Genomic DNA, 110,853 nt, shown 5'->3' with positions numbered 1-110,853 from the left:
CGTTTGATTCTGCCGCTGGCGATAGGGAAGAGTGAAGTGCGCGGTGGAGTACCGCACGAAGTCGTTCTATCAGCCATTGCTGATTGCCAGCAGGCTTAACAACTAGAATTTTTATAGTATTTAACTTCGGGCGTGATGCAGACATGGGCATGCGCCTTTGAGTGGGGTGTTAAATGGATGAGTTTAAACCAGAAGACGAGCTGAAACCCGATCCAAGCGATCGTCGTCCTGGGCGTTCCCGCAAACCTGACGAGTTCGATAAAGAACCGCAGATCAACGTTGATGACGTCGATCTTGATGCGGACGAACGCCGTCCTTCTCGTTCACGTCGTGAGCGTGAAGTAGAGGTTGAGGAAGAGTACGAAGGTGATGATGGCATGGCCGCAGAACCTCGTCCGGCGCGTGGACGTAAAAAGGCAGCAAAACAGAAAGCACCTGCTTCTCGTCAGCACATCATGATGGGCGTCGGGATTCTGGTACTGCTGCTGCTTATCATCGGCATCGGTTCAGCCCTGAAAGCGCCTTCATCTACCCCAGATACTGCCGATCAAAAACCAGGCGCAGAGAAGAATATCGATCTCTCCGGTTCGAACGGTGCGGCATCTGCCGACCAGGCAAACGCCGCTCAGCCACAGGCAGGGAATACCCCGGCGGCTGGCCAGCAGAATCCGCAGGATGTTTCCCTGCCGCCTATTTCCTCTACGCCAACTCAGGCACAGACCCAGCCGCAGCCTGAAGGGCAGCAGCGCGTTGAGGTTCCTGGTAACCTGAATAACGCACTGACGCAGCCTCAGCAGCAGGGCCAGATTGACAACGTGGTCAGTAATTCCACGCTGCCAACCGAACCGGCTACCGTAGCGCCAATCGCCGGCAGCAAAACCGAGCCGCGTAAGCTGGCCGGTACCCAGGAGCCAACTCGCACCGTTGAATCTCGCCCTGAGCGCAAGAAAACGGTGATTGAGCCTGTACGTAAAGCCGAGCCTAAACAGCAGGTTAAAGCTGAAAGCAAGCCCGTTGCCACGGTGAAACGTAGCGAACCGGCCCCGGCTGTTTCTGCCCCGGTCACGGCCCCATCAACCAGCGCAGCGACTTCAACTCCGGCACCGAAAGCGACGGCATCTACTGCGCCTAAAGCGGCACCGCAGGCTGCAGCGACGGCAAGCGCTGGCGGCACAGTAACCGGTGATGCAAGCGCCATTAAGAGTGCGCCAGGCAGTCACTACACGCTGCAGCTAAGCTCTTCTTCAAACTCGACAAACCTGAATGCATGGGCGAAAAAAGAGAACCTGCAGCACTATATGGTTTATCAGACCCAGCGTAACGGCCAGCCTTGGTTCGTGCTGGTGAGCGGTGTTTATGCCACGAAAGACGATGCAAAACGTGCGGTGACAAGCCTGCCGGCAGACGTTCAGGCTAAGAACCCGTGGGCAAAACCTATTCATCAGGTGCAGTCTGACCTCAAGTGAAAATAAGCGCAGTCGCTGTCGGAGCCTTTCCACAGCTGGATAAGGTGTAAATAGTAAGACAGCATGAAAAAAAATCGCGCTTTTCTGAAATGGGCAGGGGGAAAATTCCCCCTGCTGGACGACATAAAAAAGCATCTGCCGGAAGGCGACTGTCTGATTGAGCCTTTTGTTGGCGCCGGGTCGGTATTTCTTAATACCGACTACTCACGCTATGTCCTCGCCGATATCAACAGCGATCTGATTAACCTCTACGACATCGTCAAAAACCGCGCAGATGAATACGTGCGGGAGTCTCGTTTGCTCTTTACCAAAGCGCAAAACGAGGAAGCGATTTACTACGCTTGCCGCGCCGAATTTAACCAGTGCACTGACAAATTTCGGCGTGCGGTGTTGTTTTTGTACCTCAACCGTCATTGTTACAATGGCCTGTGCCGTTATAATCTGCGCGGTGAATTTAACGTTCCGTTTGGCCGCTACAGCAAACCCTACTTCCCGGAAGAGGAGCTGTATCATTTTGCCGAACGGGCTAAAAATGCCACTTTTGTCTGCCAGTCCTATGATGTCAGCATGGTAAACGTTGCTGCGGGTTCCGTAGTGTATTGCGATCCGCCCTATGCGCCGCTTTCCGCCACCGCCAATTTTACCGCTTATCATACGGACAGCTTCAGCATGGTGCAGCAGCAGCATCTGGCCGAACTGGCTGAAAGATTGCGGGAGCAGAGTATTCCGGTGCTGATTTCGAATCATGACACCGAGCTGACTCGCCAGTGGTATCAGAACGCCACCGATTTCCATAAGCTGCAGGTTCGCCGCAGCATCAGCCGAAACGGTGGTAAACGTAACAAGGTGGACGAACTTCTGGCCCTTTATAAAGCGAAGGTTGCCTGAGCCGTTTCGCCCGCCGCCGAAAGATGAATGACTCCTGGAGAAGCGGATGAAACAGTATTTGATTGCCCCCTCAATCCTCTCTGCCGACTTCGCCCGACTGGGCGAGGATACGGCTAAAGCGCTTGCCGCTGGTGGTGATGTCGTCCATTTTGACGTCATGGACAACCACTACGTCCCTAATCTGACAATGGGACCGATGGTGCTCAAGGCACTGCGCGATTACGGCATCACTGCGCCTATCGACGTTCATCTGATGGTGAAGCCGGTTGACCGCATCATCCCTGACTTCGCCGCAGCGGGCGCCAGCATTATTACTTTCCATCCTGAAGCCTCCGAACATGTCGATCGCTCTCTGCAACTGATCAAAGAGCACGGCTGTAAAGCGGGTCTGGTGCTGAACCCGGCGACCTCGCTTTCCTGGCTGGATCACGTCATGGATAAACTGGATGTGATTTTGCTGATGTCCGTCAACCCAGGGTTTGGCGGCCAGTCGTTTATTCCGCACACGCTTGAAAAGCTGCGTCAGGTTCGCGAACGCATTGATGCATCCGGCTATGATATTCGCCTTGAAGTCGATGGCGGCGTCAAAGCCGACAACATTGCGGAAATCGCCGCAGCGGGGGCGGATATGTTCGTCGCAGGTTCCGCTATTTTCGGCCAGCCTGATTATAAAGCGGTAGTTGACCGCATGCGTTCTGAACTGGCTAAGGTAAGTCATGGATAAGTTTCAAAAAATTCGGGGTATTGCCTTCGATCTCGACGGCACGCTCATCGACACGGCGCTTGGCCTGAGTCAGGCCGTTGATCTGGCGCTTTATGCGCTTGAGCTGCCTGTGGCAGGTGAAGATCGCGTTGTAACCTGGATTGGCAACGGCGCGGATATCATGATGCAGCGGGCGCTTAAGTGGTCGCTGAAAGATAAAGAGCCCGACCTCGCCCAGCTGAATATGGCGCGTAAACTGTTCGATCGCTACTATGCGGAAACGGTTGAAGAGGGGAGTTTCCTGTTCCCAGGCGTGGCCGCAACGCTTGCTGCTCTGAAAGAGAAAGGCCTGCCGCTCGCGGTGGTTACCAACAAACCCACGCCTTTTGTCACGCCGTTGCTGGAAGATTTGGGCATTGCTCATTATTTCCAGACAATCATCGGCGGGGACGATGTAAAAGAGAAAAAGCCGCACCCGGAAGCGTTGTACAAAGTCATGGAAACTCTGGGGCTGGCGGCGGATGAATTGCTTTTTGTCGGCGATTCCCGCAATGACATTCAGGCCGCACAGGCGGCCGGCTGCCCAATCGTCGGCCTGACCTGGGGCTATAACTATGGCGAAGCGATTGGGCTGAGCAACCCGGACGTTGTGTTCGATCGTTTCGAAGACTTATTGCCCGCTTTCGGGCTACCACCTTTAGCAAATCAGGAAGCAGAACATGAGTAAGCCCATCGTATTTAGCGGCGCCCAGCCGTCAGGCGAATTAACTATCGGTAACTACATGGGTGCGCTGCGTCAGTGGGTAAACATGCAGGATGATTACCACTGCATTTACTGCATTGTTGACCAGCATGCGATCACCGTTCGTCAGGACCCAACCGCGCTGCGAAAAGCGACGCTGGACACTCTGGCTCTGTATCTGGCCTGCGGCATTGACCCGAAAAAAAGCACCATCTTTGTTCAGTCCCACGTACCGGAACACGCGCAGCTGGGCTGGGTGCTGAACTGCTACACCTATTTCGGCGAGCTGAGCCGTATGACTCAGTTCAAGGACAAATCCGCCCGCTATGAAGAAAACATCAACGCAGGTCTGTTTGACTACCCGGTGTTGATGGCCGCAGACATTCTGCTGTACCAGACCAACCAGGTTCCGGTCGGTGAAGACCAGAAGCAGCATCTGGAACTGAGCCGCGATGTAGCCAGCCGCTTTAACGCGCTGTATGGCGATATTTTCAAAGTGCCTGAGCCGTTTATTCCTAAGTCCGGTGCCCGCGTGATGTCCCTGCTGGAGCCGACCAAGAAGATGTCCAAGTCTGACGATAACCGCAATAACGTCATCGGCCTGCTGGAAGATCCGAAATCCGTGGTGAAGAAGATCAAGCGCGCGGTAACCGACTCCGAAGAGCCGCCTGTTGTGCGCTACGATGTGAAAGAGAAAGCGGGTGTATCAAACCTGCTGGATATTCTCTCGGGCGTAACCGGCAAGCCGATTCCTGAACTTGAAGCCAGCTTTGAAGGCAAGATGTATGGCCACCTGAAGGGCGAAGTGGCGGAAGCCGTGTCCGGTATGTTGACCGAACTTCAGGAGCGCTACCACCGTTACCGTAACGACGAAGCTTTCCTGCAGCAGGTGATGAAAGAGGGGGCTGAAAAAGCCCGTGCTCGCGCCGGTGAAACGCTGAAAAAGGTGTACGAAGCGATAGGTTTCGTTGCTCACCCATAATCTTTCCCTATGAATAACCCGCCGCCTGGCGGGTTATTTCTTTTTTGTGACTCCATTCTCCTTTTGTCATTTTCCCCTTTGCCATCTATATTCAATTTTATGAAGATATATTTGTTCAATAAATTGAAGATAACCAATGAGCCGCAGCTTTATTAAAAAAGAGGGCGTAGCCCAATCCAGCCTGGCCCGTTACTTACTGGGTGAGAAGTGTGGTAACAGGCTGAAAACTATAGATGAATTAGCCGGTGAGTGCGGCTTTTCCGTTGGTCTGACGCAGGCCGCTTTGAAGACGCTGGAGAAGGCCGGAGCCGTGAGCGTTGAACGCCGCGGCCGCAACGGTAGTTACCTGCTGAGCATGGATAACAAAGCCCTATTGGCGTTCGCGGATATCGGCAATGTAGTGTGTGCTATGCCGCTGCCGTACACCCGGCTTTATGAAGGGCTTGCCAGCGGTTTGAAGGCGCAGTTTGACGGGATCCCGTTTTATTACGCCCACATGCGCGGGTCTGATGTTCGTGTCGAATGTTTGCTGAATGGCGTTTATGACCTGGCCGTAGTGTCCAGACTGGCAGCAGACAGCTATCTCAGCAACCCGGATCTTTTTATCGCACTGGCGCTGGGGCCGCACACCTACGTGGGTGAGCATAAGCTGATATGCCGCGCCGGGCAGCAGGAGAGTATCCGCCGGATTGGGATTGATCCACGTTCGGCCGATCAGCGCATCATGACGGATGTTTATTTCTCCGGGCAGGATGTGGAATTGCTCGACGTGTCGTATCACGAGTGTCTGCACAGAATTGCGAAAGGCAGCGTGGATGCGGTGATTTGGAACGTCAGCAACGAGGCCGATCTGACGGCGCTGGGGCTGACGGCACTCCCGCTAAGCGGGGACAAATGCTTCCTGGCGGCATCGGAAGCGGTGGTGCTGACGCGCAGCGAAGATATCCCCATTCAGCAGTTGCTGAGAACGGTGGTGGATAAGAATGCATTGCTGACTCATCAGCAATGCGTGCTGAGCGGTGAACAGGAACCAAGCTATTGACAGAGGTAATCAGTATGGAAGACCGGCTCAATCTGCTGTGTGAGGCAGGCGTCATCGACCGGGATATTTGTGATGGCATGAAAGTTGTTGTGACACAGCTGGAGACTCATTGGGCTATCCCGCTACAGAACGATCAGGGGGCAATGGCGATCACCCACATGGCTAACGCGCTGATGCGCAGCCGTCGGGGGGAGGAAGTCGGTCCGCTGGATGACGAACTGCTGGCGGAGATTAAGGCCGACAGCGTATTTGGCGAAGTTGAGCAGGCCCATCATGCATTGCTGGCGCCGTTCAACGTGCAGATGCATCCGAACGAAGAAGGGTACCTGCTCGCCAACCTGTTTAGCCTGTGGCTGATTCATAAGAGCTAACGAATTTGTTTGCAGCGGTTTTTTTCACCTTAAATATTCAAAAAAATGATTATTTAAGAGGTTTATTTCTCAGGTCGCGAGGCAAGGCATGTTTATTGAGGCACTCAAGGCACAGAATCCGGCGTTGATTGATGCGGCCAGAACCCTTTGGCGGCAGGGCGCGGTGCTCCCCGACACCTGGATTATCGATGTCGATCAGGTCCTGGACAACGGCCGGAAACTGCTCGCGGCCGCACAGAAGCACGGCATTACGCTCTATTTTATGACCAAGCAGCTGGGGCGTAACCCGTGGCTGGCCAACAAGCTGGTTGAACTGGGTTTTAAAGGCGCCGTCGCCGTTGATTTTAAAGAGGCCCGAACGCTTCGCGAAGCCCATGTCCCCGTGCTGCATGTGGGGCATCTGGTGCAGGTGCCGGTGGCTTTGGTTGAGGAGAGTGTGAACGGCGAGACGGAAATTATCACCTTGTTCTCACTGGAAAAAGCCCGCGAAGTCTCCGATGCCGCGCTGGCAAACGGAAGGGTTCAGGCGGTGATGCTGAAAGTGTTTGCCGAATATGACCGGCTTTATCCGGGTCAGGAAGCCGGTTTTTCGCTTAACGAACTGGATGACGTGGTAAGCGAGATTCGTGAGATGCCGGGTATTCGCCTTACCGGGTTGACGCATTTCCCCTGTCTGCTCTGGAACGAAGAGCAGCAGCAGACGCAGCCGACCCGCAACCTGATGACGCTGCTTAAGGCCCGGGATCTGCTGCACGAGCAGGGGGTTGAGATTGAGCAAATCAATGCGCCATCGGCCTCAAGCTGCGGCACTTTCCATATTCTGGCTGAGCACGGGGTGACCCATGCCGAACCGGGCCATGCGCTAACCGGTACCATCCCGGCGAACCAGAATGGCGATCAGCCGGAGTCCATCGCCATGCTCTATCTGACGGAAGTTTCCCATCAGTTTCAGGGCAAAAGCTATTGCTTCGGCGGGGGATATTATCGTCGCGGTCATGCGCAGAATGCGCTGGTGTTCAGCAGTGATGCACAGCCCGAGCAGGCGCGATTGCTGCAGCCAGACACCTCCAGCATTGATTATCATCTGGCGCTGGAAGGCTGCTATCCCGTAGGTAGCCCGGTGGTGATGTGCTTCCGTACGCAGATTTTTGTCACCCGCAGCGATGTGGCACTGGTGTCCGGTATTCAGAGCGGTAGTCCGGTACTCGAAGCGCTGTACGACAGCCTTGGTCATCCAATTCCGGGAGGTCAACATGAGTAAGTTTCTGGTGCTGGTCATAGACAGCTTCGGCGTGGGCGCGATGGACGATGTGCCGGAGGTCAGGCCGCAGGACATCGGGGCGAACACCTGCGGGCACATTTTGCAGCATTTTCCCGAACTGCGTTTGCCGACGCTTGAGAAGCTGGGCCTGATTAACGCGCTGGGGTTTGCGGCCAATGTGATGCAGCCGAACACCGATGCCGTGTATGGCACCGCGGCGCTGCAGCATGAAGGCGGCGACACGTTTATGGGGCATCAGGAAATTCTGGGCACGCGGCCACAAACTCCATTGCGTATGCCGTTTTCTGAAGTGATTGACGTCGTAGAACGTGAGCTCATCGGCGCGGGCTGGCAGGTTGAGCGCAAAGGTGGCGAGCTGAAGTTTCTGTGGGTAAATCAGGCCGTGGCCGTGGGGGATAATCTTGAAGCTGATTTAGGGCAGGTGTTTAACATCAGCGCCAACCTCAGCGCAATACCGTTTGAGCAGGTGCGTGCTATCGGCGAAGTGGTGCGCCGCTGCGTGAAGGTTGGACGGGTTATTGCCTTTGGCGGCCTGCTTGAGAGCAGCGAGCAACTGATTAATGCCGCCGAGGAGAAACAGGGGCTTTATGTCGGCATTAACGCCCCACGTTCCGGTGTATACAAAAGTGGGTTTCAGGTGGTGCACATGGGCTACGGCGTGGATGCCAGCGTGCAGGTTCCGCAGCAGCTGCATCAGGTCGGGGTTAAAACTGTGCTGGTGGGAAAAGTGGCGGATATTGCCCTTAACCCACACGGCACCAGCTACCAGAATCTGGTCGATTCGCAGAGCATTCTCGATATCACCCGGGATGAGCTGAATAAACCCGGCCGCGTGTTTATTTGTACCAACATTCAGGAAACGGATCTGGCGGGGCACGCCGAAGACGTTGGGCGCTACGCCGAGCGGCTTGAGCTGGTGGACAAAAATCTGGCTTTGCTAATGGCGGATATGCAGGCCGGGGATTGCCTGGTCGTCATGGCGGACCACGGGAACGATCCGACGATTGGCCACAGCAAACACACCCGTGAAAACGTGCCTTTGCTGGTTTGGCAGCCCGGTATAGCAGGCAGTTATCTGGGGGCACGCGCTACGCTTTCTGATGTGGGCGCAACGGTTTGTGACTTTTTTCAGGCAGCTGCGCCGCAGAACGGAACGTCGTTCTTGCCGCTGCTGAATATCTCTTCAATGCGTGGAGTGAATCATGACGGGGCATAAGCATATTGATCCATCGGGCTATACCTATGCCCATGAGCATCTTCATATCGATCTTTCCAGCTTCAAGGACAATATCGATTGCCGTCTGGATCAGTACGAGCTGATTTGCGATGAAATGAAGTCACTCTTCGGACAGGGGGTGCGCAATATCATTGAAATGACCAATCGCTACATGGGGCGTAACCCTCAGTTTCTGCTGGATATCATGCGTGATACCGGAATGAACGTGATGGCCTGTACTGGTTATTATCAGCACGATTTCTTCCCGCCACATGTGGCCACTACGCCGGTGAAAGTGCTGGCTCAGGAAATGATCGATGAAATCGAAATTGGCATTGACGGGACGGCGTTAAAAGCCGGAATCATCGCGGAAATAGGGTCCAGCGTGGACGTCATTACCCCTGTGGAGAAGCGCGTTTTCCAGGCAGCGGCCATTGCGCATCATGAAACCGGCAGGCCGATTTCAACCCACACTTCATTCAGCACCATGGGGCTTGAACAGCTCGCGTTGCTGAAGTCATGGTGCGTGGATCTTTCCCGCGTCACCGTCGGACACTGTGACCTGAAAGACAATCTGGACAACATCCTGCGGATGATCGATCAGGGAGCGTACGTCCAGTTCGATACCATCGGCAAAAACAGCTATTACCCGGATGAAAAACGCGTTGCGATGTTGAGTGCGCTCAAAGATCGCGGGCTGCTCGATCACGTCATGCTGTCGATGGACATTACTCGGCGCTCCCATCTACACGGGAACGGCGGGCCTGGTTTTGACTATTTGCTTACCACGTTTGTGCCGATGCTGCTGGAGGCCGGTTTCAGCCAGTCAGACATCGATTTGATGTTACGTGACAACCCCTCTGTCTTCTTTAAGTAAGGATTTCCCATGAAAAAGATCGGTGTCGCTGGCCTACAGCGCGAACTCATCAAACAAACTATCGAAACCGCCGCACCGGGCTGCTTCGAAGTGTTTATCTATAACGACATGGACGCCGCGCTGAAGGTGAAATCCGGGCAGCTTGATTACTACATTGGGGCCTGTAATACCGGAGCGGGTGCGGCATTGTCTATCGCTATCGCGGTGATCGGCTACAACCGCAGTTGCACCATTGCTAAGCCCGGCATTAAAGCCAAAGAGGAGCAGATCGCCCGCCTGGTCTCAGAAGGCAAAGTGGCGTTTGGCCTTTCCGTTGAGCATATCGAGCATGCCATCCCGCTGCTGGTTAACCATTTAAAATAAAGGCATCCGCATGGAATTCTACCTTCACCTTGTTGTTGTTGCCTTGCTGACCGGGATGACGGCTTTACTGGCGCACCGCTCCGCGGCGGTGTTTCATGACGGGATTCGACCGATTCTGCCCCAGCTTATTGAAGGCAATATGAACCGCCGCGAAGCGGGGAGTATCGCCTTCGGCCTGAGTATTGGCTTTGTGGCCTCAGTCGGGATCTCATTCACCCTGAAAACCGGCCTGCTTAACAGCTGGCTGCTGTTCCTGCCGACCGATATTCTTGGCGTGCTGGCGGCCAACCGCGTGCTGGCCTTTGGGCTTGGTGCCGTCTGGGGCATTCTGATCCTCACCTGCCTGGTGCCGGTGAATCACCTGCTGACCGCGCTGCCGGTGGACGTTCTCGGCTCTCTCGGTGAACTGAGTTCGCCGGTGGTGTCTGCCTTTGCGTTGTTCCCGCTGGTGGCGATTTTCTACCAGTTTGGCTGGAAGAACAGCCTGTTCGCGGCGGTGGTTGTGCTGCTGACCCGGGTGCTGGTGGTGCGCTTCTTCCCGCAGCTCAACCCGGAGTCTATCGAGATCTTCGTGGGTATGGTTATGCTGCTGGCGATTGCGATTTTTCAGGATCTGCGCTCCCGGGATAAACATGAACACGATGCTCACGGGCAGTCGGTGTTTGAAGAGCGGACATCCAGGATTATCAAAAATCTGCCGTATATCGCCATCGTCGGCGGACTGATCGCCACCGTTGCCAGCATGAAGCTGTTTGCGGGCAGCGAGGTGTCGATCTTCACGCTGGAAAAAGCCTACAAGATTGGGCTGGATCCGGCACAGTCTCAAAGCCTGATTGATCAGGCGGCGCTGGCCGAGTTTATGCGTGGCCTGGGCTTTGTGCCGATGATTGCCACAACGGCGCTGGCGACGGGGGTTTATGCCGTCGCGGGCTTCACCTTTGTTTTTGCCGTCGGCTACCTGATTGCTAACCCGATAATTGCTTTTGTTGTTGGGGCTCTGGTTATTTCTGCTGAAGTTCTGCTGCTGCGCTCCATTGGGAAATGGCTTGGCCGTTACCCTTCGGTACGCAACGCCTCGGACAACATTCGTAACGCGATGAACATGCTGATGGAGATGGCGCTGCTGATTGGCTCTATCTTTGCCGCCATTAAAATGGCGGGCTATACCGGCTTCACCATCGCAACGGCGCTGTATTTCCTGAACGAATCACTGGGCCGCCCGGTGCAGAAAATGGCCGCGCCGGTTGTGGCGGTGATGGTAACCGGCATTGTGCTGAATATTCTGTTCTTCTGCGGCCTGTTTATCCCGGCCTAAGGGGGTTGTGTGGAAAGCTGGCCATTGCAAAGCCTGAGCCTGGCTCAGGCCCAGCAGAAGCAGTTCGCACTGGTGGATATTATCTGCCGGCATTTTCCTGGGGCTGATTTTCTGAGCCAGGGCGATGTTGGCCTGGTGCCCGGATTCAATCAGCCAATCACCACGCAGCGGGTTGAGCGCGTCCTGGCCGACTTCTTCTCTGCGCCAGCCGCCGCGCTGGTGCAGGGAGCCGGAACCGGGGCTATTCGTAGCGGGCTGGCGGCGTTATTAAACGCTGGCGATAAGCTGCTGATTCATCAGGCTCCTCTGTACCCTACCACGGCAGTCATTGCCGAACAGATGGGGCTGGAGCTCATCAGGGCAGATTTTAATCAGTTAAATGAAGTGGAAGCTGCCATCGTGGCCCATCGTCCGGGCGCGGCTTTGATTCAGCACACCCGCCAGACATTGGATGACGCCTATCGACTCGCTGAGGTGGTGGCCTGTTTCAATCGCTACGGCTTACCGTCCCTGGCCGACGATAACTATGCGGTGATGAAGGTGGACAGAATCGGCTGCGAGTGTGGGGCTACGCTGTCGACCTTCTCCTGTTTCAAGCTGTTCGGCCCGCCGGGCGTCGGGGTGGTGGTCGGTGACAAGCTGGCCGTTAAGGCCGTGCGCCAGAGTATGTACTCCGGTGGTAGTCAGGTGCAGGGCTTTCAGGCTATGGAGGCGCTGCGCGGCTTAGTCTTCGCCCCGGTGATGCACGCCGTTCAGGCACAGGTGAACGATGCGTTGGTTGAGCTATTGTCTCAGGGCGCGGTGCCTCAGGTTAAAAGTGCATTTATCGCCAATGCACAGTCGAAGGTTCTGCTGGTGGAGTTTCATCGGCCGATTGCCGAAAAGGTGCTGGCGGTGGCACAAAAATTGGGCGCATTGCCTTACCCGGTAGGGGCAGAATCTAAATATGAAATCCCGCCGCTCTTTTATCGGGTTTCCGGAACGTTCAGGCTGGCTGCACCGGAGCTTGAACAGCGGATGATCCGCATCAACCCCAACCGCAGCGGGGCGGAAACCGTGCTGAGAATTTTGCGGGAAAGTTGTGCAGAAGCAGAAAAGTAAAAGGGAGGCTGCTGCCTCCCTTAGTATTTAATGATTTGAGAACCAGTTTAGCTTGTCGCGAAGACCAACGACGCGGCCCACGATAATCAGCGCCGGGCTGCCGACCTGGGTGGCTAACTCGCCTAATTGGTTCAGGGTGCCGTCCACGACGCGCTGATTCACCGCCGTGCCGTTTTCAACCAGCGCCACCGGCATGCTCTCTTCCATCCCATGGGCGATCAGCTGCTGCTGAATGGCCGAGGCCTGGTTCAGCCCCATGTAGAACACCAGCGTTTGCTTCTCTGCCGCCAGGTTCGCCCAGTCAAGTTCGCCGCCGGTTTTCAAATGGCCGGTGACCAGACGCACGCTTTGGGCGTAATCCCGGTGCGTAAGCGGAATGCCGGAGTAGGCGGAACAGCCAGAAGCCGCGGTGATCCCCGGTACTACAGAGAACGGAATTCCACCGTTGCACAAAGTTTCCAGCTCTTCACCGCCGCGTCCGAAGATAAACGGATCGCCCCCTTTCAGGCGCACGACACGTTTGCCCTTTTGCGCTTCCCGCAGCAGGATTTGGTTAATCTCTTCCTGGGGAACGCAGTGGTAGCCCGCGCGCTTGCCGACGAAGACGCGATCGGCATCGCGACGAACCAGATTCATGATGTCGTCCGACACCAGGCGGTCATACACCACGACGTCAGCCTGCTGAATTTGCTGCAGGCCTTTCAGCGTCAGCAAGCCTGCGTCACCCGGGCCGGCGCCAACCAGCACCACTTCGCCGCGGTGGTCGAGCGGGGTGGAGAACAGCGATTCCGTCTCTTTTTCAACGGCAAGCTGGTCTTCGTTGGCCAGATACTGTGCCAGGCGGTCGTTAGTGAAGAATTTCTCCCAAAAGCGGCGACGCTCGCCCATGGTGGCAAAAGTTTGTTTCACTCGGCCACGCAGGGTACCGGCAAAGGCTGCAATTTTACCCAGATGCAGCGGCAGGCTGGCTTCCAGCTTTTCGCGCAGCAGTCGGGCCAGAACAGGGGACGTACCGCCGGAAGAGACGGCAACCATCAGCGGGGAGCGGTCAATAATCGACGGCATAATGAAGCTCGCCTGTTTCGGCGCATCGACCACGTTGCAGAAGATCCGGCGGGATTCGGCGGCGTCGCTAACCTGCTGATTCACCTCATCGTCGTCGGTGGCGGCAATCGCCAGCCAGCTTTCGTCCAGCAGCGTTTCTGAGAACGCACCTTCGGCCAGCGTCAGCATATTTTGCTCAGCCCACACCTTAAACTGTGGGCTGAATTCGAGGGCGTTAACGGTGATGCGCGCACCTGCCTCCAGCAATAAACGCGCTTTGCGTTCAGCGACATCGCCACCGCCTACCAGCAGGCAGGCGCGGCCACGTAACTGACAAAATATCGGCAGGTGATCCACGGTCAATCCTCAATTAATTACGGGCGGTTTCCGGTGCGCCTGCGGCGGCAGGCTGCGGACGTTCGGCTTTGGGCGTAGCATACCAATAACCCAGACCCATGAATACCACGCCAGAAAGGGTGTTCCCCAGCGTAACCCACAGCAGGTTATGGCCGATGCCGGACAGCGTATAAGCCTCGCTATGATGGCCAAACCAGGACAGGGCAAACAGCGTCATGTTGGCGATGGAGTGCTCGTAGCCGGAGGCGATAAACGCCAGCAGGCACCACCAGATTGCGATGAACTTCGCTGCACCTTCGGTACGAATTGCCATCCAGATTGCCAGACAAACCAGCCAGTTACACAGCGCCCCTTTAAAGAACAGCACCATCGCAGGGGCGGTGGTTTTTGCCAGCGCTACGGCGTGCACAATGCTGGTATCTACCGGCAGCAGGCTGCCGCCGCCCCAGCTATACAGCAGCGCGACAAATACCGAACCGAGCAGGTTACCAAGCCAGGTTTGCGGCAAAATCGCCCACATCTGGCCGTGAGATATCGTGCCGGCTTTCACACCGAAGGTCAGAAACATGGTGTGGCCGGTGAACAGCTCGGAACCGGCGATAATCACCAGCGTCAGGGCTATTCCGAAGGTCGCCCCCATAACCAGCGGGCGAATAGTCGGATCGAGTAAATTACCGAGGGTGAAAATCAGGATGATGCCAAGGCCAACGTAGGCTCCCGCCATGGCGGAACTTACCCAGAAGCCCAGAGGATTTTTCTGCGAGAGACGGTTAATCCGCGCGGCATTCGCCGCACACTTATTGATGGTATCGGTGAACATTTTTGCTATCCCAATGAAGTTAAAAATAAAAATTAAAAATGAATGTCCCTCACCCCGGCCCTTTCCCAAAGGGAAAGGGGGAAAACCCTCGTCGCTATTGTTGCTCGATCGGTTCCGGCGGTGCCCTCTCCCTCAGGGAGGGGCAGGGTGAGAGTTGTTTTAGGTCTTACGCTTTTATCTGCACCAGCCCGTCCTGGACGCGGGCATCATAGTGCGGCACGGAGCGGCTTTCATCTTCCATGCACAGGCCGTCCCTCAGGCGGAAATGCTGTTTTTTCAGCGGGCTGGCAACCCACAGCTCGGCCTGATGCTCTGCAATTAGCCCGCGCGATAGCACGCTGGCTTCAAAGAACGGGTCGATATTGCTGATGGCGTAAACCTGCTCGTCTTTACGAGGGCGGAAAATAGCGACCTGTGCCGAGCCGACCAGGGCGCAAACGCCGGTTGCTGGCAGGATATCGTCTAGCTGACAAACGGTTGTCCACTGGCTCATGCGTGTTCCTCCACTTCTACCAGAGTGACCGGAATACGCTCATGCGGCGTGGCCGGACGGTGTTGATTGCGCTCGCTAACGGTTTGCACGTTCGGGTCGCGCTGCGGGCTGTTGATAAAGTGTTTGAAGCGGATCTGCGCCTGTGGCGTATTCACGGTTTCTGTCCACTCGCAGATCACTTTCTCGCGCAGGCGGTTGAGCTCTGCTTCAAGCTGGTCGTTCAGGCCCAGCTTGTCGTCGACAATCACGCTCCGCAGGTAATCAATACCGCCTTCCAGGTTCTCCAGCCAGACGGAGGTACGGGTGAGTTTGTCGGCGGTACGGATGTAGAACATCATGAAACGGTCGAGATACTTGATGATGGTATCGTGGTCGAGGTCCGCAGCCAGCAGGTCCGCATGGCGCGGTTTCATACCACCGTTACCGCACACGTACAGATTCCAGCCTTTCTCCGTGGCGATAATACCCACGTCTTTACCCTGTGCTTCCGCGCATTCACGGGTGCAGCCGGAGACGCCAAACTTCATTTTGTGCGGAGTACGGATGCCTTTGTAGCGATTTTCCAGCTCGACGCCGAAGCCCACGCTGTCACCCACGCCGTAGCGACACCAGGTGCTGCCGACGCAGGTTTTGGCCATACGCAGGGCTTTGGCATAGGCGTGACCGGTTTCGAACCCGGCTTCAATCAGCTGACGCCAGATTTCCGGCAGGTCGCCCTTTTGTGCGCCGAACAGGCCGATACGCTGGGAACCGGTGATTTTGGTGTACAGGTTGTATTCACGGGCGATACGGCCCACTTCCATCAGCCCTTCAGGCGTGATTTCGCCGCCTGCTGAGCGTGGGATCACCGAGTAAGTGCCGTCTTTCTGGATGTTGCCGAGGAAGTTATCGTTAGTGTCCTGCAGCGGCGTCAGTTCTGGCTGCAGCACGTAGTCGTTCCAGCAGGAGGCCAGCAGCGAACCCACGGTTGGCTTACATACTTCACAGCCGTAACCCTTGCCGTATTTTTGCAGCAGCTGGTCGAAGGATTTGATTCCTTCCACGCGGATGAGGTGGTACAGCTCCTGGCGCGAGAAGGCGAAGTGTTCGCACAGGTTGTTGTTTACTTCGATACCGGCTTTGGCCAGTTCGGCGTTCAGCACCTGAGTCACCAACGGAATACAGCCGCCGCAGCCGGTCCCGGCTTTGGTTTCGGCCTTCAGGGCCGCCACGGTATGGCAACCTTTGTTGATGGCTTTGATCAGGTCGCCTTTGGTGACGTCAAAGCAGGAACAGATTTGCGCGCTTTCCGGCAGCTTATCGACCCCGATAGACGGCTTACCGCTGCTTGCATGAGCCGGCAGGATCAGCGAGTCCGGATTCTCCGGCAGCTCAATGGCATTCAGCACCAGCTGCAGCAGGTTGCCGTAGTCGCTGGTATCGCCAACCAACACTGCGCCAAGCAGGGTTTTGTTGTCTTCGCTGACCACCAGACGCTTGTAAACCTCTTTACTTTCATCGAGATAAACGTAGCTTCGGGCGTTTGGCGTGCGGGCATGAGCGTCGCCAATACCGCCGACGTCAACGCCGAGCAGTTTTAGCTTGGCGCTCATATCTGCGCCCTCAAAGGCGTTCTCCGTGCCGAGCAGATGGTCGGCCGTGACCTGAGCCATTTTATAGCCCGGCGCGACGAGCCCGAAAACGCGGTTATTCCAGCTGGCGCATTCCCCGATGGCATAAATATCCGGATCTGAAGTCTGGCACTTATCGTTGATGGTAATGCCCCCGCGCTGGGCCGTTTCGAGCCCGCATTGCGTGGCCAGCTTGTCCTGCGGACGAATACCGGTGGAGAAGACGATAAAGTCCACTTCCAGCCCGGTGCCGTCGGCAAAACGCATAGTTTTACGTGCTTCGGTGCCCTGCTGGACGATTTCCTGGGTGTTTTTGCCGGTATGCACGCGTACACCCATGCGCTCGATTTTGCTGCGCAGTTGTTCGCCGCCCATGCGGTCCAACTGCTCGGCCATCAGCATTGGCGCGAATTCGATAACGTGGGTTTCCACGCCGAGGTTTTTCAACGCGCCAGCCGCTTCCAGCCCCAGCAGGCCACCGCCGACGACGGCGCCGCGTTTGCTGCGGCGGGCGCAGGATTCAATGGCATTAAGATCTTCGATAGTGCGATAAACGAAGCAGTCCTGGGTTTCAGAGCCTTTAATCGGCGGGATCCACGGGTAAGAACCTGTCGCCATCACCAGCTTGTCGTAATAAACGGTGCGGCCGGTATTGGAGTGGATCACTTTTTCCTGGCGATTGATGGTGATAGCGCGTTCGCCAACCAGGACTTTTACGCCATGTTTTTCGTAGTAGCCGTCGCGGACAAGGGAGAGTTCTTCAGCGGTATGGTGGGAGAAATAAGAAGAAAGGTGCACGCGATCGTAGGCTTTACGCGGCTCTTCACAAAATACGGTGATGTCGAACTGGTCCGGCGGGGCCTTATCAAGTAAGTCTTCGATAAAGCGATGGCCGACCATGCCATTACCGATAACTGCGATTTTGACTTTGCTCATAATTGCCTCAATTTCTTTTCTATTACCGCCTACCTTAACGATTCAGCTGTGGTGATTATTGATGCAAATCAAATGCGCCTTTATATACCCATTAAGAGGTATATCGTTGATTTTGATGTATTTTTGTAAGTTATGGAATTGGCTGGTTTTTCACCAGTGGAAGAGGTTAGGGGATATTCAGTTCAGCAAAGGGTTGGCGCGGAGCCGGGCAACAATCAGATCAACAAAGGTGCGTACTTTTGCGGAGGCATGGCGACCTTCGGTATGCACCACATGTATTGGGAGAGGCTCGAGTTCGTAATCGCTCAGTACGATTTGCAGTTCGCCCTCGCGCAGGGCCGGCGCTATCTGATAATCCAGGACTCGCGTCAACCCCCAGCCTGCTTTTGCGGTGGCAATTGAGGACTCGTTGTTGTTGCACTGGAGCGCGGCATTGACCATAACGCGTTGCTCACCCGCAAAGCGCCACTCCGGTGAGGCCCAGGCACTGGCCGAAGAGGCGATACGATGGTTTTTAAGGTCCGCAGGCGTCAACGGCGTGCCGTATTTTTCCAGGTAGTCAGGCGATGCACAAACGACCCGGCGCACGGTGCCGACTTTGGTAGCCGTCAGCCCTGAGTCGGGCAGGTGCCCAATGCGCACGGCGACATCAATGCCTTCTTCGATGATGTTCACCTGGCGATCAACGAACAGTGACCTGGCGCGCATGGTTGGCCACGCATCAAGATAATCAGTGATTACCGGCAGGACGAATTTCTGGCCGAACAGCACGGAGGCGGTGATCGACAGGAGTCCGGACGGCGTGGCATAGGAGCCAGCCGCTGCGGCTTCGGCTTCCTCGATGCTGGTGAGAATCGTGCGGCAGTCGTTGAGATATCGCAGGCCCGGCTCGGTCAGCTTAACTGTGCGGGTCGTGCGGATGAAGAGACGTGTGCCAATGATCTCTTCCAGCGCGGCTATGGCCCGTGTAACAACCGGCGCACTGATATGGAGTTGGCGTGCAGCGGCGGCAAAACTCTCGGTTTCTGCGACTTTGACGAATATTTTCATCGCCTGCCAACGATCCATGCTCAACCTCATACCTGGCTAAAAGAGGGGTTAGTATCGGCTATTCGCCGAGTATGGCGCAATCGCGGGGTTACAACTCAAGCTGAATGCGGTTTTCTTCACCCCCGGGCAGCTGCGCCGGGACTGCGCAGCAAATCAGTATCTCATCATCTGCCGTGCTTGCGGAGGGGCGTTTCGGGTAGGTGACAGAGCCTGTGAGGAGCTTCGTCCGGCAGGTCCCGCAGTGGCCTTCCCGGCAGCTGAATTCCGGGTTTAATCCCCGAGCTTCGGCCAGCGCTAAAAGCGAACCTGAATCCGGCAGCCAGCGAGCCTCTTTTAGTGAACGCATAAAAGCGATGGGCACAGGGCTGGTGGCCGGCGGCAGGGCGTCAGGTTTTGGCGTTTTGCTGTCTGTGGGGCGTACCAGCGATGAGGGGCCAAAGGCTTCCGAATGGATTCTGTCATCGCTAATGTTGTACTCCCGCAGTCCGTCATAGAGAGACTGGGTGAATGCGGCCGGGCCACAAAGATAGAAATCGTAGTCGTTAAACGGCAGTCGGCTCGTGAGTAACGGCATATCGATATGACCTTGAACATCATAGTCCACACCTTGCCGGGCGCCTTCAGCCTGGCTGAGTACGCGAATAACCTGCACGGCACCTTTGGCTGCCGCAACCAGCTCATTAATCTCTTGGGTAAAAGGCAAATCTTCAGCCTGTCTTGCTGACTGGAACAAAAACGTTTGTCGAATGCGTTGTTTGCGCAGTCCTTCATAGACGATGTGCCGCAGCATGGCGAGCATCGGGGTAATGCCAATGCCGCCTGCCAGCAGCACGGCAGGGCGTTGCTCATGGGCGTCAAGGGTGAACCTCCCCGCCGGAGCACGGACGTCAATAATATCGCCAACGGAAACGCCGTTGTGCAGGTGGCCAGAGACGCCTCCCTCCCGCTTGACGCTAATGCGATACAAGCCGTCGGACGGGGCCGATGAAAGCGTGTAAGTACGGATCGCCGGCGTTTCCGCCTGGTGAAGCGTTACGCGAATGGGCAAGTGCTGCCCGGCGAGATGAGGCAGCAGACCTGCGCCATCGCTCGGCTGAAGATAGAAGGAGCGGATCGCGCGGCTCTCGTCGACAATCTTTACCACGCGAAAAGGCCGCCAGCGTGTCACGAACTCCGCCGCTTTTATCCTGCTGGCAGCCTCCTGCCAGCTGCCGGTCATTAGCGAATGAGGTGAGAGGCCTTCAGCCTCACTCGTCCAGCGCAGCGCCAGCGCGTTGCGGCGACGCACAACCCGGCGGGCTTTAAACGTCCATAGCCGTTCTGCCCCCTGAAAGGCGGCAATTTCCGGTGAGTCCAGAATCACTTTTGCTTCGCCGGTCATTTGCAGCATGTTGCCGGTGTTAAAATCCACGAACAGCAGGCCAGCCTCGCCGTTAAGCAGGATGTTGCCGAGCGTGGCAAAAAAGAGATTGCCGTTGAAGTCAGGGATGGTCAGTGTGCCGTCGTCGCTAACCCGGATGAAGCCCGGTTTGCCTCCGCGGTGGGAAACGTCGGCCTGCCGCTGACCGTCTCTTTCGGCCCAGGAGGCGACAAAAAAGGCGTCCGCTGCCTGAATCATTTCTTTTGCTTCAGCATCCAGCCCCGGAAGCGTCTCTACCGCGCCCCCGGGATGGCTACCGGGCTCGCGGGTAAAAGTGAAGTCACGCAGGTGGATATAACGTGGGCAGTTACCGAAGCTTTGGTCGACTTCGACCTGAAGGCCGCTGTCCGTCTGCCGCAGCGTGCCGTTCATCCGGTTACGCCGCCGGGTATGAAGCTCGATACCCAGCAGACCAATGGATGCGTTATGCCCCATTCCTTCGCTGGCCGGATCTTCCCTTGCCAACGACGCCGCAATCGTCAGGCGGGTCGAGGTCGGAGATGTGATAAAGCCGGGTTCACCTTCCAGAAATGTTGCCCACGCTTCGCCATTCTGAGAGACGCTGCCGAGGACGATAAATGGCAACTGAGCGTAGAAGTCACGATGCTGCTCGGGCATGTAATCGCGTATCACTCGCTGGCCAACCTCTGCCATGCGCTCGGTTACGCCGACCTTGTCCTGAAGGAAAATTTCACCTTCATGCCAGACGGATTGCTTCGTCAGCTTCTCGCTCATTTTTTATCTCCCGGCAGGCATGAGATCAGGCGACGGCGTTAAGGCCGGCGGCCGTTTTGGCGAAAGGTATAAATCCCGGCAGCGCTTCGATACGGCGCAGGAAGGCGTTGACGGCCGGGTAACCAGAGAGGTCAACATTCCCTTCAGGTGCGCTGGCGGTGTAGCTGTAAATGGCAACGTCGGCGATGGTTGGGCGATCGCCGACCAGCCACTCACGGTTGGCAAGATGCTGTTCAAGTCGCCCCAGGAAAATGTGGGCACGCGCAATCACTTCGTCGGGATTAAATTTGGCACCGAAAACCGTTACCAGGCGGGCTGCGGCTGGACCAAAGGCAAGGTCGCCGGCCGCGACGGATAGCCAGCGTTGCACGGCTGCCGCGCCCTGCGGATCTTCCGGCAGCCATGCACTTTGGCCACTTTTTTTCGCCAGGTAGACAAGAATGGCGTTGGAATCAGGGATCAGCGTGCCTTCATCGTCCAGCAGCGGCACTTGCCCAAACGGGTTAAGCGCCAGGTATTCCGGCTGCTTGTGGGCGCCCGCTTTCAGATCGAGCTGAACAAGCTCATGGGGAAGGCCCAGCAGGGAAATAAATAAGCGAGCGCGGTGGGCATGGCCTGACAGAGGGAAGTCGTAGAGTTTCATAATCCGGTTACTGATTGGCTGAACGGGAAGGGCCCCGAACGATGCAAACAGGTTGCCACAGGCAATAATCGGCAGGAATAAGCCTTATCGGCAATTCATTATTGCGGAAAACGTAATAATAGCGGGAGAGTGAAGGAACCCTCTCCCTTGTGGGAGAGGGGAAATCGCAGGGCAATTAGTGCGCAGCGGCCTCTGCGCCATGGCGGCGGTGCCTGGTGACGAAACCAAGCAACAGGCACATGACGAACACGACAGCGTACAGCCCGTTGGCGGTGTGCAGAGCTGCCAGAGGGCCGCTGTGCGCCACAATCGGGCCAGTGACGATAAAGGTCAGCATGGTGCCCACGGTGCCGCAGGTCAGGACAAAGTTAACCAGTTTTGGTGAAGACACTTTGGTCTGTTGTGAACCCAGGGTGATGATGGTGGTGTAGATGGCGCTGGAGAAGAACCCAAGCGACAGAATAAACCAGGCCAGATGTGCAGGATCACCGTGGTTGAACAGGTACATCAGCACGGTTGCTGCGCCAGCGAGCACGGTCAGAATGCGCTGCAGGTCGAAGAAACGCAGGATGAAGCTGAACGCCCACATGCCGAACATGTAAGACATCCAGAAGTCACTCACCAGCTTACCGGCATCGTTGATGCTCATGCCCAGGCCTTTGGCGTATTCCGGAACCCAGGAAATAAAGCCCAACTGGCCGAGGATGTAGCACAGCGCCGCGATGGACAGGAACAGCACGCCAATGCCCCATTTCTCTTTGGTAACAGGCTGGTCGTCTTTCTTCGCATGTTTGCCCAGCGCCGGGAACTCACAGCCCAGGGTCAACAGGAAAATAGCCACGTAGACCAGACCAATACATACGTAGACCCAGTACCAGTTGATGCTGCGCGCCAGCAGGATCGCGGCAACCATCGGGAAAATCATCCCGGCCATGCTGAAGAAGGAGTCGGTAAACAGCAGGCGGGAACCGCGCTGACGCCCTTCATACATGTGGGTGATCAGGAAGGTACCAATCGACATGGTTATCCCGCTCACCAGCCCCAGAACGAACATGGAAGCGGAGAAGATAGCCAGGTTATGACCGAAGATAAGGCCAGCGACGGCCAGCACCATCAGCAGGAAACCAAAGCGCAGCTGGGTTTTCAGCGGCACGATTTCCATCAGCCAGGCATTCAGGAAAATAGAGATTAAGATACCGGCATTAAGGAACGTAAAGGTATTACTCATGCTGGACACCGGCAGATTAAAGTACTCTGCGATGTTTCCCATCACCATCCCGGTGACGATCACCAACGCCCCGGTAAGGGCATAGGAGAAGAAGCTAATCCATAAGAGCTTGGTTCGGTTGCTGTTAGTCATAACGAGCCTGTGCAAGGAAATGTAAAGCGCATTGACAGCGCGGCGGACGGGCAGATTTTAGTCATTTGCGTGATCTATTTAAATGAATTATGAATTTATTGCTGAAATAAACTGAGTGAATCATGAAGTGCGTCACATATTTCAATCTATTTCAGCAGGTTGGCGCTGCAACTCGTTGATTTGCGTGTAAGTAAAAAACCGTAAATGGCTGGCGTCGGCTGCGGTGCCTCTTTACAATCAAGCCACTTGCTTCACTCACTGCCTTCGTAAGGAATTGTTCATGCTCAAATCGACACTGGCGGCTGTTGCAGCTGTATTCGCCCTCTCTGCGCTTTCACCTGCGGCGCTGGCTGCAAAAGGCGACCCGCACGTCCTGTTGACCACCTCGGCTGGCAATATTGAGCTTGAGTTAAATAGCCAAAAAGCGCCGATTTCGGTCAAAAACTTCGTGGATTACGTCAACAGCGGTTTTTATAACAACACCACCTTCCACCGCGTGATCCCGGGCTTTATGATTCAGGGCGGCGGCTTTACCGAAGATATGAATCAGAAGCAGCCTAACCCGCCAATTAAGAACGAAGCGGACAACGGTCTGCGTAATACTCGTGGCACCATTTCTATGGCGCGCACCGCAGACAAAGACAGCGCCACCAGCCAGTTCTTTATCAACGTGGCCGATAACGCCTTCCTGGACCATGGCCAGCGCGACTTTGGCTACGCCGTATTTGGCAAAGTGGTAAAAGGTCTGGACGTTGCCGATAAAATTTCCCAGGCACCAAGCCATGACGTCGGCCCTTACCAGAATGTGCCGACTAAACCTATCGTGATCCTATCCGCGAAGGTTCTGCCGTAAGCATGCCCGCACGGGCGTTTTTCGCCCGTGCTACCCCTTCCCTGAAGCAGAGAATTTCAATAAGTGGTGAGCCTGGCGTCGGAAAGCGACTAGAATAGCGCGTTCTTTTTTGCCCTGGAGCCGCCATGTTACTGCTTATCGACAACTATGATTCCTTCACCTGGAACCTCTACCAGTATTTTTGTGAGCTGGGTGAGGAGGTGTTGGTTAAGCGTAACGACGACATTGGGCTGGACGATATTGAGCGTCTGGCACCGCAAAAACTGGTGATCTCCCCTGGCCCCTGTACGCCGACCGAGGCGGGTATCTCACTTGCCGCAATTAATCACTTCGCCGGGCAGTTACCGATTCTTGGCGTTTGTCTTGGGCATCAGGCCATTGCGCAGGCATTTGGGGCCACTATCGTGCGGGCTGAGCAGGTGATGCACGGCAAAACCTCCTCCATTAGCCACAACGGCAGCGGCGTATTCCGCGGGCTGAATAATCCGCTGATCGTGACGCGCTATCACTCGCTGATCGTTGATCCTGACACCTTGCCTGACTGTTTTGAGGTTACGGCCTGGACGGACAAGCAGGAAATCATGGGCATCCGTCACCGCGCGCTGGATCTGGAAGGCGTGCAGTTCCACCCGGAAAGCATTCTCAGCGAGCAGGGGCATGCGCTGCTGGCGAATTTCCTCCAGAGATGAATTGTTACTTGCCTGAGTTTGGTTTTTTATGCATATTTCGTGATTATATTTTCATTCATGTCTAACGCATAAAAACGGGTGGGGAATAAATGGCAACTGAACAATCAGCGGTTACGCGGGCAACCTTCGATGAAGTGATTCTGCCGATTTATGCACCAGCAGAATTTATTCCAGTGAAAGGAAAAGGCAGCCGCGTGTGGGACTCCGCCGGGAAGGAGTACGTAGATTTCGCCGGGGGAATTGCCGTAACCGCGCTGGGACATTGTCATCCCACGCTGGTGGAGGCGCTGAAAACCCAGGGTGAAACCCTGTGGCATACCAGCAACGTCTTTACCAATGAGCCAGCCCTGAAGCTTGCCCGTAAGCTGATTGATGCCACCTTTGCCGAGCGCGTCGTCTTTATGAACTCCGGCACCGAAGCGAACGAAACGGCCTTTAAGCTGGCTCGTTACTATGCTTCGACTCGCCATAGCCCGTACAAAAGCAAAATCATCGCCTTCTACAATGCGTTTCACGGACGTTCGCTGTTCACCGTTTCCGTAGGTGGGCAGGCTAAATACTCCGACGGCTTTGGCCCTAAACCTGCCGATATTATTCATGTGCCGTATAACGATCTCGCGGCGGTGAAAGCGGTGATGGACGATCATACCTGCGCGGTGGTGGTGGAGCCGATTCAGGGCGAGGGCGGAGTAACTGCCGCGACGCCGGAATTCCTGCAGGGGCTGCGCGATTTGTGTGATGAGCACCAGGCGCTGCTGGTCTTTGACGAAGTGCAGTCCGGAATGGGGCGCACGGGCGAGCTCTTCGCTTATATCAACTACGGCGTCACTCCGGATATTTTGACCAGCGCTAAAGCGCTCGGCGGCGGTTTCCCGGTTAGCGCAATGCTGACCACCAATGAAATTGCCTCCGCGTTCCACGTAGGCAGTCACGGCTCTACCTACGGCGGTAATCCGCTGGCGTGTGCGGTGGCCGGGGCGGCTTTCGATATCATCAACACGCCAGAGGTCCTGAAAGGGGTGGCGGCCAAACGTCAGATTTTCGTTGAACAACTGCAAAAGATAAACGCACAGTTTGATCTGTTCAGCGACATTCGCGGCATGGGGCTGTTGATTGGGGCTGAGCTTAACGAGAAGTACAAAGGACGCGCCCGCGAATTTCTGTACGCCGGAGCGGCAGAAGGTGTGATGGTGTTGAACGCCGGGCCGGACGTCATGCGCTTCGCGCCTTCGCTTATTGTCGAGGACGCGGATATTCTGGCGGGGATGCAGCGTTTCGCCAACGCTGTTGCCAACGTGCTGGCGGGCTAAGGTTAACCCGAGCGCCGCAGACGGCGGCTCAGCCAGATCCCATGATGAGGCCGCTGGCGCCAGGCTACCGAGGAGATGGTATGCATGGTGTTGAGGTGGCCAATAATCCGCTGTAAATGCTGCTCCATGGTGCTTAACGGCCCCGTGGGCAGCGTATCCGATTCCAGGATATTGGCGTCGTTCGACCCGCCAGGCCCGTCATACTCCAGCCTTTGCTGGCAGCGCTGTAACCCAATTTCACACGACTGGAGATACCTTTGCGCCAGGTCCGGCGTCAGCATGTTGTGTTCGCGCGCGAGGGTGGTCATGGCGTTGATATGCTCGACGATGAACTGGCTGTGGGTCACCCACAATTTCATGTCTGCCAGGTAGTGAGAGTCAAATCCTGGCTCCTGCATCGCCTGATTGAGCGAGTTGAACAGCGCATTATGCGCCTGGTTGACCCGCATGCGTTGCCAGGCCAGCGGCGTAGGTTCAGGGTCGTTGCTTAATATCAGCCGGATAGCATCCTGATCCGCCTCCAGCGCGTCGTGGGCGTTTTGGCGCAGCAGGCCGGTTTGCCATTGTGGCCAAAGCCAGATCATACCGCCAAAGGCAATCAGGCAGCCGAGCAGGGTGTCTATCAGCCTTGGGATAATATAACTTTCTGCGCTAAGCGTGATGAGTTGCAGGGTATATACCGCCGTGACGGTAAAGCCAATGGTGGCCCAGCCGTAGCTTTTGCGGATAAACAGATAGCTCACCAGCGTAATGATTAACATCGCCAACAGGGTGTAGCTGTCCGGGACGTGGAAGTGTAGGGTGATGCCGGCGATGCACAGCCCTGCCATGGTGCCTGCCGCCCTGTGAACAATACGCACCCGTGTTGCACCGTAGCCGTTTTGCGTCACAAACATCACCGTCATCAGGATCCAGTAAGGCTTAGGCAGGTGTAGGAAGGATCCCAGCAGGCTGGCAATTGTCAGCATCACGCCTAAACGCGCGGAGCTGCGCAACGCGGAGGATTTGAACGAGAGGTAGCTTTTCAGGGCCGGGAAAAACGGCAGACGGCGTTCCCTGTCCTCCATTAAATCCCTCACGTACAGCGGCCGCTGCGTTTTCAGTACCCGAGCAATTCGGCTGAAGTGGTAATGGCAAAACTGCCCCACCGGGTTATCCGGGTTTTGACGGGCGATTTTTTCCAGCGCATCTATTTGCTTGTCCATGGTAAAGCGCGTCGGATAGCGGTGATAAAGAATATCGTCCGCCAGCACGCGCAGGCGCGCGGCGATAGTCCGGGCGTTCCAGCGGATCACGGCCTCGGCATGGCTTTGCTCAACCAGCTTTTGCACCTCCTCAGGCTGATGCAGGCTAACCGAAATGTGTTCCTGCAAATCCAGTGCGACCTGAAAAGCGCGTAACAGGCGCTTGTAGCCGTTTTGTTGGTTGGCCGACAGCATATGCAGCTGCTGATAACAGGTGGTTATTAGGTCGACGGCTTTTTGCTGGCGGGCAAGCAGCGGCGGTAGCGCCTTTTCCGGATCGGTATGCTGGGTTAGCAGGCTGTATTTTGCTTCGCAGTAGTCCGCCAGCTGGCGGTACAGCAGGCTGAGCGACTCTCTGAGCGGTTGCTCTCGCCATAGCCGGAACCAGAACCAGTTGAAGGCGCCGTACCAGATGGTGCCGAAGATATAGAGCACCATCGGTTTCCAGATAGGCATGTTGCCGGCCATGCTGAGCGTAAAAATGGCGGCAATCAGTGAGGCTGGCAGCAGGCGTGCGTGAAGTGAGCTGATTTCCGCCGTCACGCCGAGTAACAACGCCATGACTATCAATATCGCCGGTAACGGGATGTGGGTATACAGCAGCAAAAGCTGCAGGATAAGGCTGCTGACGGCGAACAGGCTGCCGCCGATAATCAAACGTTTAAAGAAGCGTTTGTGCGGTGTGTCCAGCCCGGCAATGTTGCAGCAGGCAGGGACTAACGAGAAAAGCAGACCATTTTGCAGGCTGCCAAGCATCAGGCCAATAGCCACGGGAAGACAAAGCACCAGCGTTTGCCGAAGCGCGTAGTTAACTTCCGGGTGGTAAATTAATCTCTTCCACATGGCCTAAATTGTAGAGACAAAAAAGGCGTGTTACCGAAGCGACACGCCTGATGAGCGCTAATTAACGAGTGCCGTAAACGACAATCGTTTTACCGTGTGCGGAGATGAGGTTCTGGTCTTCCAGCATTTTCAGAATACGGCCAACGGTTTCGCGGGAGCAGCCCACGATCTGACCGATTTCCTGGCGGGTGATTTTGATCTGCATCCCGTCCGGGTGGGTCATGGCGCCCGGCTGTTTAGCCAGGTTAAGTAGCGTTTGGGCGATGCGGCCAGTCACGTCGAGGAAAGCCAGGTTGCCAACTTTCTCAGAAGTGACCTGCAGGCGGCGCGCCATCTGGGAAGACAGGCGCATCAGGATGTCCGGGTTGACCTGAATCAGCTGACGGAATTTTTTATAGGAAATTTCAGCTACTTCGCAGGCTGTTTTGGCACGAACCCAGGCGCTACGCTCCTGACCTTCTTCGAACAAACCTAATTCACCAATGAAATCACCCTGATTCAGATAAGAAAGGATCATCTCCTTGCCTTCTTCATCTTTAATCAGAACAGCTACGGAGCCTTTGACGATGTAGTACAGCGTCTCCGCCTTTTCACCCTGGTGAATCAGCGTGCTCTTCGACGGATACTTATGAATGTGGCAATGAGACAAGAACCATTCGAGAGTCGGGTCTGTTTGCGGTTTGCCAAGCACCATGCGCGGTTATCCTCTGTTATAAACTGGCTACCAAAGACAAGACGCGAAACCTCTTGTCTGGCGTTGCAATCGTGAAATTTTCCCATACCCTGGGAACTGGCGGGCAGGTCACTCCTGCGGCCTGTAATTAGTCATTTCCTCTGCTTACGGCATAAACGTCTCTGTATCGCAGCAGCATCCGGATTGTTTTAGCATAGCTTTTGGTAAGTGTCTTGTATTGTCTCGTTTCAGCATGACCTGGATCGCCTTACGTTGCCAGTTTTCACGTAGACGCGTAATCTGAAAGAATATTTTCTCAACTGGAGTAGGTAAAATGCAGGCACGAGTTAAATGGGTGGAAGGCATGACCTTCCTCGGAGAATCCGCTTCTGGTCACCAAATCCTGATGGACGGTAACTCTGGGGACAAAGCACCCAGCCCGATGGAAATGCTGCTGATGGCCGCGGGCGGGTGTAGCTCAATTGACGTGGTGTCGATTCTGCAAAAAGGCCGCCATGACGTAACGGATTGTGAGGTGAAGCTGACTTCTGAGCGTCGTGAAGAAGCGCCGCGTCTGTTTACCCGCATCCATCTGCATTTTGTTGTGACCGGGAAAGAGCTGAAAGAGAGTGCGGTTGCCCGCGCCGTTGAGCTGACTGCAGAAAAATATTGCTCGGTAACGCTGATGCTTGAGAAAGCCGCGGAGATTAGCCACAGCTACGAAATTATTGAAGCGTAAAGTGAAAAGGGCGGTGTAGATACCGCCCTTGTGCCATCAGGCAATTTTTCTGCCTTCCGCCAGCCGCTGCACCAGCGGGGCCATAATCAGCTCCATCGCCAGCCCCATTTTCCCTCCCGGAACCACCAATGTATTGATGTGGGAGATAAACGAACCCTGCAGCATGGCCAGCAGATAAGGGAAATCGATATCATCCAGCCCGCGGAAGTGAATCACTACGAAGCTTTCGTCCAGCGAGGGAATTGCCCGCGCGGCAAATGGGTTAGAGGTATCAACCGTTGGAACGCGCTGGAAGTTAATATGAGTGCGTGAGAACTGGGGCGTAATGTAGTTGATGTAATCGTCCATGGAGCGCACAACGGAATCCATCACCGCTTCCCGCGAATGACCGCGTTCGCTGGTGTCTCGCACCAGTTTCTGAATCCACTCCAGGTTAACGATGGGAACCACGCCCACCAGTAAATCTACGCAGTCGGCGACGTTATGTTGAGGGGTGACCACCCCACCGTGCAAACCTTCATAAAACAGGACGTCAGTGGGCTCCGGGAGCGGCTGCCACGGGGTAAAAGTCCCCGGTACCTGATTCCACGGCACGGCTTCATCGTAGGTATGCAGGTACTTACGCGATTGTCCTTTGCCGGTCTGCCCGTATTCAATAAAGGTTTGTTCCAGCAACCCGAAGTCGTTGGCGTCCGGCCCAAAGTAGCTGATATGGCGGCCAGCATCGCGTGCCTTACGGATAGCCATGTCCATTTCAGGACGGGTATAACGGTGGAAACTGTCGCCCTCAACTTCGGCGGCACGCAGGTTGAGCTGCTGGAAAATCTTGCGAAAAGCGAGGCTGGTGGTGGTGGTTCCGGCGCCGCTGGAACCTGTTACCGCAATAACCGGGTGTTTGGCTGACATAGGGTGAAAACTCCGTGAGGTATCGGAAAAGAGGTCTGTATCTGCTCGTTATACTTTTCAGCCAGTATAGATCACCCCGCCAGTTAGCAGTCAGCCGCGAAATTGCCCGCGCGGCATAATGTTCACCGTTTCATGGAGCTCAGACCAGACCAGCACGGCTTCGCCGCTTTGTAACTGGCGCTTCACGTCGGCGACTTTTTGCGTCAGCGAGCGCTCCTGTTCACCATAATCGGTGCCTTCGCGTAATACAAAAGATTCAATCAAACTGTCGAGAGTTTCAGGGGCGAGGTCTTGCCAGGGAATGATCATTTCAGTGGTCCAGGAAGCGGGTTAGCCAGTCGGGAATACGCTGCTCAAGCCACATCTGCGGGCGCAGCGGAGTACCGCCCACAAAGCCAACGTGGCCGCCGTAAGTCGTGAGCTGGTACTGGATATTTGGCGGCAGCGTTTCGCGATCCGGGATGACATGGTGGTCCATAAACGGGTCGTCTTTAGCGTGGATAATCAGCGTTGGGGAGGCGATATCCGGCAACAGCGGCATGGCGCTGCACTGGCGATAGTAGTCCAGCGCGTCGGCAAAGCCGTGGATCTTCGAGGTAATTAAATCATCGAACTCGCGAATACGGCGCAGGCTTTTAAGTTTGCGAAGGTCGATAGGCAGCGAGCCCGGGTAGCTCTTCAGCTTGCGAGCGGCATTTTTCTTCAGCAGGTTTAGCAGGTAATGCTGATAGACGCGTGAGAAGCCCTGTTCCATGTGATAGCAGCACTGCTCAAGCATCAGCGGGGCGGAAACAATCACCCCTGCCTTCAGCGTGCAGGCCGCGCCCTGTTTGGCCATCAGGCAGGCGAGCATATTCCCGCCCAGCGAGAAGCCAACGGCAGCGGTCGGGACTTCACCGTAGCGCTGATTCAACCATTCAAGGAAGTAGGTGCCGTCTTCCGTTTCGCCAGAGTGGTAAATGCGTTCTTTACGGTTTGGCACGCCGCTGCAGCCGCGAAAATGCATCACCACGCCTAACCAGCCGCGTTTTTTCGCCGCTTCTATCATGCCGTGGGCGTAGGGGCTGTAAAGGCTGCCTTCCAGCCCGTGAAACACTACCAGACGCGGTTTGTGCCTGGCGGTTTGCGGATCTTCACTCCACGCAAGATCGACAAAATCCCCGTCCGGCATATCGAGTCGTTGCCAGTGGGGTTTGAAATTGATTCGACGACGAATCAAACGTGGGATCATGGTTTGCAGATGCGGGTTACTGAGTCCGCGCATCGGGCGGAAATCGTCACCTTCATCATGATGAATATTCAATTCTAAAGGACTTGTACTGGCCATATCACACTGTTAGTTTCGTTTAGTTCGCTAATTATTCTTCGGGTGTGGAGCACCCAATTCATGGACTTAACGCTTTTTCTTTCGATGCTGGGCTTTCTCTGGGTCGCCGCGATCACACCTGGCCCCAATAATACGCTACTTACCGCATCCGGGGCGAATTACGGTTTCTTCCGCAGCCTGCCGCTGATGATTGGCATCATGCTTGGGATGCAGTGCATTCTAGTGCTTGTTGCCTTTGGCGTGGGGAGCTTAATCCTGCTTTATCCCGCTCTGCACCTTATCCTGAAGATTGCCGGGAGCGTTTACCTTTTGTGGCTGGCCTGGAAAATTGGCACGGCGAAATACGAGCGGCTGGAAACGGATGCAGCCCCACCGTCGCCGGTGCCTTTCTGGCAAGGTGGCCTGCTGCAGGTGATTAACCCCAAAGCCTGGCTGATGGCGCTTGGCGCGGTAGCGAGTTTTAGCCTGGCGGGCGCTGCCTACCTGCATTCCGTGGCGATGATTAGCGTCGGGATTGCGCTGGTGAACATTGTGGCCGGGGTTATCTGGATAGCCTTTGGCAGCCTGATTGGCTTGCTCCTGCGTAGCCGCCGTTCCTGGGCTATTTTCAACGTCAGCATGGGCGTGTTAACCGCGGCCTGCGTGCTGCTTATCTGGCGCTGATGGTAAACCCTCTCCTCGCGAGGAGAGGGAAACTTAGCGTTTAGTCGCCCTGTAACATCTGCTCAAGCTGTTCCTGAGCGTCCAGCCACTCCATCTCGCACTCTTCCAGCGCCGACTTCACTTTTACCTGTGTTTGCAGGCATTCGTTCATCTCGGCTTTACGGCTCTGGTCGTAGATCGCGCTGTCTGCCAGTTTCTCTTCTACCTCTGCAAGCTGAGCGTTCAGCTTTTCCATCTGCTTTTCGAGTTGAGTGATTTGCTTGCGCAGCGGCTGGGTCTGTGTGCGAAGTTCGGCCTCACGGCGCTTCTGGTCCTTACGGGCCTGGGCGCTGTTGGCGTTATCCTTCGCTGCCTCAGCGGGCTGGTTTTCCTGCTTTTGCAGGTCGCTCAGCCACTGCTGGTAATCCTCGAGGTCACCATCGAAAGCTTCCACTTTGCCGTCATGTACCAGGTAGAGATCGTCCGTAGTGGAGCGCAACAGATGACGGTCGTGCGAAACCACAACCAGCGCGCCTTCAAAGTCGATTAGCGCTTCGGTCAGCGCCTGACGCATGTCAAGGTCGAGGTGGTTCGTCGGTTCATCGAGTAGCAGCAGGTTAGGACGCTGCCAGACGACCAGCGCCAGCACCAGCCTGGCTTTTTCGCCGCCGGAGAAACGCGCCGTTTGCTCAGTGACTTTATCCCCCTGGAAACCAAAGCCGCCCAGATAGTCGCGCAGCTGCTGTTCCAGCTCCCGCGGGGCAATACGAGCCAGGTGCTGAAGCGGTGATTCATCGGCACGCAGGTATTCCAGCTGATGCTGGGCGAAGTAGCCAAGCTTGATCCCTTTGGCGAGGCCAATGTCACCCTGAAGCGGCTGTAATTCACCGGCCAGCAGTTTGATTAAGGTGGATTTACCCGCCCCGTTTCGGCCCAGCAGGCCAATACGTGAACCAGGGACCAGGTTCAGTTTGATGGAGTTCAGGATCACCCGCTCACCGTAGCCTGCGCTGACTTTTTCCATCCGCAGCAGCGGGTTGGGCAGGTTTTCTGGCGCACGGAAGCTGAAGTGGAACGGGTTGTCGACGTGGGCGGGAGCAATCAGCTCCATGCGCTCCAGCATTTTCACGCGGCTTTGTGCCTGCTTGGCTTTGGAGGCTTTCGCTTTAAAGCGATCGATAAAGCTTTGCAGGTGGGCCACTTTTTGCTGCTGGCTTTCGTACATCGACTGTTGCTGAGACAGGCGAGTCGCGCGCTGGATCTCAAACGAGGAATAGTTGCCGGTGTACTCGAACATATTTTCCTGTTCGATATGAATAATTTTATCGACCACCGGATCGAGGAAGTCCCGGTCGTGAGAGATAAGAATCAAAGTGCCCTGGTAGCTTTTCAGCCAGCGTTCCAGCCAGATCACCGCGTCCAAATCGAGGTGGTTGGTCGGTTCATCAAGCAGTAGCAGATCTGAGCGACAAATCAGCGCCTGAGCAAGGTTAAGGCGCATGCGCCAGCCGCCGGAAAAATCGCTGACCGGGTGTTCCAGCTGTTCATTGCTGAAACCCAGGCCGTGGAGCAGGCTGGACGCGCGGGAGCGAATGGTCCAGGCATCTACCGCGTCCAGCTTGCCGTGCACCAGCGCAATGGCATGGCCGTCGTTGCGTTCATTTGCCGCGTTGAGTTCGGCTTCCAGCTTGCGAAATTCGCGGTCACCGTCGATGACATACTCTATCGCCGGCATAGCAAGGGCGGGGGTTTCCTGATTTACCCAGGCAAGCTGCCAGTTGCCGGGGAAGCTTGCGCTTCCGCCGTCGGCGCTTATCTCGTTTTTCAGCAACGCCAGCAGCGTGGATTTTCCACAGCCGTTTTTACCCACCAGGCCGACTTTTTGCCCGGGGTTGATGGTGGCGGTGGCGTTATCCAGCAGAACGCGGGTGCCGCGACGAATTTGTAACGAGGAGAAAACAATCATAAAGCGCCGTATGTTCAGAGTATGTTAAATTGTCATTGTAATTCGTTAACATGTCGCCTGGGCAACAGGTCGGGCTGCATGGTAGCCCAAAATAATGACTATGACGACGCCCTGGAGGGTAATGATGTCGCAGCCGCCGAAAGTTTTGCTGCTGTATGCCCATCCGGAATCCCAGGACTCGGTGGCTAACCGGGTTTTGCTCCAACCGGCTCTGCAGCTTGCAAATGTGACCGTGCACGATCTCTACGCGCACTATCCCGATTTCTTTATCGATATTTACCACGAACAGTCATTGCTGCTGGAGCATGATGTCATCGTTTTTCAACACCCTCTCTACACCTACAGCTGCCCGGCGCTGCTGAAAGAGTGGATGGACCGCGTGTTAAGCCGCGATTTTGCCAGCGGTATCGGAGGCAATGCCCTGGCGGGAAAGTACTGGCGTAGCGTGATAACCACCGGCGAGCCGGAAGGAGCCTATCGCTATGACGGCTATAACCGTTTCCCCTTAACCGAAATTTTACGCCCCTTTGAGCTCACCGCGGCGATGTGCAAGATGCACTGGCTGATGCCGATTATCGTTTACTGGGCGCGCCGGCAGTCCAGGCAGGAGCTGCAAAACCATGCCAAAGCCTATGGTGAATGGCTGGCGAATCCGCTGCCGACGGGAGGGCGCTGATGGAAGGATCTGATTTACTGCTGGCGGGGGTGCTGTTTCTCTTCGCCGCGGTGGTTGCCGTGCCGGTTGCCGCACGTTTAGGCATTGGTGCCGTACTGGGTTATTTGCTGGCTGGAATTGCCATTGGCCCCTGGGGCTTAGGTTTTATCAGCGATGTCGATGAAATTCTGCATTTCTCAGAGCTTGGCGTGGTGTTCCTGATGTTTATCATCGGCCTGGAACTGAATCCGTCGAAGCTTTGGCAACTGAGGCGCTCTATCTTTGGGGTTGGGGCGGCGCAGGTGCTGCTCAGTGCGGTTGTGCTGGCGGGCCTGCTGATGCTGACGGATTTCTCCTGGCAGGCGGCAGTGGTGGGCGGTATCGGTCTCGCAATGTCCTCCACGGCGATGGCCCTGCAGCTCATGCGCGATAAAAGCATGAACCGCAGCGAATCCGGCCAACTGGGCTTCTCGGTACTGTTGTTCCAGGACCTGGCGGTGATCCCGGCTCTGGCGCTGGTACCGCTGCTGGCGGGGAACGGCGACGATCATACCGACTGGATTAAAGTCGGCCTGAAGGCTCTGGCGTTTATCGGTATGTTATTGGGCGGGCGCTATCTGCTTCGCCCGGTTTTCCGCTTTATTGCCGGTTCCGGGGTGCGTGAGGTTTTCACCGCAGCTTCTCTTTTGTTGGTACTTGGCTCGGCGCTGTTTATGGACGCGCTTGGGTTTTCTATGGCGCTGGGGACGTTCCTGGCCGGGGTGCTGCTGGCGGAAAGTGAATATCGCCACGAGCTTGAGATCGCCATCGATCCGTTTAAAGGGCTGCTGCTGGGGCTGTTCTTTATCTCTGTTGGCATGGCGCTTAACCTGGGCGTTTTGTTCACACATCTGCTGTGGATTGCGGTAAGCGTCGTTGCGCTGGTGGCGGTGAAAGCCACAATTTTGTATGGCCTGTCGCGGGTGTATGGTTTGCGCAGCTCTGAGCGGCTGCAGTTTGCTGGGGTGCTAAGCCAGGGGGGCGAGTTTGCCTTCGTGCTGTTTTCCGCCGCGGCCTCGCAGAAGCTTTTCCAGGGCGAGCAAATGCCGCTGCTGTTGGTGACGGTGACGCTGTCGATGATGACCACGCCGCTGCTGATGAAGGGTGTTGATGCGATTCTTGCCCGGCGCTTTAATCCGGGGGATGAAACTGAGGAGACGCCTTATGTTGAGGATGACCATCCGCAGGTCATCATCGTTGGGTTTGGGCGTTTTGGTCAGGTTATTGGCCGCCTGTTGATGGCTAATAAAATGCGTATCACCGTTCTTGAACGGGATATCAGCGCCGTGAGCCTGATGAGAAAATACGGCTATAAGGTGTATTACGGTGATGCGACAGAGGTAGAGCTGCTGCGTTCAGCCGGAGCGGAAGAGGCAAAATCCATTGTTATCACCTGCAATGAGCCGGAAGATACAATGCGGATAGTCCACCTCTGTCAACAACACTTTCCACATCTGGCTATACTGGCGCGTGCCCGCGGGCGCGTTGAGGCGCATGAATTGTTGCAGGCGGGCGTTAAACTGTTCTCCCGCGAAACCTTCTCAAGCGCTCTTGAACTTGGGCGTAAGGCGTTGCTCACGCTGGGTATGCACCCGCACCAGGCGCACCGCGCTCAATTACACTTCCGCCGCCTCGATATGCGGATGTTACGCGAGCTGATGCCAATTCATACGGACAGTGCACAGATTTCCAGAGTGCGGGAGGCCCGGCGGGAGCTGGAAGATATTTTTGAGCGTGAAATGCAGCAAGAGCGTCGGCAGCTGGACGGCTGGGATGAATTTGAATAAAGGTGAAGTCAATGTCTGTGCGTAAACGTTTTATTGCCGGGGCGGTTTGCCCTAAGTGTCAGGCGAAGGATTCCCTCGCTCTGTGGCGCGAGAACAACGTTGATATCGTTGAGTGCGTTAAGTGTGGCCACCAAATGCGCGAAGCCGACAAGCAGGCTCGCGAGCACGTTCGTGAGCAGGAGCAAGTGATAGGGATTTTTCATCCCGACTAGCGAGATGAGGCAGCTTTTTTTAAGCTAGAGGGTACAGCGGCGCAGATTTCCGCTACAATCGGCGCCAGTTTTTTCCCTACGCTCGTTCAGGAGATATCATGAAAGTAGCAAAAGACCTGGTGGTCAGCCTGGCCTATCAGGTACGTACAGAAGACGGTGTGTTGGTCGATGAGTCTCCGGTGAGCGCGCCGCTGGACTACCTGCACGGTCACGGCTCCCTGATTTCTGGCCTGGAAACGGCGCTGGAAGGTCACGAAGTTGGCGACAAGTTTGACGTTGAAGTGGGCGCGAATGACGCTTACGGCCAGTACGACGAAAACCTGGTGCAGCGTGTACCGAAAGACGTCTTCATGGGCGTTGATGAGCTGCAGGTTGGTATGCGCTTTATGGCGGAAACCGATCAGGGTCCAGTCCCGGTTGAAATTACCGAAGTGGAAGACGAGCACGTTGTGGTTGACGGTAACCACATGCTGGCCGGCCAGAACCTGAAATTCAACGTGGAAGTTGTTGCTATCCGCGAAGCGACCGCTGAAGAGCTGGCCCACGGCCACGTTCACGGTGAGCACGATCATCATCACGACCACGATCACGATGGTTGCTGCGGTGGTCACGGCCACGATCACGACCATGGCCACGAGCATGGTAAAGGTGGTTGCGGCAACGGCGGCTGTGGTTGCCACTGATCGCTGTAAAAGAGAAAAGGCCGCATTAGCGGCCTTTTTTACATCTGTCATTCAGTAATGGGGCGGTGGCGTCTCTTCGGACTCCGAGGCGATCATCGACGGCTGGCTTGCCTTCAGCTTTTCAACCAGCAGGCGGAAATGCTCGCGAAGTTTGACCATCTCAAGTTCGTGCGCCGTCACGGTCTGGTTCAGCTCTTCAATCGTAATCTCCTGAAAGGCGAGACGACTCTCGAGATCTTCCAGCCGTTGTTCGGTGGATTTAGTGTGCATGGCGGTTCCTCTTTTGCCTGCGCGATGGACAATAGGTGGTGATTTTACTGAAAATGACCCAGCTTTACAGCGCAGAAGCACGTTGAAGGAAACTTCTTTAAACAAAAAGAATCTCAATTTGACTCGATAACTCGCTGAGAGATTGTGTAGATTTCTTTCACGACGTTATAGTACGTCACTTAGTTTATTTGAAACCCTGGGGTGAGAGGCCCCGGCCCTTGGAGAAATGGATGAAATCATTATTTAAAGTAACGCTTCTGGCGACCACAATGGCCGTTGCCCTTAATGCTCCTGCTTTTGCGGCACCAGCTGCTGCGAAAGATGCACCTGCTGCGGCTCAGGCTGATAGCAAAGCGGCCTTTAAGAACGACGACCAGAAAGCAGCCTATGCGCTGGGTGCATCGCTCGGGCGTTACATGGAAAACTCCCTGAAAGAGCAAGAGAAACTGGGGATCACCCTGGATAAAGCTCAGCTGATCGCGGGTGTACAGGATGCGTTTGCGGATAAGAGCAAACTGTCCGACCAGGAAATCGAACAAACTCTGCAGGCGTTCGAGACTCGCGTAAAAGCCTCTGCTCAAGAGAAAATGGAGAAAGACGCTAAAGAGAACGCGGACAAAGGTAAAGCTTTCCGTGATGCTTTCGCGAAAGAGAAAGGCGTTAAAACCTCTTCTACCGGCCTGATGTACAAAGTCGAAAAAGACGGGACTGGTGATGCGCCGAAGGATACCGATACCGTAGTGGTTAACTACAAAGGTACGCTGATCGACGGTAAAGAGTTTGATAACTCTTATACCCGCGGTGAGCCACTGTCCTTCCGTCTGGATGGTGTTATCCCGGGCTGGACTGAAGGCCTGAAAAACATCAAGAAAGGCGGCAAGATCAAGCTGGTTATTCCACCAGAGCTGGCTTACGGCAAAACCGGCGTACCGGGGATCCCTGCCAACTCTACGCTGGTGTTTGAAGTTGAGCTGCTGGACATTAAACAAGCGCCAAAAGCTGACGCTAAGCCAGCCGCTGCTGCAGATGCTAAAGCCGCTGACGCAGCTAAAAGCAAGTAATTAGCAGGTCGTTTGAGCCGCCGCCCTCCGGGCGGCGGTTTTGTTTTTGGCCCCGGCGTTTATTCCCCCCACCAGCAATGAGGAGAATAAAGACTGGAAAGCACGTCTTACGTTGTATTACCTTAGCGGGCAGCGTTTCAACTGAGTATGAGTCTGCCCTGACACCATCAAAGCGCGACAGGCTCTCTTTAGAGTAAATTGCTGACAACGTCTTTTATCCCTAACACGCTCATTTTGCGGCAATAAAAATAATGGACGAAGTCTTCTGATTTACCCCAAACGCCCGAGACCCCGTTTTCCGGACGTTTGTCATCAATCTGAGAGGGTGGTATTTTTACATGTCCAATTCGCTTTTAACCAACGAAACCAGTGAGCTAGATTTACTGGACCAGCGTCCTTTTGAGCAAACCGACTTCGAAATATTAAAATCCTATGAAGCGGTCGTGGACGGGTTAGCGATGCTGATTGGTTCCCATTGCGAAATCGTTCTGCACTCCCTGCAGGACCTGAAATGTTCAGCCATTCGTATCGCTAATGGTGAACATACCGGGCGAAAAATAGGCTCGCCAATTACCGATCTGGCCCTGCGTATGCTGCACGATATGACCGGTGCCGACAGCAGTGTCTCTAAGTGCTACTTCACTCGTGCAAAAAGCGGCGTACTGATGAAGTCGGTGACCATTGCGATCCGCAACCGTGACCAGCGCGTGATTGGTTTGCTTTGCATTAACATGAACCTCGATGTGCCGTTCTCCCAGATCATGTCGACCTTTATTCCACCAGAGACCCAGGATCAGGAAGTGCCGTCCTCGGTGAACTTTGCTTCCTCCGTGGAGGATCTGGTGATGCAAACGCTGGAATTCACGATTGAAGAAGTGAATGCCGACCGCAACGTCTCCAACAACGCCAAGAATCGCCAGATCGTACTGAACCTGTATGAAAAAGGTATTTTCGACATTAAAGATGCCATCAATCAAGTTGCCGATCGGCTGAACATTTCCAAACACACCGTTTATCTCTACATTCGTCAGTTCAAAAACGGTGACTTCCTCGGTCAGGATAAGTAATGCGCTTTGCCTTAATGGTGACTGGCCCGGCTTATGGGACGCAGCAGGCGAGCAGTGCATTACTGTTTGCTCGAGCGTTGCTGGCGGAAGGACATACGCTGGAGAGCGTTTTTTTCTACCGCGAGGGGATCTATAACGCCAATCAGTTGACCGCCCCGGCAAGCGATGAGGTTGACCTTGTTCGCGAGTGGCAGTCTCTGAACGCGCAGCACGGTGTGGCGCTGCATATCTGCGTGGCCGCGGCATTGCGTCGCGGCGTGACCGATGAAGAGCAGGCGAAAGCTTTGGGGCTCAACGTGAGTAATCTCCAGCCTGGCTTTACGCTTAGTGGCCTGGGAGCGTTGGCAGAAGCCGCGCTGACCTGCGAAAGAATGGTGCAATTCTAATGAAGCGCGTTGCTTTTGTTTTTCGATCTGCGCCGCACGGCAGCACTTCTGGCCGGGAAGGGCTGGACGCATTATTGGCCACATCGGCATTGTCAGAAGATATCGGCGTGTTCTTTATTGGCGATGGCGTTCTGCAACTGCTGCCGGGGCAGCAGCCAGCCCAGGTGCTGGCCAGAGACTACATTGCTACCTTCCGCATTTTGCCGCTGTACGACATTGAACAGTGTTTTCTTTGCGCGGCCTCAATAAGGGAGAGAGGGCTGTCGGAACGGTCATCCTGGGTTATCGATGCGGAAGTGCTTGGGCCCGATGCGCTCCGGGAAAAACTGAACCAGTACGATGTGGTACTTACCTTCTGAGGCACCTATGCTGCATACCTTACGTCAGTCACCCTTCCAGTGTGATATCACCGAGATTATGCGCCTTGTTCAGCCGGGTGACGATTTACTGCTGATTGAAGATGGCGTGATTGCCGCGTTGAATGACAGTCGGGCGCTTGAATTACTGCTTTCTGCCCCCATTACTGTTAGCGCTCTGCAAGAAGATGTTGAGGCTCGAGGCCTCTCTGCTCAAATTTCGTCCAAAGTTGAGCGTGTCGGCTATACTGATTTCGTCAGATTAACGATAAAACATAGCCAGCAGTTCGCCTGGTGAAGGCGGATCGCTGTATATTTCTTGACACCTTTTCGGCTCAGCCCTAAAATTCTGCGTCCTCATATTATATGAGGCCGTTTTATTACGTGTTTACGAAGCAAAAGCTAAAACCAGGAGCTATTTAATGGCAACAGTTAACCAGCTGGTTCGCAAACCACGCGTACGCAAAGTTGCAAAAAGCAACGTGCCTGCGCTGGAAGCTTGCCCGCAAAAACGTGGTGTATGTACCCGTGTATATACCACCACTCCTAAAAAACCAAACTCCGCACTGCGTAAAGTTTGCCGTGTGCGTTTGACTAACGGTTTTGAAGTCACCTCCTACATCGGCGGTGAAGGTCACAACCTGCAGGAACACTCCGTGATCCTGATCCGTGGTGGTCGTGTTAAAGACCTGCCAGGTGTTCGCTACCACACCGTTCGTGGTGCGCTTGACTGCTCCGGCGTTAAAGACCGTAAGCAATCTCGCTCCAAGTATGGCGTGAAGCGTCCTAAGGCTTAATGGTTCTCCGTTAAGTAAGGCCAAACGTTTTAAATTAATGTCAAAATAAACTCTTTGAGTTTTGGACAATCCTGAATTAACAACGGAGTATTCCTATGCCACGTCGTCGCGTGATTGGTCAGCGTAAAATTCTGCCGGATCCTAAGTTCGGATCAGAGCTGCTGGCTAAATTTGTAAATATCCTGATGGTAGATGGTAAAAAATCTACTGCAGAATCTATCGTTTATACCGCGCTGGAAACCCTGGCTCAGCGTTCTGGTAAAAACGAGCTGGAAGCTTTCGAAGTCGCTCTGGACAACGTCCGTCCGACCGTCGAAGTTAAGTCCCGCCGCGTAGGTGGTTCTACTTACCAGGTTCCAGTTGAAGTTCGTCCGGTTCGTCGTAATGCTCTGGCAATGCGTTGGATCGTAGAAGCTGCTCGTAAACGCGGTGATAAATCCATGGCTCTTCGCCTGGCGAATGAACTGTCTGATGCTGCAGAAAACAAAGGCACTGCAGTGAAGAAACGTGAAGACGTTCACCGTATGGCTGAAGCCAACAAGGCGTTCGCTCACTACCGTTGGTAATAAATCCTTCGTAGTGTTACCCAAGCGGGCGCTTCATGAAGCTGCCCGCTTTGGGTTACTTAACTTGAACGTCCCAGGATATAGAGGAATCAAATGGCTCGTACAACACCCATTGCACGCTACCGTAACATCGGTATCAGTGCACACATCGACGCCGGTAAAACCACGACTACCGAACGTATTCTGTTCTACACCGGTGTAAACCACAAAATCGGTGAAGTTCATGACGGCGCTGCAACCATGGACTGGATGGAGCAGGAGCAGGAGCGTGGTATCACCATTACCTCCGCTGCAACTACTGCATTCTGGTCTGGTATGGCTAAGCAGTATGAACCGCACCGCGTAAACATCATCGACACCCCAGGGCACGTTGACTTCACCATCGAAGTAGAACGTTCCATGCGTGTTCTTGACGGTGCAGTAATGGTTTACTGCGCAGTTGGTGGTGTTCAGCCACAGTCTGAAACCGTATGGCGTCAGGCTAACAAATACAAAGTTCCACGCATCGCGTTCGTTAACAAAATGGACCGTATGGGTGCAAACTTCCTGAAAGTTGTAGGCCAGATCAAATCCCGCCTGGGCGCGAACCCTGTTCCGCTTCAGCTGGCGATTGGTGCTGAAGAAGGTTTCACCGGCGTTATCGACCTGGTGAAAATGAAAGCCATCAACTGGAACGATGCAGATCAGGGCGTTACCTTCGAATACGAAGATATCCCAGCTGACATGCAGGACCTGGCTGACGAATGGCACCAGAACCTGATCGAGTCCGCTGCAGAAGCCTCTGAAGAGCTGATGGAAAAATACCTGGGCGGCGAAGAGCTGACCGAGGAAGAAATCAAGAAAGCTCTGCGTCAGCGCGTTCTGAACAACGAAATCATCCTGGTTACCTGTGGTTCTGCATTTAAGAACAAAGGTGTTCAGGCGATGCTGGATGCGGTAATCGATTACCTGCCAGCACCAACCGACGTACCGGCAATCAACGGTATTCTGGATGACGGTAAAGACACTCCGGCTGAGCGTCACGCAACTGACGACGAGCCGTTTGCTGCTCTGGCATTCAAAATCGCAACTGACCCGTTCGTAGGTAACCTGACCTTCTTCCGCGTTTACTCCGGCGTTGTTAACTCCGGCGATACCGTGCTGAACTCCGTTAAAGCTGCTCGTGAGCGCTTTGGCCGTATCGTTCAGATGCACGCTAACAAACGTGAAGAGATCAAAGAAGTTCGCGCGGGTGATATCGCGGCTGCTATCGGTCTGAAAGACGTAACTACTGGTGACACCCTGTGTGATCCAGATTCGCCTATCATTCTGGAGCGTATGGAATTCCCTGAGCCGGTAATCTCCATCGCCGTTGAACCAAAAACCAAAGCTGACCAGGAAAAAATGGGTCTGGCTCTGGGCCGTCTGGCTAAAGAAGACCCATCATTCCGCGTATGGACTGATGAAGAATCTAACCAGACCATCATCGCCGGTATGGGTGAGCTGCACCTCGACATCATCGTTGACCGTATGAAGCGTGAATTCAACGTTGAAGCGAACGTCGGTAAACCTCAGGTTGCTTACCGTGAAGCAATTCGCGCGAAAGTTACCGATATCGAAGGTAAACACGCCAAGCAGTCTGGTGGTCGTGGTCAGTACGGTCATGTTGTTATCGACATGTACCCACTGGAGCCGGGCTCTAACCCTAAAGGTTACGAGTTCATCAACGACATCAAAGGTGGCGTAATTCCTGGCGAATACGTTCCTGCCGTTGATAAAGGCATCCAGGAGCAGCTGAAATCTGGTCCACTGGCGGGTTACCCGGTTGTTGATCTCGGCGTGCGTCTGCACTTCGGTTCTTACCATGACGTTGACTCCTCCGAACTGGCGTTTAAACTGGCCGCTTCTATTGCCTTCAAAGATGGCTTTAAGAAAGCAAAACCAGTTCTGCTTGAGCCTATCATGAAGGTTGAAGTTGAAACTCCGGAAGAGAACACTGGTGACGTTATCGGTGACCTTAGCCGTCGTCGTGGTCAGCTGAAAGGCCAGGAATCTAACGCTACTGGCGTACAGATTCATGCTGAAGTTCCGTTGTCTGAAATGTTCGGGTACGCAACTCAGCTGCGTTCTCTGACCAAAGGTCGTGCATCTTACTCCATGGAATTCCTGAAGTATGATGACGCACCTAACAACGTTGCTCAGGCCGTAATCGAAGCTCGTGGCAAATAAGCCAACGCTTTTAACACAATGATCCCGTGCTCTCTCCGAACGGTGAGAGCACAATAGTAAGGAATATAGCCGTGTCTAAAGAAAAATTTGAACGTACAAAACCGCACGTTAACGTTGGTACTATCGGCCACGTTGACCACGGTAAAACCACTCTGACTGCTGCAATCACTACCGTTCTGGCTAAAACCTACGGTGGTTCTGCTCGTGCATTCGACCAGATCGATAACGCACCAGAAGAAAAAGCTCGTGGTATCACCATCAACACCTCCCACGTTGAATACGACACCCCGACTCGTCACTACGCGCACGTTGACTGCCCAGGGCACGCCGACTACGTGAAAAACATGATCACCGGTGCTGCTCAGATGGACGGCGCTATCCTGGTTGTTGCTGCGACTGACGGCCCTATGCCTCAGACCCGTGAGCACATCCTGCTGGGTCGCCAGGTTGGCGTTCCATACATCATCGTGTTCCTGAACAAATGTGACATGGTTGATGACGAAGAGCTGCTGGAACTGGTTGAAATGGAAGTTCGTGAACTTCTGTCTCAGTACGACTTCCCAGGCGATGACACTCCAATCATCCGTGGTTCTGCTCTGAAAGCGCTGGAAGGCGAAGCAGAGTGGGAAGCTAAAATCGTTGAACTGGCTGGCTTCCTGGATTCTTACATCCCAGAACCAGTACGTGCAATCGACCTGCCGTTCCTGCTGCCAATCGAAGACGTATTCTCCATCTCCGGTCGTGGTACTGTAGTTACCGGTCGTGTAGAGCGCGGTATCGTTAAAGTTGGTGAAGAAGTTGAAATCGTTGGTATCAAAGATACTGCGAAATCTACCTGTACCGGCGTTGAAATGTTCCGCAAACTGCTGGACGAAGGCCGTGCTGGTGAGAACGTAGGTGTTCTGCTGCGTGGTATCAAACGTGAAGAAATCGAACGTGGTCAGGTACTGGCTAAGCCAGGCTCTATCAAGCCACACACCAAGTTCGAATCTGAAGTGTACATCCTGTCCAAAGACGAAGGCGGCCGTCATACTCCGTTCTTCAAAGGCTACCGTCCACAGTTCTACTTCCGTACAACTGACGTGACCGGTACCATCGAACTGCCAGAAGGCGTAGAGATGGTAATGCCAGGCGACAACATCAAAATGGTTGTTACCCTGATCCACCCAATCGCGATGGACGACGGTCTGCGTTTCGCAATCCGTGAAGGCGGCCGTACCGTTGGCGCTGGTGTTGTTGCTAAAGTTCTGAGCTAATCCTCTGATACTTTAATGCAATAGTGAAAAGGGCATCTTAGGATGCCCTTTTTTATGCCTGAAATTTGCTACTTGCGCGGAAAAGTTCTCTCTTACCGCCGTTAGCGTCGATTTTTGCATTTGATTACCATTCTCTGCATTCTGCCTCGCTGCATCCCTTGTAAAGCCAATCATTCTCATTTACAATTTGCGCAGTTTTTGAGCGGGAGTGATCATGTACGTTTGCTTGTGTAACGGTGTAAGCGATAAGACAATTCGTCAGGCGGTGCGACAACATCATCCGCAGTCTTTTCAGCAGCTTAGAAAGTTTATCCCGGTTGGGAATCAGTGCGGTAAGTGCGTTCGCCAGGCGCGTGAAATCATGCAAGACGAACTGATGCAGATCCCGGAATTTAAAGAGATCGCCTAAAACACGCTCATTTTTTTGACTTACACTGCACGACATCTACGCTTCAATAAGTGGAAGCGGAGGATGTCAAAATGAAAGGTGATGTTAAGATAATAAATTATCTCAATAAATTATTGGGAAACGAGCTTGTCGCGATTAACCAGTATTTTCTGCATGCCCGCATGTTCAAAAACTGGGGATTAAAACGTCTCAACGACGTCGAGTATCACGAGTCAATCGATGAGATGAAGCACGCCGATAAGTACATCGAGCGTATTCTTTTCCTCGAAGGCATTCCAAATCTGCAGGACCTGGGTAAGTTGGGTATTGGGGAAGATGTCGAAGAGATGCTTCGGTCAGACCTCAAGCTGGAACTCGATGGTGCTAAAGATTTGCGTGAAGCTATCGCCTATGCCGATAAAGTTCATGATTATGTAAGTCGCGATCTGATGATCGAAATTCTGGCCGATGAAGAAGGCCATATCGACTGGCTCGAAACCGAACTGGATTTAATCCAGAAGCTGGGTATCCAGAACTATCTGCAGGCCCAGATACGGGAAGAGTAAGACTCGCGTTGCCAGGACAGAGGGGCTCCCCTCTGTCTTCTTTGATAGCTCATCCAAACACCTGCCAGCAAAAATTCCCCCAGCCCGAGAGAGCAAGCCATGGGCCAAAAGGCATTGCAATGATTTCACGGCGCCTGAGCAGATAAAGCATTCCGGCATAAACCATGCCCAGAGAAGAGGCGCCGACGATGATGAGGGGTAAATGCTGCCAGTGGCTCCAGGCACCAATTGCCGCCAGCAGTTTGAAATCACCATAACCCAACCCTTCTTTACCGGTAGCCAAACGGAATAATTGAAAGGTAACCCACAGGAAAAGGTAGCCGGCTATCGCCCCGAATACGGCGTGATGAACATGGTGGGGGTTTACCAGACTATGGAACAGCAATCCCAGCCACAGTAAGGGGAGGGTAAGCCCGTCAGGAAGCTGCATAGTTTTGAAATCAACAATGCTTAGTACTAATGCGAAGCTAAAATAAAGCCCCGCGGCGGCGGGGAGCATCCAGGCAATCTCTATATTGGTCAGTACCATCTTCTTATCCCGGTAAGATTGAAGCCATGGGATGCTACGCCGTTGCACCGGTCAAACCTATCAACCCCTGAATTTGGCGTGTGGTACTGCGCGATGCCTCGCAGATGTGGGGCCAAAAGAGCTTGAAACTCACTAAATGAAGGATGCCGGTGAAATTTCAACCCATATGACTTGCAAGCTGGGCTGAAACCCGTATAATGCGCGGGCTGTCTTTATAGACAGCTGGTTCAATATGAACCCTGATAGCAGTCCGTTGAAGAAATTCAGTTGCTATCAAACAATGTCCCCAATTGGGGGACTATGTATGAACGATTACACTCCCCCATCAATCGTAATGGGTGCGAGTAGTAATTTTTTTCGTCTATAAAATAATTGGAGCTCTGGTCTCATGCAGAACCAAAGAATCCGTATCCGCCTTAAAGCGTTTGATCATCGTCTGATCGATCAATCAACTGCGGAAATCGTCGAGACTGCTAAGCGCACTGGTGCGCAAGTCCGTGGTCCGATCCCGCTGCCGACCCGCAAAGAGCGCTTTACCGTTCTGATCTCCCCGCACGTCAACAAAGACGCGCGTGATCAGTACGAGATCCGCACTCACAAGCGTCTGGTTGACATCGTTGAGCCAACTGAGAAAACCGTTGATGCTCTGATGCGTCTGGATCTGGCTGCCGGTGTAGACGTGCAGATCAGCCTGGGTTAATCAGGTCATTGACGATTGAGAGGTTGAAACAATGATTGGTTTAGTCGGTAAAAAAGTGGGTATGACCCGTATCTTCACTGAAGACGGCGTTTCTATCCCAGTAACCGTAATCGAAGTAGAAGCAAACCGTGTTACTCAGGTTAAAGACCTGGCTAACGACGGCTACCGTGCTGTTCAGGTGACCACTGGTGCTAAAAAAGCTAACCGTGTAACCAAGCCGGAAGCTGGTCACTTCGCTAAAGCTGGCGTTGAAGCTGGCCGTGGTCTGTGGGAATTCCGTCTTGCTGAAGGCGAAGAGTTCACCGTAGGTCAGGACATTAGCGTTGAACTGTTTGCTGATGTTAAAAAAGTTGACGTAACCGGTACCTCTAAAGGTAAAGGTTTCGCAGGTACCGTTAAGCGCTGGAACTTCCGTACCCAGGACGCTACCCACGGTAACTCCTTGTCTCACCGCGTTCCGGGTTCTATCGGTCAGAACCAGACTCCGGGCAAAGTGTTCAAAGGCAAGAAAATGGCAGGCCAGCTGGGTAACGAACGTGTCACTGTTCAGAGCCTGGACGTAGTACGTGTTGACGCTGAGCGCAACCTGCTGCTGGTGAAAGGTGCGGTCCCGGGTGCAACCGGTAGCGACCTGATCGTTAAACCAGCTGTGAAGGCGTAAGGGGATAGCAATGGAATTAGTACTGAAAGACGCGCAGAGCGCGCTGACTGTTTCCGAAACTACCTTCGGTCGTGATTTCAACGAAGCGCTGGTACACCAGGTTGTTGTTGCTTATGCAGCAGGCGCCCGTCAGGGTACTCGTGCTCAGAAAACCCGTGCTGAAATCACTGGTTCCGGCAAAAAGCCGTGGCGCCAGAAAGGTACCGGCCGTGCGCGTTCTGGTTCTATCAAGAGCCCGATCTGGCGTTCCGGTGGCGTAACCTTCGCTGCTCGCCCGCAGGACCACAGTCAAAAAGTTAACAAAAAGATGTACCGCGGCGCGCTGAAAAGCATCCTGTCCGAACTGGTACGTCAGGATCGTCTGATCGTTGTTGAGCAGTTCTCTGTTGAAGCACCGAAAACCAAGCTGCTTGCTCAGAAACTGAAAGATATGGCTCTGGAAGATGTGCTGATCGTGACCGGTGAACTGGATGAGAATCTGTTCCTGGCTGCTCGTAACCTGCATAAGGTTGACGTGCGCGATGTAGCTGCAATCGATCCAGTTAGCCTGATCGCCTTCGACAAAGTCGTTATGACTGCGGAAGCAGTTAAGCAAGTTGAGGAGATGCTGGCATGATCCGTGAAGAACGTCTGCTGAAAGTACTGCGCGCGCCGCACGTATCTGAAAAAGCGTCTACCGCGATGGAAAAAACCAACACCATCGTACTCAAAGTTGCGACTGACGCGACCAAAGCAGAGATCGTTGCTGCTGTACAGAAGCTGTTCGAAGTTGAAGTTAAAGACGTTAACACCCTGGTAGTTAAAGGGAAAACTAAACGTCACGGACAGCGTGTTGGTCGTCGTAGCGACTGGAAAAAAGCTTACGTCACCCTGAAGGAAGGCCAGAATCTGGACTTCGTCGGCGGCGCTGAGTAAGTCGGAGGAGAAAGACAATGGCAGTTGTTAAATGTAAACCGACATCTCCGGGTCGTCGCCACGTAGTTAAAGTGGTTAACCCTGAGCTGCACAAGGGCAAGCCTTTTGCTCCGTTGCTGGAAAAAAACAGCAAATCCGGTGGCCGTAACAACAATGGTCGTATCACTACCCGTCATATCGGTGGTGGTCACAAGCAGGCATACCGTATTGTTGACTTCAAACGCAACAAAGATGGTATCCCGGCAGTTGTTGAACGTCTTGAGTACGATCCGAACCGTTCCGCGAATATCGCGCTGGTTCTGTACAAAGATGGCGAGCGCCGTTACATCCTGGCCCCTAAAGGCCTGAAAGCTGGCGACCAGATTCAGTCTGGCGTTGATGCTGCAATCAAAGCGGGTAACACCCTGCCGATGCGCAATATCCCGGTTGGTTCTACCGTTCATAACGTAGAAATGAAACCAGGTAAAGGCGGTCAGCTGGCTCGTTCCGCTGGTACCTACGTGCAGATCGTTGCTCGTGATGGTGCTTACGTTACCCTGCGCCTGCGCTCCGGTGAAATGCGTAAAGTCGAAGCTGACTGCCGCGCTACCCTGGGTGAAGTTGGCAACGCTGAGCATATGCTGCGCGTTCTGGGTAAAGCAGGTGCTGCTCGCTGGCGTGGTGTTCGTCCTACCGTTCGCGGTACCGCGATGAACCCAGTCGATCACCCACATGGTGGTGGTGAAGGTCGTAACTTTGGTAAGCACCCGGTATCTCCGTGGGGCGTTCAGACCAAAGGTAAGAAGACCCGCAGCAACAAGCGTACTGATAAATTTATCGTACGTCGCCGTAGCAAATAATTTTAGAGGATAAGCCATGCCACGTTCTCTCAAGAAAGGTCCTTTTATTGACCTGCACTTGCTGAAGAAGGTAGAGAAAGCGGTGGAAAGCGGTGACAAGAAGCCCCTGCGCACTTGGTCCCGTCGTTCAACGATCTTTCCTAACATGATCGGTTTGACCATCGCTGTCCATAATGGTCGTCAGCACGTTCCAGTCTTTGTTTCCGACGAAATGGTCGGTCACAAACTGGGTGAATTCGCACCGACTCGTACTTATCGCGGCCACGCTGCTGATAAAAAAGCGAAGAAGAAATAAGGTAGGAGGAAGAGATGGAAACTTTAGCTCAACATCGCCATGCTCGTTCTTCTGCTCAGAAGGTTCGCCTTGTTGCTGACCTGATTCGCGGTAAGAAAGTGTCGCAGGCTCTGGATATTCTGACCTACACCAATAAGAAAGCGGCTGTATTGGTTAAGAAAGTACTGGAATCTGCCATTGCTAACGCTGAACACAACGATGGCGCTGACATTGACGATCTGAAAGTCGCGAAAATCTTCGTAGACGAAGGCCCTAGCATGAAGCGCATTATGCCTCGTGCAAAAGGTCGTGCAGATCGCATCCTGAAGCGCACCAGCCACATTACTGTGGTTGTGTCCGATCGCTGAGACTCTGGAGACTAGCAATGGGTCAGAAAGTACATCCTAATGGTATTCGCCTGGGTATTGTAAAACCATGGAACTCAACCTGGTTTGCGAACACCAAAGAATTCGCTGACAACCTGGACAGCGATTTTAAAGTACGTCAGTACCTGACTAAGGAACTGGCTAAGGCGTCTGTATCTCGTATCGTTATCGAGCGTCCTGCTAAGAGCATCCGTGTGACCATTCACACCGCTCGCCCAGGTATCGTTATCGGTAAGAAAGGTGAAGACGTAGAAAAACTGCGCAAGGTCGTAGCGGATATCGCTGGCGTTCCTGCACAGATCAATATCGCCGAAGTTCGTAAACCTGAACTGGACGCAAAACTGGTTGCTGACAGCATCACTTCTCAGCTGGAACGTCGTGTTATGTTCCGTCGTGCTATGAAGCGTGCTGTACAGAACGCAATGCGTCTGGGCGCTAAAGGTATCAAAGTTGAAGTTAGCGGCCGTCTGGGCGGTGCTGAGATCGCACGTACCGAATGGTACCGTGAAGGTCGCGTGCCGTTGCACACTCTGCGTGCTGACATCGACTACAACACCTCTGAAGCGCACACCACTTATGGTGTAATCGGCGTTAAGGTATGGATCTTCAAAGGTGAGATCCTGGGTGGTATGGCTGCTGTTGAACAACCGGAACCGGCTGCTCAACCTAAAAAGCAGCAGCGTAAAGGCCGTAAGTAAGGAGAGTCGCTGATGTTACAACCAAAGCGTACAAAATTCCGTAAAGTGCACAAAGGCCGCAACCGTGGTCTCGCGCAGGGTACGGATGTTAGCTTCGGCACTTTCGGTCTGAAAGCTGTTGGCCGTGGTCGTCTGACTGCCCGTCAGATCGAAGCAGCACGTCGTGCAATGACCCGTGCAGTTAAGCGTCAGGGTAAGATCTGGATCCGTGTATTCCCGGACAAACCGATCACCGAAAAGCCGCTTGAAGTGCGTATGGGTAAAGGTAAAGGTAACGTGGAGTATTGGGTTGCCTTGATCCAGCCAGGCAAAGTCCTGTATGAAATGGACGGCGTACCTGAAGAGCTGGCCCGTGAAGCCTTCAAGCTGGCAGCAGCAAAACTGCCTATCAAAACCACCTTTGTAACTAAGACGGTGATGTAATGAAAGCAAAAGAGCTGCGTGAAAAGAGCGTCGAAGAGCTGAACACCGAGCTGCTGAACCTGCTGCGTGAGCAGTTCAACCTGCGCATGCAGGCCGCAAGTGGCCAGCTGCAACAGACTCACCTGCTGAAGCAGGTTCGTCGTGATGTTGCACGTGTTAAGACTTTACTGACTCAGAAGGCGGGTGCGTAATGACCGATAAAATCCGTACTCTGCAAGGTCGCGTTGTCAGCGACAAAATGGAGAAATCCATTGTTGTTGCCATCGAACGTGTTGTGAAGCACCCGATCTACGGGAAATTCATCAAGCGTACGACCAAACTGCACGTACATGACGAGAACAACGAATGCGGTATCGGTGACGTGGTTGAAATCCGCGAATGCCGTCCGCTGTCCAAGACTAAGTCCTGGACGCTGGTTCGCGTTGTAGAGAAAGCGGTTCTGTAATACAGTACCCGTTCTCAAACAAATAAACGGCTCAGCGATGAGCCGTTTATTTTTTCTACCCATATCTTGGAACCGGTGTTATAATGCCGCGCCCTCGTTTATGGGGCTTTTTAACGACCTGAATTCCAGGTCCCGAAGTAGTAGTTGACATTAGCGGAGCACTGAAATGATCCAAGAACAGACTATGCTGACCGTGGCCGACAACTCCGGCGCGCGTCGCGTAATGTGTATCAAGGTTCTGGGTGGCTCGCACCGTCGCTACGCAGGCGTCGGCGACATCATCAAAATTACCATCAAGGAAGCAATTCCTCGCGGTAAGGTGAAGAAAGGCGATGTGCTGAAAGCGGTAGTGGTGCGCACCAAGAAGGGTGTTCGTCGCCCGGACGGTTCTGTCATTCGCTTCGATGGCAATGCATGCGTTATTTTAAACAATAACAGCGAGCAGCCAATCGGCACGCGTATTTTTGGGCCGGTAACTCGTGAACTGCGTAATGAGAAGTTCATGAAAATTATCTCTCTGGCACCAGAAGTACTCTAAGGAGCGAATCATGGCAGCGAAAATCCGTCGTGATGACGAAGTTATCGTGTTAACCGGTAAAGATAAAGGTAAGCGCGGTAAAGTAAAAAATGTCCTGTCTACCGGCAAGGTCATTGTTGAAGGTATCAACCTGGTTAAAAAACATCAGAAGCCGGTTCCGGCCCTGAACCAACCAGGCGGCATCGTTGAAAAAGAAGCTGCAATTCAGGTTTCTAACGTTGCTATCTTCAATGCGGCAACCGGCAAGGCTGACCGTGTAGGCTTTAGATTCGAAGACGGCAAAAAAGTCCGTTTCTTCAAGTCTAACAGCGAAACTATCAAGTAATTTGGAGTAGTACGATGGCGAAACTGCATGATTACTACAAAGACGAAGTAGTTAAGAAACTCATGACTGAGTTTAACTACAATTCTGTCATGCAAGTCCCTCGGGTCGAGAAGATCACCCTGAACATGGGTGTTGGTGAAGCGATCGCTGACAAGAAACTGCTGGATAACGCAGCAGCTGACCTGACAGCAATCTCCGGTCAAAAGCCGTTGATCACCAAAGCACGCAAATCAGTTGCAGGCTTCAAAATCCGTCAGGGCTATCCGATCGGCTGTAAAGTAACTCTGCGTGGCGAACGCATGTGGGAGTTCCTTGAGCGTCTGATCACTATTGCTGTACCTCGTATCCGTGACTTCCGTGGCTTGTCCGCTAAGTCTTTCGACGGTCGTGGTAACTACAGCATGGGTGTCCGTGAGCAGATCATCTTCCCAGAAATCGATTACGACAAAGTCGATCGCGTTCGTGGTTTGGATATTACCATTACCACTACTGCGAAATCTGATGATGAAGGCCGTGCTCTGCTGGCTGCCTTTGACTTCCCGTTCCGCAAGTAAGGTAGGGTTACTTCATGGCTAAGCAATCAATGAAAGCACGCGAAGTAAAGCGCGTTGCTTTGGCTGAAAAATTCTTCGCTAAACGCGCAGAACTGAAAGCTATCATTTCTGATGTGAACGCGACCGACGAAGACCGTTGGAACGCTGTTCTCAAGCTGCAAACTCTGCCGCGTGATTCCAGCCCGTCCCGTCAGCGTAAACGCTGCCGCCAGACTGGTCGTCCACATGGTTATGTGGGCAAGTTCGGGTTGAGCCGTATCAAGCTGCGTGAAGCCGCCATGCGCGGTGAAGTACCTGGCTTGAAAAAGGCTAGCTGGTAATTGTCACCAATTGAATCACGGGAGTAGAGACAGATGAGCATGCAAGATCCGATCGCGGATATGCTGACCCGTATCCGTAACGGTCAGGCCGCGAACAAAGTTGCGGTCACCATGCCTTCCTCCAAGCTGAAAGTGGCAATCGCCAACGTGCTGAAGGAAGAAGGTTATATTGAAGAATTTAAAATTGAAGGCGACATCAAGCCTGAACTGGAACTGACTCTTAAGTATTTCCAGGGCAAGGCTGTGGTAGAGAGCATTCAGCGAGTCAGCCGCCCAGGCCTGCGCATCTATAAGAAAAAAGATGAGCTGCCTAAAGTTATGGCCGGCATGGGTATTGCTGTCGTTTCTACCTCTAAAGGTGTTATGACTGATCGTGCAGCGCGCCAGGCTGGTCTTGGTGGCGAAATTATCTGCTACGTAGCGTAATTGGAGGAATAAAATGTCTCGTGTTGCTAAAGCACCGGTCGTTGTTCCTGCAGGCGTAGAGGTAAAACTCAACGGTCAGGTTATTTCGATCAAAGGTAAAAACGGCGAGCTGACTCGTACTATCAACGATGCTGTTGAAGTTAAACACGCTGATAATGCTCTGACTTTCGCTCCGCGCGAAGGCTTTGCAAACGCGTGGGCCCAAGCGGGTACCACTCGTGCGCTGTTGAACGCAATGGTTGTCGGTGTTACCGAAGGCTTCACTAAGAAGCTGCAGCTGGTTGGTGTAGGTTATCGTGCAGCCGTTAAAGGCGACGTGGTGAATTTAGCCCTGGGCTTCTCTCACCCTGTTGAGCATAAGCTGCCGGCAGGTATCACTGCTGAATGTCCGACTCAAACTGAAATCGTGCTGAAAGGCGCTGATAAGCAGGTGATCGGTCAGGTTGCAGCTGATCTGCGCGCCTACCGTCGTCCTGAGCCTTACAAAGGCAAGGGTGTTCGTTACGCCGACGAAGTCGTGCGTACCAAAGAGGCTAAGAAGAAGTAAGGTAACACTATGGATAAGAAATCTGCTCGTATCCGTCGTGCGACCCGCGCACGTCACAAGCTCAAAGAGCTGGGCGCAACTCGCCTGGTGGTACATCGTACCCCGCGTCATATTTACGCACAGGTAATTGCACCAAATGGTTCTGAAGTTCTGGTAGCTGCATCTACTGTAGAAAAAGCTATCACTGAGCAACTGAAGTACACTGGGAACAAAGACGCCGCTGCAGCTGTAGGTAAAGCTGTTGCTGAGCGCGCACTGGAAAAAGGCATCACCGTTGTTGCTTTTGACCGTGCTGGTTTCCAATATCATGGTCGTGTCCAGGCACTGGCAGATGCTGCCCGTGAAGCTGGCCTTCAGTTCTAAGGTAGAGGTGTAAGATGTCTCACATCGAAAAACAAGCTGGCGAACTGCAGGAAAAGCTGATCGCGGTAAATCGCGTATCTAAAACCGTTAAAGGCGGTCGTATTTTCTCCTTCACTGCTCTGACAGTGGTAGGCGACGGTAACGGTCGTATTGGTTTTGGTTACGGTAAAGCGCGTGAAGTTCCAGCAGCGATCCAGAAAGCGATGGAAAAAGCCCGTCGCAACATGATTAACGTCGCGCTGAACAGCGGCACCCTGCAGCACCCTGTTAAAGGTGTGCACACAGGTTCCCGTGTGTTCATGCAGCCGGCTTCCGAAGGTACCGGTATCATCGCCGGTGGTGCAATGCGCGCCGTCCTGGAAGTCGCTGGTGTTCATAACGTACTGGCTAAAGCGTATGGTTCCACTAACCCGATTAACGTGGTTCGTGCAACTATCGATGGCCTGGCGAATATGAAGTCTCCAGAAATGGTCGCTGCCAAGCGTGGTAAATCCGTTGAAGAAATTCTGGGGTAATTGACCATGGCAAAGACTATTAAAATCACTCAAACCCGCAGTGCAATCGGTCGTCTGCCGAAACACAAGGCAACGCTGCTTGGCCTGGGTCTGCGTCGTATTGGCCACACCGTAGAGCGCGAGGATACTCCTGCTGTACGTGGTATGGTCAACGCGGTTTCCTACATGGTTAAAGTTGAGGAGTAAGAGATGCGTTTAAATACTCTGTCTCCGGCCGAAGGGTCTAAGCACGCTTCTAAGCGTCTGGGTCGTGGTATCGGTTCTGGCCTCGGTAAAACCGGCGGTCGTGGTCACAAAGGTCAGAACTCTCGTTCTGGTGGTGGCGTACGTCGTGGTTTCGAAGGTGGTCAGATGCCGTTGTACCGTCGTCTGCCGAAATTCGGTTTCACCTCTCGCAAAGCAATGATCACGGCAGAAGTTCGTCTGTCCGATCTGGCGAAAGTTGAAGGCGACGTAGTTGACCTGAACACGCTGAAAGCAGCAAACATTATCGGTATTCAGATCGAGTTCGCGAAAGTGATCCTGTCTGGTGAGGTAACTCGTCCGGTAACTGTTAGCGGCCTGCGTGTGACCAAAGGCGCTCGTGCTGCTATCGAAGCTGCTGGCGGTAAAATCGAGGAATAAGTAGCAGATGGCAAAACAACCGGGATTAGATTTTCAAAGTGCTAAAGGCGGCCTCGGCGAGCTGAAACGCAGACTGATGTTTGTTATCGGTGCGCTGATTGTGTTTCGTATTGGCTCTTTTATTCCGATCCCTGGTATTGATGCCGCTGTACTTGCCAAACTGCTTGAGCAACAGCGAGGCACCATCATTGAAATGTTCAACATGTTCTCTGGTGGTGCTCTCAGCCGTGCTTCTATCTTCGCGCTGGGTATCATGCCGTACATTTCGGCATCGATCATCATTCAGCTGCTCACCGTGGTTCATCCCGCGCTGGCAGAGCTGAAGAAAGAAGGGGAGTCTGGTCGTCGTAAGATCAGCCAGTACACCCGTTACGGCACTCTGGTGCTGGCAATATTTCAGTCAATCGGTATTGCTACCGGTTTACCGAATATGCCTGGTATGCAGGGCCTGGTGTTAAACCCAGGCTTTGCATTCTATTTCACCGCTGTTGTAAGCCTTGTCACCGGGACTATGTTCCTGATGTGGCTGGGTGAACAGATTACTGAACGTGGTATCGGTAACGGTATCTCAATCATAATCTTCGCGGGTATTGTTGCGGGTCTTCCGCCGGCCATTGGCCATACCATCGAGCAAGCAAGGCAAGGCGACCTGCACTTCCTCCTGTTGCTGTTGGTTGCAGTATTAGTATTTGCAGTGACCTTCTTCGTTGTTTTTGTTGAGCGTGGCCAGCGCCGCATTGTGGTCAACTACGCTAAACGTCAACAGGGTCGTCGTGTCTATGCTGCGCAGAGCACACATTTACCGCTGAAAGTGAACATGGCCGGGGTTATCCCTGCGATCTTCGCCTCCAGTATTATTCTGTTCCCGGCGACCATCGCGTCATGGTTCGGGGGCGGTACCGGTTGGAACTGGCTGACAACAATTTCGCTGTATTTGCAGCCTGGGCAACCGCTTTATGTGTTACTCTATGCGTCTGCAATCATCTTCTTCTGTTTCTTCTACACGGCGTTGGTTTTCAACCCGCGTGAAACAGCAGATAACCTGAAGAAGTCCGGTGCATTTGTACCAGGAATTCGTCCGGGAGAACAAACGGCGAAGTATATCGATAAAGTAATGACCCGCCTGACTCTGGTTGGTGCGTTGTACATTACCTTTATCTGCCTAATCCCGGAGTTCATGCGCGATGCAATGAAAGTGCCGTTCTACTTCGGTGGGACCTCACTGCTGATCGTTGTTGTCGTTATCATGGACTTTATGGCTCAAGTGCAAACTCTGATGATGTCAAGTCAGTACGAGTCTGCATTGAAGAAAGCGAACCTGAAAGGCTACGGCCGTTAATCGTCGCTTGAGAAGTTACGGAGAGTAAAAATGAAAGTTCGTGCTTCCGTCAAGAAATTATGTCGTAACTGCAAAATCGTTAAGCGTGACGGTGTTATTCGCGTGATTTGCAGCGTAGAGCCGAAGCATAAACAGCGTCAAGGCTGATTATCTCGCATATTTTTCTTGCAAAGTTGGGTTGAGCTGGCTAGATTAGCCAGCCAATCTTTTGTATGTCTATGCGTTTCCATTTGAGTATCCTGAAAACGGGCTTTTCGGCATGGGACGCATAATCTAAATAGTAGGAGTGCATAGTGGCCCGTATAGCAGGCATTAACATTCCTGATCAAAAACACGCCGTGATCGCGTTAACCTCGATCTACGGTGTCGGCAAGACTCGCTCCAAGGCCATTTGCGCTGCGGCGGGTATCGCTGAAGATGTTAAGATCAGTGAGCTGTCTGAAGAACAAATCGACACGCTGCGTGACGAAGTTGCCAAATTTGTCGTTGAAGGTGATCTGCGCCGTGAAGTGAGCATGAGCATCAAGCGTCTGATGGACCTTGGTTGCTATCGCGGTTTGCGTCATCGTCGTGGTCTGCCAGTGCGCGGTCAGCGTACTAAGACCAACGCACGTACCCGTAAGGGTCCGCGCAAACCGATCAAGAAATAATCGGGGTGATTGAATAATGGCAAAGGCACCAATTCGTGCACGTAAACGTGTAAGAAAAACAGTCTCTGACGGCGTGGCTCATGTCCATGCTTCTTTCAACAACACCATCGTTACTATTACCGATCGTCAGGGTAATGCGTTGGGTTGGGCAACTGCCGGTGGTTCCGGTTTCCGTGGTTCTCGCAAATCCACTCCGTTTGCAGCTCAGGTTGCAGCAGAGCGTTGCGCAGAAGCCGTGAAAGAATACGGTATCAAGAACCTGGAAGTTATGGTTAAGGGTCCTGGCCCAGGCCGCGAATCAACTATTCGTGCTCTGAACGCCGCTGGTTTCCGCATCACTAATATTACTGATGTGACTCCAATCCCTCATAACGGTTGTCGTCCGCCGAAAAAACGTCGCGTATAACGCGTCCGTTTTCTAGGATTGTTGGAGAAAGAAAATGGCAAGATATTTGGGTCCTAAGCTCAAGCTGAGCCGTCGTGAGGGCACCGACTTATTCCTTAAGTCTGGCGTTCGCGCGATCGATACCAAGTGTAAAATTGAACAAGCTCCTGGCCAGCACGGTGCGCGTAAACCGCGTCTGTCTGACTATGGTGTGCAGTTGCGTGAAAAGCAGAAAGTTCGCCGTATCTACGGTGTGCTGGAGCGTCAGTTCCGTAACTATTATAAAGAAGCAGCTCGTCTGAAAGGCAACACCGGTGAAAACCTGTTGGCTCTGCTGGAAGGCCGTCTGGACAACGTTGTTTACCGTATGGGCTTCGGCGCTACTCGTGCAGAAGCACGTCAGCTGGTTAGCCACAAAGCTATTATGGTAAATGGTCGCGTTGTTAACATCGCTTCTTATCAGGTAACTCCGAATGACGTAGTCAGCATCCGTGAGAAAGCCAAAAAGCAATCTCGCGTTAAGGCCGCTCTGGAGCTGGCTGAGCAGCGTGAAAAGCCAACCTGGCTGGAAGTTGATGCTGCCAAGATGGAAGGTGTGTTCAAGCGTAAGCCTGAGCGTACAGATCTGTCTGCGGACATTAACGAACACCTGATCGTCGAGCTTTACTCCAAGTAAAGCTTAGTACCAAAGAGAGGACACAATGCAGGGTTCTGTGACAGAGTTTCTAAAACCACGCCTGGTAGATATCGAGCAAGTGAGTTCGACGCACGCCAAGGTGACCCTTGAGCCGTTAGAGCGTGGCTTTGGCCATACTCTTGGTAACGCACTGCGCCGTATTCTGCTTTCATCGATGCCGGGTTGCGCGGTGACTGAGGTTGAGATTGATGGTGTACTGCACGAGTACAGCACCAAAGAAGGCGTTCAGGAAGATATCCTGGAAATCCTGCTCAACCTGAAAGGGCTGGCGGTAAGAGTTCAAGGTAAAGATGAAGTTATTCTTACCCTGAATAAATCTGGCATTGGCCCTGTGACCGCAGCCGATATCACCCATGATGGTGATGTCGAAATCGTCAAGCCGCAGCATGTGATCTGCCACCTGACCGATGAGAACGCCGCTATTAGCATGCGTATCAAAGTTCAGCGCGGTCGCGGTTATGTGCCGGCTTCTACCCGAATTCATTCGGAAGAAGATGAGCGCCCAATCGGCCGTCTGCTGGTCGACGCCTGCTACAGCCCTGTAGAGCGTATTGCCTACAATGTTGAAGCTGCGCGTGTAGAACAGCGTACCGACCTGGACAAGCTGGTCATCGAAATGGAAACCAACGGCACAATCGATCCTGAAGAGGCGATTCGTCGTGCGGCGACCATTCTGGCAGAACAACTTGAAGCTTTCGTTGACCTACGTGATGTTCGTCAGCCGGAAGTTAAAGAAGAGAAACCAGAATTCGATCCGATCTTGCTGCGCCCTGTTGACGATCTGGAATTGACTGTCCGCTCTGCTAACTGCCTCAAGGCAGAAGCTATCCACTATATCGGTGATCTGGTACAGCGTACCGAGGTTGAGCTGCTCAAAACGCCTAACCTGGGTAAAAAATCTCTTACTGAGATTAAAGACGTGCTGGCTTCTCGTGGTTTGTCTCTGGGCATGCGCCTGGAAAACTGGCCACCAGCAAGCATTGCTGACGAGTAACCGGATCACAGGTTAAGGTTTTACTGAGAAGGATAAGGTCATGCGCCATCGTAAGAGTGGTCGTCAACTGAACCGCAACAGCAGCCATCGCCAGGCTATGTTCCGCAACATGGCAGGTTCACTGGTTCGTCATGAGATCATCAAGACGACCCTGCCTAAAGCGAAAGAGCTGCGTCGCGTAGTTGAGCCGCTGATTACTCTTGCCAAGACTGACAACGTTGCTAATCGTCGTCTGGCATTCGCCCGCACTCGTGATAACGAGATCGTGGCAAAACTGTTTAATGAACTGGGTCCGCGTTTCGCGAGCCGTGCAGGTGGTTACACTCGTATTCTGAAGTGTGGCTTCCGTGCTGGTGACAATGCTCCGATGGCTTACATCGAGCTGGTTGATCGCGCCGAGTCTCAAACAGAAGCTGCTGCAGAGTAATCTGTAGTAACGTAGAAAAACCGGGCTTGCCCGGTTTTTTTATATCCAGAATATCCCTTTCTCTCTCTTTTCCCCGTATTCTTGTATTACGCCTGACAAATCTGAGGTCGCTATGTGGTTGCTCGATCAATGGGCAGAACGGCATATTCTTGATGCACAGCGAAACGGAGAGTTCGACAGCCTGACCGGCAGCGGTGAGCCAATATTGCTCGACGATGATAGTCATGTCCCTCCCGAGCTTCGTGCTGGATACCGTCTGCTAAAAAATGCAGGCTGTTTGCCGCCAGAAATGCAGCAGAGGAAGGATGCACTTGAACTGGTTGATCTGCTGAAGACGGTGCATGTTCAGAGTGAGGAGTACCGGGTCATGAGCAAAAAACTTGCTCTTCTTGAACTCAAACTTCGCCAGGCGGGCATAAACACCGAGTTCTTACGCGGTGAATATGCCGCAAAACTGTTGCAGCGTATCGATGAGGTAAAATGATGTTTCGTATAGGTGAACTAGCAAAACTGGCGGATGTGACGCCGGACACTATTCGTTACTACGAAAAGCAAAACATGATGGATCACGAAGTGCGAACGGAGGGTGGTTTTCGCCTATACAGCGACAGCGATCTTCAGCGCCTTAAATTCATCCGCTACGCTAAGCAGCTTGGTTTTACGCTTGAGGCCATCCGGGAACTGTTATCGATCCGTATCGATCCTGAGCATCATACTTGCCAGGAATCTAAAGGGATTGTGCAGAGCAGATTGAGCGAGGTTGAGTCAAAAATCAAGGAATTGCAGAATATGCGACGTTCCCTGCAGCGTCTGAACGATGCCTGCTGTGGCAGCGCGCACAGTAGCGTTTACTGTTCTATCCTTGAAGCGCTGGAACAGGGCGCCAGCAGTAAAAAATAGCCGCTTGATCTTTTATTGGCCGAGGCATAGACTCGCGGCGATCATTTAACCCATCTGGAGTGAGTATGAGCACTAAATACCGCCATCAAAAAGGGCAAATTAAAGATAACGCCATTGAGGCTCTGTTACATGACCCGTTGTTCAGGCAAAGAGTAGAGAAGAATAAGAAAGGGAAAGGCAGTTATCAGCGTAATGAGAAACATGGGAAGCGGAGTAACTGGGAGGCCAGTGGCAAACAAGCAATTAGCTTTTTTACCACTGGCCTTCTGCTTTTAGTAGCCAGTATTAATTTCGTTGATTCTGTTCTTTCAGCAGGTCGCGAATTTCGCTCAGCAGCACTTCCTCTTTAGATGGTGCCGGAGGGGCCGCAGGTTCTTCAGCCTTTTTACGATTCAGTTTATTGATAACTTTGATAGCCATGAAGATAGCAAACGCGACAATCACGAAGTCAAAAATATTCTGAATAAATACGCCGTAGTGCATGACTACCGCAGGTACATCGCCCTGGGCATCGCGCAATGTTAAAGCAAACTGTTTAAAGTCAACGCCACCAATCAGCAAACCCAGTGGCGGCATAATAATATCCGCTACCAGTGAGGAAACAATCTTCCCGAATGCTGCACCAATAATCACACCCACTGCCAAATCAACAACATTCCCGCGCATCGCGAATTCGCGAAACTCTTTTAAAATACTCATTTATCTCTCCTTGTGCCGGCTGACAGTAATAATTCTAACAAAGGATGCCTTAATTTCCATTGCTACAGGAAATAAGAATTTTTGTTAATTCCATAATTTTAAAATGGTTTTCGTGTGGAGTAACGGGGCAGCAATATTTCTGCCCCGTTGAGTTTAGAGGAAGAATGGGCTGGGCTGGAACAGGCGTTCGACATCGCTGACAAACTTCTTATCCGTTAAGAACATAATAACGTGGTCGCCCTGTTCTATACGGAGGTTGTCGTTGGCAATCATGACATCATTGCCGCGTACAACTGCACCAATGATAGTGCCTGGCGGCAGTTTTATCTCGTCGATGACTCGACCCACAACGCGAGAGGTGCTTTCATCTCCGTGAGCGACTGCCTCGATGGCTTCTGCAACGCCGCGGCGAAGAGATGAAACGCCCACAATATCGGCTTTGCGCACATGCCCGAGGAGAGCAGAAATGGTTGCCTGCTGAGGTGAAATCGCAATATCAATCACGCTCCCCTGCACTAAATCGACATAGGCATTACGCTGTATAAGGACCATGACTTTTTTGGCCCCCATTCGCTTAGCCAGCATGGCCGACATGATATTGGCTTCATCATCATTGGTGACCGCAATAAAGAGATCGACCTGATCGATGTGTTCCTCTGCCAGTAACTCCTGATCTGAAGCATCACCATAAAATACGATGGTGTTTTGCAGCATTTCCGCGAGCTCAGAAGCTCGCTGCTGATCGCGCTCGATCAGTTTTACGCTGTAATCTTTCTCGAGGCGGTGCGCTAAACCTGCACCGATATTGCCGCCACCTACCAGCATGATGCGCTTGTATGGTTTTTCCAGGCGCTGAAGCTCGCTCATTACCGCGCGGATATTTTGCGAAGCGGCGATAAAGAAGACCTCGTCGCCTGCTTCAACAATTGTTGACCCCTGGGGACGAATAGGACGGTCGTGGCGGAAAATGGCCGCCACACGAGTATCGATGTGCGGCATATGTTCGCGCATGGTGGACAGTGCATTACCCACCAGTGGGCCGCCATAGTAAGCTTTTACCACGGCCAGGCTAACTTTCCCTTCGGCAAAATTCACGACCTGAAGCGCACCCGGGTACTCAATCAGGCGGTAAATATTGTCGATAACCAGTTGCTCAGGAGCAATCAGGTGATCGATGGGGACAGCTTCTGCATTGAACAGCTTCTCTGCATCGCGAACATAGTCGGGTGCTCGAATGCGGGCGATTCTGTTCGGTGTATTAAACAGTGAATAGGCGACCTGACAAGCAATCATGTTCGTTTCGTCAGAGCTGGTTACTGCAACCAGCATGTCGGCGTCATCGGCCCCTGCTTCACGAAGTACGCGGGGATGGGAGCCGTGGCCCTGAACTACGCGTAGGTCGAACTTATCCTGCAGGCTGCGCAGGCGAGCCTGGTTCGTGTCGACGACGGTAATATCGTTGTTTTCACCGACCAGGTTTTCCGCCAGAGTGCCACCGACCTGGCCTGCACCCAGAATGATTATTTTCATCGTTTATCGCTTCACGAGGGATGAAACTAATGACTCACCCAGCAGGGGAGTCAGCTCTTAATTAGCTTAGCGTAATAGAAGCCGTCGCCGTCGTCTGCTGCAGGCAGATTTTGAATGCCCGGTGCCTTCTCGTCACCGGTTTCCACCAGTTTGGCATCGACATGGCGCGCCAGAAACGCGCTCACCTGATCTTTATTCTCGTCAGGCAGAATAGAACAGGTGGCATAGACAAGCGTACCGCCGGATTTAAGGTGAGGCCAGATAGCATCCAGAATCTCTTTTTGCAGGGCGACCAGCTCCGCAATATCCCTGTCGCGGCGCAGCCACTTGATATCGGGATGGCGGCGAATAACGCCGGTTGCTGAGCACGGTGCGTCAAGCAGAATACGGTCAAACTTAGTTTCGCCACACCACTGCGCAGGGAAGCGGCCATCGCCCTGTTTCACTTCTGCTTTCATGCCAAGGCGCTCAAGATTTTCATGCACGCGTTTCAGGCGCTGAGCGTCAACGTCGACGGCCATAACTTTCGCATTCGGTGCGGCTTCCAGGATATGCGTCGTTTTACCACCCGGTGCGGCACAAAGATCCAGAATGGTATCGCCATTTTGCGGATCTAAAAGATCAACGCTACCCTGAGCCGAAGCATCCTGCACGGTCACCCAGCCTTGTTCAAAACCAGGTAATGCCTGAACGGGGGCCGGTGAGTCAAGGCGAACAGCATCACGGTATTTGGGATGCACATGGCCTTCCAGACCTGCCTCAGCCAGCAAAGCCATCCATGCTTCACGGGTATGATGCTGGCGGTTTACACGCAGCCACATCGGAGGGCGCTGGTTATTGGCATCGACAATGGATTCCCAGCAGTCCGGATACGCTTTTTTCAAGCGCTGCAGTAGCCAGGTCGGGTGCAGAAAACGACTTTCATGCTTAGCCGCTTCCGCCATCAGGTTTTCTTGCTGACGCTGGAACTGGCGTAGAACACCATTGATTAAGCCTTTAAAAGCCTGGCGTTTGATGGCGATGGCGCCCTCAACGGTTTCAGCCAGCGCAGCATGCGCAGGAATGCGGGTATACAGAAGCTGATAAATGCCGACCATAATTAAGTAATGGATCGTACGCTGCTTTCCGGTCATCGGGCGGGACATCAGTTTGCCAACCAGCCAGTCCAGCTGCGGAAGAGTACGCAGCACGCCAAAGCACAGCTCCTGCAGCAGGGCCCTGTCTTTATCAGACACTTTCTGCTGTACCGCAGGCAGTACATTACTTAATGATTGTCCTTGTTCGACAACTTGTTCAATCGTTTGGGCAGCCAGGCTGCGAAGGTTTAGTGTTTTTTTCATTATCGTGCTCTGGTTTTTCCAGCGCTATAAACAAAAATGCCCAGGTTACCCTGGGCGTATAAATGCGGCTTTATCAGGCGAGGACTGTTCCTGGTTCAAACCACTCACGGCGTGAATTCAGGAGATCCTGCGCTTTCATGGCTTTTTTACCCGCAGGCTGCAGTTCTTCAAGATTCAGAATGCCATCGGAGGTCGCAACCTGAATGCCTTGTTTACTGGCGGCAACAATGGTGCCCGGTGCTGAATTTGCCTGAGTGTTGATGACCGACGCGCGCCAGACTTTTAGCGGCTGCCCGTCGATTTCCAGCCAGCTCATTGGCCATGGGTTAAAGGCACGAATACAGCGTTCCAGTTGAGCTGCGGAGAGGTTCCAGTTGATACGGGCCTCTTCTTTGCTAAGTTTCTCAGCATAGGTCACCAGCGCTTCGTCCTGAACCTCTGGCATAGCCGTGCTGTTGGCTAGTTGTTCAAGAGTGTCCAGGAGGCCTTTAGGACCGAGTCCTGCGAGCTTATCGTAGAGGGTACCGCTGGTGTCTTCTGCCTCAATCGGGCAAGAGAGTTTATACAGCATATCGCCGGTATCGAGGCCGATGTCCATTTGCATGATGGTGACGCCTGTTTCTGCATCGCCGGCCCAGAGAGAACGCTGAATTGGTGCTGCACCGCGCCAGCGTGGCAGCAGTGAGCCATGAACATTTACGCAGCCCAGACGAGGCATATCAAGCACCGGCTGAGGCAAAATCAGGCCATACGCAACCACAACCATAACATCGGCATTGAGGTCGGCAACCAGCTGCTGGTTTTCTGCTTTACGCAGCGTAGCGGGTTGAAAGACAGGGATGCCTTTCTCTTCCGCCAGCACCTTAACCGGGCTTGGCATGAGTTTTTTACCGCGGCCTGCCGGGCGATCTGGCTGGGTAAAGACCCCAACGACCTGGTGCTGAGAAGACAACAGCGCGTCAAGGTGACGCGCTGCAAAATCGGGAGTTCCGGCGAAAATAATACGCAGAGAATCTGACACGTGGTTTGTTGTCCTTAAGCTTTCGCTTTCAAACGGTCAAGTTTTTCAACTTTCTGGCGAATACGCTGCTGTTTTAGCGGCGACAGATAATCGATAAACAGCTTACCGACCAGATGATCCATTTCGTGCTGGATACAAATAGCCAGCAGGCCGTCCGCCTCCAGTTCAAAGGCTTTACCGTCACGACCGAGCGCGCGAATTTTCACTTTTTCCGCACGGGGTACTAGCGCACGCTGTTCAGGGATGGACAGGCAACCTTCTTCAATACCGGTCTCACCGCTTTTTTCCAGCAGTTCCGGATTAATCAGCACCAGCTGTTCGTCACGGTTTTCAGACACATCAATCACGATGATGCGCTGGTGAATATCAACCTGTGTAGCCGCCAGGCCAATGCCTTCTTCGGCATACATCGTATCGAACATATCATCAACGATACGCTGAATGTCCGCATTCACTTCTTCAACCGGTTTAGCGACTTTGCGAAGGCGCTCGTCGGGAATATGTAATACTTGCAAAACTGCCATAAATATCCAGAGCTGTGTTCAGTAGTAGAAAGGATTATTCCCTCTATTCTAGACATTTCCCCGGCTGATTGACAGCATCAGTGACCAATCGCAAGGATTGCTTTGATGGCCTGTGGCAAGGGGAAAAGGTGCAAAGAACGGAGATTTGGTTACGCCTTATGGCAGTTAAGGGGCTGAGCGGCAATAAGTATCTAAAAATAGCCCACTTCCTGGAGCGCTGCCCAGTGGTCGAAAGGGAGAGTCTGCTCGCGGCGGGATTAAATCCCCATGAATATGCATTATTTAAGGCATTTGATGAGCGCCAACTTGAAGCCAGCCTTCTCTGGCTTGAGGAACCGAATCACAGTCTGTTGACGGCAGAAGATGACCTCTATCCTGAGCAACTCAGGGCCATAAATGACTATCCCGGCGCTCTGTTTGTGGCCGGTAAACTTTCACTACTCAGCCAAAACCAGATGGCGGTTGTCGGCAGCCGCAACCTGTCAGATTACGGTGAACGTTTTTGCCGACAGTTTTGCGAAGTGCTTGCACAGTCTGGGTTGGTGATAACCAGCGGCCTGGCATTGGGCATCGATGGCGTGGCACACCGTGCAGCTCTCCGAGTAAAAGGCAAAACAATAGCGGTGTTAGGTAATGGATTAGGCAGCGTGCACCCTAAACGGCATGTGATGCTGGCCCGGCAAATTCTGGATCAGGAAGGGGCCGTGCTTTCCGAGTTTCCGCTTTCTTGCACGCCCTGGCCCTCGAACTTTCCGTGGCGCAACCGTGTTATCAGTGGGTTGAGTAGAGCCGTCTTTGTCGTAGAGGCCGGTGAGAGAAGTGGGTCGCTGGTGACTGCCCGCTATGCCGTTGAACAAGGTAGAGAGGTTTTTGCTCTGCCCGGTACGATAGGAAGTCCGGGGAGCGATGGCCCGCACTGGCTTATTCAGCAGGGGGCAAATTTGGTGCGAAGTCCGCAGGATATCCTCGATTATCTCTCCTCTGAACTCCACTGGCTTCCCGCTTCGCACAATGTGTCAATATATTCGCCAAATCAACAGGACGGCGCATTGCCATTTCCCCATCTGTTGGCTAACGTAGGAGATGAGGTTACACCTGTTGACGTCGTCGCTGAACGTGCCGGCCAACCTGTGCCAGAGACGGTAGCTCAGTTACTCGAACTGGAGTTAGCAGGATGGATCGCAGCTGTACCCGGCGGCTATGTCCGATTGAGGAGGGCATGCCATGTTCGACGTACTAATGTACTTATTTGAAACCTACATCCACAGCGAAGCAGAAATGCGCGTTGATCAGGATAAGCTGACGAGCGATCTCACCGACGCTGGTTTTGATCGTGAGGACATTTTTAACGCATTAGTGTGGCTTGAAAAGCTGGCCGACTATCAGGATGGTTTGACCGAACCGATGCAGCTTGCTGCCGATCCTCTCTCTATGCGGATTTTCACCGCAGAAGAGAGCCAGCGGCTTGATGCAGACTGTCGGGGCTTTTTACTGTTCCTTGAACAGATTCAGGTGCTAAATCTCGAAACCCGCGAAATGGTGATTGAGCGCGTGCTGGCGCTGGACACGGCAGAATTCGAACTGGAAGATCTGAAGTGGGTTGTGCTGATGGTGCTATTCAACATTCCAGGGTGTGAAAACGCCTACCAGCAAATGGAAGAATTACTCTTCGAGGCAAATGAAGGTATGCTGCACTAAATTGAGTTGCAGCATGAGATGTCAATGGCCAAGTCAGCACTGTTCTCGGTGCCAAAAAATGAACCCTGCCCCCAATGCGGGGCAGAGTTAGCAATACGTTCCGGTAAACATGGCCCATTTTTGGGCTGTTCCCACTACCCGGAATGCGATTATGTTCGCCCGCTAAAGAGCCAAGCCGATGGCCATATTGTTAAAGTGCTTGATGGCCAGCAATGCCCAGTTTGCCAGGCAACGTTAGTGCTACGTCAGGGGCGGTTTGGCATGTTTATCGGCTGCAGCAATTACCCTGAATGCGAACACACGGAAATCATTGATAAACCCGATGAGACAGCAATAGCGTGCCCTCAATGCCAGAAAGGGCAGCTGGTTCAGCGTCGTTCACGCTACGGTAAAACCTTCTGGTCCTGTAACAGCTATCCGGACTGTCAGTTTGTCATTAATTTTAAACCGGTAGCGGGCATCTGTTCTGAATGCCAGTATCCGCTGCTTATTGAAAAGAAAACGGCCCAGGGTGTGAAACGCTTCTGTGCCAATAAACAATGTGGAAAGCCGGCAACGGCGGAACAAGCCAGTGAACAATAACCTGCCTGAAGGCCAGCTCGCGCAGATCGTAGCGGCCCTGAAAGAACAACAAGTCATCGCTTACCCAACCGAAGCCGTTTTTGGCGTTGGTTGCGATCCCGACAGTGAACTCGCGGTTACCCGCCTGCTCGAGCTTAAACAACGTCCGGTAGAAAAGGGGCTTATCCTGATCGCCGCCGATTTTGAGCAACTGACACCTTATATAGACGCCGCTGCGCTGAGCGAAGCGCAGCTTTCGGTGGTGTTTTCAAACTGGCCTGGCCCGGTGACGTTTGTTTTCCCGGCTCTGCCTTCAACACCAAAATGGCTGACCGGACGTTTTGATTCGCTGGCGGTTCGTGTGACCAACCATCCGCTAGTAAAAGAGCTGTGTCTTGCCTACGGTAAACCACTGGTGTCTACCAGTGCGAACCTCACAGGTCTGCCTCCGTGCCGCACCTCGCAAGAAGTCCAGCAGCAGTTTGGCGAGAGCTTCCCGGTGCTTATGGGGGAGACGGGTGGGCGACTTAACCCTTCAGAAATACGCGATGCCTTAACCGGCGAGCTCTTCCGTCAGGGGTGATTATGGAAACTTTCGCCGTTTTTGGTAACCCCATCCAGCACAGCAAATCCCCTCTTATTCATCGCCATTTCGCTGAACAATTGGGCATTGAACATCCTTATGGACGCGTGCTTGCTCCGTTAGACACCTTTGTTGAAACACTTGACGCCTTTTTTAACACAGGGGGAAAGGGCGCCAATGTCACCGTACCTTTTAAAGAACAGGCTTTTGCTCGTGCAGACGAGCTAACAGAGCGGGCGGCGCTTGCCGGGGCGGTAAATACGCTTAAGCGGCTGGAAGATGGGCGTTTGCTTGGGGACAATACGGACGGAATTGGCTTGTTGAGCGATCTTGAACGTTTGAAATTGATCCGACCCGGCGATCGTATTCTGCTGGTGGGCGCTGGCGGTGCCGCCCGCGGCGTGCTGTTGCCATTGTTATCATTAGATTGTGCGGTCACGATAACCAACCGAACGTTTGCCAAAGCGGAACAGCTCGCTGATTTGTTTAGCCATACGGGTAGCGTTAACGCGGTCGAGATGGATCAGCTCGAAGGGCATGAATTCGATTTGCTGATCAACGCCACCTCCAGCGGGATTGGTGGTGAGATCCCTGCGTTGCCGGTTTCTCTTCTTTCCCACCGTGTGAGCTGCTATGACATGTTTTACCAGAAGGGACTGACGCCGTTCTTGAGCTGGGCCGTCGGCCACGGCGTAGTGCATCACGCAGACGGTCTTGGCATGCTGGTGGGGCAGGCCGCACACGCCTTCATGCTTTGGCACGGGGCTATGCCGGATGTTGCGCCGGTTATTGAGGCGTTGAAAAGAGAAATGACGGCGTGAACCAGGCCATTCAGTTCCCGGATCGTGAAGTCTGGGATGAAGAGCGGCAGGCTATCCGTTTTCCGGCGCTAGTGCAGGGGTTCCAGGTTGAGTGCGCGATAGGCTCATCGGCCCTTGCCGGCCGCTTCGGCGGCAAGGGCGCCGAAGAGTGGCTGTTGTTGTTTCGGCAACATCGTTGGGATCTTGAGGAAGAAGCCGAAAGTCTGATCGAAAGTGAGCAGGAAGGCGATCAAGGATGGTACTGGCTATCCTGAGCCAGATACTCATCTTTCCAGCGAACATAATTGTTAGCGGAGTAGGTTAATCCGGCCAGCTCCGTTTCAGTCAGACGGCGAATCTGCTTCACCGGACTGCCTAAATAGAGAAAGCCGCTTTCCAGGCGCTTGTTCTGGGGGACCAGGCTACCGGCACCAATCATCACATCATCTTCTACTACTACACCGTCCAATAGGATCGACCCCATTCCGACCAGGACGCGATTGCCGATCGTGCAGCCATGCAGCATAACCTTATGGCCCACCGTCACATCTTCACCGACAGCCAGCGGATTCCCTTCAGGTTTATAAGAAGACTTATGGGTAACATGAAGCACGCTTCCATCCTGAATATTGGTGCGTGCTCCAATTGTCACGGTGTTTACGTCACCGCGAATGGCAACCAACGGCCAGATGCTGACATCATCCCCCAGTTTTACATCACCAATTGCCACGCTGGTGGGATCAACCATGACTCGTTCACCGAGTTGAGGGAACGTTTTTTGAAAAGCACGCAGTACCGCAGACATACACACCTCAGGGAAATTCATTACATGAATAGACTGTGGCCGCTTTCTTGAGCAATGGCAAGGGAGTAAAGGGCCGAAAAGAGGGCAGATCGAACAGGATCTCATCGAAAAGTGTGAAAACTAAACATTCAGAAAAAAAGATCGAAAAAGTACTTGTGCTAAAAAGTGGGATCCCTATAATGCGCCTCCATCGAGACGGCACAGTGAATCACTTCACAAAATGGCCGGTTCGATAAAGAGAAAAAATCCTGAAAATCGGGGTTGACTCTGAAAGAGGAAAGCGTAATATACGCCACCTCGAGTTAGCAAGCGAAAGCGCCTAACTCACTGCTCTTTAACAATTTATCAGACAATCTGTGTGGGCACTCGCAGGATTGATATCTCAGCATCTTCGGATGCAAACAAATATCAAGTCTTGAAGAGTGACTACTGATTTTATAAACAGTTTTAATTCTTTGAGCATCAAACACTTTTAAATTGAAGAGTTTGATCATGGCTCAGATTGAACGCTGGCGGCAGGCCTAACACATGCAAGTCGAGCGGTAGCACGGGGAGCTTGCTCCTGGGTGACGAGCGGCGGACGGGTGAGTAATGTCTGGGGATCTGCCTGATGGAGGGGGATAACTACTGGAAACGGTAGCTAATACCGCATAACGTCGCAAGACCAAAGAGGGGGACCTTCGGGCCTCTTGCCATCAGATGAACCCAGATGGGATTAGCTAGTAGGTGGGGTAATGGCTCACCTAGGCGACGATCCCTAGCTGGTCTGAGAGGATGACCAGCCACACTGGAACTGAGACACGGTCCAGACTCCTACGGGAGGCAGCAGTGGGGAATATTGCACAATGGGCGCAAGCCTGATGCAGCCATGCCGCGTGTATGAAGAAGGCCTTCGGGTTGTAAAGTACTTTCAGCGAGGAGGAAGGCATTAAGGTTAATAACCTTAGTGATTGACGTTACTCGCAGAAGAAGCACCGGCTAACTCCGTGCCAGCAGCCGCGGTAATACGGAGGGTGCAAGCGTTAATCGGAATTACTGGGCGTAAAGCGCACGCAGGCGGTTTGTTAAGTCGGATGTGAAATCCCCGGGCTCAACCTGGGAACTGCATTCGAAACTGGCAAGCTTGAGTCTTGTAGAGGGGGGTAGAATTCCAGGTGTAGCGGTGAAATGCGTAGAGATCTGGAGGAATACCGGTGGCGAAGGCGGCCCCCTGGACAAAGACTGACGCTCAGGTGCGAAAGCGTGGGGAGCAAACAGGATTAGATACCCTGGTAGTCCACGCCGTAAACGATGTCGACTTGGAGGTTGTGCCCTTGAGGCGTGGCTTCCGGAGCTAACGCGTTAAGTCGACCGCCTGGGGAGTACGGCCGCAAGGTTAAAACTCAAATGAATTGACGGGGGCCCGCACAAGCGGTGGAGCATGTGGTTTAATTCGATGCAACGCGAAGAACCTTACCTACTCTTGACATCCAGAGAACTTTCCAGAGATGGATTGGTGCCTTCGGGAACTCTGAGACAGGTGCTGCATGGCTGTCGTCAGCTCGTGTTGTGAAATGTTGGGTTAAGTCCCGCAACGAGCGCAACCCTTATCCTTTGTTGCCAGCGGTTCGGCCGGGAACTCAAAGGAGACTGCCAGTGATAAACTGGAGGAAGGTGGGGATGACGTCAAGTCATCATGGCCCTTACGAGTAGGGCTACACACGTGCTACAATGGCGCATACAAAGAGAAGCGACCTCGCGAGAGCAAGCGGACCTCATAAAGTGCGTCGTAGTCCGGATTGGAGTCTGCAACTCGACTCCATGAAGTCGGAATCGCTAGTAATCGTAGATCAGAATGCTACGGTGAATACGTTCCCGGGCCTTGTACACACCGCCCGTCACACCATGGGAGTGGGTTGCAAAAGAAGTAGGTAGCTTAACCTTCGGGAGGGCGCTTACCACTTTGTGATTCATGACTGGGGTGAAGTCGTAACAAGGTAACCGTAGGGGAACCTGCGGTTGGATCACCTCCTTACCTAATAGATACAACCCGCGTAGTGCTCACACAGATTGTCTGATAGAAAACGAGCAGTAAAACCTTATAGGCTTGTAGCTCAGGTGGTTAGAGCGCACCCCTGATAAGGGTGAGGTCGGTGGTTCAAGTCCACTCAGGCCTACCAAATTTTCCCCTGTTCTGCGTTGCACCTCAGATTCGCATACTTAAGTATGTGTCGCTAAGTTGCGCCTTGACCAGATGAAAATTAACGGTAATCAAAGGTTTTACGAAATCGATGGGGCTATAGCTCAGCTGGGAGAGCGCCTGCCTTGCACGCAGGAGGTCAGCGGTTCGATCCCGCTTAGCTCCACCATCATTTCGCGCACAAAACTTACTTCAGAGTGTACCGGTGACGGTGTACTGCGAAGTATTTGCTCTTTAACAATCCGGAACAAGCTGAAAATTGAAACGACATGTCGTCTCGTTCTTCCGTAATAAAGAATGAGGTTAAGACATGTTCGAGTCTCTCAAATTTTCATAATCTGAAGTGAAACATCTTCGGGTTGTGAGGTTAAGCGACTAAGCGTACACGGTGGATGCCCTGGCAGTCAGAGGCGATGAAGGACGTGCTAATCTGCGATAAGCGTCGGTAAGGTGATATGAACCGTTATAGCCGGCGATTTCCGAATGGGGAAACCCAGTGTGATTCGTCACACTATCATTGCGTGAATACATAGCGTAATGAAGCGAACCGGGGGAACTGAAACATCTAAGTACCCGAGGAAAAGAAATCAACCGAGATTCCCCCAGTAGCGGCGAGCGAACGGGGAGCAGCCCAGAACCTGAATCAGTTTGTGTGTTAGTGGAAGCGTCTGGAAAGTCGCAGGGTACAGGGTGATACTCCCGTACACTAAAATGCACATACTGTGAGTTCGAAGAGTAGGGCGGGACACGTGGTATCCTGTCTGAATATGGGGGGGACCATCCTCCAAGGCTAAATACTCCTGACTGACCGATAGTGAACCAGTACCGTGAGGGAAAGGCGAAAAGAACCCCGGCGAGGGGAGTGAAAAAGAACCTGAAACCGTGTACGTACAAGCAGTGGGAGCCTCTTTATGGGGTGACTGCGTACCTTTTGTATAATGGGTCAGCGACTTATATTCTGTAGCAAGGTTAACCGTATAGGGGAGCCGCAGGGAAACCGAGTCTTAACTGGGCGTTAAGTTGCAGGGTATAGACCCGAAACCCGGTGATCTAGCCATGGGCAGGTTGAAGGTTGGGTAACACTAACTGGAGGACCGAACCGACTAATGTTGAAAAATTAGCGGATGACTTGTGGCTGGGGGTGAAAGGCCAATCAAACCGGGAGATAGCTGGTTCTCCCGAAAGCTATTTAGGTAGCGCCTCGTGAACTCATCTTCGGGGGTAGAGCACTGTTTCGGCTAGGGGGCCATCCCGGCTTACCAACCCGATGCAAACTACGAATACCGAAGAATGTTATCACGGGAGACACACGGCGGGTGCTAACGTCCGTCGTGAAGAGGGAAACAACCCAGACCGCCAGCTAAGGTCCCAAAGTCATGGTTAAGTGGGAAACGATGTGGGAAGGCACAGACAGCCAGGATGTTGGCTTAGAAGCAGCCATCATTTAAAGAAAGCGTAATAGCTCACTGGTCGAGTCGGCCTGCGCGGAAGATGTAACGGGGCTAAACCATGCACCGAAGCTGCGGCAGCGACACTATGTGTTGTTGGGTAGGGGAGCGTTCTGTAAGCCGTTGAAGGTGAACTGTGAGGTTTGCTGGAGGTATCAGAAGTGCGAATGCTGACATAAGTAACGATAAAGCGGGTGAAAAGCCCGCTCGCCGGAAGACCAAGGGTTCCTGTCCAACGTTAATCGGGGCAGGGTGAGTCGACCCCTAAGGCGAGGCCGAAAGGCGTAGTCGATGGGAAACAGGTTAATATTCCTGTACTTGGTGTTACTGCGAAGGGGGGACGGAGAAGGCTATGTTAGCCGGGCGACGGTTGTCCCGGTTTAAGCATGTAGGCGGGAAGTTTAGGTAAATCCGGACTTCTGTTAACGCTGAGGTGTGATGACGAGGCACTACGGTGCTGAAGTAACAAATGCCCTGCTTCCAGGAAAAGCCTCTAAGCATCAGGTAACATTAAATCGTACCCCAAACCGACACAGGTGGTCAGGTAGAGAATACCAAGGCGCTTGAGAGAACTCGGGTGAAGGAACTAGGCAAAATGGTGCCGTAACTTCGGGAGAAGGCACGCTGTCGGTAAGTGAAACCCCTCGCGGGTGGAGCTGAAGGCAGTCGAAGATACCAGCTGGCTGCAACTGTTTATTAAAAACACAGCACTGTGCAAACACGAAAGTGGACGTATACGGTGTGACGCCTGCCCGGTGCCGGAAGGTTAATTGATGGGGTTATCCGTAAGGAGAAGCTCTTGATCGAAGCCCCGGTAAACGGCGGCCGTAACTATAACGGTCCTAAGGTAGCGAAATTCCTTGTCGGGTAAGTTCCGACCTGCACGAATGGCGTAATGATGGCCAGGCTGTCTCCACCCGAGACTCAGTGAAATTGAAATCGCTGTGAAGATGCAGTGTACCCGCGGCAAGACGGAAAGACCCCGTGAACCTTTACTATAGCTTGACACTGAACATTGAGCCTTGATGTGTAGGATAGGTGGGAGGCTTTGAAGCGTGGACGCCAGTCTGCGTGGAGCCAACCTTGAAATACCACCCTTTAATGTTTGATGTTCTAACGTAGACCCGTGATCCGGGTTGCGGACAGTGTCTGGTGGGTAGTTTGACTGGGGCGGTCTCCTCCTAAAGCGTAACGGAGGAGCACGAAGGTTAGCTAATCACGGTCGGACATCGTGAGGTTAGTGCAAAGGCATAAGCTAGCTTGACTGCGAGAGTGACGGCTCGAGCAGGTGCGAAAGCAGGTCTTAGTGATCCGGTGGTTCTGAATGGAAGGGCCATCGCTCAACGGATAAAAGGTACTCCGGGGATAACAGGCTGATACCGCCCAAGAGTTCATATCGACGGCGGTGTTTGGCACCTCGATGTCGGCTCATCACATCCTGGGGCTGAAGTAGGTCCCAAGGGTATGGCTGTTCGCCATTTAAAGTGGTACGCGAGCTGGGTTTAGAACGTCGTGAGACAGTTCGGTCCCTATCTGCCGTGGGCGCTGGAGAATTGAGGGGGGCTGCTCCTAGTACGAGAGGACCGGAGTGGACGCATCACTGGTGTTCGGGTTGTCATGCCAATGGCATTGCCCGGTAGCTAAATGCGGAAAAGATAAGCGCTGAAAGCATCTAAGCGCGAAACTTGCCCCGAGATGAGTTCTCCCTGACTCCTTGAGAGTCCTGAAGGAACGTTGAAGACTACGACGTTGATAGGCTGGGTGTGTAAGCGTAGCGATACGTTGAGCTAACCAGTACTAATGATCCGTGAGGCTTAACCTTACAACACCGAAGGTGTTTTTAGAGAGATTTTCAGCTTAGTTCAGGATTAGATTGATGGTCACGGGAGTGACGGTCAATGACAGAATTTGCCTGGCGGCCGTAGCGCGGTGGTCCCACCTGACCCCATGCCGAACTCAGAAGTGAAACGCCGTAGCGCCGATGGTAGTGTGGGGTCTCCCCATGCGAGAGTAGGGAACTGCCAGGCATCAAATTAAGCGTGCTGATATGGCTCAGTTGGTAGAGCGCACCCTTGGTAAGGGTGAGGTCCCCAGTTCGACTCTGGGTATCAGCACCACTTTATTAGGTTAAAGTTCGGCGCGTAGAAAAGAATTTGCCTGACGGCCGTAGCGCGGTGGTCCCACCTGACCCCATGCCGAACTCAGAAGTGAAACGCCGTAGCGCCGATGGTAGTGTGGGGTCTCCCCATGCGAGAGTAGGGAACTGTCAGGCATCAAATAAAACAAAAGGCCCAGTCGAAAGACTGGGCCTTTTGTTTTGCCTGCTGTTTGTCGGGGAGCACTTTTGAATGCCGCTGGCGGCGGCCTGAAGAGTAACGGGCAAGAAAGCCCGGCATACAACTGCCAGGCATCAAATTAAGCAATAACCCCGCCCGAAAGGCCGGGGTTTTTTGCTTTCTGAGATATGCAAAACAGCATTAAAAAGGCCGCATTAGCGGCCTGTGTTGTGTCAGTGGATTACCTGAGAAAGAAAAGCACGAGTGCGCTCTGATTTGGGATGGGCAAAAAACTCCTCAGGCGGGGCCTGTTCTACGATCTCTCCGCGATCCATAAAGATAACCCTGTCGGCAACAGTGCGGGCAAAGCCCATTTCGTGTGTAACGCACAGCATCGTCATGCCGGATTCTGCCAGGCCAATCATGGTATCCAGCACTTCTTTCACCATTTCCGGGTCAAGGGCAGACGTGGGTTCGTCGAACAGCATGATTTTAGGTTTCATGCATAACGAGCGGGCAATGGCCACGCGCTGCTGCTGGCCACCGGATATTTGCCCCGGGAATTTATGCGCATGTTCAGCGATTCGCACTCGCTCAAGGTAATGCATCGCCAGTGCCTCGGCTTCTTTCTTCGGCATCTTACGCACCCAAATCGGGGCCAGGGTACAGTTCTGCAGAACGGTTAAATGCGGGAACAGGTTAAAGTGCTGGAAGACCATCCCGACTTCGGTACGGACTTTTTCTATATTACGGAGATCGTCATTCAGCTCTGTGCCGTCGACGACAATACGCCCCTGCTGATGCTCTTCAAGGTGGTTAATGCAGCGAATAGTCGTTGATTTCCCGGAGCCTGATGGCCCACACAGCACGATACGCTCGCCTTGCTTCACATTGAGATTAATATCTTTTAAAACATGGAATTGCCCATACCATTTGTTCACGTTTTCCAGCGTGATCATCGTGTCGGCAGCCTGCAGTGTCATTTTACTCATGATAATCCTTAGTGCGGCGTACGGCCGGTGTGGAAGCGCTTTTCAAGGTGTTGGCTATAGCGCGACATACTGAAACAGAAAATCCAATAAACGATAGCGGCAAAGACATAGCCTTCCGTCGACATGCCTAACCAGGCCGGATCTACAGTAGCCTGCTGTACGCTGCTAAACAGATCGAACAGGCCGATGATTATCACCAGGCTGGTATCTTTAAACAGGGCAATAATCGTGTTCACCAGGCCCGGGATCACCAGCTTCAGGGCCTGAGGTAAAATCACCAGGCCCTGCGTTTTCCAGTAACCCAGCGCCAATGACTCTGCGGCCTCATATTGCCCTTTCGGCAGAGCCTGTAACCCGCCCCGAACTACCTCGGCCACATAGGCCGACTGAAACAAAATCACCCCAACTAACGCCCGAATAAGTTTATCGATGGTGGTGCCTTCCGGCAGAAACAGCGGCAGCATCACCGAGGACATGAAAAGTACCGTAATCAGCGGTACGCCCCGCCAGAATTCGATAAACATTATCGAGAGGACTCGCACGACCGGCATGCGCGAGCGTCTGCCCAATGCCAGTACAATACCCAGCGGCAGGGCGCCTGCGATGCCGACGGAAGCAATGATCAGCGTGAGCGTTAATCCGCCCCAGAGACGAGTCTCCACGCGCTCCAGCCCCAGGAACCCGCCATACATCAATACCCAGACGAGGATCGGATAGGCTACTGCCCAGCCGGCGATATAGCGGCCACGGTGGGGAAGTGACTTCCAGAACATTGCTGCCACGGAAAGTAGCCCAATGATGAGGGCAAGGTTGATGCGCCAGCGCTGATCGTGCGGGTAAAGCCCATACATGAATTGCCCGAAACGCGCGTGGATAAATACCCAACATGCTCCACCTTTGGTGCAGTCGGTCCGCGTTTCACCCACCCAGTTAGCCTGAAATATCATCCAGTCCAGAAGCGGAGGGATAAGTGTCCACATCAGCCCGAGGCAAAGCAGCGTGAGCAGAGTGTTCAGCCAACTGGAGAAGAGATTTTTACGCATCCAGCGCCAGATTCGTTCCGGGTGGTTACCTGCCGGACGGGCGCCGTGCGCCGCTAAAACTTTAGTCATCGACATTCCTTAGCGCTCGACCAGGGCGATACGGCGGTTATAGACATTCATCAGCAGCGAGATAACCAGGCTGATAAGCAAATAAACGGACATCGTGATAGCGATGGTTTCTATCGCCTGGCCCGTCTGGTTCAGCACGCTGCCGGCAAACAGCGAAACCATATCCGGATAACCAATGGCCGCTGCCAGCGAGGAGTTTTTGACGATGTTCAGGTACTGGCTGGTCAATGGCGGGATAATGACTCTCAGCGCCTGGGGCACAATCACCTGGCGAAGTGTGACCTGCTTAGGCAGGCCCAGGGACAAAGCCGCCTCATGCTGACCAAAGGGCACGGACTGAATACCCGAGCGAATGATTTCCGCGATAAACACCGAGGTGTAAACCGACAGCGCCAGCGTTAAGGCCGCCAGCTCAGGAATTAGTACAATCCCACCGCTGAAGTTGAAGCCGTGCAGGACTGGAATATCCCAATGCAGCGCGGCTCCGAAGATCAAATGCGCCAGCATCGGTAGCGCAACGATCAAGGCGATCGTCACCGGCCAGGTACGACGTATCTGCCCGGTTCTCATCTGGTGCATTTTGTTATAGCGATACAGACCCGCAGAGACGATCAGCGCACACAGAATGGCAGCCGCAAATGCCAGCAAACCTTCCCCCATCCCTGGCGCCGGAAGAGACAACCCGCGATTGCTCAGATACATCAGGCCGAAGGCATCCAGCGCCTGACGTGGGCCCGGCAGATTACGCAGAACGGCAAAGTACCAGAAGAAAATTTGCAGCAGCGGGGGGATGTTGCGAAATGTCTCTATATAGAAGGTGGAGAGCTTACGCACCAGCCAGTTATCAGAGAGTCGTGCCAGGCCAACAAAAAAGCCGATAAACGTAGCGAATACAATGCACAGGACAGACACCAGGAGGGTATTCAACAGGCCAACGACAAAGACTTTGCCGTAGGTATCTCCCTGATCGTAATCAATCAGATGCTGGACAATGCCGAACCCTGCGGCGCGATCGAGAAAGGCAAAACCGGAAGTAATACCGCGGCTGTCCAGGTTGGTAATAGTGTTGTGAATCAAATAAACCGCCACGCCAATAACAAAGGCGATGGCGACTATCTGATACAGCCAGGCGCGAACCGAGGGGTTAGAAAAAGATAAGTCGGCCTTCACGGCTGGGCGGTGATGACGCATAAGCAAACCTCAGTAACAGGAACATAGATCTGGGGCACTGCACCGGGCAGTGCCCTGGTCTGGTATTTCGCTTAGCGAACTGGTGGGGCGTACTGAATCCCGCCGTTGTTCCAGAGGTTGTTCTGGCCGCGTTTGATTTTCAGCGGGCTTTGGGCGCCGACGTTGCTCTCGAAAATCTCAGCGTAGTTGCCGACCTGCTTAACGATGTTGTAGGCCCATTTATTGTCCAGCTTCAGGTCTTTGCCGAAATCACCTTCTTTTCCTAACAGGTGCGCCATATCCGGAGTGGTTGGATTGGCGGCCATCTGGTCGACGTTTTTAGAGTTGATGCCCATCTCTTCGGCATTCAGCATGGCGAACAGCGTCCAGCGCACGATAGAGAACCAGTCATCGTCACCCCGGCGTACTACAGGCCCCAGCGGTTCTTTAGAGATGACTTCCGGCAGCACGAGCCATTCAGCCGGGTTACTGAGCTTGATGCGCAGGGCATACAGCTGTGATTGATCTGAGGCCAGGGTATCGCAGCGCCCGGACTCCAGCGCTTTGGCGGACTCGTCTGAGCGGTCAAAGGTTACCGGCGTGTACTTCATGTTATTGGCTTTGAAGTAGTCTGCGACGTTCAGCTCGGTGTCCGTCCCCGCCTGAATACAAACTGTTGCGCCGTCGAGCTCTTTCGCACTTTTGAGGCCGGCTTTATTGTGGGTCAGGAAGCCAATGCCGTCGTAGTAAGTCACCCCGGTGAACACCATCCCCATTCCCGCATCGCGGGAGGAAGTCCAGGTGGTGTTACGAGAGAGGATATCTACCTCGCCGGACTGCAGAGCAGTAAAGCGCTCTTTCGCGGTCAGCGGGGTGTATTTCACTTTAGAAGCATCGCCGAAGACGGCCGCCGCAACGCCACGGCACACATCCACATCGATACCGGTAAATTTGCCGCTGCCGTCAGCGTAAGAAAAGCCTGGCAAACCGTCACTGATCCCGCATTGCACGAAGCCCTTCTTTTTGACGGCATCCAGCGTGGTGCCGGCATGAGCCTGATTAGCCATCGCAAACAGCGTGCCGGTAGCGACCAGAGTGGCGATCATCATCTTCTTCATAAATGCATCCTGAGTGGCGAAATTATCGTTATTGGCGAAATGGCTTCCGGGAGGAGCCAGATCCGTATTCGTGGCAAGTGCCCGAGTCATAGTCTTTAAAGCAAAGTGGATGCCAGGTTTATAAGGGGAACGTCTTACGCAGCAGAAGGCAGACAGCAATAGAGAAAAGGGCAAAAAAATGCGCAAAAAAAATGCGCCGAAATAGTGCAGGGCTGCAACTAACGGCGCATTTCAGAGCAAAATGATTCAGATGTTGCAGGGAGAGGGCACAAAAAAAGCGCGAGTGTCTCGCGCTTTGTCAGAGAGGAGGCGTTATTTGGTAAGCGCCACGATACCCAGGGCAACGCCAGCCACTGCGGCTGTGCCGGCGGCAATAGCGCCTGCGGTTTCCCAGTTATCCTGGGTAGTGCCTTTCATACAGGTATTGGTGTGCACCAGGCGCCCCTGGTCGTCATAGACCGGTACGCAAGGGGAGTCGGTCGCACAGCCTGCCAGAAACGTAGTGAGCAATGCGACGGCGATGAATTTAGTCATTTTGAACCTCGGTTTAACCAAACGCCGGAACAGGGATTGCTCTCGCGGGACCCCATAAAGGTACGAAGCTTTCACGGATGCTGCACCGGTGTGAATGTGGCTATTTTACCACTGCGTCTCAGACCACAGGATCGGGGAATAATTGCAAAGCGTGTGAAGTGTAAACAAAGTGAAGGAAAAGGCCGCACAGCGATAAATGATGGGGAAAAACGTCAGATTTGAAGCGCAGAAAAGAGAAAAGGCGCTTTCCCATGCCGAGTCGCGCCTTTTCACAACACTAACTGATTAGTATCAGTTCATGCCGTATTTTTTCAGTTTCTTACGCAGCGTACCACGGTTGATGCCCATCATCAGGGCAGCGCGGGTCTGGTTGCCACGGGTGTATTGCATCACCATGTCCAACAATGGCTGCTCTACTTCAGCCAGTACCAGCTCATACAGGTCATTCACATCTTGACCGTTCAGTTGAGCAAAATAGTTCTTCAGTGCCTGTTTCACGGAATCACGCAGGGGTTTTTGGGTTACCTGATCCTGAGAGTTAACGGTAGAAACGGTCAGTACGTCAGAATTTACGCGTTGTTCGAACATAGTTCTGTCAGCTCTTTATTTCTGTTTACGCAAAATTTTCGAAGTATGCCTCCAACGCCTCCAGCTGTTCGCTGGCATCCTCAATGGCGTTGAATGTGCGCCGAAACTGGTCATTTGGAGCGTGCTCCTGGAGATACCAGGATACGTGTTTACGAGCAATTCGGTAACCTTTTACATCGCCATAAAAGCTATGCAGTTCCCGAACGTGCGAGCAAAGTAAGCGCTTCACCTCTGCCAGAGGCAAGGGGGGCAGCAGCTCTCCAGTGTCCAGATAATGCTGGATTTCCCGAAAGATCCAGGGTCTTCCCTGAGCCGCACGGCCTATCATCAGGGCATCAGCCCCCGTATAGTCAAGTACGGCTCTGGCTTTAAGCGGGTCAGTAATGTCACCATTCGCGATAATCGGAATGGAAACTTTCTGCTTAACTGCCCGAATGCTGTCGTATTCAGCATCGCCCTGGAATAAACAGGCGCGTGTGCGTCCATGAATTGTCAGAGCCTGAATCCCACAGTCTTCAGCCAGTTGGGCAATCTCTACACAGTTACGGTGCGCGGGCTCCCAGCCGGTACGAATCTTCAACGTCACAGGAACATCCACTGCCTTCACTACCGTCGTCACGATGTCCTTTACCAGACTCGGGTACTGCAGAAGGGCTGAACCTGCCAGCTTACGATTCACCTTTTTTGCCGGACAACCCATATTGACATCAATAATCTGGGCGCCATTAGCCACGTTAATTCGCGCGGCTTCTGCCATCTCTTCCGGTACGCTGCCGGCAATTTGCACGGTGCGAATACCCGGTTCATCCACATGAACCATGCGTAAACGGGACTTGTCGCTCGCCCAAACTTCCGGGTTAGAGGACATCATCTCGGAAACGGTTAACCCGGCTCCCATCTCGTAGCACAGCGTCCTGAATGGTCTGTCAGTAATGCCAGCCATAGGTGCTGCGATCAGGCGATTTCTGAGCTGGTGGTGTCCGATGCGCATGAGTTAAGAAATGACCATACTGTGCCTGCAAGGCGGCGTATATTACGCATTTTTCGCACGAGATGAAAGGCCAAACTTTGAACAATCCTCTGTCACAGATCAATGAAGCGGCAACAAGTGTGGCCAGAATAAACAATTAATCAAATTAATCAGTGGGTTAGGATTTTTCGTTTATTTCGTGCTGTTTTAAATTTTCCTGAAAGTTAGCAGAAATATGCTGTCGAACAGGGGGTTTTCACCAGATAAACCGCTGTTTTTGTGGTCAGATTTGGTTTATTTATGCGAACAAGCTCTCATTTTTGGATGTGGCTTGCTCACTAAAACTGGCTAAAAACGGCACACGGCGCGGCGTCCGTATGCCGGTATTTTCATCAGCCGTACTTGCGCCCGGTGATGCGGCACCACTCTTCTTTTTCCGCGACCGGATCAAGCGTGAACTTATCGGCATAAGCTTCACACACTCCTTCGGCCTGGCTTGCCAGAACGCCGGAAAGGCCAAGGAAGCCACCCTCCACGGGCAGGACGCTGATTAATGGCGCTAACTCGCGCAAAGGGCCTGCAAGGATGTTTGCGACCACCACATCGGCGCTCATGGCTTCTGGTTGATCTTTCGGCAGGTAAAGCTCAAGCCGCTCTGAAACACCGTTGCGCTCGGCGTTATCACGGCTCGCCTGAATTGCCTGTGGATCGATATCGATACCGATAGCTTTTGCGGCCCCCAGTTTAAGGGCTGCAATCGCCAGGATCCCGGAGCCGCAGCCGAAGTCGATCACGGTTTTTCCCGCCAGATCCAGGCCGTCGAGCCATTCCAGGCACAGCGAGGTGGTTGGGTGGGTGCCGGTGCCAAACGCAAGCCCCGGGTCGAGCATCACGTTCACCGCGTTTTCGTCCGGCACATCGCGCCAGCTTGGGCAGATCCACAGTCGATTGCCGAAGCGCATTGGGTGGAAGTTGTCCATCCATTCGCGCTCCCAGTCTTTATCTTCCAGCTGTTCTACTTTGTGGTGGAAGCCCTGGCCCAGTAAAGGACAGTTCTCAAGGATAGCGACAACGTCTTCCATGTCGGTTTCCGCGTCATACAGGCCGATAACGTCGGTATCGCCCCAAAGGCGAGTTTCACCCGGGAGCGGTTCAAAGACCGGCGTGTCGTGGGTGTCCTGGAAAGTGACGGAAACCGCCCCGCTTTCAATCAGCGCATCGCCTAAGCTTTCAGCGTTGCCGCCGGTGGTGTTAATTTTCAGTTGGATCCATGGCATGGCGAAACTCTTTATTTATCAGTAGTGGAAACAAGAAGGGGCTCCGGAACGGTACGACCAAAACGGTTACCTATCAGGAACGCCAGCAAGCTGAATAGCAGCGAGGGCACAATCGGGTGGAAGCCCAGGAGCTGCAGGCCGAAACTGGCGAGCACCGCGTACAGCACGCCGCCGACAATCATGCCGCTAAGCGCGCCCGCAGCATTAGCTTTCTCCCAATAGAGGCCCAGCACCAGCGGCCACAGGAAAACGGCCTCCAGGCCCCCGAAGGCCAGCAGATTAAGCCAGATAATCATTTCCGGCGGCCGCCAGGCAGCCAGCATCATCAGGATGCCCAGCACCAGCGTAGTGGTGGTAGAAATACGCTTCAGGCGGCGCTCCTGACGAATTTTAGTCGGACTTGCGCTAAGCCACAGGTCTTTCACGATCGTCGCTGACGCCTGCAGCAAGTGTGCGTTAACGTTGGACATAATGGCGGCCATTGGCGCGGCCAGGAATAGCCCAGCGGCCCACGGCGGCAGGACCTTCATCATCAGCGTAGGGATCACCAGGTCCGGCACCGTCAATCCCGGCAGAACCGCTCTACCCAGCGCACCCGCAAGGTGCATACCCAGCATCAGAATCGCGACCACAATAGTGCCGATGATAATACCGCGGTGGACGGCCTGACTGTCTTTATAAGAGATGCAGCGTACCGCCGTGTGGGGCAGGCCGATAACGCCAAAACAGACCAGCACCCAGAAGGAGGCCATAAACGTGGGCGTCAGAATGTCGCCTGCGCCCTGGGGGCTGACGAGTTTCGGATCGATATGCTCTAACGTTTGTACCGCGTTGCCCAACCCGCCTGCGGCATGAACCACGCCGACCAGCAGCACAATGGTGCCTATCAGCATTACCATGCCCTGCATGGTGTCGTTGAGTACGCTGGCGCGGAAGCCACCAAAGGAAGTATAGAGCGCGATGGTGATCCCGAAAATCAGCAGGCCGGTTTCATACTTTATCCCCGCCGCCGTTTCCAGCAGCCTCGCACCGCCGATAAACTGTACGGCAATCGCGCCGACAAACGCGACCAGCAGGCTGATGCTGGCAATCCAGACGACGGCCCGATTCTGGTAGCGGGCCTGAAGCATGTCATTCAGCGTAATGGCGTTATAGCGACGCGCCAGGATAGCGAATTTCTTCCCGAGAATACCCAGAGAAAGCCAGATGGTCGGGATCTGAATCATAGCCAGCAGCACCCAGCCCAGGCCGAACTTATAGGCGGCGCCCGGTCCGCCGATAAACGAGCTGGCGCTAATGTAGGTGGTGGTGAGCGTCATGGCCAGCACGAAGCCGCCCATGGAACGGCTGCCGAGGAAATATTCACTCAGAAAGGTGCCGGAGGTGCGCTGACGCATGGCGTACACGGAAAGGCCAAAGACCGCGATCAGGTAGATAACCAGCACGGCAATAACTTCATTTTGCATGGTCATCCCCCAGAGGAATATCGCGGAAGAGGAGTTTCACCATCAGCCAGCAAAGCAGGATAAAAAGCAGCGGTACCAGCAGGCAGGCCATCTCGAACCAGTGAGGTAGTCCGGTTATGCCCTGCGTGTTATCAGGTAAGTAAGCAGCCACTAACCATGCGGCAAGATAGAGCAAGGTCAGCCAGAGCGCCCAGCGCGCTTCTTTATGGGCCTGAACAAAACGGTTGTCCATTTTTGTCCCTTGAGTTCGCGGAAAGCGGGGATTGTAACGCATCCATCCTGTCGGAGGATAAAAAAAGAAAAGGCCGGAAATCCGGCCTTTTATCGACATGTTCAACGAAAACTTAGTGCTGAAGACCGAGTTTCTTCTCCAGATAGTGGATGTTAGTTCCACCGTGCTGGAAGTTTTCGTCGTTCATGATTTTGGTCTGCAGCTCGATGTTGGTTTTGATGCCATCGATAATCAGTTCTGCCAGAGCGTTTTTCATGCGGGCAATAGCCACTTCACGCGTTTCGCCGTAGCAGATGAGCTTACCAATCATTGAATCGTAGTACGGCGGCACTGTGTAACCGGCGTAGATATGCGATTCCCAACGCACGCCAAAACCACCAGGCGCGTGGAAGCGCGTGATTTTGCCCGGGCTTGGCAGGAAGGTGTTCGGGTCTTCGGCGTTGATACGGCATTCCACCGCGTGGCCGGTAACGTGAACGTCTTCCTGTTTGATGGACAGCGGCTGGCCGGCCGCAATACGCAGCTGCTCTTTGATCAGGTCAACGCCGGTGATCATTTCGGTAACCGGGTGTTCTACCTGAATACGGGTGTTCATTTCGATGAAATAGAACTCGCCGTTTTCGAACAGGAACTCGAAAGTACCTGCGCCGCGATAGTTAATGTCGATACAGGCTTTGGCGCAGCGGTCGCCGATGAATTTACGCAGTTCCGGCGTGATGCCAGGCGCTGGTGCTTCTTCAACGACTTTCTGGTGGCGGCGCTGCATGGAGCAGTCACGTTCAGCCAGATAGATAGCGTGCCCCTGGCCGTCGGCCAGAACCTGAATCTCGATATGGCGTGGATTCTCGAGGTATTTCTCCATGTAAACCATGTCGTTGTTGAAAGCCGCTTTGGCTTCCGCACGGGTCATGTTAATGGATTGCTCGAGTTCCGCGTCGCTGCGCACTACGCGCATACCGCGACCGCCGCCGCCGCCGGAGGCTTTGATAATCACCGGGTAGCCGATGCGTTTTGCATGGGCACGGTTTTTATCCATGTCGCCGTCCAGTGGGCCATCAGAGCCTGGTACCGTCGGTACGCCAGCTTTTTTCATCGCGGTGATTGCGGAAACTTTGTCGCCCATCAGGCGGATAGTTTCAGCTTTCGGGCCGATGAAGATAAAGCCAGAACGTTCAACCTGCTCGGCAAAGTTGGCGTTTTCAGACAGGAAGCCGTAGCCCGGGTGAATCGCTACCGCGCCGGTGATTTCCGCCGCAGAGATGATTGCCGGGATGTTCAGGTAGCTTTTTACGGACGGAGCCGGGCCAATACACACCGTCTCATCCGCCAGTAATACGTGTTTTAGATCGCGGTCCGCGCTTGAGTGCACGGCGACAGTCTTGATGCCCAGTTCTTTACAGGCACGAAGAATTCGCAGGGCAATCTCGCCGCGGTTGGCGATGACAATTTTATCCAGCATGTTCGCCTCGTTACTCGATGACGACCAGCGGCTCGTCAAATTCTACCGGCTGACCATTCTCGATCAGAATTGCTTTCACCACACCGGCTTTATCAGATTCGATCTGGTTCATCATTTTCATTGCTTCAACGATGCAAAGGGTGTCGCCAACGTTAACTTTCTGGCCCACTTCCACAAACGCTTTTGCATCCGGGCTTGGGGTACGGTAGAAGGTACCGACCATTGGGGAACGTACGATGTGACCACTGACTTCAGCAGCTGCAGGGGCTTCCATTGCCGGCGTTGCGGCTGGCGCAACAGCCTGGGACAGACCCGGTTGTGGCTGAGGCTGGTACATAGGTGCAGCATAAGCCTGTTGCATCACCGGGAAACCTGCGTTTGCCGGGGAGCGGCTGATGCGTACAGACTCTTCGCCTTCAGAAATTTCCAGTTCAGCGATGCCTGATTCTTCAACCAGCTCGATCAGTTTTTTAATCTTACGAATATCCATGAGTGGGTTCCGTACTCTTTGTTTAGATGGATTTTGACAGGCGTTTTACCGCCGTCTGTAGTGCATATGAATAGCCGTCAGCGCCTAATCCGCAGATCACGCCGATGGCCTTATCTGAAAGATAGGAATGATGGCGAAACGGTTCACGCGCGTGAACATTGCTGAGGTGAATCTCGATAAACGGGATATCCACCGCCAGTAACGCATCGCGCAGCGCGACGCTGGTATGCGTGAACGCGGCCGGATTAATCAGGATAAAGTCGACAGTGTCTTTGGCCTGATGAATTCGGTCAATCAACGCATATTCCGCGTTAGATTGCAGGTGGCTGAGCGTTACGCCAAGGCTTGTTGCTTCTGCCTCAAGCGTGTTAACAATTTCTGCTAACGTCTGGTGGCCGTACTTGTCCGGCTCCCGGGTGCCCAGCATGTTCAGATTAGGGCCATTCAAAAGCAAAATGTGAAATTCACCCGACATCGTGCTGCCATCTCCTGCGATTAGTAGGCAATTTACAAAATATACCTAAGTTTTCCGGTTGTCACCTTTTCGAGCCGAAAAGAGGCATCAGAAAAAACCGAAGTCGCACATTATAACGATTTCGTAGCATTTGGCAGCTAAATACTGGTCTTATCAGGGAAGATGATCAACCGATATCCAGTTCAGGATACCGATTGATGTTTATTCTGCGGAGAAGCACACGCTTTGCGGCTAGCGCCACCACTGGCGAAACTTCTTGTAGCGAAGTGCAAGAAGAATGATCGCGCCCAGCGCATAAAGCAAGGGCTGCGGGGATAAAATCTTTACTGACCAGAGGAAATGAATCGGCGCGAGGATCGCGACCAGATAGACGAAGTTATGCAGTTTCTGCCAGCGGGCACCCAAAAAACGCTGCGCTCGCTGGGTGGATGTGACGGCCAGTGCCAGCAGGATAATCCAGCAAATGATGCCCAGCGTCAGATAAGGACGGCTCACCAGCTCTTGCCCAAGCAGGCCAAGATTGCTGATCCCCAGCTCCAGTAGAGAATAGCTGGTGAGGTGCAGCGTTGCCCAGACGAAACACCACACGCCCAACAGACGGCGGGTGCGAATCAACAATGGCTGTTTGGCATAGCGGGCCAGCGGCGTAATCAGCAGCGTTGCCAGCAGCAGTTTGAGCGCCATTCTGCCGGTAAAATGCTGAATATCTTTTGCCGGGTCGGCGCTGAAAAGTCCCTGGCTTGCCGCGTAAAACAGCCAGACGAAGGGCAGAAACGCGGCCAGGTGAAGGCCCACTTTCAGCCAGGTAATCTGTTTTACCGTCAGGCGCACTCAGAAGTTCTCCTTCAGGTTAAGGCCGCGATACAGCGAGGCTACCTGGTCGGCATAGCCGTTAAACAGCAGCGTGGGCTGGCGCTTAACGTCCAGTATGCCGCCTGAGCCAATGAAGCGCTCTGAGGCCTGCGACCAGCGAGGATGATCGACGTGCGGGTTCACGTTGGCGTAAAAACCATATTCATTCGGCGCGGCAAGGTTCCATGTCGTAGGCGGCAGCTCGCGTACCAGCTTGATACTCACGATGGATTTGATGCCCTTAAAACCGTACTTCCACGGTACCGTGAGGCGAATCGGCGCGCCGTTTTGCGGCGGCAAAGCCTTACCATATACGCCCACGGTTAACAGCGTGAGCGGATGCATCGCTTCATCCAGCCGCAATCCTTCTACATAAGGGTATTGCAGGCCGCCGCCGATAAAGCGGTCTTTTTGGCCCGGCATTTGCTCCGGGTCATAAAGCGTTTCAAAGGCAACGTATTTTGCATTGCTGGTGGGCTCAACCATGGCGAGTAGCTTGTGCAGCGGGAAGCCAATCCACGGTACGGCCATCGACCAGGCCTCAACGCAGCGCATGCGGTAAATGCGTTCTTCTAGCGGGAAACATTTATAAAGATCGTCGTGATCGAGCGTCATGGGCTTAGCCACTTCGCCGCTGATTTTAATCTGCCAGGGGTCGGTTTTTAGCCCGCCGGCATTAGCGGCAGGATCGGCCTTATCCAGACCAAATTCGTAGAAGTTGTTGTAGCCGGTAACTTTGTCTTCCGGAGTCAGGGCCAGCTTTGCCTGATACTGTTCAGGCTTACTGAACGTCAGCGGTTTGCCGGCAGGGGCCGGGGGGCGATCGTTACCTTTGAACCAGGAAAGAATATCCGCGTTGGCGGTTTGGGGGAGCGACAATGCGGCCGCGCTGATGCCCAGGGCCTTCAGCACCTGGCGACGCTTCATCATAAACACGGATTCTGGCGTAACGTCGGCTTCGGTGAACCGGGTAACCTTTTTCATAACGTTCTCCTTGTAGCGGTAGCCTAAGCATGACCGAGAGAAAGCGTTCCGGCGAATATGTCACGAAAAATTGAAATTTGAGGAGTGACAGAATGTCACTCCTGAGGCTACTGACAAAGTTCATTGCTCTAAAAAGGTCCAAACTTCGGCCTAATCAAAACAATCAATTATGTTCTCTGGTTTACCCCAAACACCACGTTTTTCGGGTGTTTGTCATCAATCCGAGGAGCGGCTGGGGCGCTCCTCGGGCAAGGTTTAGCGCACTTTTACCAGAGTTCTGCCCTGAGCGGCATTATTAATAATGTCGCTGGCGTACTTTGGCGCTTCTGCGAGGCCGATTTCGGTGGTTGCTTGCTGGTAGAAGTCATCCGGCAAGTCTTGTACCAGGCGTGCCCAGGCGGCCGCGCGACGATCCGGTGGCGTCATCACTGAATCTACGCCCTGCAGGCGGACATTACGCAGAATAAACGGCATGACGGTAGTTGGCAGCGCGAAGCCACCGGCTAAACCGCAAGCCGCCACGCAGCCGCCGTAGTTCATCTGCGCAAGGACTTTCGCCAGCACTTTATCGCCCACGGTATCAATGGCCCCGGCCCAGAGCTGTTTTTCCAGCGGACGGGTTTCTGTGAACTCATCGCGGCTAAGAATGCGGTCGGCACCGAGGCTACGCAGGTAATCATGTGTACTTTCGCGCCCGGATACTGCGGCCACTTTATAGCCCAGCTTATGCAGTAGCGCGATGGCCGTACTGCCCACGCCGCCGCTTGCGCCAGTGACAACGATTTCGCCGCTTTCCGGCTTAACACCAGCTTCTTCAAGCGCCATTACGCAAAGCATCGCGGTAAAGCCGGCAGTGCCGATAATCATCGCTTTGCGAGCGTCCAGACCTTCAGGCATTGCGACCAGCCAGTCGCTTTTCACCCGCGCGGCTTCCGCCAGCCCACCCCAATGATTTTCTCCTACGCCCCAGCCGGTGAGTAACACCGCCTGGCCTGGATGAAAGCGAGCGTCTTCGCTGGTGAGCACTTTGCCTGCAAAGTCGATGCCTGGCACCATCGGAAAATTACGGATAATTTTGCCTTTGCCGGTGATGGCCAGCGCGTCTTTGTAATTCAGGCTGGAGTAATCAATCTCCACGGTTACGTTGCCTTCGGGCAGCGCATCGTGGTCGAGCGTTTTTACCGCGGCCACGGTTTGGCCTTCGGACTGTTCCAGGATTAATGCCTGCATGGGGGTTCCTCGGTCGGTAGCAATGGGAAAAAAATCTTAGCAGACTATACTCCGATACTGATGTGAAGAGCCGACCTGACGCAATAAATGCTCAGAAATTCCCGAGGGGTTTCGTTTGCCTGAGGTCGACCTTTGCTATTTAATGCTTCCTCGTTTGGGGCACATGATGAGTGTGGTTAATTTTCACTAACCGGAGTTAACACAGGGATGCGATTAACGACGAAACTTTCAGCCTTTATGACCCTCTTAACCGGGCTCGCGATTTTCGTCACGCTCTTTGGGTGTCTGTTAAGCTTCTATAACTCAGTTCACGACAAAACTCAGCAACGGATTATGGCCGTTGTTACGATCATTGATAACCAGTTGGTCTCTCGTTCGCCCCAGGAGCTTGTGGAGCACTTTAGCGAGCTGATGGTACCGGTGGACATCACAGAAATTCGCCTGATGGCGGATAAAACCCCTCTTTTTCAGCATGTTTTACCCGAAGGCTATCGCCCGTTGGGAACGCAATATACCTATCGCACCATTAATGTCGCGCTGATGAAGCACCCCGGCATGACCCTGCGGCTGACTTATCTCGACCCGATTGCCGTTTACTACCACGCCATGTTTACCACTGCACCATTGACTGCGGCAGTCGCTTTTATGCTGGTCGTGCTCTTCCTGGCGGGGCGCTGGCTGAGGCGTCAGCTTTCCGGGCAAGAGCTTCTGGAAATTAGGGCGGGAAAAATCATTAGCGGCGAACGCGGGGCGGAAGTGCGTGGTTCAGTGCATGAATGGCCGCCGTTGGTGAGTAGTGCAATGGACACCTTACTTTCCGATCTGCAAAGTGCCAGCGAGCAGCGAAGCCGCGTGGATACTCTGATTCGGGCTTTCGCCGCCCAGGACATTAAAACCGGGCTCAATAATCGCTTGTTCTTTGATAACCAACTGGCAACGCTGCTGGAAGGGCAGGAGCAGGTCGGCGCTCACGGCGTGGTGATGATGATTCGCCTGCCTGATTTCGAGCTATTAAAAGAAACCTGGGGTAACGGCCCGGTTGAAGAATACTTATTCACTTTGGTTAACCTGCTCTCGACCTTTGTGATGCGCTATCCAGGTGCTTTATTAGCCCGTTATTTCCGCAGTGATTTTGCGGTACTGCTACCGCACCGCACGCTGAAAGAGGCGGATGGTATCGCCAGCCAACTGCTGAATTCCGTGGACGCACTCCCGTCAACCCGCATGGTTGATCGTAGCGATATGCTGCACATTGGTATTTGCGCGTGGCGCAGCGGGCAGACAAAAGAGCAGGTCATGGAACATGCGGAAATCGCGACGCGCAATGCTGCTTTTCAGGGAGCCAACAGCTGGTCCGTCTACGACGATAAGCTCCCGGAACAGGGCCGGGGCAACGTGAAGTGGCGCACTTTACTGGAGCAGGTGTTAAAGCAGGGCGGGCCACGTTTTTATCAGAAACCGGCGGTTGATAAGCATGGGGTTGTCCTCCACCGTGAAATCATGTGCCGTATCTTCGACGGCGAGCAAGAGGTGCTGTCGGCAGAGTATATGCCTATGGTCAGGCAGTTTGGTTTATCAGAACAGTATGATCGGCAAATCGTGACGCGATTGTTACCGCTGCTGAACTTTTGGCCGGAAGAAACGCTTGCCATTCAAATCACCGTCGACTCGCTCATCCGGGCGCCTTTCCAGCGCTGGCTGCGTGATTCGCTGATGCAGTGCGAAAAATCGAAGCGCGCGCGGATTCTTTTTGAACTTGCTGAGGCAGATGTATGTCAACACATCAGCCGATTACAACATGTTGTAAGGCTAATCACTGCGTTAGGGGCAAGAGTCGTGATTATCCAGGCGGGATTAACGGTCGTCAGCACAACCTATATTAAAGAGCTGGATGTGGAGTTAATTAAGCTGCATCCGGGTCTGGTCAGAAACATCGGCAAGCGTACCGAAAACCAGCTTTTTGTGAAGAGTCTGGTTGAAGCCTGTAACGGCACGCGAATCCGTGTTTTTGCTACGGGAGTGAGGACCCGCAGTGAATGGCAGACGCTGATTGATAACGGGGTTGCGGGGGCGCAGGGCGATTTTATCGCCGCATCTCAGCCGCTTGACAGTAATGTGAAAAAATATTCACAAAGATACTCGGTTTAACCTGCCGTTTGCCATTATTTCACGTAGAATAACTCGCGCTGCATCTCAAGGGGGCTAGTCAGCCTGCCGGCCAGATTGTCGCAGCCGTTATGAACCGGTTTGCTGCTGTTAGCTGTTCGTTTATTCTACCGCGTTTGCCGCATTTCTGAACGCCATGTAGGAAGACGTTTCAAAAGTGTTACAGTCGTAGTGAACTGCACTATTTTTCACCGTTGCAGAACATTTTTGCGCCTTGTCGCTGTAGCGTGTGGTTGGTAAAGTAAGCGGATTTTGTATCCGCCCCAGCTTTCAGGATTATCCCTTAGTATGTTGAAAAAATTTCGTGGCATGTTTTCCAATGACCTGTCCATTGACCTGGGTACTGCGAATACCCTGATTTATGTGAAAGGACAAGGCATCGTACTGAATGAGCCCTCCGTTGTGGCCATTCGCCAGGACCGCGCCGGCTCGCCAAAAAGCGTTGCGGCCGTAGGCCATGATGCTAAACAGATGCTGGGCCGTACCCCGGGCAACATCGCGGCTATTCGTCCGATGAAAGACGGCGTTATCGCTGACTTCTTCGTGACCGAGAAAATGCTGCAGCACTTTATCAAACAAGTTCACAGCAACAGCTTCATGCGCCCAAGCCCGCGCGTGCTGGTTTGTGTGCCGGTCGGTGCTACCCAGGTTGAACGTCGCGCCATTCGTGAGTCCGCTCAGGGCGCAGGCGCGCGCGAAGTGTTTCTGATTGAAGAACCAATGGCTGCGGCAATTGGTGCAGGCCTGCCGGTTTCTGAAGCAACCGGCTCTATGGTTGTGGATATCGGTGGTGGTACCACCGAAGTGGCCGTTATCTCCCTGAACGGCGTGGTTTACTCCTCTTCCGTGCGTATCGGTGGTGACCGCTTCGATGAAGCCATCATCAATTATGTGCGCCGTAACTACGGTTCACTGATTGGTGAAGCGACCGCTGAACGTATCAAACACGAAATCGGTTCTGCCTACCCGGGCGACGAAGTGCGTGAAATCGAAGTTCGCGGCCGTAACCTGGCAGAAGGTGTGCCACGCGGTTTCACCCTGAACTCTAACGAAATCCTCGAAGCACTGCAGGAGCCGCTGACCGGTATTGTTAGCGCGGTGATGGTTGCGCTGGAACAGTGTCCGCCAGAGCTGGCATCCGATATCTCCGAGCGCGGTATGGTTCTGACCGGCGGTGGCGCATTGCTGCGTAACCTCGATCGCCTGCTGATGGAAGAGACGGGTATCCCGGTAGTAGTTGCAGAAGATCCACTGACCTGTGTTGCCCGCGGCGGCGGCAAGGCACTGGAAATGATCGACATGCACGGCGGCGACTTGTTTAGCGAAGAGTAACAGCCACTGGTCAGGGGGAGCTTTTCGCTGCCCCTGCTTGCTGGTTTGGGAATACGCATAGCCTATGAAGCCAATTTTTAGCCGTGGCCCGTCGCTACAGATTCGCCTTATCCTGGCGGTGCTGGTTGCGCTTGGTGTCATTATTGCCGACAGCCGCCTCGGTATGTTCAGCCAAATTCGAACATACATGGATACAGCCGTCAGTCCTTTCTATTTTGTCTCTAATGGTCCCCGTGAATTACTCGACAGCGTGTCTCAAACGCTGGCATCGCGCGACCAGCTTGAACTTGAAAATCGGGTTCTGCGTCAGGAGTTAATCCTGAAAAACAGTGAATTGCTGATGCTGGGTCAATACCGGCAGGAAAACGCGCGCCTGCGCGAGCTGCTCGGTTCCCCTCTGCGTCAGGATGAGCAAAAAATGGTGACCCAGGTTATCTCCACCGTTAACGATCCGTACAGCGATCAGGTGGTGATCGACAAGGGCAGCGTGAACGGCGTGTACGAAGGTCAGCCGGTCATCAGCGATAAAGGTGTTGTGGGTCAGGTTGTCGCCGTAGCGAAGTTGACCAGCCGGGTGCTGCTGATTTGCGATGCCACCCACGCGCTGCCGATTCAGGTATTGCGTAACGATATCCGCGTGATCGCCGCCGGCAACGGCTGCACGGACGATCTGCAGCTGGAGCATCTGCCGGCTAATACCGATATTCGTGTCGGGGACGTGCTGGTGACCTCTGGTCTTGGCGGCCGTTTCCCGGAAGGCTATCCGGTTGGCGTTGTGTCATCCGTGAAGCTGGATACTCAGCGCGCCTACACCGTCATTCAGGCTCGTCCTACCGCCGGTCTGCAGCGTCTGCGTTATCTGCTGCTGCTCTGGGGAGCGGATAAAAACGGTTCATCGCCAATGCCGCCTGAGGAAGTCCACAGCGTGGCCAATGAGCGCCTGATGCAGATGATGCCTCAGGTTCTGCCGCCGCCGGGTTCAATGGGCCCTCCTGCGCCGGTCCCTGCGCCAGCAACCGGGATTACACAGCCTGCTACGGGAGCACAGTAGTGGGAAGCTATCGTAGCCAGGGCCGTTGGGTTATCTGGCTTTCATTTTTGATTGCCCTGCTGCTGCAGGTAATGCCCTGGCCGGATAACCTCAAGTTCTACCGGCCAGATTGGGTATTGTTGATCCTGCTTTACTGGATTTTAGCCCTGCCGCACCGCGTGAACGTCGGGACGGGTTTAATCGTGGGCGCCATACTTGATTTAATTAGCGGCTCCACGCTTGGCGTACGCGCTCTATCATTAAGTATTGTGGCTTACCTGGTGGCGCTGAAATACCAGCTTTTCCGTAACCTCGCCCTTTGGCAGCAGGCGCTGGTTGTCATGCTGCTCTCGCTGGTCACAGACATCATTGTTTTCTGGTCAGAATTTTTAGTGATCAACGTCTCTTTCAGACCGGAAGTGTTCTGGAGTAGTGTAGTTAACGGTATCCTGTGGCCCTGGATTTTCCTGTTAATGCGCAAAGTTCGCCAGCAATTCGCTGTGCAATAAAGGTAAACATGACTACGTTGTATCTGGCATCCGGTTCGCCTCGCCGTCAGGAGCTTCTGACCCTGCTGGGCGTTACTTTCGAACGCCTCGTGCCTGGCATTGAAGAACAGCGGCAGCCGCACGAAAGCGCGGAGCAGTATGTCCGTCGTCTGGCGCGTGAAAAAGCGCAGGCCGGGGTAGCGATGGCCGCCGAGGATTTGCCTGTGCTGGGGGCTGATACGATAGTTATCTTTAACGGCGAAGTGCTGGAAAAGCCAAAGGATACTGGGCATGCCGCACAGATGCTGCGTCTGCTCTCCGGCAATCAGCATCAGGTAATGACTGCAGTTGCTATCGCCGACGCCACTCAGGTGCTGGAAGCGTTGGTGGTAACCGACGTGACGTTCCGCCGCTTATCCGAACAGGATATTGCCGACTATATTGCCAGCGGTGAACCTATGGACAAAGCCGGGGCTTACGGTATTCAGGGGCTTGGTGGCTGTTTCGTTAAAAGGATTAATGGCAGTTATCATGCAGTGGTGGGATTACCGCTGGTGGAAACTGGTGAGTTGCTGAGCAATTTTCACGCGCTGCGTGACGGACGAGGAAAAGATGACGGCTGAATTATTAGTCAACGTTACCCCATCAGAGACACGGGTGGCCTATATTGACGGTGGCATACTGCAAGAGATTCATATTGAGCGCGAAGCGCGCCGCGGAATAGTAGGGAATATCTACAAAGGTCGCGTTAGCCGGGTGTTGCCTGGAATGCAGGCGGCGTTTGTAGATATTGGCCTGGACAAGGCGGCGTTCCTTCATGCTTCTGACATCATGCCGCACACCGAGTGTGTTGCCGGTGAGGAGCAAAAGAATTTTAGCGTGCGCGATATTGCCGAACTGGTTCGCCAGGGGCAGGATTTAATGGTGCAGGTGGTAAAAGATCCGCTGGGCACTAAAGGCGCGCGCCTGACCACCGACATTACGCTTCCTTCCCGTTACCTCGTTTTCATGCCTGGCGCCTCGCACGTTGGCGTTTCCCAACGTATTGAAAGCGAAGCCGAGCGTGACCGCCTGAAGCGTATCGTGAATGAATATTGCGATGAGCATGGCGGCTTCATTATTCGTACCGCTGCCGAAGGCGTCTGCGAAGAAGACTTAGCCTCTGATGCGGCTTACCTGAAGCGCGTGTGGACTAAAGTCAGCGAGCGCAAAAAGCGGAATCAAACCCGCTACCAGATGTACGGCGAACTGGCGCTGGCCCAGCGCGTATTGCGTGACTTTGCCGATGCGGCGCTGGACAGAATTCGCGTCGATTCCCGCCTGACCTATGAAATGCTGCTCGAATTTACCGCCGAGTACATGCCGGAAATGACCAGCAAAATCGAGCATTACAGCGGTCGGCAGCCGATTTTCGATCTCTACGACGTTGAGAATGAAATCCAGCGTGCGCTGGAGCGTAAAGTGGAGCTGAAGTCCGGCGGCTACCTGGTTATCGACCAGACTGAAGCGATGACCACGGTGGATATTAATACCGGCGCGTTCGTAGGCCACCGCAACCTTGATGACACAATTTTTAATACAAATATCGAAGCGACTCAGGCCATCGCGCGGCAGCTTCGGTTACGTAACCTGGGCGGTATTATCATCATCGACTTTATCGATATGAGTAATGAAGATCACCGCCGCCGGGTGCTGCATTCCCTCGAGCAGGCGCTGAGTAAAGATCGCGTGAAGACCAGTATTAACGGCTTCTCCCAGCTCGGTCTGGTTGAGATGACCCGCAAGCGCACGCGCGAAAGCGTAGAGCATGTGCTGTGCAACGAATGCCCGACCTGCCACGGCCGCGGTACGGTAAAGACGGTGGAAACGGTCTGCTACGAAATCATGCGTGAAATCGTTCGTGTGCACCATGCCTACGATTCCGACCGTTTCCTGGTCTATGCTTCTCCTGCGGTGGGAGAAGCGTTGAAAAGTGAAGAGTCTCACGCGCTGGCTGAAGTAGAAATCTTTGTGGGTAAACAGGTCAAAGTTCAGATCGAACCGCTCTACAATCAGGAGCAGTTTGACGTCGTGATGATGTAAATGCGCGGATGCGCATTTCAGACGGCTGGCAAACCTCTAATGATAAAAGAAATACCAGACGATTAGTCAAAAAAAACAGGAAAATCAATTCATTGGTTTTCGGCTGATAACCACAAAGAGGGAAAAACCATGTTTTTTCCCTCTTTGTCAGCAACCTCAAATGCGCGGATGCGCATGTTGCACGTAAGGCTGACAAGGAGAGAAAGGTGAGGCGACTGCCCGGCATTCTGCTGCTCACAGGCGTAACGTTGGTTGTTATCGTCGCGCTACTGGTGAGTGGCCTGCGGCTCGTTTTGCCGCATCTGGATGCCTGGCGACCTGCCCTGCTTGATAAAATTGAAGCCGCCACCGGCGTGCCGGTGGAAGTCAGTAATTTGCAGGCAAGCTGGGAGAATTTTGGCCCCACGCTCGATGTCCGCGACGTTAAAGCCGGTCTGAAAGATGGCGGCACGCTGAGCATTAAACGCGTTACGCTGGCGCTGGATGTCTGGCAAAGCCTGCTTCACGCCCGCTGGCAGTTTCGCGATCTGACCTTTTACCAGCTGCAAATGCGTACTAACACGCCGCTCAGCCAGAACGGCGGCGATGCTACGCTGGAAGCGGACAAAATCAGCGATCTTTTCCTGCGCCAGTTCGATCACTTCGATCTTCGCGACAGTTCCCTCAGCTTTCTGACGCTCTCAGGCCAGCGGGCCGAACTTTCTATTCCTCAGCTTACCTGGCTTAACGGTAAGAACCGCCACCGCGCGGAAGGCCAGGTCAGCCTGTCCAGCTTTAACGGGCAGCACGGCGTGGCTAACGTCCGTATGGATCTGCGAGATGAAAACGGCATTCTGAACAACGGCAAGGTCTGGCTGCAGGCGGATGACGTGGACGTTAAGCCCTGGCTGGGCCGCTGGATGGAAGACAATGTTGATCTGAAAAGCGCCCGTTTTAGCCTTGAGGCCTGGATGGACGTGAAGGAAGGCGATATCAGCGGCGGCAGCATCTGGCTGAAAAAAGGCGGGGCAAGCTGGCCGGGTACCGATAGCGTGACGCACTCGCTGTCAGTCGATAACCTGATGGCGCAGGTCAGCCGGGAGAAATCCAGCTGGCAGCTTTCTATCCCCTCCACCAATATCACGTTGGATGACCAGACCTGGCCAAAAGGCTCGCTCTCCGTGGCCTGGATAGCGCCGCAGGACGTTAGTGGAAAGCAAAGCCAGCGCAGCGATGAACTGCGCGTGCGTGCCAGCAACATGGAGCTGGCCCGGTTCAATGGCCTGTTGCCCATTGCCGCCAAAATTTCGCCTCAGCTGGGCGACATCTGGACTTCGCTGCAGCCTCAGGGTCACATTGATGTGCTGGCGCTGGACATTCCGCTCCAGCAAACCGAGCTGACGCGCATGCAGGCCCGTTGGAATGATGTGAGCTGGAAGCAGTGGAAGCTGCTGCCGGGCGTAGAGCATTTCTCAGGCTCGGTCACCGGCAGCGTCGCAAACGGGCAGCTTAATGCCGAGCTGGCCGATGCCAAAATGCCTTATGAAAGTGTCTTCCGCGCCCCGCTTGAAATTAAGACAGGCATTGCGACGCTTGCCTGGCAGAAAAATGCAGACGGCTTCCAGTTAGACGGCAAGAACATAGACGTTAAGGCGCGCTCCGTTTGGGCGCGCGGTGATTTTCGCTACTTCCAGCCCGCTAGCGGAGATCCGTGGCTGGGTATTCTGGCGGGTATCAGCACTGATAATGGGGCTGACGCCTGGCGTTATTTCCCGGAAAACCTGATGGGCAAGGAGCTGACGGATTATCTTAGCTCAGCGATTCAGGGCGGCCAGGCCGATAACGCCACGCTGGTGTACGGCGGCAATCCGCATCTTTTCCCCTACGAGCACAACGAAGGCCAGTTTGAAGTTTACGTCCCGCTTCGGAACGCTAAATTTGCTTTCCAGCCGGACTGGCCTGCGCTGGAAAACCTCGATATTACGCTCGATTTCATCAATAACGGGCTGTGGATGAACAGCAATTCGGTCAAGCTGGGCGGCGTAACGGCCACCAACCTGACGGCGAATATTCCCGATTATGCCAAAGAGAAGCTGCTGATTGACGCCGACATCAATGGCCCGGGCAGCGCGGTAGGGCCTTATTTCAAAGATACGCCGCTGGATGATTCCCTGGCCGCCGCGCTGGATGAACTGCAGATTGGTGGCGATGTGAACGCTCGCTTACATCTGGATATCCCGTTGACCGGCGAGATGACGACGGCGAAAGGCGACGTGCTGCTAAATAACAACACGCTGCTGATCAAACCGCTGAGCAGCACGCTGCATAATCTGAGCGGCAAATTCAGCTTTACCAACGGTGACCTGCAGAGCGAAGCGATGAGCGCGAGCTGGTTTAATCAGCCGGTAAGCCTGAACTTCAACACCAAAACCGGCGATAAGGACTACAAGATTGGCGTTAATCTGAACGGTGACTGGCAGCCCAATAAGACCGGCGTCCTGCCCAAGCAGGTCAACGATGCGGTCAGCGGAAACATGGCGTGGAAAGGCGATGTGGCTATTACTCTGCCTTATCACGGCAGCGCCAACTACAAGATAAATTTGGCCGGTGACCTGAAAAATGTGAGTAGTCACTTACCTGCGCCGGTGGATAAAAAATCCGGTGCTGCACTGCCGCTGAATATCGCCGTTAAGGGCGATTTGAAGAGTTTCGATCTTACCGGTAACGCGGGTGCACTCAATCATTTCGCCAGCCGCTGGCTGCTTAATAAAAAACTCACTCTTGATCGGGCTATCTGGGCGACGGACAGTAAAACCGTGCCGCCTTTGCCGGAGCAACCGGGCGTGGAGCTCGATCTGCCGGCAATGGACGGTGCCCAGTGGCTGGCGCTCTTTAGCGAAGGCGCGGCGGACAGCGTAGGGGGGGCGACGGTGTTCCCATCCGCAGTGACATTGCGCACACCCGCATTAACGCTGGCGGGGCAGCAATGGCATAACCTGAGCCTGATTTCTCGCCCGGTGCTGGACGGCACACAGGTTGAGGCTCAGGGGCGTGAAATAAATGCCTCGCTGAGCATGAAGAACAACGCGCCCTGGCAGGCCAGCGTGAAATACCTCTATTTCAACCCGAACTGGAGCGTTCTCCCTGGCGCTGCGAACGGAGGGGATACGCTGCAGGTGCCGGAAAACAGCGATGCGCTTAGCTTCCGCGGCTGGCCAAATGTGCAGATGCGCTGTGCGGAGTGCTGGCTGTGGGGGCAGAAATATGGCCGCATTGAAGGGGATGTGACGATTAATGGCGACACGCTGCAGCTGGCTAATGGGCTGGTAGATACCGGCTTTGCGCGCCTCACCGCCGACGGCGAGTGGGTGAACAAGCCCGGGAGCGAGCGTACTTCCCTTAAAGGCAAGCTGAAGGGCGATAAGCTTGACGCGGCCGCTAACTTCTTTGGTGTGAAAACGCCGCTGCAGGGCTCTTCTTTCGACCTTGACTATGACTTGCACTGGCGAGCGGTGCCCTGGAAGCCGGATGAAGCTTCGCTGAACGGCATTCTGCATACCAAACTCGGAAAAGGGCAAATTACCGACGTCAGCACGGGCCATGCGGGCCAGCTTCTGCGCCTGGTCAGTTTTGACGCGCTGTTGCGTAAGCTGCGTTTCGATTTTAGCGATACCTTTGGCAGCGGCTTTTACTATGACTCGATTCGCAGCACAGCCTGGATAAAAGAGGGCGTATTGCATACTGACGATACGCTGGTTGATGGGCTGGAGGCGGACATTGCGATGAAAGGTTCGGTGGACTTAGTCCGTCGCGAGCTGAATATGGAAGCGGTTGTCGCCCCTGAAATCTCCGCGACGGTCGGCGTGGCTACTGCTTTTGCGGTTAACCCGATAGTCGGTGCTGCGGTGTTTGCCGCCAGTAAAGTGCTTGGCCCGTTGTGGAGTAAAATCTCGGTGCTGCGCTACAGCATTACCGGCCCAGTAGATAAACCGAAAATTGATGAAGTGCTACGTCAGCCGCGCACCAGCGAAGCTCACTGATTTGACGTTAGCGGTTAATTGCCGCAAGCTCCATAAATAAACCATTCCTCGCCAAACGGGCGATAAGCAATAAGAGTAGCGAAACGATGAGTCTTAACCTGGTAAGTGAGCAGTTGCTGTCTGCGAATGGCTTAACCCATCAAGATCTGTTTTCCATCCTCGGGCAGCTGTCCGAGCGCCGTCTCGACTACGGCGATCTCTATTTCCAGTCCAGCTATCATGAATCCTGGGTGCTGGAAGACCGCATTATTAAAGACGGTTCATGGAATATCGATCAGGGCGTTGGCGTTCGTGCGGTTAGCGGTGAGAAAACCGGGTTTGCCTATGCCGATCAAATTACTTTACAGGCGCTGGAGCAAAGCGCTCATGCGGCTCGCAGCATCGTTCGTGAGCAGGGCGACGGGCGTGCCCGTACGCTGGGTAACGTTCCACACAGCGCGCTTTATACCAGCGTCGATCCGCTGACCAGTATGACGCGTGAAGAGAAGCTCGACATCCTGAGACGCGTGGACAGCGTCGCACGCGCTGCGGATGCCCGCGTTCAGGAAGTTAGCGCCAGCCTGACCGGCGTGTATGAATTGATCCTGGTTGCGGCCACGGACGGGACGCTGGCGGCGGATGTTCGCCCTCTGGTGCGCCTGTCGGTTAGCGTTCAGGTTGAGGAAGACGGCAAGCGCGAGCGCGGCGCAAGCGGCGGCGGCGGTCGTTTTGGCTATGAGTATTTCCTGGAAAGCGTGAACGGTGAAGTTCGTGCTGATGCCTGGGCGAGAGAAGCCGTGCGCATGGCGATGGTGAACCTGTCAGCCGTTGCGGCCCCTGCGGGCATGCTGCCGGTGGTACTGGGTGCAGGCTGGCCTGGCGTGCTGCTGCACGAAGCGGTCGGTCACGGTCTGGAAGGCGACTTTAACCGCCGCGGCACTTCGGTCTTCAGCGGGCAGATGGGCCAGCTGGTGGCGTCTGAACTCTGTACCGTGGTGGATGACGGCACGATGGCTGACCGCCGTGGTTCCGTCTCTATTGATGATGAAGGTGTGCCGGGTCAGTACAATGTGCTGATCGAAAACGGTATTCTTAAAGGCTATATGCAGGACAAGCTGAATGCCCGCCTGATGGGCGTCGCGCCAACCGGTAACGGTCGCCGCGAGTCTTATGCCCACCTGCCAATGCCGCGCATGACTAACACCTACATGCTGGCCGGAAAATCCACGCCGCAGGAGATTATCGAGTCCGTGGAGTACGGTATCTTCGCGCCAAACTTCGGCGGCGGCCAGGTAGACATCACCTCCGGCAAGTTTGTGTTCTCTACCTCAGAAGCTTACCTGATTGAAAAAGGGAAGGTGACTAAGGCGGTGAAAGGTGCCACGCTGATTGGCTCTGGTATCGAAACCATGCAGCAGATTTCAATGGTCGGTAACGATCTGGCGCTGGATAATGGCGTGGGCGTCTGCGGTAAAGAGGGCCAAAGTCTGCCGGTTGGCGTCGGCCAGCCAACCCTGAAGGTTGATAACCTGACCGTGGGCGGTACTGCCTGAGTTAATATGAGGCCGGACTAGCTCCGGCCCGTTTGTTTTGCCTTCCCGTTCCTGCCCTGCACGCCCTGATAAAGCTCCGATACCTTCACAAAATAGTTCGTCAGATAGTTAATACATACCTGCACCTTTAGCGGCAGTTTGTCTTTTTCGGTATACAGCGCGTACACCGGGCGGGGATCGGACTGGTAGCGCGGGAATAGGATCTCCAGTTGCCCGCTATTGATCTCATCGATCACCCACATCAGCGGCGCATAGCCAATACCTGCCCCGGCTTTCAGCCAGCGGCTAAGCGTCATTGGATCGTTAGTCACAAAGCGGCCCTGAGGCAGCAGGCGGGTTGAGATCCCTTCGGGCGCAATCAGCTCAAATTCGTTATCCGGCCGGATGCTGTATTCCAGCCATGAATGGTTAGCCAAATCGGCAGGTTTTTCCGGCGTGCCGTGAATTTGCAGATAACTTTTGGCTGCACAGACTACCATTGGCATCGACCCCAGCCTGCGGGAAAACAGGCTCGAATCCTGCAAAGCGCCCACGCGAATGACCAGATCAAGCCCATCGGCAATCAGGTCAGGTGCCGGTATGCCCGTTACCAGGTTGACCGTCAGGCCGGGATGTTCACGCAGCATTTCGGCGGTCATGTCGGCGAGAACATTCTGTGCCATAGTTGAAGAGCTGCCGATGCGTAGCGTGCCGATGGGCGTGTTGTTAAAGGCGTAAAGCTGCTCGTGGACTTCCTGTGCTTCGTGAAGCATTTTGCGGCAGCCCTGATAATAAATTTTACCTGCTTCAGTGAGGCCAATGCTGCGGGTGCTGCGGTTGAGCAGCTTAACCTGCAGCTCATCTTCCAGTTTGGACACTATCTGGCTGATGGAAGAGACGCTCATTTGTAGCTGCCTTGCGGCAGCGGTGTAGGAGCCAAGTTCAACGACTTTGGCAAACACCGACATACGTTTCAGTCGTTCCATTGTTCACTCTGAGTGAAAAGTGATTTAGATCACACATTATAGATAACAGGGTAACAGTTACGTTAATATATTATTATTAACATAACTCATACCGCACGCTCGCCCGCCTTTTCTGGCCTCTCCGTCGCGGTTTGCCGTCGAGTTATGTATCGCCTGCATTATCTTATCAAGGTCAAAATGAGTCTATTTCCGGTTATCGTAATATTCGGTCTTTCGTTTCCGCCGATATTCTTCGAATTAATTCTGTCGCTCGCAGCGTTCTGGCTGGCGCGTCGGCTGCTGACCCCAACCGGCATCTATGATTTTGTCTGGCACCCTGCATTATTCAATACAGCGCTCTATTGCTGCCTTTTTTATCTGATTTCGCGTTTGTTCGTTTGAGGTTGATGTGAAAATACTAACAAGAAACATAACCCGTACCGCTATCACGCTTTTGCTGGTGCTGCTGGCCTTCATCGCTATCTTCCGCGCGTGGGTGTTTTATACCGAGTCTCCGTGGACCCGCGACGCGCGTTTTACCGCCGACGTCGTTGCCATTGCGCCGGACGTATCCGGGCTTATTACCAGCGTTAATGTCCAGGACAATCAACTGGTGAAAAAAGACCAGGTCCTGTTCACCATCGATCAGCCGCGCTATCAGAAAGCGCTTGAGCAGGCCGAAGCTGACGTGGCCTATTACCAGGCGCTGTCCTCCGAGAAGCGTCGTGAAGCCGGGCGGCGTAACTCCCTTGGCATTCAGGCCATGTCGCGTGAAGAGATTGATCAGTCCAACAACTCGCTGCAAACCGTACTTCATCAACTGGATAAAGCACAGGCGACCCGCGACCTGGCTAAACTCGACCTGCAGCGGACGGTGATTCGCGCCCCGGCGGACGGCTGGGTAACAAACCTTAACGTGCATACCGGGGAGTTTATTAACCGCGGCGCGACCTCCGTGGCGCTGGTAAAACAGAATTCATTCTACATTCTGGCCTACATGGAAGAGACCAAACTTGAAGGCATTCGTCCGGGCTATCGCGTGCAGATTACGCCGCTCGGCAGCAACCGTGTACTGCGAGGCAGCGTCGACAGCATCTCTGCCGGGGTGACGAACGCCAGTAGTACCAGCGATTCAAAAGGCATGGCAACCGTCGACTCCAACCTTGAGTGGGTGCGCCTTGCTCAGCGCGTACCGGTCAGAATCCGCCTCGATGAACAGATGGGCAATCTGTATCCCGCCGGGACAACGGCCACCGTCGTTGTGACGGGAGAAAAAGACCGTAAGGCAGAGAACGACTCGGCGTTTATCAAGCTGATGCATCGCCTGCGCGAGTTCGGTTAAGCAGGCCGCTATGTATAACATTTCCAGGCTACACGTCCGCTTTGCGATAAAGCTCGCTTTTGCCATTGTGCTGGCGGTGTTTGTCGGTTTTCACTTTGAGCTGGAAACGCCACGCTGGGCGGTGCTAACCGCCGCGATTGTTGCCGCCGGGCCCGCTTTTGCCGCCGGTGGAGAACCCTATTCCGGGGCTATCCGCTACCGCGGGATGTTGCGTATTATCGGGACGTTTATCGGCTGCGCGGCCGCGCTGGTTATCATTATTACCCTGATTCGTGCCCCGGTGGTCATGCTGTTGGTGTGCTGTATCTGGGCTGGGTTCTGTACCTGGATCTCTTCGCTGGTTCGCGTCGAAAACTCCTACGCCTGGGGGCTGGCTGGCTACACTGCGCTTATCATTGTGGTGACTATTCAGGTGGCTCCGCTGACCACGCCGCAGTTTGCCGTTGAGCGCTGTAGCGAAATCGTTATCGGGATTGTCTGTGCCATCGTTGCTGACCTGCTGTTTTCGCCGCGATCCATCAAGCAGGAAATTGATCGGGAACTGGATAATCTGCTGGTGGATCAATACCGGCTGATGCAGCTTTGCATTGCCCACGGCGATAAAGAAGAGGTGGATAAAGCCTGGAGCGGGCTGGTGCGTAAAGTCACCGCGCTGAACGGCATGCGCGCCAACCTGAATATGGAGTCTGCCCGCTGGGCGAAGGCCAACCGCCGCCTGAAAGCGATTAATACGCTTTCGCTGACGCTGATCACGCAGGCCTGTGAAACCTTCCTTATTCAAAACACCCGGCCTGAATATGTCACGCCAGAATTCCGTCAGCTTTTTGCCGCCGAAGTGGAAACCGCCGACGACGTTTATAAGCGCATGAAAGTGTTACGCCGGGCGATTTCTGTGATGGGCGAAAAGGCCACGCCGATCACCATTGGTTCCTGGATTTCCGCCTCAACCCGTTTTCTGCTGTTGAAGCGCGGGTTTATCAGTAACTGCCGTGTGAGTGCGATTGAAGAAGAAGTGCTGAACGGCGAGGCGGTGGTGAAGGTGGAATCCGCCGAAGGCCACCACGCGATGATTAACTTCTGGCGCACGACGATTTCCTGCGTGCTTGGAAGCCTGTTCTGGCTGTGGACCGGCTGGACATCCGGCAGTGGAGCGATGGTGATGATTGCGGTGGTCACAGCGCTGGCGATGCGCCTGCCTAATCCGCGCATGGTTTCGCTCGACTTCCTTTATGGCATGCTGGTGGCGCTTCCGCTCGGCGCGTTCTACTTCCTTGTGGTGCTGCCGTCAACGCAGCAGAGTATGCTGCTGCTGTGTATCAGCCTTGCCTTGCTGGGCTTCTTTATGGGCATCGAGGTACAGAAGCGGCGGCTGGGCTCTATGGGGGCGCTGGCCGGGACGATAAATATTATCGTGCTGGATAACCCGATGACGTTCCATTTCAGCAGCTTCCTGGACAGCGCGCTGGGGCAGATCGTCGGTTGTTTCCTTGCCATGATGGTGATCTTGCTGATCCGCGATAACTCGAAAGAGCGCACGGGCCGCACGCTGCTGAATCAATTTGTGTCCGCTGCGGTATCGGCGCTGACAACCAATAATGCCCGGCGTAAAGAGAACCACCTTCCGGCGCTTTATCAGCAGCTGTTTTTACTGCTGAACATGTTCCCTGGCGATATCGACCGCTATCGGCTGGCACTGACGTTAATCATCGCGCATCAACGCCTGCGCGATGCGCCTATCCCGGTGAATGACGATCTCTCTGCCTTCCACCGGCAGTTGCGCAAAACGGCGGATAAGGTCATTTCTGCCAGCAGCGATGATAAGAGAGAACGCTATTACGAAAGACTTTTAGGTGAGCTCGAAATTTATCAGGAGAAGCTTCGCCTGTGGGAAGCGCCGCTGCAGGTAACCGAGCCGGTGAAACGGCTGGCGGATATTTTACACCGCTACCGGCACACGCTGATCAGTGCCTGAGCCCAGCCCTAGCCTGAAGAGCCGACTAACAAGCCTCTGGTGATAGAAGAAATATCGGATGGCACGTTTAAACAAAAAGGAAAATCAATGCGTTGATTTTCGGCTGATAACCACAGAGAGGGAAAAACCACGCTTTTTCCCTTTATTGCCAGCAACATTGAGCCGACGCCTGCGTCGGCTTTTTTCTATCTATACTTAACTGCGGTCAATGGGATGAACACTTAGGAACGGGAGCAATTATGACGAATCAGACACTCCAGCAAAGTGAACTCTTTAAAACCGGTTATCTGGTTGCAGGCAAGTGGCATTCGCTTGAAGACACTTTTGATGTACTGAATCCTGCGACGGGGGAAATAGTGGCTAAAGTGGCCCGGGCAGGCAAACGAGAAACCGAAGCCGCGATTGATGCCGCCAGCAAAGCTTTCCCCGCCTGGCGGGCGAAAACCGCTAAACAGCGGTCTGAAATTCTCTACCGCTGGTTTGAACTGATGCTGGCGAACAAAAGCTGGCTCGCCCGGTTAATGACCCTTGAGCAGGGGAAGCCGCTCAAAGAGGCTGAGGGCGAGGTGGATTATGCCGCGAGCTTCATTCAGTGGTTCGCTGAACAGGCCAAACGCGCCAACGGGGAGATAATTCCTCCGGCTAAGCCCGGTTCTCGTATTCTGGCCACGCGCGAACCTGTGGGGGTGGTTGCGGCGATCACGCCGTGGAATTTCCCCATGGCGATGCTGACCCGCAAGCTTGGGCCTGCTCTGGCGGCGGGGTGTACCGGGGTGATCAAACCTGCGAATAACACACCGCTTTCCGCTTTTGCTCTGCTGGAACTGGCGACACAGGCTGGCGTGCCGGACGGCGTACTTAACGCCGTTGCCGGGACAACGCAGGAAATCAGCGATGCCATCATGGCAAGTCATCAGGTGCGCAAAATCTCATTCACTGGTTCAACGGCGGTCGGTAAAACGCTAATGCGTAACGCCGCCGAAACGATGAAAAAAGTGTCGATGGAACTGGGCGGCAATGCGCCCTATATCGTGTTTGATGACGCGGATATCGACGCGGCGGTAAAAGGCGCCATTGCTAACAAATTCCGTAATGCGGGCCAGGTGTGCGTCAGCGTTAATCGATTCTTTATTCAGCAAAATGTGTACGACAGTTTTGTGAATAAACTCGCTGAAGAGGTCAGGAAACTGAAGGTGGGCAATGGCCTGGAAGAGGGCGTTATCGTCGGACCTCTGATTGAGCAATCTGCGGTCGATAAAGTGCGAGAGCATGTTGATGACGCGCTGGCAAAAGGCGGGAAAGCCCTTGTCGGCGGCAAGCCCCATGAGCTGGGGGGGAATTTCTGGCAGCCAACCGTCATCATTGATGCGAGCGACGATATGAAGCTTGCCAGGGAAGAGACGTTTGGCCCTCTTGCGGCCTGCTTCCGCTTTGAAACGGAAGAAGAGGTCATCGAAAGAGCCAACAATACGCCATTTGGGCTGGCGGCCTATTTCTATACCCAGAATTTGCAGCGCGTTTTCCGCGTCTCGCAGGCTCTGGAAAGCGGCATGGTCGGGATCAATGAATGCGCTGTCTCTACGGAGTTGGGGCCCTTCGGCGGTGTGAAAGAGTCGGGCTTAGGACGTGAAGGCTCCGTGCTGGGGCTGGATGAGTTCCTGGAAGTGAAAACGCTACATATCGGCGGGCTTTAGCTCAGCGCTTGCTTAAAAGAGTCAGGACGGCAGCGATGAAAAAATTTACTTTTGATTTTA

Annotated in this window: 122 protein-coding genes, 3 tRNA genes and 4 rRNA genes (2 of these 129 running past the window's edge); 90 read left to right on the top strand and 39 right to left on the bottom strand. The window is 53.8% G+C overall.

The features are described from left to right. From aroB to VW41_21935, 14 genes are all read left to right on the top strand, one after another. Positions 1 to 99, top strand: partial view of a 3-dehydroquinate synthase gene (gene aroB / locus VW41_22000; GenBank protein AJZ91503.1) — the 3' end only. 990 nt of this gene lie to the left of the window's left edge; the window shows 99 of its 1,089 coding nt (coding positions 991-1,089); its start codon lies beyond the left edge, outside the window; it ends in the stop codon at positions 97 to 99. A gap of 74 nt (positions 100 to 173) precedes the next feature. Next, positions 174 to 1,466 (top strand): cell division protein DamX, encoded by a 1,293-nt coding sequence (locus VW41_21995; GenBank protein ID AJZ91502.1) that lies wholly within the window; start codon positions 174 to 176, stop codon positions 1,464 to 1,466. 63 nt (positions 1,467 to 1,529) lie between these two features. Then, positions 1,530 to 2,354, top strand: a complete 825-nt coding sequence (locus VW41_21990) for a DNA adenine methylase (protein AJZ91501.1) — start codon at positions 1,530 to 1,532, stop codon at positions 2,352 to 2,354. Between the two features lie 46 nt (positions 2,355 to 2,400). After that, positions 2,401 to 3,078: a ribulose-phosphate 3-epimerase gene (locus VW41_21985; GenBank protein AJZ91500.1), complete on the top strand. Its 678-nt coding sequence runs from the start codon at positions 2,401 to 2,403 to the stop codon at positions 3,076 to 3,078. Beyond that, positions 3,071 to 3,784 carry a phosphoglycolate phosphatase gene (locus tag VW41_21980; GenBank protein ID AJZ91499.1) on the top strand — a complete coding sequence of 238 codons (714 nt, stop codon included), beginning with the start codon at positions 3,071 to 3,073 and terminating at the stop codon, positions 3,782 to 3,784. The genes VW41_21985 and VW41_21980 overlap by 8 nt, the downstream gene beginning before the upstream one ends. Then, positions 3,777 to 4,781: a tryptophanyl-tRNA synthetase gene (locus tag VW41_21975; protein AJZ91498.1), complete on the top strand. Its 1,005-nt coding sequence runs from the start codon at positions 3,777 to 3,779 to the stop codon at positions 4,779 to 4,781. Before VW41_21980 ends, VW41_21975 begins: the two co-directional genes overlap by 8 nt. Before the next feature lie 136 nt (positions 4,782 to 4,917). Then, positions 4,918 to 5,823: a hypothetical protein gene (locus VW41_21970; protein ID AJZ91497.1), complete on the top strand. Its 906-nt coding sequence runs from the start codon at positions 4,918 to 4,920 to the stop codon at positions 5,821 to 5,823. Positions 5,824 to 5,837: 14 nt separating this feature from the next. Beyond that, positions 5,838 to 6,194 carry a hypothetical protein gene (locus VW41_21965; GenBank protein ID AJZ91496.1) on the top strand — a complete coding sequence of 119 codons (357 nt, stop codon included), beginning with the start codon at positions 5,838 to 5,840 and terminating at the stop codon, positions 6,192 to 6,194. 88 nt (positions 6,195 to 6,282) lie between these two features. After that, positions 6,283 to 7,455 carry a hypothetical protein gene (locus VW41_21960; GenBank protein AJZ91495.1) on the top strand — a complete coding sequence of 391 codons (1,173 nt, stop codon included), beginning with the start codon at positions 6,283 to 6,285 and terminating at the stop codon, positions 7,453 to 7,455. Further along, positions 7,448 to 8,692, top strand: a complete 1,245-nt coding sequence (locus VW41_21955) for a mutase (GenBank protein ID AJZ91494.1) — start codon at positions 7,448 to 7,450, stop codon at positions 8,690 to 8,692. The genes VW41_21960 and VW41_21955 overlap by 8 nt, the downstream gene beginning before the upstream one ends. Further along, a complete protein-coding gene (locus VW41_21950; GenBank protein AJZ91493.1) occupies positions 8,679 to 9,569 on the top strand; it encodes a hydrolase in 891 nt (296 codons plus the stop codon). The genes VW41_21955 and VW41_21950 overlap by 14 nt, the downstream gene beginning before the upstream one ends. A gap of 9 nt (positions 9,570 to 9,578) precedes the next feature. After that, entirely contained in the window at positions 9,579 to 9,932 is a 354-nt protein-coding gene (locus tag VW41_21945; GenBank protein AJZ91492.1) for a membrane protein, read from the top strand. 10 nt (positions 9,933 to 9,942) lie between these two features. Next, positions 9,943 to 11,247 (top strand): membrane protein, encoded by a 1,305-nt coding sequence (locus tag VW41_21940; protein ID AJZ91491.1) that lies wholly within the window; start codon positions 9,943 to 9,945, stop codon positions 11,245 to 11,247. A gap of 9 nt (positions 11,248 to 11,256) precedes the next feature. Beyond that, positions 11,257 to 12,348 carry a hypothetical protein gene (locus VW41_21935; protein AJZ91490.1) on the top strand — a complete coding sequence of 364 codons (1,092 nt, stop codon included), beginning with the start codon at positions 11,257 to 11,259 and terminating at the stop codon, positions 12,346 to 12,348. A gap of 27 nt (positions 12,349 to 12,375) precedes the next feature. Here the strand turns inward: VW41_21935 and cysG are convergent, their stop codons facing one another. From cysG to VW41_21895, 8 genes are all read right to left on the bottom strand, one after another. After that, positions 12,376 to 13,749 carry a siroheme synthase gene (cysG, locus tag VW41_21930; protein ID AJZ91489.1) on the bottom strand — a complete coding sequence of 458 codons (1,374 nt, stop codon included), beginning with the start codon at positions 13,747 to 13,749 and terminating at the stop codon, positions 12,376 to 12,378. A 13-nt stretch (positions 13,750 to 13,762) separates the two neighbouring features. Further along, positions 13,763 to 14,569 (bottom strand): nitrite transporter NirC, encoded by an 807-nt coding sequence (locus VW41_21925; GenBank protein AJZ91488.1) that lies wholly within the window; start codon positions 14,567 to 14,569, stop codon positions 13,763 to 13,765. Between the two features lie 166 nt (positions 14,570 to 14,735). Next, positions 14,736 to 15,062 carry a nitrite reductase gene (nirD, locus tag VW41_21920; protein ID AJZ91487.1) on the bottom strand — a complete coding sequence of 109 codons (327 nt, stop codon included), beginning with the start codon at positions 15,060 to 15,062 and terminating at the stop codon, positions 14,736 to 14,738. Beyond that, the gene (locus VW41_21915; protein AJZ91486.1) at positions 15,059 to 17,608 is read right to left on the bottom strand and encodes a nitrite reductase; all 2,550 of its coding nucleotides are present in this window, start codon (positions 17,606 to 17,608) and stop codon (positions 15,059 to 15,061) included. Before VW41_21915 ends, nirD begins: the two co-directional genes overlap by 4 nt. Before the next feature lie 177 nt (positions 17,609 to 17,785). After that, on the bottom strand, positions 17,786 to 18,676 hold the full coding sequence (locus VW41_21910; protein ID AJZ91485.1) for a LysR family transcriptional regulator: 891 nt from the start codon (positions 18,674 to 18,676) through the stop codon (positions 17,786 to 17,788). Positions 18,677 to 18,746: 70 nt separating this feature from the next. After that, positions 18,747 to 20,813 (bottom strand): FAD-binding oxidoreductase, encoded by a 2,067-nt coding sequence (locus VW41_21905; protein ID AJZ91484.1) that lies wholly within the window; start codon positions 20,811 to 20,813, stop codon positions 18,747 to 18,749. Between the two features lie 25 nt (positions 20,814 to 20,838). Further along, complete coding sequence (locus VW41_21900; protein AJZ91483.1) at positions 20,839 to 21,456, bottom strand: glutathione S-transferase; 618 nt, start codon at positions 21,454 to 21,456, stop codon at positions 20,839 to 20,841. A 175-nt stretch (positions 21,457 to 21,631) separates the two neighbouring features. Continuing rightward, positions 21,632 to 22,816: a transporter gene (locus VW41_21895; protein ID AJZ91482.1), complete on the bottom strand. Its 1,185-nt coding sequence runs from the start codon at positions 22,814 to 22,816 to the stop codon at positions 21,632 to 21,634. A gap of 280 nt (positions 22,817 to 23,096) precedes the next feature. Here VW41_21895 and VW41_21890 point away from each other — a divergent pair, with 280 nt between their 5' ends. From VW41_21890 to argD, 3 genes are all read left to right on the top strand, one after another. Then, positions 23,097 to 23,669 carry a peptidylprolyl isomerase gene (locus tag VW41_21890; protein AJZ91481.1) on the top strand — a complete coding sequence of 191 codons (573 nt, stop codon included), beginning with the start codon at positions 23,097 to 23,099 and terminating at the stop codon, positions 23,667 to 23,669. A gap of 125 nt (positions 23,670 to 23,794) precedes the next feature. Then, positions 23,795 to 24,358, top strand: a complete 564-nt coding sequence (locus tag VW41_21885; GenBank protein ID AJZ91480.1) for an anthranilate synthase component II — start codon at positions 23,795 to 23,797, stop codon at positions 24,356 to 24,358. An 89-nt stretch (positions 24,359 to 24,447) separates the two neighbouring features. Further along, positions 24,448 to 25,668 (top strand): acetylornithine aminotransferase, encoded by a 1,221-nt coding sequence (gene argD, locus VW41_21880; GenBank protein ID AJZ91479.1) that lies wholly within the window; start codon positions 24,448 to 24,450, stop codon positions 25,666 to 25,668. A gap of 2 nt (positions 25,669 to 25,670) precedes the next feature. Here argD and VW41_21875 read toward each other — a convergent pair whose 3' ends face one another. After that, positions 25,671 to 27,755 carry a membrane protein gene (locus VW41_21875; protein AJZ91478.1) on the bottom strand — a complete coding sequence of 695 codons (2,085 nt, stop codon included), beginning with the start codon at positions 27,753 to 27,755 and terminating at the stop codon, positions 25,671 to 25,673. Positions 27,756 to 27,816: 61 nt separating this feature from the next. Beyond that, on the bottom strand, positions 27,817 to 28,449 hold the full coding sequence (locus VW41_21870; GenBank protein AJZ91477.1) for a Crp/Fnr family transcriptional regulator: 633 nt from the start codon (positions 28,447 to 28,449) through the stop codon (positions 27,817 to 27,819). Positions 28,450 to 28,762: 313 nt separating this feature from the next. Here VW41_21870 and VW41_21865 point away from each other — a divergent pair, with 313 nt between their 5' ends. Further along, positions 28,763 to 29,167, top strand: a complete 405-nt coding sequence (locus tag VW41_21865) for a hypothetical protein (GenBank protein ID AJZ91476.1) — start codon at positions 28,763 to 28,765, stop codon at positions 29,165 to 29,167. 36 nt (positions 29,168 to 29,203) lie between these two features. On the opposite strand, the gene VW41_21860 is transcribed toward VW41_21865, so the two are convergent. The 3 genes from VW41_21860 to VW41_21850 form a co-directional block, all read right to left on the bottom strand. Next, a complete protein-coding gene (locus tag VW41_21860; protein AJZ91475.1) occupies positions 29,204 to 30,073 on the bottom strand; it encodes a phosphoribulokinase in 870 nt (289 codons plus the stop codon). A 90-nt stretch (positions 30,074 to 30,163) separates the two neighbouring features. Continuing rightward, complete coding sequence (locus VW41_21855; GenBank protein ID AJZ91474.1) at positions 30,164 to 30,382, bottom strand: hypothetical protein; 219 nt, start codon at positions 30,380 to 30,382, stop codon at positions 30,164 to 30,166. A gap of 1 nt (position 30,383) precedes the next feature. Further along, a complete protein-coding gene (locus VW41_21850; protein AJZ91473.1) occupies positions 30,384 to 31,400 on the bottom strand; it encodes a hydrolase in 1,017 nt (338 codons plus the stop codon). Between the two features lie 60 nt (positions 31,401 to 31,460). Between VW41_21850 and VW41_21845 the strand changes: the two genes are divergently transcribed. Next, positions 31,461 to 32,063 carry an alcohol dehydrogenase gene (locus VW41_21845; GenBank protein AJZ91472.1) on the top strand — a complete coding sequence of 201 codons (603 nt, stop codon included), beginning with the start codon at positions 31,461 to 31,463 and terminating at the stop codon, positions 32,061 to 32,063. 40 nt (positions 32,064 to 32,103) lie between these two features. Here VW41_21845 and VW41_21840 read toward each other — a convergent pair whose 3' ends face one another. Continuing rightward, on the bottom strand, positions 32,104 to 34,008 hold the full coding sequence (locus VW41_21840) for an ABC transporter ATP-binding protein (GenBank protein ID AJZ91471.1): 1,905 nt from the start codon (positions 34,006 to 34,008) through the stop codon (positions 32,104 to 32,106). Positions 34,009 to 34,129: 121 nt separating this feature from the next. Here VW41_21840 and VW41_21835 point away from each other — a divergent pair, with 121 nt between their 5' ends. The 4 genes from VW41_21835 to VW41_21820 all read left to right on the top strand — a co-directional run bounded on the left by VW41_21835 (position 34,130) and on the right by VW41_21820 (position 37,384). Continuing rightward, the gene (locus VW41_21835; protein AJZ91470.1) at positions 34,130 to 34,684 is read left to right on the top strand and encodes a potassium transporter KefG; all 555 of its coding nucleotides are present in this window, start codon (positions 34,130 to 34,132) and stop codon (positions 34,682 to 34,684) included. After that, the gene (locus VW41_21830) at positions 34,684 to 36,489 is read left to right on the top strand and encodes a potassium transporter KefB (GenBank protein AJZ92048.1); all 1,806 of its coding nucleotides are present in this window, start codon (positions 34,684 to 34,686) and stop codon (positions 36,487 to 36,489) included. The genes VW41_21835 and VW41_21830 overlap by 1 nt, the downstream gene beginning before the upstream one ends. 11 nt (positions 36,490 to 36,500) lie before the next feature. Next, on the top strand, positions 36,501 to 36,701 hold the full coding sequence (locus tag VW41_21825; protein AJZ91469.1) for a hypothetical protein: 201 nt from the start codon (positions 36,501 to 36,503) through the stop codon (positions 36,699 to 36,701). A gap of 98 nt (positions 36,702 to 36,799) precedes the next feature. Further along, positions 36,800 to 37,384 carry a peptidylprolyl isomerase gene (locus VW41_21820; GenBank protein ID AJZ91468.1) on the top strand — a complete coding sequence of 195 codons (585 nt, stop codon included), beginning with the start codon at positions 36,800 to 36,802 and terminating at the stop codon, positions 37,382 to 37,384. A 51-nt stretch (positions 37,385 to 37,435) separates the two neighbouring features. Here VW41_21820 and VW41_21815 read toward each other — a convergent pair whose 3' ends face one another. Beyond that, the gene (locus VW41_21815) at positions 37,436 to 37,654 is read right to left on the bottom strand and encodes a lysis protein (protein AJZ91467.1); all 219 of its coding nucleotides are present in this window, start codon (positions 37,652 to 37,654) and stop codon (positions 37,436 to 37,438) included. A 230-nt stretch (positions 37,655 to 37,884) separates the two neighbouring features. Between VW41_21815 and VW41_21810 the strand changes: the two genes are divergently transcribed. The 11 genes from VW41_21810 (at position 37,885) to VW41_21760 (ending at position 46,305) form a co-directional block, all read left to right on the top strand. Further along, on the top strand, positions 37,885 to 38,715 hold the full coding sequence (locus tag VW41_21810; GenBank protein ID AJZ91466.1) for a peptidylprolyl isomerase: 831 nt from the start codon (positions 37,885 to 37,887) through the stop codon (positions 38,713 to 38,715). Between the two features lie 338 nt (positions 38,716 to 39,053). Then, positions 39,054 to 39,782 (top strand): hypothetical protein, encoded by a 729-nt coding sequence (locus VW41_21805; GenBank protein ID AJZ91465.1) that lies wholly within the window; start codon positions 39,054 to 39,056, stop codon positions 39,780 to 39,782. Continuing rightward, the gene (locus VW41_21800) at positions 39,782 to 40,168 is read left to right on the top strand and encodes a sulfur transfer complex subunit TusD (protein AJZ91464.1); all 387 of its coding nucleotides are present in this window, start codon (positions 39,782 to 39,784) and stop codon (positions 40,166 to 40,168) included. The genes VW41_21805 and VW41_21800 overlap by 1 nt, the downstream gene beginning before the upstream one ends. After that, positions 40,168 to 40,527, top strand: coding sequence for a sulfur relay protein TusC (locus VW41_21795; protein AJZ91463.1), 360 nt, complete (start codon positions 40,168 to 40,170; stop codon positions 40,525 to 40,527). Before VW41_21800 ends, VW41_21795 begins: the two co-directional genes overlap by 1 nt. A gap of 7 nt (positions 40,528 to 40,534) precedes the next feature. Continuing rightward, a complete protein-coding gene (locus tag VW41_21790; GenBank protein ID AJZ91462.1) occupies positions 40,535 to 40,822 on the top strand; it encodes a sulfur transfer complex subunit TusB in 288 nt (95 codons plus the stop codon). 124 nt (positions 40,823 to 40,946) lie between these two features. Then, positions 40,947 to 41,321, top strand: coding sequence for a 30S ribosomal protein S12 (locus VW41_21785; GenBank protein AJZ91461.1), 375 nt, complete (start codon positions 40,947 to 40,949; stop codon positions 41,319 to 41,321). Between the two features lie 95 nt (positions 41,322 to 41,416). Next, positions 41,417 to 41,887 (top strand): 30S ribosomal protein S7, encoded by a 471-nt coding sequence (locus VW41_21780; GenBank protein AJZ91460.1) that lies wholly within the window; start codon positions 41,417 to 41,419, stop codon positions 41,885 to 41,887. 93 nt (positions 41,888 to 41,980) lie between these two features. Continuing rightward, complete coding sequence (gene fusA, locus VW41_21775) at positions 41,981 to 44,095, top strand: elongation factor G (GenBank protein AJZ91459.1); 2,115 nt, start codon at positions 41,981 to 41,983, stop codon at positions 44,093 to 44,095. Between the two features lie 71 nt (positions 44,096 to 44,166). Continuing rightward, positions 44,167 to 45,351: an elongation factor Tu gene (tuf, locus tag VW41_21770; protein AJZ91458.1), complete on the top strand. Its 1,185-nt coding sequence runs from the start codon at positions 44,167 to 44,169 to the stop codon at positions 45,349 to 45,351. Between the two features lie 214 nt (positions 45,352 to 45,565). Beyond that, complete coding sequence (locus tag VW41_21765) at positions 45,566 to 45,760, top strand: bacterioferritin-associated ferredoxin (GenBank protein ID AJZ91457.1); 195 nt, start codon at positions 45,566 to 45,568, stop codon at positions 45,758 to 45,760. A 71-nt stretch (positions 45,761 to 45,831) separates the two neighbouring features. Further along, positions 45,832 to 46,305, top strand: a complete 474-nt coding sequence (locus VW41_21760; protein ID AJZ91456.1) for a bacterioferritin — start codon at positions 45,832 to 45,834, stop codon at positions 46,303 to 46,305. A gap of 49 nt (positions 46,306 to 46,354) precedes the next feature. On the opposite strand, the gene VW41_21755 is transcribed toward VW41_21760, so the two are convergent. Then, complete coding sequence (locus VW41_21755) at positions 46,355 to 46,834, bottom strand: hypothetical protein (GenBank protein AJZ91455.1); 480 nt, start codon at positions 46,832 to 46,834, stop codon at positions 46,355 to 46,357. Positions 46,835 to 47,222: 388 nt separating this feature from the next. Here VW41_21755 and rpsJ point away from each other — a divergent pair, with 388 nt between their 5' ends. The 30 genes from rpsJ to zntR all read left to right on the top strand — a co-directional run bounded on the left by rpsJ (position 47,223) and on the right by zntR (position 61,779). Continuing rightward, entirely contained in the window at positions 47,223 to 47,534 is a 312-nt protein-coding gene (gene rpsJ, locus VW41_21750; GenBank protein ID AJZ91454.1) for a 30S ribosomal protein S10, read from the top strand. A gap of 31 nt (positions 47,535 to 47,565) precedes the next feature. Next, positions 47,566 to 48,195: a 50S ribosomal protein L3 gene (locus VW41_21745; GenBank protein AJZ91453.1), complete on the top strand. Its 630-nt coding sequence runs from the start codon at positions 47,566 to 47,568 to the stop codon at positions 48,193 to 48,195. A gap of 10 nt (positions 48,196 to 48,205) precedes the next feature. Continuing rightward, the gene (gene rplD, locus VW41_21740) at positions 48,206 to 48,811 is read left to right on the top strand and encodes a 50S ribosomal protein L4 (GenBank protein ID AJZ91452.1); all 606 of its coding nucleotides are present in this window, start codon (positions 48,206 to 48,208) and stop codon (positions 48,809 to 48,811) included. Then, the gene (gene rplW, locus VW41_21735) at positions 48,808 to 49,110 is read left to right on the top strand and encodes a 50S ribosomal protein L23 (GenBank protein AJZ91451.1); all 303 of its coding nucleotides are present in this window, start codon (positions 48,808 to 48,810) and stop codon (positions 49,108 to 49,110) included. The genes rplD and rplW overlap by 4 nt, the downstream gene beginning before the upstream one ends. 17 nt (positions 49,111 to 49,127) lie before the next feature. Continuing rightward, the gene (locus VW41_21730; GenBank protein ID AJZ91450.1) at positions 49,128 to 49,949 is read left to right on the top strand and encodes a 50S ribosomal protein L2; all 822 of its coding nucleotides are present in this window, start codon (positions 49,128 to 49,130) and stop codon (positions 49,947 to 49,949) included. A gap of 16 nt (positions 49,950 to 49,965) precedes the next feature. Beyond that, positions 49,966 to 50,244, top strand: coding sequence for a 30S ribosomal protein S19 (locus VW41_21725; GenBank protein AJZ91449.1), 279 nt, complete (start codon positions 49,966 to 49,968; stop codon positions 50,242 to 50,244). Positions 50,245 to 50,258: 14 nt separating this feature from the next. After that, a complete protein-coding gene (locus VW41_21720) occupies positions 50,259 to 50,591 on the top strand; it encodes a 50S ribosomal protein L22 (protein ID AJZ91448.1) in 333 nt (110 codons plus the stop codon). A 17-nt stretch (positions 50,592 to 50,608) separates the two neighbouring features. Beyond that, positions 50,609 to 51,307, top strand: a complete 699-nt coding sequence (locus tag VW41_21715; protein ID AJZ91447.1) for a 30S ribosomal protein S3 — start codon at positions 50,609 to 50,611, stop codon at positions 51,305 to 51,307. Positions 51,308 to 51,319: 12 nt separating this feature from the next. After that, positions 51,320 to 51,730 carry a 50S ribosomal protein L16 gene (locus VW41_21710; protein AJZ91446.1) on the top strand — a complete coding sequence of 137 codons (411 nt, stop codon included), beginning with the start codon at positions 51,320 to 51,322 and terminating at the stop codon, positions 51,728 to 51,730. After that, positions 51,730 to 51,921 carry a 50S ribosomal protein L29 gene (locus VW41_21705; GenBank protein ID AJZ91445.1) on the top strand — a complete coding sequence of 64 codons (192 nt, stop codon included), beginning with the start codon at positions 51,730 to 51,732 and terminating at the stop codon, positions 51,919 to 51,921. The genes VW41_21710 and VW41_21705 overlap by 1 nt, the downstream gene beginning before the upstream one ends. Beyond that, the gene (locus tag VW41_21700) at positions 51,921 to 52,175 is read left to right on the top strand and encodes a 30S ribosomal protein S17 (GenBank protein ID AJZ91444.1); all 255 of its coding nucleotides are present in this window, start codon (positions 51,921 to 51,923) and stop codon (positions 52,173 to 52,175) included. Before VW41_21705 ends, VW41_21700 begins: the two co-directional genes overlap by 1 nt. Positions 52,176 to 52,341: 166 nt before the next feature. Beyond that, positions 52,342 to 52,713 carry a 50S ribosomal protein L14 gene (locus VW41_21695; GenBank protein ID AJZ91443.1) on the top strand — a complete coding sequence of 124 codons (372 nt, stop codon included), beginning with the start codon at positions 52,342 to 52,344 and terminating at the stop codon, positions 52,711 to 52,713. Positions 52,714 to 52,723: 10 nt separating this feature from the next. Next, positions 52,724 to 53,038 (top strand): 50S ribosomal protein L24, encoded by a 315-nt coding sequence (gene rplX, locus VW41_21690; GenBank protein AJZ91442.1) that lies wholly within the window; start codon positions 52,724 to 52,726, stop codon positions 53,036 to 53,038. 14 nt (positions 53,039 to 53,052) lie between these two features. Further along, complete coding sequence (locus VW41_21685) at positions 53,053 to 53,592, top strand: 50S ribosomal protein L5 (protein AJZ91441.1); 540 nt, start codon at positions 53,053 to 53,055, stop codon at positions 53,590 to 53,592. Between the two features lie 14 nt (positions 53,593 to 53,606). Continuing rightward, a complete protein-coding gene (gene rpsN / locus VW41_21680; protein ID AJZ91440.1) occupies positions 53,607 to 53,912 on the top strand; it encodes a 30S ribosomal protein S14 in 306 nt (101 codons plus the stop codon). Between the two features lie 33 nt (positions 53,913 to 53,945). Then, positions 53,946 to 54,338, top strand: a complete 393-nt coding sequence (locus VW41_21675; GenBank protein AJZ91439.1) for a 30S ribosomal protein S8 — start codon at positions 53,946 to 53,948, stop codon at positions 54,336 to 54,338. Between the two features lie 13 nt (positions 54,339 to 54,351). Continuing rightward, positions 54,352 to 54,885, top strand: coding sequence for a 50S ribosomal protein L6 (locus tag VW41_21670; protein AJZ91438.1), 534 nt, complete (start codon positions 54,352 to 54,354; stop codon positions 54,883 to 54,885). Positions 54,886 to 54,894: 9 nt separating this feature from the next. After that, a complete protein-coding gene (locus VW41_21665; protein ID AJZ91437.1) occupies positions 54,895 to 55,248 on the top strand; it encodes a 50S ribosomal protein L18 in 354 nt (117 codons plus the stop codon). A gap of 14 nt (positions 55,249 to 55,262) precedes the next feature. Then, positions 55,263 to 55,763, top strand: coding sequence for a 30S ribosomal protein S5 (locus VW41_21660; GenBank protein AJZ91436.1), 501 nt, complete (start codon positions 55,263 to 55,265; stop codon positions 55,761 to 55,763). A gap of 6 nt (positions 55,764 to 55,769) precedes the next feature. Next, positions 55,770 to 55,949, top strand: a complete 180-nt coding sequence (gene rpmD, locus VW41_21655) for a 50S ribosomal protein L30 (protein ID AJZ91435.1) — start codon at positions 55,770 to 55,772, stop codon at positions 55,947 to 55,949. Between the two features lie 3 nt (positions 55,950 to 55,952). Further along, positions 55,953 to 56,387, top strand: a complete 435-nt coding sequence (locus VW41_21650; GenBank protein AJZ91434.1) for a 50S ribosomal protein L15 — start codon at positions 55,953 to 55,955, stop codon at positions 56,385 to 56,387. 7 nt (positions 56,388 to 56,394) lie between these two features. Continuing rightward, the gene (gene secY, locus VW41_21645) at positions 56,395 to 57,726 is read left to right on the top strand and encodes a preprotein translocase subunit SecY (protein ID AJZ91433.1); all 1,332 of its coding nucleotides are present in this window, start codon (positions 56,395 to 56,397) and stop codon (positions 57,724 to 57,726) included. A 30-nt stretch (positions 57,727 to 57,756) separates the two neighbouring features. Continuing rightward, the gene (locus VW41_21640) at positions 57,757 to 57,873 is read left to right on the top strand and encodes a 50S ribosomal protein L36 (GenBank protein ID AJZ91432.1); all 117 of its coding nucleotides are present in this window, start codon (positions 57,757 to 57,759) and stop codon (positions 57,871 to 57,873) included. 146 nt (positions 57,874 to 58,019) lie between these two features. Continuing rightward, entirely contained in the window at positions 58,020 to 58,376 is a 357-nt protein-coding gene (locus tag VW41_21635) for a 30S ribosomal protein S13 (protein AJZ91431.1), read from the top strand. A 16-nt stretch (positions 58,377 to 58,392) separates the two neighbouring features. Beyond that, a complete protein-coding gene (locus VW41_21630; protein ID AJZ91430.1) occupies positions 58,393 to 58,782 on the top strand; it encodes a 30S ribosomal protein S11 in 390 nt (129 codons plus the stop codon). A gap of 34 nt (positions 58,783 to 58,816) precedes the next feature. Beyond that, a complete protein-coding gene (locus VW41_21625; protein AJZ91429.1) occupies positions 58,817 to 59,437 on the top strand; it encodes a 30S ribosomal protein S4 in 621 nt (206 codons plus the stop codon). Between the two features lie 25 nt (positions 59,438 to 59,462). Further along, positions 59,463 to 60,452, top strand: coding sequence for a DNA-directed RNA polymerase subunit alpha (locus tag VW41_21620; protein AJZ91428.1), 990 nt, complete (start codon positions 59,463 to 59,465; stop codon positions 60,450 to 60,452). Positions 60,453 to 60,492: 40 nt separating this feature from the next. Then, positions 60,493 to 60,879 (top strand): 50S ribosomal protein L17, encoded by a 387-nt coding sequence (gene rplQ / locus VW41_21615; protein AJZ91427.1) that lies wholly within the window; start codon positions 60,493 to 60,495, stop codon positions 60,877 to 60,879. Positions 60,880 to 60,991: 112 nt separating this feature from the next. After that, positions 60,992 to 61,363, top strand: coding sequence for a hypothetical protein (locus tag VW41_21610; protein ID AJZ91426.1), 372 nt, complete (start codon positions 60,992 to 60,994; stop codon positions 61,361 to 61,363). Continuing rightward, the gene (zntR, locus tag VW41_21605) at positions 61,363 to 61,779 is read left to right on the top strand and encodes a zinc-responsive transcriptional regulator (protein ID AJZ91425.1); all 417 of its coding nucleotides are present in this window, start codon (positions 61,363 to 61,365) and stop codon (positions 61,777 to 61,779) included. Before VW41_21610 ends, zntR begins: the two co-directional genes overlap by 1 nt. A 285-nt stretch (positions 61,780 to 62,064) precedes the next feature. On the opposite strand, the gene mscL is transcribed toward zntR, so the two are convergent. The 5 genes from mscL to VW41_21580 form a co-directional block, all read right to left on the bottom strand. Then, a complete protein-coding gene (gene mscL / locus VW41_21600; protein AJZ91424.1) occupies positions 62,065 to 62,478 on the bottom strand; it encodes a large-conductance mechanosensitive channel in 414 nt (137 codons plus the stop codon). 153 nt (positions 62,479 to 62,631) lie between these two features. After that, positions 62,632 to 64,008 carry a potassium transporter peripheral membrane component gene (trkA, locus tag VW41_21595; GenBank protein AJZ91423.1) on the bottom strand — a complete coding sequence of 459 codons (1,377 nt, stop codon included), beginning with the start codon at positions 64,006 to 64,008 and terminating at the stop codon, positions 62,632 to 62,634. Positions 64,009 to 64,058: 50 nt separating this feature from the next. Further along, a complete protein-coding gene (locus VW41_21590) occupies positions 64,059 to 65,348 on the bottom strand; it encodes a 16S rRNA methyltransferase (protein AJZ91422.1) in 1,290 nt (429 codons plus the stop codon). 73 nt (positions 65,349 to 65,421) lie between these two features. After that, a complete protein-coding gene (gene fmt, locus VW41_21585; GenBank protein AJZ91421.1) occupies positions 65,422 to 66,369 on the bottom strand; it encodes a methionyl-tRNA formyltransferase in 948 nt (315 codons plus the stop codon). Between the two features lie 14 nt (positions 66,370 to 66,383). Then, positions 66,384 to 66,893, bottom strand: a complete 510-nt coding sequence (locus VW41_21580) for a peptide deformylase (GenBank protein AJZ91420.1) — start codon at positions 66,891 to 66,893, stop codon at positions 66,384 to 66,386. 128 nt (positions 66,894 to 67,021) lie between these two features. Between VW41_21580 and VW41_21575 the strand changes: the two genes are divergently transcribed. Genes VW41_21575 through VW41_21550 form a run of 6 tightly spaced genes read left to right on the top strand, consistent with a single transcriptional unit; the run spans position 67,022 to position 70,810 of the window. Continuing rightward, positions 67,022 to 68,146 carry a DNA processing protein DprA gene (locus tag VW41_21575; protein ID AJZ91419.1) on the top strand — a complete coding sequence of 375 codons (1,125 nt, stop codon included), beginning with the start codon at positions 67,022 to 67,024 and terminating at the stop codon, positions 68,144 to 68,146. Continuing rightward, the gene (locus tag VW41_21570) at positions 68,118 to 68,591 is read left to right on the top strand and encodes a hypothetical protein (GenBank protein AJZ91418.1); all 474 of its coding nucleotides are present in this window, start codon (positions 68,118 to 68,120) and stop codon (positions 68,589 to 68,591) included. The genes VW41_21575 and VW41_21570 overlap by 29 nt, the downstream gene beginning before the upstream one ends. A 24-nt stretch (positions 68,592 to 68,615) precedes the next feature. Continuing rightward, positions 68,616 to 69,173, top strand: coding sequence for a hypothetical protein (locus VW41_21565; protein AJZ91417.1), 558 nt, complete (start codon positions 68,616 to 68,618; stop codon positions 69,171 to 69,173). Beyond that, positions 69,163 to 69,735 (top strand): tRNA(ANN) t(6)A37 threonylcarbamoyladenosine modification protein, encoded by a 573-nt coding sequence (locus tag VW41_21560; protein AJZ91416.1) that lies wholly within the window; start codon positions 69,163 to 69,165, stop codon positions 69,733 to 69,735. Before VW41_21565 ends, VW41_21560 begins: the two co-directional genes overlap by 11 nt. A 2-nt stretch (positions 69,736 to 69,737) precedes the next feature. Beyond that, positions 69,738 to 70,556, top strand: coding sequence for a shikimate dehydrogenase (locus VW41_21555; GenBank protein ID AJZ91415.1), 819 nt, complete (start codon positions 69,738 to 69,740; stop codon positions 70,554 to 70,556). After that, positions 70,553 to 70,810: a hypothetical protein gene (locus tag VW41_21550; protein AJZ91414.1), complete on the top strand. Its 258-nt coding sequence runs from the start codon at positions 70,553 to 70,555 to the stop codon at positions 70,808 to 70,810. Before VW41_21555 ends, VW41_21550 begins: the two co-directional genes overlap by 4 nt. Here the strand turns inward: VW41_21550 and VW41_21545 are convergent. After that, positions 70,786 to 71,340: a hypothetical protein gene (locus VW41_21545; GenBank protein ID AJZ91413.1), complete on the bottom strand. Its 555-nt coding sequence runs from the start codon at positions 71,338 to 71,340 to the stop codon at positions 70,786 to 70,788. The genes VW41_21550 and VW41_21545 overlap by 25 nt on opposite strands. Positions 71,341 to 71,812: 472 nt before the next feature. Between VW41_21545 and VW41_21540 the strand changes: the two genes are divergently transcribed. The 7 genes from VW41_21540 (at position 71,813) to VW41_21510 (ending at position 77,239) form a co-directional block, all read left to right on the top strand. Next, positions 71,813 to 73,363, top strand: a 16S ribosomal RNA gene (locus VW41_21540). A gap of 59 nt (positions 73,364 to 73,422) precedes the next feature. Beyond that, positions 73,423 to 73,499, top strand: a tRNA-Ile gene (locus VW41_21535). Between the two features lie 113 nt (positions 73,500 to 73,612). Then, positions 73,613 to 73,688: transfer RNA gene (locus tag VW41_21530), tRNA-Ala, on the top strand. A gap of 187 nt (positions 73,689 to 73,875) precedes the next feature. Then, positions 73,876 to 76,807: ribosomal RNA gene (locus VW41_21525) — 23S ribosomal RNA — on the top strand. Positions 76,808 to 76,878: 71 nt separating this feature from the next. Further along, positions 76,879 to 76,994: ribosomal RNA gene (locus tag VW41_21520) — 5S ribosomal RNA — on the top strand. A 14-nt stretch (positions 76,995 to 77,008) separates the two neighbouring features. Then, a tRNA-Thr gene (locus tag VW41_21515) sits at positions 77,009 to 77,084 on the top strand. A gap of 39 nt (positions 77,085 to 77,123) precedes the next feature. Beyond that, positions 77,124 to 77,239: ribosomal RNA gene (locus VW41_21510) — 5S ribosomal RNA — on the top strand. Together the 16S, 23S and 5S rRNA genes with 3 tRNA genes alongside form the textbook arrangement of a ribosomal RNA operon. 237 nt (positions 77,240 to 77,476) lie before the next feature. On the opposite strand, the gene VW41_21505 is transcribed toward VW41_21510, so the two are convergent. From VW41_21505 to VW41_21430, 16 genes are all read right to left on the bottom strand, one after another. After that, positions 77,477 to 78,235 (bottom strand): ABC transporter ATP-binding protein, encoded by a 759-nt coding sequence (locus tag VW41_21505; protein ID AJZ91412.1) that lies wholly within the window; start codon positions 78,233 to 78,235, stop codon positions 77,477 to 77,479. An 8-nt stretch (positions 78,236 to 78,243) separates the two neighbouring features. After that, a complete protein-coding gene (locus VW41_21500; GenBank protein ID AJZ91411.1) occupies positions 78,244 to 79,347 on the bottom strand; it encodes an amino acid ABC transporter permease in 1,104 nt (367 codons plus the stop codon). 9 nt (positions 79,348 to 79,356) lie between these two features. Beyond that, the gene (locus tag VW41_21495) at positions 79,357 to 80,538 is read right to left on the bottom strand and encodes an amino acid ABC transporter permease (protein ID AJZ91410.1); all 1,182 of its coding nucleotides are present in this window, start codon (positions 80,536 to 80,538) and stop codon (positions 79,357 to 79,359) included. A 71-nt stretch (positions 80,539 to 80,609) separates the two neighbouring features. Continuing rightward, positions 80,610 to 81,635, bottom strand: a complete 1,026-nt coding sequence (locus VW41_21490; protein ID AJZ91409.1) for an amino acid ABC transporter substrate-binding protein — start codon at positions 81,633 to 81,635, stop codon at positions 80,610 to 80,612. Positions 81,636 to 81,947: 312 nt separating this feature from the next. After that, positions 81,948 to 82,169 (bottom strand): membrane protein, encoded by a 222-nt coding sequence (locus VW41_21485; protein ID AJZ91408.1) that lies wholly within the window; start codon positions 82,167 to 82,169, stop codon positions 81,948 to 81,950. Between the two features lie 291 nt (positions 82,170 to 82,460). Beyond that, positions 82,461 to 82,757: a Fis family transcriptional regulator gene (gene fis / locus VW41_21480; protein AJZ91407.1), complete on the bottom strand. Its 297-nt coding sequence runs from the start codon at positions 82,755 to 82,757 to the stop codon at positions 82,461 to 82,463. Between the two features lie 25 nt (positions 82,758 to 82,782). Further along, on the bottom strand, positions 82,783 to 83,748 hold the full coding sequence (locus VW41_21475; protein ID AJZ91406.1) for a tRNA-dihydrouridine synthase B: 966 nt from the start codon (positions 83,746 to 83,748) through the stop codon (positions 82,783 to 82,785). A 371-nt stretch (positions 83,749 to 84,119) separates the two neighbouring features. Then, positions 84,120 to 85,004: a ribosomal protein L11 methyltransferase gene (gene prmA, locus VW41_21470; GenBank protein ID AJZ91405.1), complete on the bottom strand. Its 885-nt coding sequence runs from the start codon at positions 85,002 to 85,004 to the stop codon at positions 84,120 to 84,122. A gap of 11 nt (positions 85,005 to 85,015) precedes the next feature. Then, the gene (gene panF / locus VW41_21465; protein AJZ91404.1) at positions 85,016 to 86,470 is read right to left on the bottom strand and encodes a sodium/panthothenate symporter; all 1,455 of its coding nucleotides are present in this window, start codon (positions 86,468 to 86,470) and stop codon (positions 85,016 to 85,018) included. Then, complete coding sequence (locus VW41_21460; protein ID AJZ91403.1) at positions 86,460 to 86,702, bottom strand: hypothetical protein; 243 nt, start codon at positions 86,700 to 86,702, stop codon at positions 86,460 to 86,462. The genes panF and VW41_21460 overlap by 11 nt, the downstream gene beginning before the upstream one ends. Positions 86,703 to 86,814: 112 nt before the next feature. Next, positions 86,815 to 88,161 (bottom strand): acetyl-CoA carboxylase, encoded by a 1,347-nt coding sequence (locus VW41_21455; protein AJZ91402.1) that lies wholly within the window; start codon positions 88,159 to 88,161, stop codon positions 86,815 to 86,817. A gap of 10 nt (positions 88,162 to 88,171) precedes the next feature. Continuing rightward, a complete protein-coding gene (locus tag VW41_21450; GenBank protein ID AJZ91401.1) occupies positions 88,172 to 88,651 on the bottom strand; it encodes an acetyl-CoA carboxylase in 480 nt (159 codons plus the stop codon). 22 nt (positions 88,652 to 88,673) lie between these two features. Further along, on the bottom strand, positions 88,674 to 89,126 hold the full coding sequence (locus VW41_21445; protein AJZ91400.1) for a 3-dehydroquinate dehydratase: 453 nt from the start codon (positions 89,124 to 89,126) through the stop codon (positions 88,674 to 88,676). Between the two features lie 231 nt (positions 89,127 to 89,357). Next, positions 89,358 to 89,957: a sulfite oxidase subunit YedZ gene (locus tag VW41_21440; GenBank protein AJZ91399.1), complete on the bottom strand. Its 600-nt coding sequence runs from the start codon at positions 89,955 to 89,957 to the stop codon at positions 89,358 to 89,360. After that, positions 89,958 to 90,962 carry a TMAO/DMSO reductase gene (locus VW41_21435; protein AJZ91398.1) on the bottom strand — a complete coding sequence of 335 codons (1,005 nt, stop codon included), beginning with the start codon at positions 90,960 to 90,962 and terminating at the stop codon, positions 89,958 to 89,960. It lies immediately after the preceding gene. Between the two features lie 255 nt (positions 90,963 to 91,217). Then, positions 91,218 to 92,192, bottom strand: coding sequence for a quinone oxidoreductase (locus VW41_21430; GenBank protein AJZ91397.1), 975 nt, complete (start codon positions 92,190 to 92,192; stop codon positions 91,218 to 91,220). Positions 92,193 to 92,399: 207 nt separating this feature from the next. Here VW41_21430 and VW41_21425 point away from each other — a divergent pair, with 207 nt between their 5' ends. From VW41_21425 to tldD, 8 genes are all read left to right on the top strand, one after another. Next, a complete protein-coding gene (locus tag VW41_21425; GenBank protein ID AJZ91396.1) occupies positions 92,400 to 94,340 on the top strand; it encodes a regulatory protein CsrD in 1,941 nt (646 codons plus the stop codon). A gap of 306 nt (positions 94,341 to 94,646) precedes the next feature. Further along, positions 94,647 to 95,690 carry a rod shape-determining protein MreB gene (locus VW41_21420; GenBank protein ID AJZ91395.1) on the top strand — a complete coding sequence of 348 codons (1,044 nt, stop codon included), beginning with the start codon at positions 94,647 to 94,649 and terminating at the stop codon, positions 95,688 to 95,690. A 64-nt stretch (positions 95,691 to 95,754) separates the two neighbouring features. Further along, the gene (locus VW41_21415) at positions 95,755 to 96,741 is read left to right on the top strand and encodes a rod shape-determining protein MreC (protein ID AJZ91394.1); all 987 of its coding nucleotides are present in this window, start codon (positions 95,755 to 95,757) and stop codon (positions 96,739 to 96,741) included. Beyond that, positions 96,741 to 97,229 carry a rod shape-determining protein MreD gene (locus VW41_21410; GenBank protein AJZ91393.1) on the top strand — a complete coding sequence of 163 codons (489 nt, stop codon included), beginning with the start codon at positions 96,741 to 96,743 and terminating at the stop codon, positions 97,227 to 97,229. The genes VW41_21415 and VW41_21410 overlap by 1 nt, the downstream gene beginning before the upstream one ends. Before the next feature lie 8 nt (positions 97,230 to 97,237). After that, positions 97,238 to 97,831, top strand: coding sequence for a septum formation inhibitor Maf (locus VW41_21405; GenBank protein ID AJZ91392.1), 594 nt, complete (start codon positions 97,238 to 97,240; stop codon positions 97,829 to 97,831). Continuing rightward, positions 97,821 to 99,290, top strand: coding sequence for a ribonuclease G (locus VW41_21400; protein ID AJZ91391.1), 1,470 nt, complete (start codon positions 97,821 to 97,823; stop codon positions 99,288 to 99,290). The genes VW41_21405 and VW41_21400 overlap by 11 nt, the downstream gene beginning before the upstream one ends. A gap of 206 nt (positions 99,291 to 99,496) precedes the next feature. Further along, on the top strand, positions 99,497 to 103,309 hold the full coding sequence (locus VW41_21395) for a hypothetical protein (GenBank protein ID AJZ91390.1): 3,813 nt from the start codon (positions 99,497 to 99,499) through the stop codon (positions 103,307 to 103,309). Positions 103,310 to 103,395: 86 nt separating this feature from the next. After that, complete coding sequence (tldD, locus tag VW41_21390; GenBank protein ID AJZ91389.1) at positions 103,396 to 104,841, top strand: protease TldD; 1,446 nt, start codon at positions 103,396 to 103,398, stop codon at positions 104,839 to 104,841. A gap of 17 nt (positions 104,842 to 104,858) precedes the next feature. Here the strand turns inward: tldD and VW41_21385 are convergent, their stop codons facing one another. Next, on the bottom strand, positions 104,859 to 105,806 hold the full coding sequence (locus VW41_21385; GenBank protein ID AJZ91388.1) for a transcriptional regulator: 948 nt from the start codon (positions 105,804 to 105,806) through the stop codon (positions 104,859 to 104,861). Between the two features lie 177 nt (positions 105,807 to 105,983). On the opposite strand from VW41_21385, the gene VW41_21380 reads away from it, so the two are divergent. The 5 genes from VW41_21380 to VW41_21360 all read left to right on the top strand — a co-directional run. After that, positions 105,984 to 106,187 carry a transporter gene (locus VW41_21380; GenBank protein ID AJZ92047.1) on the top strand — a complete coding sequence of 68 codons (204 nt, stop codon included), beginning with the start codon at positions 105,984 to 105,986 and terminating at the stop codon, positions 106,185 to 106,187. Between the two features lie 7 nt (positions 106,188 to 106,194). Then, the gene (locus VW41_21375; GenBank protein ID AJZ91387.1) at positions 106,195 to 107,127 is read left to right on the top strand and encodes a p-hydroxybenzoic acid efflux subunit AaeA; all 933 of its coding nucleotides are present in this window, start codon (positions 106,195 to 106,197) and stop codon (positions 107,125 to 107,127) included. A gap of 10 nt (positions 107,128 to 107,137) precedes the next feature. After that, positions 107,138 to 109,099: a p-hydroxybenzoic acid efflux subunit AaeB gene (locus VW41_21370; GenBank protein AJZ91386.1), complete on the top strand. Its 1,962-nt coding sequence runs from the start codon at positions 107,138 to 107,140 to the stop codon at positions 109,097 to 109,099. Positions 109,100 to 109,338: 239 nt separating this feature from the next. Further along, entirely contained in the window at positions 109,339 to 110,793 is a 1,455-nt protein-coding gene (gabD, locus tag VW41_21365) for a succinate-semialdehyde dehydrogenase (protein ID AJZ91385.1), read from the top strand. A 35-nt stretch (positions 110,794 to 110,828) separates the two neighbouring features. Next, on the top strand, positions 110,829 to 110,853 hold the 5' portion of the coding sequence (locus tag VW41_21360) for a hypothetical protein (protein AJZ91384.1). 248 nt of this gene lie beyond the right edge of the window; only the first 25 of its 273 coding nucleotides appear in the window; it begins with the start codon at positions 110,829 to 110,831; the stop codon falls past the right edge of the window.

The sequence above is a fragment of the Klebsiella michiganensis genome (genome assembly GCA_000963575.1).
GTDB lineage: Bacteria > Pseudomonadota > Gammaproteobacteria > Enterobacterales > Enterobacteriaceae > Cedecea > Cedecea michiganensis_A.
Note: the sequence above shows the minus strand (reverse complement) of the source record. Positions and strands in the feature narration are given on the sequence as shown.

What these genes read in the sequence shown, in the direction of transcription:
- VW41_21570 (AJZ91418.1), top strand. Translation starts at nt 68,118, where the DNA reads ATGTTCGACGTACTAATGTACTTATTTGAAACCTACATCCACAGCGAA.
- VW41_21580 (AJZ91420.1), bottom strand. Translation starts at nt 66,893, where the DNA reads ATGGCAGTTTTGCAAGTATTACATATTCCCGACGAGCGCCTTCGCAAA.
- panF (AJZ91404.1), bottom strand. Translation starts at nt 86,470, where the DNA reads ATGCAAAATGAAGTTATTGCCGTGCTGGTTATCTACCTGATCGCGGTC.
- VW41_21455 (AJZ91402.1), bottom strand. Translation starts at nt 88,161, where the DNA reads ATGCTGGATAAAATTGTCATCGCCAACCGCGGCGAGATTGCCCTGCGA.
- VW41_21705 (AJZ91445.1), top strand. Translation starts at nt 51,730, where the DNA reads ATGAAAGCAAAAGAGCTGCGTGAAAAGAGCGTCGAAGAGCTGAACACC.
- VW41_21815 (AJZ91467.1), bottom strand. Translation starts at nt 37,654, where the DNA reads ATGCACACTAAATCCACCGAACAACGGCTGGAAGATCTCGAGAGTCGT.
- VW41_21885 (AJZ91480.1), top strand. Translation starts at nt 23,795, where the DNA reads ATGTTACTGCTTATCGACAACTATGATTCCTTCACCTGGAACCTCTAC.
- rplD (AJZ91452.1), top strand. Translation starts at nt 48,206, where the DNA reads ATGGAATTAGTACTGAAAGACGCGCAGAGCGCGCTGACTGTTTCCGAA.
- VW41_21845 (AJZ91472.1), top strand. Translation starts at nt 31,461, where the DNA reads ATGGACTTAACGCTTTTTCTTTCGATGCTGGGCTTTCTCTGGGTCGCC.
- VW41_21445 (AJZ91400.1), bottom strand. Translation starts at nt 89,126, where the DNA reads ATGTCGGGTGAATTTCACATTTTGCTTTTGAATGGCCCTAATCTGAAC.
- VW41_21890 (AJZ91481.1), top strand. Translation starts at nt 23,097, where the DNA reads ATGCTCAAATCGACACTGGCGGCTGTTGCAGCTGTATTCGCCCTCTCT.
- VW41_21415 (AJZ91394.1), top strand. Translation starts at nt 95,755, where the DNA reads ATGAAGCCAATTTTTAGCCGTGGCCCGTCGCTACAGATTCGCCTTATC.
- VW41_21725 (AJZ91449.1), top strand. Translation starts at nt 49,966, where the DNA reads ATGCCACGTTCTCTCAAGAAAGGTCCTTTTATTGACCTGCACTTGCTG.
- fusA (AJZ91459.1), top strand. Translation starts at nt 41,981, where the DNA reads ATGGCTCGTACAACACCCATTGCACGCTACCGTAACATCGGTATCAGT.
- VW41_21810 (AJZ91466.1), top strand. Translation starts at nt 37,885, where the DNA reads ATGAAATCATTATTTAAAGTAACGCTTCTGGCGACCACAATGGCCGTT.
- VW41_21385 (AJZ91388.1), bottom strand. Translation starts at nt 105,806, where the DNA reads ATGGAACGACTGAAACGTATGTCGGTGTTTGCCAAAGTCGTTGAACTT.
- VW41_21825 (AJZ91469.1), top strand. Translation starts at nt 36,501, where the DNA reads ATGTCTGTGCGTAAACGTTTTATTGCCGGGGCGGTTTGCCCTAAGTGT.
- VW41_21670 (AJZ91438.1), top strand. Translation starts at nt 54,352, where the DNA reads ATGTCTCGTGTTGCTAAAGCACCGGTCGTTGTTCCTGCAGGCGTAGAG.
- VW41_21860 (AJZ91475.1), bottom strand. Translation starts at nt 30,073, where the DNA reads ATGTCAGCCAAACACCCGGTTATTGCGGTAACAGGTTCCAGCGGCGCC.
- VW41_21475 (AJZ91406.1), bottom strand. Translation starts at nt 83,748, where the DNA reads ATGCGCATCGGACACCACCAGCTCAGAAATCGCCTGATCGCAGCACCT.
- rpsJ (AJZ91454.1), top strand. Translation starts at nt 47,223, where the DNA reads ATGCAGAACCAAAGAATCCGTATCCGCCTTAAAGCGTTTGATCATCGT.
- VW41_21995 (AJZ91502.1), top strand. Translation starts at nt 174, where the DNA reads ATGGATGAGTTTAAACCAGAAGACGAGCTGAAACCCGATCCAAGCGAT.
- VW41_21980 (AJZ91499.1), top strand. Translation starts at nt 3,071, where the DNA reads ATGGATAAGTTTCAAAAAATTCGGGGTATTGCCTTCGATCTCGACGGC.
- VW41_21650 (AJZ91434.1), top strand. Translation starts at nt 55,953, where the DNA reads ATGCGTTTAAATACTCTGTCTCCGGCCGAAGGGTCTAAGCACGCTTCT.
- prmA (AJZ91405.1), bottom strand. Translation starts at nt 85,004, where the DNA reads ATGCCATGGATCCAACTGAAAATTAACACCACCGGCGGCAACGCTGAA.
- VW41_21760 (AJZ91456.1), top strand. Translation starts at nt 45,832, where the DNA reads ATGAAAGGTGATGTTAAGATAATAAATTATCTCAATAAATTATTGGGA.
- mscL (AJZ91424.1), bottom strand. Translation starts at nt 62,478, where the DNA reads ATGAGTATTTTAAAAGAGTTTCGCGAATTCGCGATGCGCGGGAATGTT.
- VW41_21875 (AJZ91478.1), bottom strand. Translation starts at nt 27,755, where the DNA reads ATGTGGAAGAGATTAATTTACCACCCGGAAGTTAACTACGCGCTTCGG.
- VW41_21545 (AJZ91413.1), bottom strand. Translation starts at nt 71,340, where the DNA reads ATGTCTGCGGTACTGCGTGCTTTTCAAAAAACGTTCCCTCAACTCGGT.
- nirD (AJZ91487.1), bottom strand. Translation starts at nt 15,062, where the DNA reads ATGAGCCAGTGGACAACCGTTTGTCAGCTAGACGATATCCTGCCAGCA.
- VW41_21855 (AJZ91474.1), bottom strand. Translation starts at nt 30,382, where the DNA reads ATGATCATTCCCTGGCAAGACCTCGCCCCTGAAACTCTCGACAGTTTG.
- VW41_21780 (AJZ91460.1), top strand. Translation starts at nt 41,417, where the DNA reads ATGCCACGTCGTCGCGTGATTGGTCAGCGTAAAATTCTGCCGGATCCT.
- tldD (AJZ91389.1), top strand. Translation starts at nt 103,396, where the DNA reads ATGAGTCTTAACCTGGTAAGTGAGCAGTTGCTGTCTGCGAATGGCTTA.
- VW41_21660 (AJZ91436.1), top strand. Translation starts at nt 55,263, where the DNA reads ATGTCTCACATCGAAAAACAAGCTGGCGAACTGCAGGAAAAGCTGATC.
- VW41_21905 (AJZ91484.1), bottom strand. Translation starts at nt 20,813, where the DNA reads ATGAGCGAGAAGCTGACGAAGCAATCCGTCTGGCATGAAGGTGAAATT.
- VW41_21640 (AJZ91432.1), top strand. Translation starts at nt 57,757, where the DNA reads ATGAAAGTTCGTGCTTCCGTCAAGAAATTATGTCGTAACTGCAAAATC.
- secY (AJZ91433.1), top strand. Translation starts at nt 56,395, where the DNA reads ATGGCAAAACAACCGGGATTAGATTTTCAAAGTGCTAAAGGCGGCCTC.
- VW41_21800 (AJZ91464.1), top strand. Translation starts at nt 39,782, where the DNA reads ATGCGCTTTGCCTTAATGGTGACTGGCCCGGCTTATGGGACGCAGCAG.
- VW41_21620 (AJZ91428.1), top strand. Translation starts at nt 59,463, where the DNA reads ATGCAGGGTTCTGTGACAGAGTTTCTAAAACCACGCCTGGTAGATATC.
- zntR (AJZ91425.1), top strand. Translation starts at nt 61,363, where the DNA reads ATGTTTCGTATAGGTGAACTAGCAAAACTGGCGGATGTGACGCCGGAC.
- VW41_21500 (AJZ91411.1), bottom strand. Translation starts at nt 79,347, where the DNA reads ATGACTAAAGTTTTAGCGGCGCACGGCGCCCGTCCGGCAGGTAACCAC.
- VW41_21430 (AJZ91397.1), bottom strand. Translation starts at nt 92,192, where the DNA reads ATGCAGGCATTAATCCTGGAACAGTCCGAAGGCCAAACCGTGGCCGCG.
- VW41_21400 (AJZ91391.1), top strand. Translation starts at nt 97,821, where the DNA reads ATGACGGCTGAATTATTAGTCAACGTTACCCCATCAGAGACACGGGTG.
- rplQ (AJZ91427.1), top strand. Translation starts at nt 60,493, where the DNA reads ATGCGCCATCGTAAGAGTGGTCGTCAACTGAACCGCAACAGCAGCCAT.
- VW41_21380 (AJZ92047.1), top strand. Translation starts at nt 105,984, where the DNA reads ATGAGTCTATTTCCGGTTATCGTAATATTCGGTCTTTCGTTTCCGCCG.
- VW41_21965 (AJZ91496.1), top strand. Translation starts at nt 5,838, where the DNA reads ATGGAAGACCGGCTCAATCTGCTGTGTGAGGCAGGCGTCATCGACCGG.
- VW41_21945 (AJZ91492.1), top strand. Translation starts at nt 9,579, where the DNA reads ATGAAAAAGATCGGTGTCGCTGGCCTACAGCGCGAACTCATCAAACAA.
- VW41_21865 (AJZ91476.1), top strand. Translation starts at nt 28,763, where the DNA reads ATGCAGGCACGAGTTAAATGGGTGGAAGGCATGACCTTCCTCGGAGAA.
- VW41_21940 (AJZ91491.1), top strand. Translation starts at nt 9,943, where the DNA reads ATGGAATTCTACCTTCACCTTGTTGTTGTTGCCTTGCTGACCGGGATG.
- rplW (AJZ91451.1), top strand. Translation starts at nt 48,808, where the DNA reads ATGATCCGTGAAGAACGTCTGCTGAAAGTACTGCGCGCGCCGCACGTA.
- trkA (AJZ91423.1), bottom strand. Translation starts at nt 64,008, where the DNA reads ATGAAAATAATCATTCTGGGTGCAGGCCAGGTCGGTGGCACTCTGGCG.
- VW41_21710 (AJZ91446.1), top strand. Translation starts at nt 51,320, where the DNA reads ATGTTACAACCAAAGCGTACAAAATTCCGTAAAGTGCACAAAGGCCGC.
- VW41_21970 (AJZ91497.1), top strand. Translation starts at nt 4,918, where the DNA reads ATGAGCCGCAGCTTTATTAAAAAAGAGGGCGTAGCCCAATCCAGCCTG.
- VW41_21435 (AJZ91398.1), bottom strand. Translation starts at nt 90,962, where the DNA reads ATGAAAAAGGTTACCCGGTTCACCGAAGCCGACGTTACGCCAGAATCC.
- VW41_21450 (AJZ91401.1), bottom strand. Translation starts at nt 88,651, where the DNA reads ATGGATATTCGTAAGATTAAAAAACTGATCGAGCTGGTTGAAGAATCA.
- VW41_21590 (AJZ91422.1), bottom strand. Translation starts at nt 65,348, where the DNA reads ATGAAAAAAACACTAAACCTTCGCAGCCTGGCTGCCCAAACGATTGAA.
- VW41_21985 (AJZ91500.1), top strand. Translation starts at nt 2,401, where the DNA reads ATGAAACAGTATTTGATTGCCCCCTCAATCCTCTCTGCCGACTTCGCC.
- VW41_21425 (AJZ91396.1), top strand. Translation starts at nt 92,400, where the DNA reads ATGCGATTAACGACGAAACTTTCAGCCTTTATGACCCTCTTAACCGGG.
- VW41_21485 (AJZ91408.1), bottom strand. Translation starts at nt 82,169, where the DNA reads ATGACTAAATTCATCGCCGTCGCATTGCTCACTACGTTTCTGGCAGGC.
- VW41_21790 (AJZ91462.1), top strand. Translation starts at nt 40,535, where the DNA reads ATGCTGCATACCTTACGTCAGTCACCCTTCCAGTGTGATATCACCGAG.
- fis (AJZ91407.1), bottom strand. Translation starts at nt 82,757, where the DNA reads ATGTTCGAACAACGCGTAAATTCTGACGTACTGACCGTTTCTACCGTT.
- VW41_21910 (AJZ91485.1), bottom strand. Translation starts at nt 18,676, where the DNA reads ATGGATCGTTGGCAGGCGATGAAAATATTCGTCAAAGTCGCAGAAACC.
- VW41_21950 (AJZ91493.1), top strand. Translation starts at nt 8,679, where the DNA reads ATGACGGGGCATAAGCATATTGATCCATCGGGCTATACCTATGCCCAT.
- VW41_21505 (AJZ91412.1), bottom strand. Translation starts at nt 78,235, where the DNA reads ATGAGTAAAATGACACTGCAGGCTGCCGACACGATGATCACGCTGGAA.
- VW41_21695 (AJZ91443.1), top strand. Translation starts at nt 52,342, where the DNA reads ATGATCCAAGAACAGACTATGCTGACCGTGGCCGACAACTCCGGCGCG.
- VW41_21955 (AJZ91494.1), top strand. Translation starts at nt 7,448, where the DNA reads ATGAGTAAGTTTCTGGTGCTGGTCATAGACAGCTTCGGCGTGGGCGCG.
- rpsN (AJZ91440.1), top strand. Translation starts at nt 53,607, where the DNA reads ATGGCTAAGCAATCAATGAAAGCACGCGAAGTAAAGCGCGTTGCTTTG.
- VW41_21715 (AJZ91447.1), top strand. Translation starts at nt 50,609, where the DNA reads ATGGGTCAGAAAGTACATCCTAATGGTATTCGCCTGGGTATTGTAAAA.
- VW41_21495 (AJZ91410.1), bottom strand. Translation starts at nt 80,538, where the DNA reads ATGCGTCATCACCGCCCAGCCGTGAAGGCCGACTTATCTTTTTCTAAC.
- VW41_21460 (AJZ91403.1), bottom strand. Translation starts at nt 86,702, where the DNA reads ATGGACAACCGTTTTGTTCAGGCCCATAAAGAAGCGCGCTGGGCGCTC.
- rplX (AJZ91442.1), top strand. Translation starts at nt 52,724, where the DNA reads ATGGCAGCGAAAATCCGTCGTGATGACGAAGTTATCGTGTTAACCGGT.
- VW41_21405 (AJZ91392.1), top strand. Translation starts at nt 97,238, where the DNA reads ATGACTACGTTGTATCTGGCATCCGGTTCGCCTCGCCGTCAGGAGCTT.
- VW41_21975 (AJZ91498.1), top strand. Translation starts at nt 3,777, where the DNA reads ATGAGTAAGCCCATCGTATTTAGCGGCGCCCAGCCGTCAGGCGAATTA.
- VW41_21700 (AJZ91444.1), top strand. Translation starts at nt 51,921, where the DNA reads ATGACCGATAAAATCCGTACTCTGCAAGGTCGCGTTGTCAGCGACAAA.
- VW41_21805 (AJZ91465.1), top strand. Translation starts at nt 39,054, where the DNA reads ATGTCCAATTCGCTTTTAACCAACGAAACCAGTGAGCTAGATTTACTG.
- VW41_21850 (AJZ91473.1), bottom strand. Translation starts at nt 31,400, where the DNA reads ATGGCCAGTACAAGTCCTTTAGAATTGAATATTCATCATGATGAAGGT.
- VW41_21745 (AJZ91453.1), top strand. Translation starts at nt 47,566, where the DNA reads ATGATTGGTTTAGTCGGTAAAAAAGTGGGTATGACCCGTATCTTCACT.
- VW41_21830 (AJZ92048.1), top strand. Translation starts at nt 34,684, where the DNA reads ATGGAAGGATCTGATTTACTGCTGGCGGGGGTGCTGTTTCTCTTCGCC.
- VW41_21720 (AJZ91448.1), top strand. Translation starts at nt 50,259, where the DNA reads ATGGAAACTTTAGCTCAACATCGCCATGCTCGTTCTTCTGCTCAGAAG.
- rpmD (AJZ91435.1), top strand. Translation starts at nt 55,770, where the DNA reads ATGGCAAAGACTATTAAAATCACTCAAACCCGCAGTGCAATCGGTCGT.
- VW41_21555 (AJZ91415.1), top strand. Translation starts at nt 69,738, where the DNA reads ATGGAAACTTTCGCCGTTTTTGGTAACCCCATCCAGCACAGCAAATCC.
- VW41_21755 (AJZ91455.1), bottom strand. Translation starts at nt 46,834, where the DNA reads ATGGTACTGACCAATATAGAGATTGCCTGGATGCTCCCCGCCGCCGCG.
- VW41_21835 (AJZ91470.1), top strand. Translation starts at nt 34,130, where the DNA reads ATGATGTCGCAGCCGCCGAAAGTTTTGCTGCTGTATGCCCATCCGGAA.
- VW41_21870 (AJZ91477.1), bottom strand. Translation starts at nt 28,449, where the DNA reads ATGGTGCTTGGCAAACCGCAAACAGACCCGACTCTCGAATGGTTCTTG.
- VW41_21765 (AJZ91457.1), top strand. Translation starts at nt 45,566, where the DNA reads ATGTACGTTTGCTTGTGTAACGGTGTAAGCGATAAGACAATTCGTCAG.
- VW41_21840 (AJZ91471.1), bottom strand. Translation starts at nt 34,008, where the DNA reads ATGATTGTTTTCTCCTCGTTACAAATTCGTCGCGGCACCCGCGTTCTG.
- VW41_21915 (AJZ91486.1), bottom strand. Translation starts at nt 17,608, where the DNA reads ATGAGCAAAGTCAAAATCGCAGTTATCGGTAATGGCATGGTCGGCCAT.
- VW41_21900 (AJZ91483.1), bottom strand. Translation starts at nt 21,456, where the DNA reads ATGAAACTCTACGACTTCCCTCTGTCAGGCCATGCCCACCGCGCTCGC.
- VW41_21675 (AJZ91439.1), top strand. Translation starts at nt 53,946, where the DNA reads ATGAGCATGCAAGATCCGATCGCGGATATGCTGACCCGTATCCGTAAC.
- VW41_21630 (AJZ91430.1), top strand. Translation starts at nt 58,393, where the DNA reads ATGGCAAAGGCACCAATTCGTGCACGTAAACGTGTAAGAAAAACAGTC.
- VW41_21795 (AJZ91463.1), top strand. Translation starts at nt 40,168, where the DNA reads ATGAAGCGCGTTGCTTTTGTTTTTCGATCTGCGCCGCACGGCAGCACT.
- VW41_21925 (AJZ91488.1), bottom strand. Translation starts at nt 14,569, where the DNA reads ATGTTCACCGATACCATCAATAAGTGTGCGGCGAATGCCGCGCGGATT.
- VW41_21990 (AJZ91501.1), top strand. Translation starts at nt 1,530, where the DNA reads ATGAAAAAAAATCGCGCTTTTCTGAAATGGGCAGGGGGAAAATTCCCC.
- gabD (AJZ91385.1), top strand. Translation starts at nt 109,339, where the DNA reads ATGACGAATCAGACACTCCAGCAAAGTGAACTCTTTAAAACCGGTTAT.
- VW41_21565 (AJZ91417.1), top strand. Translation starts at nt 68,616, where the DNA reads ATGGCCAAGTCAGCACTGTTCTCGGTGCCAAAAAATGAACCCTGCCCC.
- VW41_21820 (AJZ91468.1), top strand. Translation starts at nt 36,800, where the DNA reads ATGAAAGTAGCAAAAGACCTGGTGGTCAGCCTGGCCTATCAGGTACGT.
- VW41_21895 (AJZ91482.1), bottom strand. Translation starts at nt 22,816, where the DNA reads ATGACTAACAGCAACCGAACCAAGCTCTTATGGATTAGCTTCTTCTCC.
- VW41_21960 (AJZ91495.1), top strand. Translation starts at nt 6,283, where the DNA reads ATGTTTATTGAGGCACTCAAGGCACAGAATCCGGCGTTGATTGATGCG.
- VW41_21685 (AJZ91441.1), top strand. Translation starts at nt 53,053, where the DNA reads ATGGCGAAACTGCATGATTACTACAAAGACGAAGTAGTTAAGAAACTC.
- VW41_21785 (AJZ91461.1), top strand. Translation starts at nt 40,947, where the DNA reads ATGGCAACAGTTAACCAGCTGGTTCGCAAACCACGCGTACGCAAAGTT.
- VW41_21420 (AJZ91395.1), top strand. Translation starts at nt 94,647, where the DNA reads ATGTTGAAAAAATTTCGTGGCATGTTTTCCAATGACCTGTCCATTGAC.
- VW41_21730 (AJZ91450.1), top strand. Translation starts at nt 49,128, where the DNA reads ATGGCAGTTGTTAAATGTAAACCGACATCTCCGGGTCGTCGCCACGTA.
- VW41_21610 (AJZ91426.1), top strand. Translation starts at nt 60,992, where the DNA reads ATGTGGTTGCTCGATCAATGGGCAGAACGGCATATTCTTGATGCACAG.
- VW41_21370 (AJZ91386.1), top strand. Translation starts at nt 107,138, where the DNA reads ATGTATAACATTTCCAGGCTACACGTCCGCTTTGCGATAAAGCTCGCT.
- VW41_21625 (AJZ91429.1), top strand. Translation starts at nt 58,817, where the DNA reads ATGGCAAGATATTTGGGTCCTAAGCTCAAGCTGAGCCGTCGTGAGGGC.
- VW41_21665 (AJZ91437.1), top strand. Translation starts at nt 54,895, where the DNA reads ATGGATAAGAAATCTGCTCGTATCCGTCGTGCGACCCGCGCACGTCAC.
- argD (AJZ91479.1), top strand. Translation starts at nt 24,448, where the DNA reads ATGGCAACTGAACAATCAGCGGTTACGCGGGCAACCTTCGATGAAGTG.
- VW41_21490 (AJZ91409.1), bottom strand. Translation starts at nt 81,635, where the DNA reads ATGAAGAAGATGATGATCGCCACTCTGGTCGCTACCGGCACGCTGTTT.